Raw genomic sequence first — 84,734 nt, 5'->3', positions numbered from 1 at the left:
GCTCCCCGAACCGCCCGCGGAAAGCGAAGCCGCCTGGAACGGAAATCAACAGACTAGTTTAATGTAGCCAAACAAAAAAGACTGTCGATTTAAAACCCGAAATCCTTCGGATTTGTCGACAGTCTGAGAGTGTCTCTAGACACTCTGTTTTTTTTTGAAAAAAAAGCCGGTGCTTGTTCACTAATTACCCACTCGAACACTTAATTTTAGACATTAAGTCATATGGATTGTTTTTATATGTTGAAGATTAATAAAGACCGGATCTTCTTTTGCGCCAATTAATTCCACAAAATTATCCTTAATCGCTTTTACCTTTCCGATAACATTTTCATTTTCCGCGATATTAAAGACAATCAATTCCCCAGTCAACTTTTCAATTTGAACCTCAAATGATCTTGCAAAGGTAATATTACTTGGATTCACTGGTAGATTTGCGTTACTTAAACCGTAAGGACGTTGATTATTTGTGTAAGGAATTAACCATTTTAAATGGTTTAATGAGATAAACATGGTTTTGTAAATTGGCGAGTAGAAGACAAAATAATTATTCATAATACTAATAATATAACCATGTAAAGCCTGGTTACTCGTTACATATATTTCTGTAAAAATCCCTTTAGCGGCTGTTAATGTTTTTCGCAATGAGATTTCTTCGTTATTATTATAAATAGGTGCTGGTTCGTCATTAAGAGAAATTCCATCGAAGTTATTAATTTCATCTTGTGTTAAATAACGCCAGTTTTGGCAATGTATAGCTGGGATGTATAGGTAGTCATATCCATTAAAAATAACCCATAAATCGCTGCCTACATCAATAAGTAATCCTTTAATCATTTTCTTCCCAGAAATCTCTAATTGGATATATTTACCGATATTATCTTTCAACTTCATATTCTCACATCCTTTCTTTTGTTTTCCCATTTACAAAAAGAGGTGGGCTGAAAACACGATTAACCGATACCTTGGATACTTCGTTTTGAAATGCCCACCTCATATTTGTATGGGGTTTGGGGATCGTAACAGGGGAATTATGGGGAGTAAACAAATACTACTATTCAATTATCAATTTATATTTCATAAATTTAAAATCTAGTTACCCGGTTGTTTCTATTTGGCCATCCCGCAAATGGGAAAGTTCTTGGACTGTCATTATTTGCTGGTTCACCAGCAAATCGAAGGACCTTTTGCTCAGGTTCTTTTTGTTTCCATACATTTTGACTGCTGTTTAATGTAGTTTCATGTTCTGTTTTCTTAGCAGAATTTACCGTCTCTTGAGTTTTCGTTGCTCTTGCTTCAGTCAGTTGTACTTTAAATGGTGGTGCAGGATTATTTTCTGTATTTACAATAGTTGCTGTTTCTTTAGCTGTTTTCATTCCATCTGATTGATGGTTTTCTTTCAAATTGCTCCGCTTTGTATCTTCAGACTTATTATCCTTAGTTCCCATTTCAAATGATGATTTTGAAGAGTCCTTTTCATTTGTTTGCGATTTTTTTGCCCTAAAGATATTTGTAGGAATTTCCTCCTTGGATTGAACCATAGTAGATTCAATTTTAATTGGCTGTGACCAGACCATAGTGTTATTAGGTTCGATTGCTTCAATCTTATGCTCCATTTCACTTTTTTCCATTAGTGATGGAGATTTAACTGAATTGCTGCTGTCTTCCTTTGAGGTCACGTCTGATTTATTTTTTGTTTTGTTACTAGTTTTCTTGGAAGAGGAATCCGATTTATTCTTAGATTTGTTTTTACTTCTTTTGGAAGATGATGATGATGAGTTAGATTTACTCTTAGATTTTTTATCACTTCTTTTGGATGAAGATGAAGATGATGAAGATGATGAAGATGATGAATCAGATTTATTCTTTGATTTGTTATCACTTTTATCGGAAGAAGAATCAGATTTATTCTTAGCATCTTCATTTTTTTTGGAGGAAGAATCAGATTTATGGTTAGAACTGTTTTCATTTTTTGAATTACTTTGCGAACTAGCATTAGTTGATGCACTGTTTGTTCCTTCTTGATTAACGTATCCTTTTAAAATGTTAGAAATTTGGCTTAATTTAATTAAGATTTTTTCTTCTCCATTAATGAGTGTTGCAAAATCTTCATCCACCTGGCTCATTATGCCATTAAATTTTTGTTTATTTACACAAAGGATGGTTATCCAATTGTTTTTAAAGGAGTTTAACACCTCGGTTAAACTTTGTGTTCTTATAAAATTGGCTGTTGTTTCTTCACTCTGAAAAAGTTTCGTATTTTTTGTGATTGCTTGAATCTGTTCAAAACTATAATAAAAGACATAATTATTATTGTCTTCCACGATGATGTGATCTCTCTCTACACCAATCAGTTTACCATTAACTATCTCTTCACCTATATATAGATTTACATTATAGCCTAATAATAAATCCAACGAAGATGAGATTTTATCTAAACCCATTTAAGTGTCCTCCTTGGAGATAACTATATCGCTTCTCCTAATGAGAAGCGATATGGTTTTTATTTGTCTTTCTTTTGTTTGCCTGAGCCATTCCGATGCTCCTGTTGACCTTCAACATCTTCTTCAGGCTTTTCGACTTTTAATCCGTAGCTAATATTTCTAATGTGGAACATCGAGAGGCGAACGATTTCTTCTTTATTAATTAAAGAAACATAATCATTAGCTACTTCTCCTAATACACCCTCTAATTTCTCTGGGCCTCCACGATTAATTTTGACCCATTGGTACATTAAGGAAGATAACATCCCCTGAAAGCTATCAGCTTTTTTAAATTCGAATTCTTCAGGAACCTCAATATCGAACTCTAACTGATCCTTTGCATTCTCCGTCACACTTTTAATATGATGTGTGCAGTAGTATACGACACCATCATCTTCTGTAAGAAGGACCAGATGGTCATCATAGACATCCATTAATTTACCTATTCTTGAATCTGGGCCACCTCGATCGATCTTAACAATTTTACCCACCAAAGACTTCATCATGTCTCTATTCATAAAAATCTTTTCCTCCTTCAAATTAAATAAACATTTACACTGCATCTATATGTATCACGGTATGATGTTGTACTAATAAAGTAGCCTTTTTTTCCTGTTTTGGGGAAAAATAGGCAAAAAAAAAGTATATGATTGAACTTCATATACTCTTCACCTTAAAAAATGATGTTAATTCTTTCTTTAGATAAGTGTTTCTTTTTTTTATAAAATTAAAATAAACCTTTTTTTCTTGCTCAAGGGTATCAGCTGTAGTCTTTATATACGGATCTAGACTAATATGTGGTTTTAAGGTTTCGAATAAGCCATCAATAATAGGTTTTTGAACATCTAGAGTAAAATCGTTTTCCAAAATACTTGTTAAAATTTCGTTATAAAGGTTTCTAAATTGCGGAAAGTGGAAAAGTCTTGCAGAAAGTGTGTTATATCCAGTTAATGGTACATAGTCATAATCAAGTTTTCTGCCATGAAGATTTCTGCCCCAGGTACCATCATAATCCCAAGGTGAAATTTCATAAAGTCCTGTTTCACCATTTTTATATAATGCATAATTATGGATAAATCCATCATAATTCTGAACACATACCGCTCCAGCTACCCATCTTAAGTATTTCTCTACATCCAATACTTTTGGGATTTCCTTTGCAAAATCTTCATTATTTAGCGCATTAATCATAGCAATAAAGTTACGCAAATCATCGATATCCTCTTTTTCGCCATATTTTATTGTGTATCCTTGATCCAACCTTTTTTTTATTTCTTTTTTCTTGGTTAATAAAGAGAAATTTGCTCGATTATTGGTTGCATAAATAATAGGTCCATCCGGCAATTTTCTTTTTTTAAGGAGATATTGATCAAAGGATTCAATCTCTAAATATATACCCTTATTATAACCATTGATATACAACAGAACATGCTGCGAGTGTGGAGAGATGACGCCAATTCGATCAAAGAAATCAAGCGATAGTTTATTCCTGCTTAATGATACATCTGAAAATTCTGCATTGAGGTGAATTTCATGAGCCCCATTAATCTTGAACGGCTTTTGAAACACAATTCGATAGGATTTTTTTTTCTTATCCCTTATTACGTTTCCTCTATAAGCAACTTTAATATTAATACGATCTTCACCTATTTTTAATATCGCTGGTACTAATTCATCATTCCAAATGTCATTATCCAATTTTCTTAACCACTTCGGATTAATTAAAATTTCATATTTTAACACTTGAATTCTCCTAAGTCATATTTTTTCTAGATATATGCATCCTCACAAACGAATGTGTATATAACTAAAAAAAAATCAGACTAAAAAAAATATATGATTGTCTATGTCAAATAGATGAATTCATCATAATCTGAAATAGAATAGAAAAAATGTTTAGGAAAGTGGTGGAGAAATGGTACTAAAGCTTGATATTGAGCATTTACTTTCGCAAGCTAAAGAAAATGGCTTAGTTGGCTTTTTGGATAACAATCCTGTAGGTAAAAAAGCAAGCAGCAATAAATCATCCTCAGATAGTACAGGATCTACTGGAACGAACAGCAGTAATAGCACCAGTAGTGACACAAGCGGTAGCTCTGACAACAGCAGCAGCAGTAGCAGCACAGGCAGCAGTAGCAGCACAGGCAGCAGTAGCAGCACAGGCAGCAGTAGCAGCTCAAGCAGCAGTAGCAGCTCAAGCAGCAGTAGCAGCTCAAGCGGCAGTGGAAGCTCAAGCAGCAGTGGAAGTTCTAGCAGCGGAAAAGGACCTAAAGGGCCTAAAGGACCTAAAGGACAACAAGGCAACAGCGGCAGTTCAGGCAGCACTGGAAGTAGCAGCACAGGCAGTAGTAGTACTGGAAGTAGCAACACAAGTAGCGGTAGTACTGGAAGTGGCAGCACCGGCAGCGGCAGCACTGGAAGTAGCAGCACAAGTAGCGGTAGTACTGGAAGTGGCAGCACCGGCAGCGGCAGCACTGGAAGTAGCAGCACAAGCAGTAGTAGTACTGGAAGTAGCAGCACAAGTAGCGGTAGTACTGGAAGTGGTATCACCGGCAGCGGCAGCACTGGAAGTAGCAGCACTGGAAGTAGCAGCACAAGTAGTGGCAGCACCGGCAGTGGCAGCACCGGCAGTGGCAGTTCAGGCAGCAGCTCCAGCAGTGGAAGTTCTAGTAGCGGAAAAGGTCCTAAAGGTCCAAAAGGACAACAAAGCAGCGGCAGTTCAGGAAGCTCTGGAAGCTCCAGCAGTACAGGAAGCTCCAGCAGCTCCAGCAGCTCCAGCAGTACAGGAAGCTCCAGCAGCTCCAGCAGTACAGGAAGCTCCAGCAGCACCGGCAGCACTGGCAGCATCGGCAGCTCCAGCAGTACAGGAAGCTCCAGCAGCTCCAGCAGTACCGGCAGCACCGGCAGCACCGGCAGCACTGGCAGTACCGGCAGCACTGGCAGCACTGGCAGTACCGGCAGCACTGGCAGTACCGGCAGTACCGGCAGCACTGGCAGTACTGGCAGTAACGAATGCACTGGCAGCAGCAGTTCAGGTAGCAGCAGTTCTGGCGTCTGCGGCAGCACTGGAAGCAGCAGTTCAGGCAGCAGCAGTTCTGGAAGCAGTGGCAGTAGCGGGAAAAAAGGCCCTAAAGGTTGAGAATACAAAGTAAGCGACCGATACTTAAACAGTATCGGTTTTTTTATAGTATAGGATATTTTAATAAAATTGTTGATAAATAGAGCTAGTTCTTTGAATCCAGCTCCACGCCGTAAGGCTAGTATAATCGCGAAACAAGCGCTTGCGCCTTTTATTCATTAATTCGTACATAAACCCAACAAAGAGTATTAGTGACACTCGACTATTGCTATAAAAATAGGTAAAAATCTAGAAAAATTTTTGAAAATATTTCTAGTTAGATGCTGATTTACTCCCTTTACGAGATATTCGTTTAGAACAAGCTGGTGCATAAGGACGTACTATGAAGTAAAGGACAAGATTGAATAAACGGAAACTTACGAAGGAAACTTAAGTGAAGGGAGTAAAATAACTTTTATGTATTATCAATCGACGGTAATTATCACCATCTCCGCTTTTATTCTAACAATGGTCTTGATCTTTATCCGTCCCAAAAATATAAACGAAGCAATACCTGCTGCATTAGGCGCCATCCTCGTCTTTTTAAGTGGAAGCGTTTCGATCGGAGATTTACTTGACATAAGTTCAAAGGTCACTGGGGCAGCAATTACTATTATCGCAACAATCGTTATGGCGATCGTACTCGAAAGTTTTGGCTTTTTTAGTTGGACAGCAGCTTTAATGTTAAAGCTCTCAAAGGGGTCCGGAATCCGATTGTTTTGGAATACCTTATTACTCTGCTTTTTGATGACTCTATTTTTTAACAACGATGGAAGTATATTAATAACAACACCGATATTGATTTTAATATTAAATAATTTGAAGTTAAAGAACCGGCAGAAGATTCCATTCCTACTAAGCGGCGCGTTAATCGCAACTGCCTCAAGCGCCCCAATCGGTGTTAGTAATATCGTTAATCTAATTGCATTGAAAATCATTGGTATGGATTTGTATCTTCAAACGGAAATGATGTTTGTTCCCGGAGTACTAGGATTACTATTTTTATCCTATCTTTTATACCTAGTATTCAAAAAAGATATTCCAACAGAAATCCGCTTCCACTCCTACTCAATCCCACTGCAAAAGAACCGCCCATACCATCCACTCCAACAAGGGTCAGAAAGCTTATTTGACCAACAAAAGAAACTCATGATCACTATGTTGATCTTCGTTTTCCTTGTAAGGATTAGTCTCTTCGTCGCTTCCTTTATTGGCATCTCAGTCTCATTGGTTGCTGTATGTGGTTCAATGATCTTATTGATTTGGAGATGGATTTATTTAAAGATAAACCCAAAAGACGTAGCAGGAAAAATACCGTGGCATATATTAATCTTCGCCTTTAGTATGTATGTCATCATCTACGGATTACACAATATTGGATTGTCGCAGCTTCTATTAAGCTATTTAAAACCAATCGTTAATGACAGTTTGTTTCATGCAAGCTTAACCATGGGGGCAATCACTGCCTTTCTCTCAAATATCTTTAACAATCATCCAGCCTTAATGTTATCCACTTTTGCCTTGACCGATATGGGACTAACTCCGTTATTAACAAAAACCGTTTACTTATCTAACATCATTGGCAGTGATATTGGCTCGCTTATCCTTCCAATCGGTACTCTTGCAACACTCCTATGGATGCATATTCTAAAAACAAATAAAATAAGAATAACATGGATGGAATATATTAAAGTTACCATTGTTGTTATCCCAGCCACTATGGTCTTCACCCTCATTAGCTTATACTTATGGCTATTATTGGTATTTGCAGCATAATAAAAACAGGATTCATCATTTGATGAGTCCTTTACTTTACCTTTGCCCCAAAACGGTTCTCATGTCATTCATCCATTTCTAAAAATTCCAATATTTTAATCTTAATATTCATTAATACAAAACCTTTTACATTTAATTAATAATAAGAAAAATAGAACCTTTCGGACTTAAGGATGTGAAAAGATGTGGTTAATTCTCCAACGACTAATCTAGACCTGGAGAAACATTTATTAAAGATTTATAACCATATAATCCAATTAAGCGAGGAGAATGTTAGTAGCATCCCAGTAAGTGATGGAATTCAAAATCGGGATAACTTATGGGCTTATCTAGCCTTTCTTGAACAAGATACTCTTGAATTACGGCAAAAGTTGGTGGAAAACGGCTTTCCGACACTTGAGCAATCGCATATGCACGTTTTATACTCTTTAGAAAAAATATTAGAGAATTTGAATGTTACCAAGTTTCCTTCCAAAAAGATTTTTGTTCCCACTCCCCTAGAATCACGGACCATTATGGAGAACCGCTCGGAGGTACTCCTAGGTAAAAAGAATACTCAACTTCAATCAACAATAATGGTCACCTTAGATGAGAATATGATATACAATAAAGCCCTACTAGAAGATTTATTAGTAAATGGGATGAACATTGCAAGAATAAACTGTGCTCATGGTCATCAAGATTTATGGAAACAACTAATAGAAAATTTAAAAACAGCGGAAAAAAGGCTAAAAGCAAATGGGAAATATATTAACAAAACATGCAAAATATTTATGGATTTAGCGGGACCAAAGGTTCGCATCGGAAAACTTAATCATGTCAAAATAACCGTAAAAACAGGAGACCATTTACGTTTATACCTTGACTCAGAAAAACTTGCGCATCCAGCAACAACAAACTATCCTGCAGGTGTCCCAGTTACATTAGAGAAAGCTTTTCGTAATGTTCAAATCAGAGATCCAATTTTTATTGATGATGGAAAGATTTCAGGAGTTGTTCTTAAAGTTACAAAGGAATTCATTGAAATAAAGATTAGTTCAACTGTAGTCCGTGAATTTAGAATAAAAGAGGGGAAAGGTCTGAATTTGCCTGATTCACTAGTAAGTTTGAATGTAAGTGCCTTAACTGAGAAGGATATTGGCGATTTACCTTTTGTTATCCAACACGCTGACATTTTAGGATTATCATTTGTCCACTCTCCACTTGACCTTAAAAAACTTTATGATGAATTAGAGAGACATAGCGCTATTCATATGGCGGTGGTTGCAAAAATCGAAACGAAGGATGCAGTCCATCAATTAGCAAGAATAATCTGTGAAGGATTAAAATTCAGGTCATTTGGTATTATGATTGCAAGAGGTGACCTCTCCGTTGAGGTAGGTCCTGAAAACTTATCATATGTGCAAGATGAGATATTAAAAATCTGTGCCGTTTCTTATATTCCAGTTATTTGGGCAACAGGCGTTTTAGAAAGATTAACAAAAAAAGGACTCCCCACACGTTCAGAAATTACAGATGCCTCTTATGGAAAACGAGCAGATTGTGTCATGCTTAATAAAGGTCCATATATTATTGATTCGTTAGTATTACTTACAAAATTATTAAAAACAGAATCAAGGAATTTGCCAAAAAAACAAAGGGGTTCTTTAAATTTAACTGCTCAATACAATGTATTTAATAGTTGGTCAAAAAAGTGAGTTTGTTTTGAGCCATGTTTCTTTGTCCACTTATTATCTGTGAACCTCCTAACCTTTTTTGATTGTGAAAAAAATAGACGTATGTACAAATAACATACTAAATGGAGCCTGACATATATATAAGAAAAGCATCAACATTTTGAGCATAATTTTAGCCGGTGAGACGTGGGAGCATTGTGTATTTCCTAAAAACTTAAATAAAGTAGTCGCTTGTCTTTAACACTTCCCTCCTTATTGAATACTATTTATATAAAAGGCATGTGAGGATATGTATTTAGTTGGCTTCTACTCTCCAAAAGCAAAATCAGGTGTCACTGAATTGGCCTTATCCATCTATAATTGGCTTAAATTAAATACGAATGTATCTGCTGCATTTATTTCGTACGGGACTTTAGAAAAAGAAGAAATAACAAACGAACTCGTCCATGAATTTTCAAAACTATCACTAATGGAACAAAAACGTAAAGTTAAAATCATGAAAAATGAATATGATATTATTATTTATGATGCTTCCAGTCAACTGTCAGAGGGGGTATTAAAACTATTACCGATTGTTGACCGGCTATTTGTAGTTGGTGAAGAACATACTGATTTTGCCGTTAAACTGCAAAAAATCATTCAATTTGATAAAATTTTTGATAAGAGCGTGAAAAATTTTATTACCCACTTACGAGGCAGTAAAACTTTTATCATCCGTGAAAACAAGGAAGATCGAGTGATAGGCTTTAATTATACGAAAAATGAAACGAATGCGATTGGGCAGATGGTGTACACAGATTATGTCACACGGTATTTAGAAGAAAAATTCATTGATAAAAACATTAAAATATTTAACAAAATTTTAAAAATACCAAAGAAGGAATTGTATAAAGGCCTGCACCAATTAGGAATTGATTTTGAAAAAGCGCTGCTTTTTCATGAATATGTCTTTCTTCGGGAAGCTTTAGGACAAAAGTACGAAGAAGCGATCGAAAACCTCTTTCCGCTATTAATTAATTCCACCTATAAAGAAATCTTCGAAAAATTTCAACTCGAAATTAATTTTATCAAAAAAATAAAAACCTTATGATTGAAAAAATACAGAGTAGCTGGATTAACTCTGTATTTTTTTACCCTTAATAATTATAATCCTTGGATTTTACCTGTAGATAAATGTACAATCTAATAGGTGTACATTACTTAAGATAAAATTATAGGTGGGAAAAAGAATGATTGCAAAGACCGAAGAAGATTTTAATGGCTTGAAAGAAATTGGCAGAATTGTTGCTATGATTCGCGATGAATTAGTGAAACAAGCGGTACCTGGAGTAACCACTAAAGAACTTGATGATATAGCTGCTGGTTTATTTGAGAAGGAAGGAGCCATTTCAGCTCCAAAAGGTGAATACGATTTTCCTGGCTTTACATGTATTAGTGTAAACGAAGAAGTGGCTCATGGAATTCCGAGCAGTCGTGTAATTAAAGAAGGAGACTTGGTAAATATTGATGTTTCAGGTTCCAAGAACGGTTATTTTGCTGATACCGGCATCTCGATTGTAGTTGGAGAAGGGGAAGAAATTTTAAGCAAGATCTGTGCTGTGGCAAAAGAAGCCTTTGAAGCTGGCCTAAAAAAAGCCAAACCAGGCTCCAAAATTAATGGAATGGGTAAAGTGGTATTCCAAACAGCTAAAAATCATGGATTAACCGTAATTAAAAATCTGACTGGACACGGAATTGGACGCACTATCCACGAAAAACCTGAATATATTTATAATTACAATGAAACTTCTGACAATGGTTTGTTAAGGGAAGGAATGGTCATTGCCTTCGAACCATTCATCTCAACACATGATGAAGAAGTGTTTCAACTGGATGATGGCTGGACATTTGTTACAGAAAAAAGTTTTGTAGCACAATACGAACATACGTTGATTATCACTAAAAACGGACCGGTGATTTTAACACGATAATGAAAAGTAAGATATAGAACATTTTCCAGTTCTATATTTTATTTTGTCAACTTCAAACCACATTTCAAACCGTTACGTTGACTGTATGGTTTGAAATGTGGTATATTTGTACTAACATTTATTTTGGAAGGGGTGAGTAATTTGGGAAGTTGTATCGAATTGGTGAAATAGCTAAATTGAAGAATATCTCTAAGCGGACCATTGATTATTACACCCAAATAGGCTTACTAAACCCTATTCGGACGGATTCAAATTATCGATTGTACGGAGAAGAGTGTATTAAGATTTTAAATATGATTGAACACTATAAAAATCTAAATATGCCACTGGAAGAAATAAAGTCTTCGATTGAATTAATTAAATCAGACAACACCATCGATAAACAAAAAGTAGAAAAACATTTTGAACAGATTGCAAGTATTATGCAGCATTTGAAAGAAGAAATAAACGTGATGGAACCAATTCTACAAAGATTAAACCATCAACAAAAAGATGTGCTTGTTAATAGACTTTCGTCTGAAGGCCGTACACTCGCACAATCATTATTATTACTATTTGGCTAGAATAAAAGAATTTAACACGTAAAAAACAGGAGGTGTATTCCTTACTTAAATATTTAAGTAAGGAGACCATTGATAATTAGTAATCTACTAATAATAGCAATTTTAATTGCTTTTACAGCATTTTTTGTAGCGTATGAATTTGCTATTGTTAAAATCCGCGGTACACGTATTGATCAACTCGTTAGCGAAGGGAACAAGAATGCAGTCGCGGCAAAAAAGATCGTTTCAAATCTAGACGAGTATTTATCGGCATGTCAACTAGGTATCACCGTGACAGCTTTAGGGCTTGGGTGGTTAGGAGAACCAACGGTTGAGCATATCCTTCACCCGTTATTGAGTTACTTGAACATGCCTGAATCCATTTCGAGTATCACTTCCTTTATCCTTGCGTTTGCATCCGTAACATTTATTCATGTTGTGGTGGGTGAACTAGCACCTAAAACTTTTGCCATTCAAAAGGCAGAAACGGTCACTTTGATCTTTGCAAGACCGATGATGCTGTTTTATAAGATCATGTATCCATTTATTAAAGCCTTAAATGGATCTGCTCGTTTAATCGTTGGAATTTTCGGTCTAAAACCAGCTTCAGAACATGAAGCTGCACACTCAGAAGAAGAACTCCAAATAATCATCTCTGAAAGCTACAAGAGCGGGGAGATTAATCAATCGGAATATAAATATGTAAACAATATCTTTGAATTTGATAACAGGAATGCAAATGAAATTATGGTGCCTCGTACGGAGATCGTTGCATTTGATATCTCACAATCATTAAATGAATGTCTTCAAATTGTAACGGAAGAAAATTATACTCGTTACCCAGTAATTGATGGTGAAAAAGATAACATCATTGGTATGGTAAACATGAAAGAAGTGTTTACTGAATATATCAAAGGGAAGAATGTTGAAACCTCGATTCAAGAGTACGTTCGTCCTGTTATTCAAGTGATTGAATCGATTCCAATTCATGATTTGCTTTTAAAAATGCAAAAAGAACGTGTTCATATGGCAATCTTAATGGATGAATATGGCGGTACTGCTGGTTTAGTGACTGTTGAAGATATTCTTGAGGAAATTGTCGGCGAAATTCGTGACGAATTTGATGCGGACGAAGTACCCGAAATCAATAAAATCAGTGAAAACAAAACGATCGTTGATGGTAAAGTTCTGATTGATGAAATCAATGACTTATTCGGACTTGATCTTGAAAATTCAGATATGGACACCATCGGCGGATGGATCTTATCTGAAAAGATGGATCTCGTCGAAGGTGATAAAGTTAGATATGATGATTATGAATTCAAAGTGCTTGAAATCGATGGTTACCATATTAAATCACTAGAAATTTTAAAAATAGCTAAACAAGAATCCATCGCTTAGCTTAATTAATGCCCTCTTGTCTAATCAAGGGGGTATTTTTTTATAATCATTAAAAGCTGTCCCAAAAAAGGAGATTGATCCCCATCCTTTTTGGTGCAGCTTTTTTCATTTAATCGATAATTCTACCTATATTTTGTAAAGAACTTTACAAAGTATTTATAAACTTCATAAATATTCAAAATCTTTTACAAACTCTTCACCCTTCCTCAACAGCAGCTTCAAATTATGTACCTATACTTTACGTATGGGCTAGCCAGTCTCATTATCAATAAATCTTTTGGGGTGATCAATTTGTGAGTACTGAAAAAAGCTACAATTTCTACCAAGATTATCTAAAGGTATCATCATCAAAACTCACATTACCAAAGAATGTGGAACAGTATCTCTATCTAAAAAGAGCGTATGACATTTTCCTTGCAACCGTAGGGTTAATAATTGCACTGCCAATTGTTCTTTTATTTTCGATCCTCATTGTGCTTGAAACACCTGGTTCTCCATTTTACGTACAAGAGCGACTTGGAAAGAATGGGAAGCGATTCAAGCTGATGAAGTTACGCTCCATGAATATGGATGCTGAGAGGGAAGGGGCAAAGTGGGCTGAGGTAAATGACCCACGTATTACAAAAGTGGGAGCATTCATCCGAAAGACTCGTATCGATGAGCTACCACAATTAGTCTCTGTTTTAAAAGGAGACATGTCCATTGTAGGGCCCCGACCAGAAAGACCATTCTTTACTGCAATATTCAATAAAGAGATTAAGGGATTCGAAAAACGTTTGCTTGTTAAACCAGGTCTTACAGGTCTAGCGCAGGTTAGTGGGGGATATGATATGTCTCCACGAGAAAAACTTCAATACGACTTGGTGTACATACAAAATTTAACCTTCTCACTTGAAGTAAAAATTATGGTGAAGACGTTCAAAGTGATTTTCACAGGTGAGGGAGCACGTTAATAAAGGCGGGAAGTTTATGTCAGTCATCAGAAGTCAACTACATAAAGGAATAAAGTGGACTGGAATTTCTACCTTTATCATAACTACCATCCAAATCGTCCAGTTTGCATTCCTTGGCAAACTAATGAGTATATCCGAATTCGGATTAGTAGGAATGATTACCACGATTGTAGTTTTTGCCCAGATCTTGCTGGATCTTGGTTTTGGTACAGCCCTGATTCAAAAAGAAGAGGTTTCTGCCCGTGTATTGTCATCACTGTTTTGGATAAATGTGGTAGTAGGTGTAGGGCTGTTTGTGCTCTTATTTCTCTTTAGCCCGCTGATTGCGACATATTTTCATCGAGTTGAATTAATCGAACTTATTCGAATCTTGGCCGTGATGTTTTTAATCGCTCCGGTCGGGCAGCAATGCCAATATTTGTTGCAAAAAGATCTTCGATTTAATTTACTAGGGGCCATTGAAGCAGGGACAACATTCATCTCTTTTTTAACATTAGTGATTCTCATACTTACCATTAGTCCGATTTATGCCTTTGTTATTTCACAAGTCGTTCTGAATTCACTAAAAGGCATTCTTTATTTTATCTGTTATCAAAAGAAATGGCGGCCCTCTTTCGTATTTGATTTGTCGGAATGCAAAGAATACATGGCGTTTGGGGCCTACCAATTAGCCTCCCGGTTAGTCAACCGAATTGGTTCCAACCTTGATGTGATATTAATTGGCCGCTTTATGGGCGCTGAGGCACTAGGTATTTACAATCTGGCCTATCAAATCGTGACCATACCAGTCTTAAAGATTAATCCGATTATTACGAGGGTCGCTTTTCCGGTTTTTTCGAAAAGCCACCATAATCAAGTTTTATTAACTGATGGGTTCTTACACATGACAAAATTGTTGAGTCTAGTTTCGTTTCCCATCTTAATGGGTCTCACCGCCGTGTCTAATGTGTTTATTTTAACTGTTTTTGGACAGAAGTGGCTGGACGCCGTTCCAGTTGTACAAATCATGGCAGTCGTAGGCATTCTTAGGGTTTTAATGAATCCCAATGGATCCGTTATTTTAGCAAAAGGAAAAGCTAATATAGCATTTTATTGGGATGCCGGTGTTCTCATTCTCTATGGGGCCTCTTTATGGATAGCGGTAATGACGAATAATTTGGAAATTGTAGCCTGGACCTATGCAGGAGTAAGCCTGGTAAATTTCTTAGTTGGAAGATGGTTATTAAACTGGTTAATTCAGCTTCGGTTTCGGCAATATCTGCAAACTATTTCTGTTCCATTCTTATTATCTTTGCTCATAACAACACTTGCCTTTTGTTTGAAAAAGATTTCGAGCTTTTATTTTACTCAAACCAGCATATGGCCGCTAATTTTTTCCGTAGGAATAAGTGCGATCGCCTATATTTTGCTTTTGTATAGGGTTTATCCCGATTTTTTCTTGAAGATCGTAAAAAACAAATAAGAGGGCAAACATAATGAAAATTTTATGGATTACAAGTGTCTATCCAAGTGACGAATATCCAGGGCAAGGTGTTTTTCATGAAACTCAAGTTCAATCATTAATCCGTTTAGGCGTAGAGGTTACGGTGATTTGTCCTGTGCCGCGTCATTCAACCTTAATCAAGTATGTAAAAAGGCAGTATCGAGCAAATAAGGAGATCCCATTTAAGTATGTTCGAAAAGGAGTGACGGTCTACCGTCCGCCTTATTTAGCACTTCCGGGCCAACTCAGATGGTCTCAACCGGATAAACGGATGGCAGCTTCCATCTTAAAAACAATGTCTGATGGCTTAATAGAGCCAGATTTAATTCACGCACATTTTGCCATGCCGTCTGGAGGGGCAGCGAGAATAGTTGCAGAACATAAAAAGCTGCCATGGATTTTAACGTTACATGGCAGTGATGTAAATATTTATCCTTTTTATAGTGCAAGATCGAAAAAAATATTCGAACAAACCGTACATGCGGCAAACCTGGTCTTGGCAGTGGGTGAAAGCCTTAGGAATAAAGCAAAGGAGTTAACAGGCAGAGATAGTATGGTGCTTCCCATCGGGGTTGACCTATCACGCTTTAAACCTAGTGATGAAACCAAAACGCAAATCAAGAGACGCCTCCAACTCCCTGAAGAAAAGAAGATTATTGTTTTTATAGGAAGATTAACAGAAGCAAAAGGAGTTTTTGAACTTGCTCATTCACTTCAATGGCTTTCTAACGAAGTAGCCATTTTGTTTGTTGGCGATGGACCAGCTAAAGAAAAATTAGCCCAGCATTCCGACTTCAATAGACGGTTGTTCCTAATGGGGCAGGTTGAAAATGAAAGAATAAGTGATTACTTGCTTGCTAGTGATGTGTTTGCTCTCCCATCTTATACAGAAGGGATGCCAACCGTTGTTATTGAAGCACTAGCCTTGAAGGTGCCTGTAATTTGTACTGAAGTGGGGAGTGTCCCAGAATTATTTGGTGAGCATCGCCATCTTTTAATTGATAGTAAATCGGTATCCAGCCTAGTGACTCGATTAAACGAGATTTTAAACAGAAATCCCTTTACCACACATGTTCAGGATGAACTCTATGAACATATTCAAAAAAACTATCATGCTGACCGAAATGCCGTTTTATTAAAAGCTGTTTATAAACGGTCAATAGAATCCATTTATTCAACGATCAAGTAATACGAACCGAAAGGATTGATAAGGATGAAAAAAATAGCTGTTATTGGAACTGGATATGTTGGACTCGTTTCAGGTACATGTTTTGCTGATTCAGGAAACGAAGTTACTTGTTGCGATATTGATCAATTAAAAATTAATGAACTGACACAAGGGATTATGCCGATATATGAGCCAGGATTAAAGGAACTGGTCCATAAAAATGTTCGTAAAGGAACACTTAAATTTAGTGCAAATATCAGTCAAGAAATCCAGGATGCTGAGGTAATTCTAATTGCAGTTGGCACACCAATGACATCATCAGGTAAGGCTGACTTAACCTATGTAAAACAAGTCGCTAAATCAATTGGTGAAAATTTAAATAATTATAAAGTAATTGTCACTAAAAGTACGGTACCTGTCGGAACTGGAAAATTAATAGAATCGGTTATTCAAGAATACAACAATGGAAACCATCCTTTTGACGTTGTCTCTAATCCTGAGTTTTTAAGAGAAGGTTCGGCTATTAAGGATACGATGAATATGGAGCGTGCCGTCATTGGTGCTGCAAGCGAAAAAGCTTTTCAAATGATTGAGGAATTACATCAGCCCTTTACGGCCGATATTGTGAAAGCTTCTATAGAAACGGCGGAAATCATTAAATATGCTGCCAATGCATTTTTGGCAACCAAAATCTCATTTATAAATGATATTGCGAACATATGTGAACGTGTTGGTGCCGATGTTACTAAAGTCTCCGAGGGAATTGGTCTTGATAGCAGGATTGGCAATAAATTTTTACAAGCTGGTGTTGGATTTGGCGGATCCTGCTTTCCTAAAGATACGGCTGCACTTCTTCATATTGCTGAGGATTGTGGATACAATTTTAAATTAATCAAGGCAGTGATTGATACAAACGAAGGACAAAGGGTGCAACTGGTAAAAAAATTATTACGTGCATTAGGTTCTTTTAAAGGGAAAACGATTACTGTTTTAGGATTAGCATTTAAACCAGATACCGATGATATTCGGTCTTCTCCGGCATTGGATATTATTCCTTACTTAACAGAGCAGGGGGCAATCGTTAAGGCATATGATCCCATCGCAATCGTAGAAGCAAAAAAACAGATCGGTTATCAGTGCACCTATTCAGAGGATATCTATGAAACTATTCGGGATGCAGATGCTTGCATGATTTTAACAGATTGGCAGGACGTAAAAACATTAGATTTACCCTTAGTAAAGCAATTAATGAAACAGCCTCTGATGGTGGATGGCCGGAATCTCTTTGATTTAGAAATGATGAAACGCCTTGGATTTTCGTATTTTTCGGTTGGGAGACCAGCCATTCAAGCGGGATCTTTCACAACAAAGGCAATATAGGAGGAGGTTATTCTGATGAGAAAAGTAATAGTCACAGGCGGAGCAGGATTTATTGGCTCCCATATAGTAGAGGAATTGCTTCAAAATAATTACCATGTCACAGTCATTGATAATTTTTCAACAGGCAAACAAAAAAACATCGATCACTTACCTATTGAGGTCTATAATCACGACATTACCAATCCTAGCGTAATTGATTTAATTGTTTCTCTTAGTCCAGATTATATTATTCACCAAGCGGCACAAGTAAGTGTGGCGGAGTCTGTTAAAGACTTTCTATTTGATGAAAAAGTAAATATTAAGGGTTCGCTGCACATTATAAAAGCAGCGATTGAATCAAAGGTGAAAAGATTTGTATTTGCTTCGACTGCTGCGGTGTATGGAAACCCGGTTTCACTGCCTGTTACCATTTCACACCCAACTTATCCGGAATCACCATATGGACTTACAAAGCTATCGGTTGAAAATTATTTAAAAATGTCTTGTGAACTGTATCAGCTGCCATATTGTATTTTACGCTACAGCAATGTATATGGACCAAGACAAGACGCAAAGGGTGAAGGAGGAGTCGTAGCTATTTTTTCAGATAAACTCACCGAAAATAGAACACCTTTCATATATGGAGATGGATTGCAAACGAGAGACTTTATTTTTGTTAAAGATGTGGCAACAGCAAATGTAAAAGCACTAAATGTAAAAGAAAATATTTGTGTCCATGTGTCTTCCGGCTCATGTATTTCTATCAATGAACTGTTTAAAACGATGACTGAAGCCGCTGGTTCGAATCTGCGCCCGATCTATAAACAAGAGCGTGCAGGCGATATTAGGCATAGTATTCTTGAAAACGAAGAAACGAAAACAATACTAAATTGGGTGCCGGCTGTCAACCTGTTCGAAGGGTTACAGGCGACTCTCCAGTTCTCAAAGGAAAACCAATTGCAATCATTAAATGGTTAGTTTGAAAAAGGAGAAGGAAGTTTGATGCAAAGTAATCTACTAGTTAAACAAGCAACAGGTGTGTCAGCTTTTCTCTTAGCAGGATTGGCCATTACCTATTCACTTGTTGAAATGCCGGTTATAATGATGATTTTTATTGGGGTATGGGCGGTCATCGTTATGACTTTACTTATAAAAAGCAATGTTATTAGTAAACCGCAATTTCCCGCCGTTATGTATTTATTAGTCATGACAACATTTCTGAATCAATCAGTTCTAAACATTCATGTTGGATTTTTTAGCATATTTTTGTATCGCTTGGTTCTAATCGCAGCAGTTATAGTCTTTTTGTTTCATGCAATAAAAGAAAGGAATCTTCCTCAATTTTGGAATCAAGTAAATGTAAAAGGGATATTGCTTTTTCTACTGTTTTGGATGGCTTATGGTTCGGTATCACTACTTTGGGCAAAATCAATTATAGAGGGTATTAAGTCGTTAATTCTTTTGGGTATGGGAATAACGTTTGTCTTTTTGGCCGTCTTTACATTTAGAAAAATGACTAGTTTGTTCTTGTTTTATGGAATCTGGATGTTTATGACAGTCTTTTTAATGGTGATTGGATTAATCAATCATTTTGCTCACATCCAGCTGCCTACATCAACATTGTACGGTCGTCCTGAATATAAGCTGTCATATCCAACATCTGTTTTCTTTAATCAAAATGATTTTGCCACATTTCTTACGATATCGTTCTTTTTTTATCTAGCTTTAACAAAAAATAGTAAACATGTATTTTTGAAAACAACCAGCATACTTCTAGCTATTATTTGTGTGTATCTCATTTATTTGACAGATTCACGGGCAAGTTTGCTTGGTGTAATGATTGGATTACTTGTTTATATGTTTATCCTTCTTCCAAGATTTTTAAAGAAAATGGCCGTTACTATCGGATCAACCGTATTTCTATTGAGTACGATTGTATTTTTCGGCAAGTTAGTAGATTTGTTTAACGCTTCAACCATCAATCTTAGTAATGGAATGCTTCCATCTAATGTAGCAAGATTAAATTTACTGAAGAATACCCTTCAATACATATTAGATAGCTTCGGATTCGGGGTGGGAGCAGGCAATATCTCATTCTATTTGAAAAACGAATCCATCTATCCAACTAATAATGTTGTAGAAGTTCATAATTGGCTTGCGGAAATTATGGGTAATTTCGGAATTGGTATTTTACTTGGTTACATAACTATGTATGCCTATCTTTTCATACGTCTTTATAAATTTTATAGAGTTGGAAGAAGTAGAAACCAAAAAGGATTACTTGAAGCGTGTATGATGGGGCTAATTGGATTTGCTGTTTCGAGTATCAGTCCGAGCTCTATTAGTAATCTATTTTTTCATTGGGTATTTCTAGGATTAGTTATTTCTACGGTTTCTGTGCTTAAAGACACGAAAAATCAACATCAACATGAAAAATCCTACTAAGGAGCAAGGTTAAAATGGGACATATGATTCAACGATTAAAAGAAAGAATGAACAAATACTTCTTAATATTATTAGCAACTACCATTTTTCTGGGCATAATTGGATGGCTTCTTCCCGTGGGACAAGAGAAATCAAGTTATACATTAGAAACTTCGATATCCTTGGGAAACTATAAGAATCCTGAGTTAAATAATCCTAAACTTGTGATCAGTTTATTAACAAACGCTCCTTTTTATGAAGAACATTTGAAAGATCTATGGAAGGAAAAGTTTAAGGAAATAAATACGAATTTACATGTAACTATGGGACCTGATAACATCATTAATCTTTCATATTCAGATCATTCAAAGGAAAGCACAGCAAAGGTACTTAACGAGATTACTAGTGCTTTTATCGCCATCGATCATGATAGTTTCCAAGAAAAACAGAAAATCATTCAAGAATCTATCGATGCAATAACAAATGAAAAAGTAGGACCTGAGGCAAAAGTAGACCAGCAGCGTTTCTTATATGAACTTAAGACTGCTAAAGACGACATAAGACATGCTGAAATATTAAAACCTGCGGATTTTTATGCACTTGATACTGAAAATAGAGCTTTCAACTCAAAGGAAAGAGCAGTATTAGGGATATTATTGGGCGTAACATTAAGCTTTCTATGGATCGTTTTTCCCATCATTTTCAAGGAACAGTCATTTGAATAGGGGGTTATTTCATGAGTCCACAGCAGCCACTGATCTCAATTATAACACCTTCATATAATGCAAGTTTATTTATCGAGCAGACAATCACTTCTGTAAGAAAGCAAACCTATCAAAACTGGGAAATGATTATTGTTGATGATTGTTCTACAGATAATACACCAGAAATATTAGAGCAAATTGAAAAAGAAGATGAAAGAATAAAGGTTATTTATTTAAATCAAAATGGCGGGGCAGCCGTTGCCCGAAACATAGCTTTGCAAAATGCAAAGGGCAGATATGTAGCATTTCTTGATAGTGATGATTGCTGGAAACCAGAAAAATTACAAAAACAGTATTCTTTCATGCAAACCAACTATTATGCTTTTACATTTACTGGTTACGAATTAATAACTAATGATGGAGTTCTATTGAACAAACAGATACCTGCCCCCGAGCAAATTACGTACAATGATATGTTAAAGAATACGATTATTGGATGTTTGACTGTCATGATTGATCGAAAGACGGTTGGCCATTTTCAGATGCCAAACATACGCACACGACAGGATTTAGCCACCTGGCTAGCCATATTAAAAAAGGGGTTCAATGCATACGGATTAAATGAAAATTTGGCCGAGTATCGGACTGGGAATCCTTCAATATCAAGGAATAAGTGGAAAGCAGCAAAAATGAATTGGTTTGTATATCGCAAGGTAGAAAAACTTAACGTCATCAAAGCTTTTTGGTGTTTTTCACATTATGCCTTTCATGCTCTACTAAAAAGAATTTAAAAAGGGATGGGACAAATGAAGAATATACATATCATTGTGGCAACAGGGGAGTGGGGGCAGGACCAGTTACGTTACCGAAGACATCGGCTTGCAGAATATCTTCAAAAACATTCAGATACAAAAGAGGTTATTTGGTTATGCCCGTCACCTACACAAAAAGAAAAGTCCTGCTCTAGATTGTCAAATGGAATAAAACAATGGACCATACAAGATTTATTGCCACATAAAGTGTTTCGGTTTGGACGATATATTGATGAATTTCATAGATCAAAACTTCACCCATTATTACAATATTTAAGAGAAGAACAGGAAAAGTATACAGTGAATTTATGGTATACCTTTCCAGGTTACCCAATCCTTTCTGACCTCTTTTCCTGGAATAAAGTCGTTTATGATTGCAGTGATTTATGGACTTCGCCTATCAGTGGGAAAAACTCCATCCTAGCTAATTCTAGAAAAAATATCATATCAAAAGCTGAAAATCGGATTATTCAAAGGGCAGATGTAATTACTTGCACCTCTGAGTATCTAAGTTCGAGAATAGTAGAAAATTTAGGTTCCGAAGAAAAGGTGTTCACCTTTGAAAATGGGGTAGAGTATGATTTATTTGCGAACAATCCAACACAAATGGAGAATATTCTACCTGCTCAATTTAATGGTACGGTTTTAGGATTTATCGGTGGCATTAAACCGAAACTGGATTTTGATTTGATAAAGGAGGCAGCACAAAAAAAACGAGAATGGCTTTTTCTGTTTGTAGGTCCAGATGGCACGAATGATCATCCAAAATTTAAAGATTTATTAACCGAGAGAAATGTTTTATGGACTGGAAGTGTCGAACCTTCAGAAGTACCAAAATATATGAACTTAATTGATATTGGTATTATGCCATACAAATCCTCTCAATATAATCAAGCTGTCTTTCCATTAAAGTTATTTGAGTTTTTAGCAGCGGGGAAGTCGGTACTTGGTTTGCATTTGCCCTCAACGAAAAAATATGCCGAGGAATCTGTCTATGCTTATTTAGATACCGATAGTACGAACCAATTCATCCAAGTATGTGAACAATTAGAAGGGACTATAAATGATGAAAATATGATTCATAAGCGTAAGACACTTGCTAAATCAAAAAATTGGAACGAAGTATTTGAGGACATGTTTAGATTGGTTTAAAACAAACCGAGATAGCGTCAATTTTTGGAGACCCATAAAGGGTTTCTTTTTTTTGATAGTTGTTTTTTGAGTGTGTAAATGATCACAGGTGTGGAATTTTTGATGAAGGAAATACTTGCGGATCAAAAAAGAATAGTAAATACTTAACCCAGTCAATGTCTATTTGATTTTGATTTAAAAAATGAGTAATAAAAAATCCGTATAAAAGCTGCCGAAATAAAAATCAGAAACAGAATATTAAGAAAATTATTCATACAACTACCTCCCCATTTGGAAATTACTTATAAAAATGAACCATTGTATTGGAATGGCTATAGTTACATTTTAACCAGTAAATACTAAGAAATAGTTGATTCGATGTTAACCTTTTGTAAAGTATTGTTATATTTATTTTATAGATATTGAGGCTTGTTTAGCACAGGTCCATATGAAAACTTTTACAATCTTGAACAAATATAAGGAAAATACATATATTTATAATATGTAGTAAGTCTCATAAAAAAAGACCGTGAGCTCAAGACACGGTCTAAAAAACAACTATAGTAGTTAATGATTAATCCAACCTCGTCAGCCAAAACAGGATGGATTTTTCTTTGTGGACATTTTTTTGCTCATCTGAATAACACCTTTCTATCTGTTATTAAAATCATTTTTTAGTTCTGAAGTGTGCCTCCAAATAGCCATGATACCCAATAATATAGAATTACCAAGGTAAACAAGGTAGCTGGCGGGATAACAACGAAGGTTATTTTCATATACTGCCACCAACTAATCATGACTTTTCCTTTCCTTACAATATGCATCCACATTAACGTGGCCAGAGTTCCCATTGGTAGTAATAATGATCCCATGTCACTTCCTATGACATTGGCAAGATAGGATATTTTTAAACTGAGCAGAGGTAGATCCATATTTGTTAATGTTAGTGTGCCGACCATTAACGCAGGATGATTATTAAATATGTTCGAAAGAACGGATAACAAGACACCCATTAGTACACTGGCATGAAGCAGGCTTCCAGAAACCATTGGATGCATGAAGTGGATGAGCCACTCTGTTAGACCAATATTATTTAAACCGTAAATGATCACATACATACTAAAAGCGAAAACGATGATATACCACGGCGTTTTCTTCACCATATCGGTGGGAGGTATTTTTAAATATGCCCATCTCCAACCTAAAAGGACAAAAGAGCCAAAAACTGCCATAAGCGAAACTGGAATAGACAGAAACGATGCGACAAAGAGGCTGACACGAACCGCAAAGACAAACAGTAGAACGTTTCTCATAAATCTCGATCGGTCTTTCTCAGAAGCATGTTTCAATGGACTTGGCTTAAGTGGATGATAAGAAGAGAGTGAAAGCCCAGTTACCTTAGTAGGGATCGTTTTTGGTAAGACCTTTTTGAAGCGAAGAAACAAAAGCCAGGTCAGTAGAAGTAAACCAAGTGTTGCAGGGACAAACATCATCGCCGTATGCAAGTACAAACTCATGTGGACGATTTTTAGGGCGATTAGATTGACAATATTACTTACGCCAATGGGCGCACTTGAAGCGGTCGCGATTAATGCACCTGAAAGCAAATACGGAATTTTTTGGTGGTTTTTTAAGCCCATATTGTTTAGCAGTATAACTAATATTGGTGTTGTGATTAAAATACTTCCGTCGTTATTAAAAAAGAGTGTCATTAAAAAACACAATAGATTGACATACCAGAATAATCGAATGCCAGACCCTTTTGCTTTTTCTGCAAGCTTTTCTGCCATCCAGTTAAAGAACCCAAAACTTTCTAAGACGATGGCCATTACTATTGTCGCCATTATGGTAATCGCGGCACCACTGATGGTTTCCGCTATTAGACCGAGGTCAGAGAATGTAACACTCCCACTTAAGATGACAACGATTGCACCAATCGTAGCAGGGATTGCTTCATTAATACCTCGGGGTCTCCAAAAAATAAATCCTAGGGTGAGTAAAAAAGAAGCTATCGTTAACCAAACCATTGAATAAATTTCTCCTTTCGGAAGCTAGTATTTCATGAAATCAATCATGAGCGACTTTACCTCCACGTTTTGCATCCGCATCTATCCCTCCATTCCATCTATCCCTCTTGTGACTTTGTACTGTATGTATATGTCTCCCGACTGAGACAGGCTTTAGGTTTGTACCTGTTTTTTCCGAATTTCCGCTTGAGTCTATAGTGGTTGAAGACAGAGAGAGCCCCCGAAAATACGGCGGCTCTCTTAACTAGTTTATGTTTACTAAATTTCTTCCAAATAAGTTAAAATAGATATTAAAAAGAGGTGTGTCATGGACTTATTTTCAAGAATAGCGGAAGATAAAATAAAAGAAGCAATAAAAAATGGGGAATTCGAAAATCTGCCTGGGATGGGCAAGCCGTTGGAACTTAAAGATGATCTGCCAGGGATGAGCGCAGAAATGAAAATGGGTTACCGAATGCTTAAGAATGCAGGATTCATTTCAGACCAAGTCGATTTACGAAAAGAATTGATTACCTTAAATGATCTCATTTCCGCCGCCACTGATGACGAAGAAATTAACAGTTTACAAGAAAAACTAACAAGGAAACAGTTGCAGTTTGAAAAAGTGATGGCACAAAGAAGGAAAAATTCGAATGGACGTTTCGGCAGTTATGCGGAGAAAATTTATGGAAAAATTAAATAAGTAGTTGTCTGGCTTCACTAAAAATGGAACAAAATAATTGCAAGAAGATAAAGGGTTTATTACTGGAGGTACATACGTCATGTCTACCATCAATAAGATTGCTGCAACATTATTGTCAGTCCTGTTTCTAATAGAAGGAATGGTACCGAATAGGATCAGTGCTGCTGAATCAGAGGTCCCCAATATTGTGGGGGTGTATGGAGTGGCCATTGATGCAGTGACAGGCGAAATTCTTTACAACAAAAATGCCCACTCAAAAGCATTTCCAGCAAGTATGACGAAAGTGCTAACGGCCATTATTTTAGATGAACAAATAAAAGATGGGACCTTATTAAGGGTTAGCTCACATGCGGCGAATCAAGAATGCCTCTGTTTGGGGCTTACAGCAGGGGAGATGATTTCTAAACAAGATGCGATGAAAGCTTTATTATTATTAAGTGCGAATGATGTCGCCGTTACAATTGCTGAGAACACAGCCGGAAGTGAAGAAGGATTTGCAGTTCTCATGAATCAGAGGGTCAAAACATGGGGCCTTAAAAATTCTCAGTTCGTTACATCAAATGGGCTTCATGACCCAAACTATTATACAACACCCTACGATATGGCCCTCATCACGAAAGAAGCGCTTAAACATCCTAATGTACTAAAGGTTATGACTACACGAAAAACAATGATTAAAACAAGCAAGAAAGAAAAGACAATCAGTAATCTATTTAAATTTCACAGGAGCCCAAACTCGATTACTGGTAAACCTGGGTTTACAAATGCGGCTCAACATACACTATTGGAATACTTAAAACAAGGAAATAAGGAAGTTATCTCGGTTGTCATGAAAACCGATAAACAGTCAAAATACATGGATATTCAAACCATGGCAAACTATTCATTTGCCCATATGAAGTCAGAAAATGAGTTTCCGGAAGGTAGGTAGTGAGGAGGGACCCATTCATTTGACCTCAAAAAATAGACCGCCTTGTCAGCGGTCTTACTGTTGTTCTTGGTCATCCCAATAATGTAAAGTATCGATTTTACCTGTCGGCTCACTTTTTAATACATTACCATCTTTGTCTTTATATACCTCGTACTCCTGGTACGTTTCTACGATATAGCCATCCACTTTTTCGATTTTCTCTAGTTTTTCCTCCAAAACTGGAACATCGCTGGAAGGCTCAACTTCTACAGGCTGTGCCATCACAGGTTGATCGGCTGAATAGGTAAAGTTTTTATTAATAAATGAGTACGGTGAATCAAGATACGCTGCAAAACCTAATGTGGCCAATAAGCAACAAATACTAATAAAGGTTTTTAATTTCATAAAATGGGCTCCTTTTTCACTTCATCCTCGTAACCCATTTTATGCGTGTCCTAAAAACATATGCATCTTGTTTAGTTTTGTATATTTGTTGATTTAACAGATGCAATCTGCGGTCGAAAAAGTAAAAATAGAATAAAAGCAGCAATGGAGATAATTGCACCAGAAATATACGGAAGCCCGATGGCCAATGAAAACAGCCAACCACCAAGTGGAGGACCAATAATTCGGCCAAGTGAGTCAAAGGAAGATAATAGGCCAGTTGAACTTCCGTGGCCAGCGCTTGACGTTTTCGTAATTAGAGAAGAAACACTTGGACGAATGACTCCATTCCCTAAACCAAATATAGTTAGAAAAAGAGCTGCAGTACCAAAACTATTCACCAATAAAATTAAAGCAAATCCAAGCGCAGAAACAATGATACCCGACTGGATAACCATCCTTTCCCCGTATTTCTTCGTCAATCTACCAACTAGACCACCCTGGACAATCGCACTCCCAAATCCCATGATCATAAAAATATAGCCAAGTTGAGTAGCATCTAAATCTGCCTTTTTCGCAGCAAAGTAAGCAAACGTTGCTTCCAAACCAGCCAGGGATAAAGAAATTAATAATTGCACTAGATACAGAACCGTTACAGCCCCACTAAACGCCTTCCAAAAAGAGGGTTGTTTTTTGGTACCTGCCTCTGTTCTCAGTTTTGATTCTTTTAGCAAAAGGAAAACAAGAATCAAGGTAATGAGAGAAGATCCACAAGCAAGATAAAAGGGCATGTTCAAGCTGAATTTTGAGAAAATACCACCAATTGCTGGACCGAAAACAAAGCCTAAGCCCGTTGCTGCACCAATAATCCCCATTCCTTTGCCGCGATTCTCTTCGGTGGTGATATCGGCAACGTATGCCATTGCGGTAGGCATATTAGCAGAGGAAAGAATACCGCCAATAATTCTTGCCGCGAATAACATCCAAAGCTCTGTTGACAATGCTTGAATTAGAAAGGAGAGACCAAGTCCAGCTATCCCAATCATCATCACTGGCTTTCGCCCAATTCGGTCGGAAACTTGCCCCCACATTGGAGCGAAAATAAGCTGCATGAGCGAATACACCGCCATAAGTAATCCTAGTTCGGTTGGATTCGCCCCAATTTCTTCGGCATAGAAAGGTAAAACTGGAATGATAATTCCAAATCCCACCATCACCAAAAACATAACTACAAATAAAATCGGTAAAGCGGACTTTGATTGCAAAGAATTTCACTCCTAGATGAAATTTAATTTCGTTGATAATACATACTTTCTTCCTATCAATAGGATAATGGAAATGTTGATAGAAAAACAAGTCTCATGCATCAATTATTTCCTTGGGTGGAAATAGTATGCAATACTTTAATTATCACTTGTTTAGCTAAAAGATAGCTATAATTAAGCAAATTGCTAGCAATTGATATCAGAGTGATAAAAACCACAAAAAAACACCATTCCATAAGGGAAACGGTGTTTTTTGCTGAATCTAGTTCCAGTGCCCTCGGCGAGTGGGCTTCGCTAGATTATTTAACAGCTTTTCTCGTACTTTCTGATGCAAAGTCAGCGATTATGACGAGAATCATATAACAAAGAAGTAACAAGGTAATCTCTGTATATTGGAAATAGCTCATTGCCAACTTAAACTCCATACCAAGACCACCCGCACCAACAAAACCAACCACAATGGTTGTCCTCATGATGACTTCCCAGCGATAAAGAATATAAGTGAGAAATCGTGGTAATACCGTGGGCAGGATACCGTATAAGAAAATCTGGATTTTCGATGCACCTGTAGATGCTAAATTCCTTATTGGACGCGGGTCCATATCCTCAATCACCTCTGCCCAAAGCTTACCGAGAATCCCAAAGTTGTGGAGTGCAAGAGCGATTGCCCCAGGCAGTATACCGGGTTTAAAAATAAAGATAATCATCATTGCCCAAACTAACTCAGGAACAGAACGAGAAAAGATATAGGTGATGCGAACTATTCCATAAAGAATCCAGTTATACCACTTCTTTGAAGAAGTTAACCCCCCATTAGCTATATTTCTAGCTGCAGGAATCACTGTAAAAAAAGCAGCGATGGTCGCAAATCCAATTGCCATAATACTCATTTCCAATGTTTCAAGCGTGAGTTTCAAAGCAGCGGCCCAACTATCAGCTTTGAAGAAAGCAGGGGTGGCATCATTTAATCCGATCAGACCACCGAAAAATTTTTTTGCATATTCAATATTCTTATCAGATAATAATTCAAAAAATTGAGCATTCTCAGCGACCGTGATAAATCCCCATGAACAAACTACTAAAAGCAAGGTGAAAAGAAGAGAAAGCCAGCCAGGACTGAATCCCTTTCGGCGTTTCCGTTCTGTTAACCCCTTACGGACAAAATTACTCCAAACATCTACCAATATAACAAGAACAATTAGAAAAAAAACATATGACCAGACTTGATCGTATTTCAAATCAGCCAATGATAATTGAATTTGGTAGCCTAGACCGCCAAGTCCAACAAAACTCATAATGGCAGAAGACCGAATGGCACATTCAAAGCGGTACATCGTATAACTGATCATGTCGGCCCAAACCAAAGGAAAATAGCCGTAGGTGAGTAGTTGCAGTTTGGATGCTCCTGCTGATTTTAAGGCCATAATTGGCTGATCAGGCACATCATTTAACATGTCCGCAAAAATTCTGCCAAGTATCCCTCCGTATGGAATCGCAAGGGCAAATATGGCTGCATAAGGGGAAAGACCTACGGCAGCAACGAAAAGCCAGGCCCATATTAACTCATGAATCGAACGCGTGAAGCCTAATATTCCCCTAAAAAATACTTTAGACGTTAACCGAGCAACCCTGCTTGAGGTTAATGTTCCAGAGGCAAGAACACCGACTATTAGTGCATAAATAATGGCAAGTGACATGCCGGCAACAGCATAGGCTAGCGTTATCCAGGCTGATTCAAGCCCCTTCATTAATACCTCAGCAGACAGGTCCGGTTGAATGAGTCCTTCAAATATTTGCAACAATGTCGGTATTCCACCTGCATGGAATAGATCGGCATTCCATTGAATTGAAAACAAGCTCCAAACGAATACGGCCGTCAAAAGTAACGTGAGAAGGAGGCGATTATACATACCGAAGACTGATTTACGTCCCAACATCTCACCCTTGCTCCTTTAACCGATAAAGATCTCTTAACAAATCATCTGTTACTTTTTCTGTCGGTAAATCAAAAAGAATTTCCCCATTTTTAAGGGCGATGATTCTTGTAAAATATTTACGAGCATATTCGACGGAATGTATACTTGTGATTAATGTTTGTTTTTGCTCTGAAACGATTTTAATGAGCATGGCTAAAACATCTTCCGCACGCGCCGGATCAAGGGAGGCTACAGGCTCGTCCGCTAAAACCACTTCAGGTTTTTGGACCATTAATCTTGCCATTGCGACACGCTGCTGTTCGCCTCCAGATAAAGTGGACGTGATTTCATGGATTTTATCAGAAAGACCAACTCGATCCAGTGCTTTCAAAGCAACTTCTTTTTCTTGGGGAACAAGTAATGAGAAGAGGGATTTGATAACGCCCCATTCCGCTAATCGTCCCGCCAGGACATTATGAATGACGGCAATGGACCCAATAAGATCAAACTGTTGCCGAATGACGCCAACTTTTTTAGCAAAAATTTTGCCTTTTTTATAGGCTGATATTGGATGGCTATCGATTATTAGTTCCCCGTTTTGGATTGGCACGAGTCCGGCTATGGAATTTAATAATGTAGTTTTTCCCGCGCCGCTTGGTCCAATTAAGGCAACCATTTCCCCTTGCTCAATAGAAAAAGAAAGGGAAGATAAAGCTATCTTCCCCTCAAAATGTTTCGATATATTTTTTGCTTCAATCATTGTTTTTGAAGACATTCTACGACACCTACTACTTAATAATCTGTAACTCTTTTGCTACCTTTTCAATCTTTTTGTAATTATCATTATTTGTTTCGACAAAACTCTCCGTTTGGAATAAATCCGCAATTTCCTTTTGGTCTCCCGTAATGGATAGAAGGGCATCTTTAACTTTTTGCTTAGTTCCTTTACCAAAGACTTCTTCGACATTACTATTGATAGTCCAGTTATAGTCATAGTAAGCAGGGGTGGTATAGAATACTTTTACTTTTTTCGTATCCACTTTACCTTCTTTTACCGCTGCTTCCCAAACGGCCTCATTGAGTGCGCCCGCCTTAAAGGCACCGGATTCAATTAACTTATAGGTTGTATCATGTGAACCGGAGAAGTTGGGCTTGCCATCAAAATCGGTATTGGCATCTATTCCAGCTTCAGTTAGGAAGTATCTTGGCATTAAATGGCCGGAAGTTGAGCTTTCACTGCCAAATGTGAATGATTTCCCTTTTAAGTCTTCCAGCTTTGTGATATTTTCAGATGATTGGGTAATAAAGACCGAATGGAACTTAGCGTCCCGTGGTCGTTGCACAATTGATTCTGCTTCAGGAACAAGGTTTCTAGCTTGTACACTTGTTAAGCCGCCAAACCAAGCCATATGAATTTCACCACGTTGGAAACCAGTTACTAATGCTGCATAATCCACAGACGGTACAAATTCAACTTTCATACCAGTTTTTTCACTAAGATATTTTGCAACAGCGGTCATCCCTTTATCTAAATCTGCAGCATTCTGGTCAGGAATGGCTCCAATTTTAAAAATTTCATTATTAGTCTCTTCTTTTTTTCCTTCACTCGTTTTTTCATCACTTTGCCCACAAGCAGCTAATGAAATTACTAGCATAACAAGAATAAGAGCAGAAAGCCATTTTTTCACATTAATTCCACCTTAGTTTTTAAATAGTTTCTCTGTACTTTTAGAATTATACTTAAATGATTTTTGATTATAAATTCATTAAATCGATTTAAATAATATTTATTAATCGATATTATAGATAACAAAACATATTTATCTATAGATGGCAGGCATTCCAAACTTCCTCCAATTTTTACGATGAATAATATTCCATAAAACAAGGGCAAAATAAAAGAAAAAGGAATTAGATATGATTGGATTACTAATTGCCATTATTTCATTTAATTATTTTGCTTTTAAGAAAAATAAACTTCTAAATGGTAATCAAATTGTCCATATATGGACTTTTACGGTCGCTTTCCAAGTATTGTTCGATGTGATGGTTGAATTCAAATACCATGGATACTGGTATTTTGATAAAGAAATTGATTGGGAAGGATTGCTTCCACATATATTTTTAGTGCCCGCTGTTAATATGATTTTTTTAAATTACTTTCCATTTAAATCAAAAATCATTAAGAAAATATTTTATATTATCATTTTTATCATTCTGATTTTGATTTATGAAGCCATCACATTGCTGCCAGCTCCGTGGGGTTTCTTTCATTATGGATGGTGGAAGTTATGGCACGCAGCCATTCTTGACCCAATTTTACTGATCATACTATTAGGTTTTTATAAGTGGATATGTAAGTTAGAAATGAGTTCCTGTAAAGCTCCAAAAATACAAGAATGAATAGATATTGAGCTGCATACGCGCTCTTTTCTTTTTGCCGTAATTATTTAGTTAGATGCTTAAACACATGAATACCCTTGTCCATATAATAGTAAAAAAGAGGGGAAGGGGTGAATCGTTTGGCAATCAATGAAAAGGGAATATCAATCGGTACCATTTCTGGTGGGATTGTAAACTTTGGTGGAGCGGTTTGTATTAGTCCAATCACAATCACATCGGATAATACAGGTTCTGGAAGTGATAATACAAAAACAAATATAACTTCAAGGTCTAGAGTAAGCTCCACTACAAAAAGAAACATAACAGACCTGTTAGAAATGATTAAGGCGATGCTTTGAATGGCATCGCCTTTTTGATAACATTTCCTGAAATAAAAAAGAAAGGACGTTACCTTTTAGTATCGTCCTTTTACATTATTTTTTATTATTATGAGGCAATTTGATTATTTACTTCATTTACTTGCTTCATTTGCTTTGTTGACTTTGTTACGTTTAAAACAATGTTTAAAAAGATTGCAGTTAGACTTCCTGTGACAATGCCGCTGCTGGTAAGGATTTTAACACTCTCAGGCAGGTGGGCAAACATATCCGGTACGGCCGTTACGCCCATTCCCATCCCAACTGAACAAGCTATGATTAGGAGATTTTCTTGTGAAGCAAAATCTACGTTACCAAGCATTTTTATTCCATAAGCAATGACCATTCCAAACATAGCCACCATTGCACCACCAAGTACAGGTGTTGGAATAACTGTAGTAAAGGCTGCAATTTTCGGAATAAACCCAAGAAAAACTAACATGCCGCCCATTGTATAAATGACGTTATTGCTTTTAACACCTGAAAGCTGGACAAGTCCTACGTTTTGGGAATAGGTTGTGTATGGGAATGCATTAAATATCGCACCAATAATACTTGCTAGACCTTCCGCACGATAACCTCTAGATAAATCCTTCTCTGTTAATTTTTTTCCAGTGATGTCACTTAAAGCGAAATAAACTCCTGTTGATTCTACCATACTCACAATTGCAACGAGTGTCATCGTAATGATCGGAGTCCATTCAAAGGTAGGGGTCCCAAAATAAAATGGTTTTACCATGTGGAACCATGATGCATCAGCAACAGCTGAAAAGTTTACTTTCCCCATAATAGATGCGACTACCGTACCGCCCATTAATCCTAGTAAAATAGAAATGGAGCGAATAAAACCTTTTGTAAAACGGTAAAGCAAAATAATAAATAGCAACGTTCCGAAAGCTAAGCCGATATTTGAAAGGCTGCCAAAATCCGGGCTCCCTTGTCCGCCAGCGATGTTATTCATTGCGACAGGGATCAATGTAATCCCAATAATAGTAACAACCGAACCAGTAACAACAGGTGGGAAGAACTTAATTAACTTCCCAAAGAATTGAGAAATAACAATGACTATTAGTCCAGAAATGAGAATGGAACCATAAATGGCAGAAATGCCAAACTGTCCGCCAATGGCAATCATCGGTCCAACGGCAGTAAAGGTACAGCCAAGTACAATTGGTAAACCGATTCCGAAAAAGCGATTCTTCCAAACTTGTAGTATTGTTGCAATTCCGCACATTAAGATGTCGATGGATACCAAGTAAGTTAATTGTTCCCCCGAAAATTTAAGAGCCCCTCCAACGATTAGTGGAACAATTACCGCTCCTGCGTACATCGCTAACACATGCTGAATGCCTAAAGAGGCAATTTTAAATGGATGTTGTTTCATTAGATTAATTCCTCCACATTTTCATTGATAAATGTTACTTCTCCGTTTGATAGGGAAGCAATTCTTGCTAAGGATTCAACCCTTAAACCCATGTCCTTCAATTTTTGTGCACCGTGTTGAAATGATTTCTCGATGACAATGCCAATTCCAGCAACGTTTGCACCGCTTTGTTGAACGATTTTTACTAAACCAAGAGCAGCTTCACCATTAGCTAAGAAATCATCAATGATAAGTACTCGATCACTTTCATTCATGTATTTATTGGAAACCGAAATCTCGTTTGTTTCATTTTTGGTAAATGAATAGACAGACGCCGTAAGTAAGTCATCGACCAGTGTCAATGATTTTCTCTTTCGGGCAAATAGAACTGGAACGTTCAAATATAAACCGGCCATCACGGCAGGGGCAATGCCTGAGGATTCAATCGTTACAATCTTAGTAATGCCTTCCTCTGCAAATAATCTCGCAAATTCTTTCCCAATCTCAAGCATTAACTGCGGGTCGATTTGATGGTTTAAAAATGAATCGACCTTTAACACCTGGTCGGATAAAACCTTTCCGTCAGAACTAATTTTGTCTTCTAGTAATCTCATGATTGAAAACTCCCCTTTAAAATAATAAAAGCCCAAAGGTCAATACCTCACAACAAAATAATTGAGTGAGATAATGACCTTTGGGCTTCATGTCCAAACGGTTAAGGAATGAGTGCATCTCTTAAAAAGTTTGCACATTTTCCCATTACCCACTCATAGTCAGATTGTTAACGGCAATCTGGTAGAAACTTCCGGGCCTTATCCCCGCGATTATATGAGTGAAACGCATATGAATTTATTCACATTATAAAGCACATAAAAAGAGGAAATCAATCATTATTTTGCAAAAAACGAACAATAAGGTTTTTAAAATCAAAATCGTTCGTGCTCGGAAAGCGGTTAAATAAGTGTAAATAAAAGAACTACACAAATATTGAATAACCATTCATTTTCAGTTACTATTAAAGAGAAAATTAATTTTGAAAATTCTAAAATAAAGAGAAGGTGAGCACAATAAGGAAATCTATTCCAGATTCCTGGTGGAATCAAATGAAATTACCGGCCATTTCAGCCCCGATGTTTTTGGTGTCAGGCACCGAACTCGTCAAAAATTGTTGTCTGAATGGGGTAATTGGTTCTTTTCCTGCTCCAAATGCAAGGCCAATTGAAGTTCTGGATCAGTGGATGGGGCAATTAAATGCAGAGTTGGCGGAGGCACGGGCTCTCGAACCTAACCGCAAGATTGCACCGTGGGCGATGAATATGGTTGTACATAGTTCCTACGGCCGCCTGCAGGAAGAACTTGAATTGATTAAAAAGCACCAGCCGCAATTGGTGATTACCTCATTAGGAAGTCCGAAATTAGTTGTTGATATTGTTCATGAATATGGTGGTCTAGTGTTCTCGGATGTAAGTGATTTAAAATTTGCAAAAAAAGCGGCAGAAGCAGGTGTTGATGGCTTGATATTAGTATCTAGCGGGGCGGGAGGTCATGCTGGACAAATTAATAACTTTGCCTTTGTAGATATGGTTCGCAAATTCTGGGATGGCATTGTTGTTCTGGCAGGTTCTATTTCTACAGGGAAGGGGATTTTAGCAGCACAAGCTGCCGGAGCAGATCTTGCTTATATGGGAACAAGGTTTATCGTAGCTACCGAAAGTATGGCAAATAATGAGTACCGAGAAATGCTCGTTGAATCCACGCAAGAAGATATCCTATTAACCGATGCTTTCTCCGGTGTCATGTGTAATATGCTGGTACCAAGTATTAAAAAGGCGGGATTGAACCCAGATACACTGGTTAAAAAAGCTCAAGTTAACTTTGATAGTATGCAAAGGGAAACAAACGTAAAAGCATGGCGCGATATTTGGTCAGCAGGGCACGGCGTCGGAGCCATAAATAAAATTGAATCAGTGTCTGAAATAATAAATAGTTTAGAAAGCGAATACAAAGAAGCATTACAAACTCTCAATCGGAATGCAGGGAAATTTAGTTCCTTGCCTTGTCAATAAATTAAAAGTAAAAAACGCTCAGCGCCACTTGGCTGAGCGTTTTTACTTTGTGGTAACTTGATTGGAATACATCCATTACCTACAAACGGCCCTCTATTTTAGGACATAAGGGAAACTGAGTTTACTTCTTCTTTTTTTCCTTTGAGACGATCTTAACCACCTTATAACCTGGTTTCATTTTAATCTTTTGAACTCCATTATTGGTTGTCACTTGATACATGGTGAATTTCCGAGGCTGACGTTCGAGGACGTCGATCTTCTTAATTGTCTCTTTGTGAAAATATTTATGAAGTTTCTTGGTTTGCTTTTCTTGTTTTTCACCATAAAGGAGATCGTAGGCGAAGATAAATAAAAATATAAATAAAGCACCAAGGATAAGTGTATACAAGACAGAATATAAAAATGACAAGGTTGACATCCTTTCTTAAAGCAATCGAGAGTATCTACGTCTTCAAGAAACCATTATAACGGAAAAGCAATCTATTTATAAGTTAATGTATAGTGAATGATCTTAAGAAATAACATTATTTTGATTTGGGTAATCTAAAAGATATAAAAAATATTTTTCTTTTTTGTCCACTATATATGAACAAATTTAAAAATTTATGATAAAGTATACAATAGGAATCCTTTAATACCGCTATTTAACTGCAATATCAATGTCCTTCTGAAACGGACAACTGTTTATCCGCAAATGACATTAAAGGTTCAAATTATAAGGGGGAAATGAATAATGTCTAGTCATATTTTAGAACAATTTTTAAATGAAAATCTTGAGGATTTAAAGGGGAAAGGTCTATACAATGTCATCGATCCACTCGAGAGCCCCAATGGTCCACTAATCACGATTAATGGCAGAGAACTTGTTAATCTTTCTTCTAATAACTATTTAGGGTTAGCAACCGATGAACGTTTGAAAAATGCAGCAGCCGAAGCCATTGAATCCTACGGCGTTGGGGCAGGCGCAGTTCGTACAATCAACGGAACACTTAAGTTGCATGTGGAACTCGAAGAAAAATTAGCTGAATTTAAACATACTGAAGCAGCGATTGCCTACCAATCTGGATTCAATTGTAACATGGCAGCCATTTCTGCGGTAATGGATAAAAATGATGCCATTCTATCGGATGAATTAAACCATGCGTCGATTATTGATGGCTGTCGTCTATCGAAAGCAAAAATCATCCGTGTTAATCACTCAGATATGGAAGATTTACGTGCAAAAGCAAAAGAGGCAAAAGAGTCCGGCCTTTACAACAAGATTATGGTGATCACAGATGGCGTCTTTTCCATGGATGGCGATATTGCCTTATTGCCGGAAATCGTGGAGATTGCTGAAGAATTCGACTTAATTACATATGTCGACGATGCCCATGGTTCAGGTGTCCTTGGTGATGGAGCAGGGACCGTAAAGCATTTTGGTCTTTCTGATAAAATTGATTTTCAAATTGGCACATTATCTAAAGCAATTGGTGTAGTCGGCGGATATGTGGCTGGTAAAAAGAATCTGATTGATTGGTTAAAAGTTCGCAGCCGCCCATTCCTATTTTCAACTTCACTTACTCCTGCAGATGTAGCAGCAAGCAAGAAATCGATTGAAATTCTCATGGAAAGCACAGAGCTTAACGAGAAACTTTGGGATAATGGAAATTATCTTAAAAAAGGCTTGAAAGAGTTAGGTTTTAATATTGGTAACAGTGAAACGCCAATTACACCTTGTATTATTGGTGACGAAGCACTTACCCAACAATTCAGTAAGCGTTTGAATGAAGAAGGGGTTTATGCTAAGGCCATTGTTTTCCCAACGGTACCGAAAGGAACTGGACGTGTTCGTAACATGCCAACAGCAGCACATTCAAAAGAAATGCTCGACCGTGCAATTGCGATATATGAAAAAGTAGGTAAGGAAATGGGCGTTATTAAATAGAAAATACAATTTTTAGCTAAGTGAAGAGGACGGTGAAACGACGATGAAGCGTATATTAATTACTGGTGCTTTGGGACAGATTGGATCAGAATTAACCTTAAAACTACGAGACATTTATGGAGCGGATAATGTTATTGCGACAGATATCAAAAAGAATGAGAGTGAAGCTGCTCAAAGCGGCCCATTTGAGACGGTCGATGTAACAGATGGAAACCGAATGGTAGAAGTAGCAAAAAAATATAATGTTGATACGGTTATGCATTTAGCTGCCTTGTTATCGGCAACTGCAGAGGCGAAGCCTGTATTTGCATGGAATTTAAACATGGGTGGGCTGATGAATGGACTTGAAACGGCAAGAGAACTAAAAGCACAATTTTTCACACCTAGTTCGATTGGTGCGTTTGGGCCTTCAACACCTAAAGACAATACCCCTCAAGATACAATTATGCGACCGGCCACGATGTACGGTGTCAATAAAGTGGCAGGGGAATTATTGTCTGACTACTATTTCCACAAATTCGGAGTCGACACCCGCGGCCTGCGTTTCCCTGGATTAATTTCCTATGTCGCTCTTCCTGGCGGTGGAACCACTGATTATGCGGTTGAAATTTACTATGAAGCAGTCAAAAATGGAAAATATACTTCTTACATTGATAAAGGTACTTATATGGATATGATGTACATGCCAGATGCCTTGAATGCCATTGTTGATCTAATGGAGGCCGAATCCTCTAAATTAATCCATCGCAATGCTTTTAATGTGACGGCCATGAGTTTTGATCCAGAGGAAATTGCTGCTTCCATCGCTAAGTTTGTTCCTGGATTTGAAATTTCGTATCATGTGGATCCGGAACGTCAAAAAATAGCGGAAAGTTGGCCGAATTCCATTGATGCTACAGCAGCAAAAGAGGAATGGGGCTTTAAATACGCATTTGATTTAGATAAAATGACCAAGGACATGGTGGAAAAACTGCGTCAGAAGTTCTAATAAAAAAATCCTGAGCCAAAATGGTTCAGGATTTTTTTATTATCTTTTCACATAAATATATTTTTCCTTTTTCTCCGTAACTCTTCCTACAATCGAAGCATGTGCTAATCCACTAGCTCGAAGTTTGTCCACATACAGCGCGGCTTCCTGTTCACTGAGAGCGACAAACAAACCGCCGGAAGTAATCGCATCACAAAGGAGGAGTTGTTCCTCAGGAAGGAGTTCCTCGTAGACAACATCATCCGCTAACCATTTATGATTCGCCTTCGAACCGCCGGGAACTACACCATTTTTCGCTAATTCAAGGGCACCTTCTAGGACAGGGACTTGGCCGAGTGAAAATTCAAAACTGACATGACTGCCGCGTGCCATTTCACTTCCATGACCTAGTAATCCAAATCCAGTTATATCCGTGACAGCGTGAGGGTGAAATTCTGTTAACACTTCAGCCGCCACCTTATTTAGCTCAGCCATGGTGTCAGTCACAGTTTGTTCTTGTTCTGGCGTTACTGCACTTCTTTTTATACCAGTTGTGATGATTCCGACACCGATAGGTTTGGTCAACACAAGGACATCACCAGACTGGGCACCGACATTTTTCCACACTTTATCTGGGTGGACGATTCCAGTTACAGATAATCCAAATTTAGGTTCTTGGTCATCAATAGAATGGCCGCCAACGGTAATCGCTCCGGCTTCCTTTACTTTATCAGCTGCTCCACGCAGTATCTCCGAAAGCATCTCAGCGCCCAATTTTTTAATAGGGAAGCCGACGATGTTTAAGACGGTTTTAGGCTCTCCACCCATAGCATACACATCACTTAATGCGTTTGCAGCGGTGATTTGTCCAAACATATAAGGGTCATCCACAATAGGAGTAAAGTAATCCACGGTCTGAATTAGTGCAATCGAGTCAGTTAATTGATAGACCCCAGCATCATCAGATGTATCAAGTCCCACTAATAATTCTGGAACAGGTTCTTGTTTTGGTAAATGACGCAAAACTTGCGCCAGGTCCTCAGGACCAATTTTGCAGCCTCAACCAGCTTTTGTTGAAAAAGAGGTCAAGCGTACTTTATCTTGTTCACTCATCGTGTCCACCTCCATTTTTATAGTATAACTCTTTCCCAAAAAATCCGCACGGATAGACAAAAAAATTGTAGTGGAAGAAGGAATAGGGTAAAATATTTACACTATCACGAAGTAGTAAACACATTTTTTTGGAGGCTGTTTCTATGAAAAATTACCATATTATTGTAGAATTTTGCATGCAATGAAACTACTCACCTAAAGCCGCGAGTTTCGCGGAAGAGCTTTTCAATCATTTTTTTAGAGATATTCAAAAGTTAGAACTAATTCCAAGTTCAGGGGGCGCATTTGAAGTGACCGTGAATGGGGAGAAAATCTATTCCAAGCTTGAAACAGGAATTTTTCCTGATACAGACGAAATGATTGAAATCATTTCCACAAAATAAAAAGAAACCCTCTAATCAAGATAAATTAGAGGGCTTTTTTTTTTACTTATAAAAAGATTATGTTACTTGAGGAACGAAAAAATATTCCCACAATAGTGAAGAAATTATGGAAGGGTAATGTATCTGTTTTTTCCTATACATCTATCTATTTTTGATATCACAACTTCTAAAATTCCGTTAGTAAAAGTGGCATAAACAGCCTGGTTCACGACTTGAAACGGAAAGTTAATGGACCTTTCTCGTTTTTTGATCTTGGAAGGGGGGTATTTAGACGCTGATATCACTAATTTATCTCCTTCTATATAAACCTTTAATTCAGAAGTTTGATATTCATTTAAAATGGCCTCAACAATCCATTCCTTTTCTGTCTCATACAGATCGATTTGAAATTGGGTTGCATCATAATAGGACGTAAGTGGATCGAGAAAATATTCCTCCAGCCATTTTTCTACTTCTTCAAAGTCAAAGTTTTGATTATTTTTCAGTTGTTTCTTTTTTGACATATTTAATCCCCCTTGCTCGTTTCATTTTATTCATAAGGGATAAAAATGTGAAGATGATATGATATAATTGGGACATGCAGAAGCGCCTCTTTTCTTAATTACGATCATCTATGGGCTCTTAAGCTTGGTATAATATAGAAGAGTACGACGGATAAAGGAGTTTTTATCTTGAAAGAATGGCTACGCTCCATCCCAGCGGTCCATGAACTTCAAAATCATCAGAGGTTTTTGAATCTACTTAATGAAAGTCAGTTGGATCAACTACATTTGACCAAACAACTTAAAGATTGTCTTGAAAGCATTAGGGGGGCAATTCTTTATGATGATTGGCCAGGTGCGAGACCAGGGACCAACGATTTTCTTGACGACCTATTTTCTATCCTCGAATCAAATATTAAGAAACAGTATTCTTATACGATTGAAAAAGTGATCAACGCAACAGGCACTATTTTACATACAAATTTAGGAAGGGCTAGATTGAGTGAAAACGCGATCAGCCATATGATTGAGACGGCAAGGAACTATTCCAACCTAGAGTATAAGTTATCTGAAGGCGAAAGAGGCTCACGACATAGTCATGTTGAAAGCTTAATTAAAGAAATCACTGGGGCTGAAGCAGCCATGGTGGTTAATAATAATGCTTCTGCTGTTTATCTTGTTTTAAGAGCCCTCGCTCTTCAAAAAGAAGTCATTGTTTCGAGAGGGCAGCTTGTTGAAATTGGCGGTTCCTTTCGAATTTCATCAATCATGGAAGAGAGTGGGGCAAACCTAGTTGAAGTGGGCACCACCAATAAAACGCATTTATTTGATTATGAAAAAGCAGTCAGCCCAGACACAGCAATTGTCATGAAAGTTCATACGAGTAATTTTAAAGTGATTGGTTTTACCAAAACGGTCGAAACAGAAGAACTTGTTCATCTTACAAAACGTTTGGAAGATGTCATTTTTTATGAAGATCTAGGAAGTGGTGCCATATACGATTTCAGGAAGCATGGAATTGGTGAGGAACCTGTCGTAAAAGAGGTCATTGGGTTAGGGGCAGATGTTGTATCTTTTAGTGGAGACAAGCTCCTTGGCGGACCACAGGCAGGGATTATTGCTGGTAAAAAAGAAATTATTGACCGTTTGAAAAAACATCAATTGGCACGAGTTCTGCGTGTCGATAAAATGACGTTAGCTGCATTAGAAGGAACATTAATTGATTATGCCCGTGGTGAAACAGGACTGGTAAATATTCCAACGCTTCGAGATTTATTTGTACCACTTGAAGAATTAGACGTTCGATCTAAGTCTTTTGTTACAAATTTATTACAAAATACCGGAAAGTATGTTACGAAAATTACTGAGGCAACCAGTCAAGTGGGTGGAGGAACGATGCCTGATGTGGAGCTTCCAACGATGGTGATCGCTTTGAAACACAGTACTCTGAGTGCAGACCAGCTTAGCAAAAAACTACGCACAGAAGTGAAGCCGGCTATTGTCGGACGGATCCAAAAAGATGAATTTATCATTGATTTACGAACAGTGACGCCTGAAGAAGAAAAGCACCTACTACAAGCTTTTATTAATATTTAGAATATAAACCTGGAGCCCCAGCACTTCATCTTAGTGCTGGGGCTTTATATAGAGAATTTAGTGCCCAAAAACCTATAGGTGCTTCGGGTAACTACATATCATGATGGGTATTATGTTTGGCCCTTGTATGGTTGCGATTCTTTACCTTTTTAGAACCACTAAGCGGCTCAGGCTGGCCAGATTGTTTTGGTGCATTTTTTCTCATGTCTTTGCCATCGTTTTTGTTCATTTTTCATCCCTCCTATATGTTAGGATGCAGTCATTAAGTCCTTTTATACCGTATATTTTTTGTAGTTCTGTGCAATTTAACTGTAAACAAAATGAAGGAGTGAAAGATGCTCATGCAAAAGTTTCCTTACCACAAAGATAAACAACAAGCATTTCAAGCAGCACAACAAGGGTATGAGAATGCCCAAGGACTATATGAAACCATCGTGAGTGATAGTGCAAGTTATGGCCATCAACTGAAACATCTGAAGGATGAAGTAAATGAAGCCTATCAGCAGATTTCAAATGCCATGGAAGTAGCATCAGAACATCAACGGGCACAGTTAGAACGGTTCCAACAGGATTTATCAACCATGGTGTCAGAAGTCAATCAAGTGGAGTAAGAAAAGCAGGCGGGAGATCGCCTGCTTTCCTTTTCTGAATTCAGTTGAAGTGCTTAGGGTTTCGCGGTCATAAGCATTGCGCTTCCGCTTTTTACTATTGATTCTTTTTCCGTTTTTTGTTATTCATTCTTTCTTTGGTGGTTAATTCAGACTCACTGGCAAATTCCTCATTAAAGCCGGCGCCTTTTCCTTGGCCTTTAGCTGCATTCATCCCTGGAATTACATGATTAGACTTTCGTTTCACCATAGTAATCACCTCCTACAACATTACTATTTCCTGCATAGCAAAAATAATGACAAAGAAAAGTTTTTTTGAGATAATATTAGTGAAAATTTCGTTTTTTCCCTACCAACATCTATATTAACACAGATGGTGTTTTTTGAATTTTCAGAACAAAATACATAAAAAAACATAAGTTAAACTTATCAATCACAATAACTTTCTTGTTATTTACTTATGAATTAGGTTGTATTAAGATAAGAATTGTGAGAAAAGTTAAGACGGATGGGAAAATTCAGACTTTTCGACTTTTCATTTATTTTAGTGAATTATGACGAATGAGGGGGTTTATAACACATGGTTAAAAACGATGTATTTAACGCACGAGCTTCTTTTGAAGCCAATGGTAAACGTTATCACTATTACCGTCTAAGTGCACTTGAAGAGGCAGGAATCGGCAACGTTTCTAAATTGCCTTACTCAGTAAAAGTTTTACTTGAATCTGTACTTCGCCAATATGATGGCCGCGTAATCGCAAAAGAGCACGTTGAAAACTTAGCTAAATGGGGAACAGCTGAACTGAAAGAAGTGGATGTTCCATTCAAACCTTCACGTGTAATTCTTCAAGACTTCACAGGAGTTCCAGCAGTGGTAGACCTTGCTTCACTAAGAAAAGCAATGGCTGACCTAGGCGGGGACCCAGACAAAATTAATCCAGAAAAAACTGTAGACCTTGTTATCGATCACTCTGTTCAAGTTGATGCTTATGGATCTAGTGATTCTTTACGAGTGAACATGGATTTAGAATTTGAACGGAATGCAGAGCGTTACCAGTTTCTTAGCTGGGCACAAAAATCATTCAACAACTATCGTGCCGTTCCGCCTGCAACAGGTATCGTTCACCAAGTAAACCTTGAATACTTGGCTGACGTTGTTCACGTAGCTGAAGTAGATGGTGAATTAGAAGCATATCCAGATACTTTAGTAGGAACAGACTCACATACAACAATGATCAATGGTATTGGTGTTCTAGGCTGGGGCGTTGGCGGTATTGAAGCTGAAGCTGGCATGTTAGGACAGCCTTCTTACTTCCCAGTACCTGAAGTTGTTGGTGTTAAGTTAACGGGCGAACTTCCAAATGGAGCAACCGCAACAGACTTAGCATTAAAAGTAACTCAAGTACTTCGCAGTAAGGGTGTAGTTGGTAAATTCGTTGAATTCTTCGGCCCGGGTGTATCTGTACTTCCACTTGCTGACCGTGCAACGATTGCAAACATGGCTCCTGAATACGGTGCTACATGCGGATTCTTCCCAATTGATGATGAATCACTAGCATATTTACGTTTAACAGGCCGTGAAGAAGATCAAATTAATGTGGTTGAACAATACTGCAAAGCTAATGGCTTATTCTTTGATCCTTCATTTGAGCCAGTTTACACAAATGTAGTTGAAATCGAACTTTCTGAAATTGAAGCAAATCTTTCTGGTCCTAAGCGTCCACAAGATTTACTCCCACTTTCAAAAATGAAAGAAGAATTCGTTAAAGCTGTTTCTGCACCACAAGGAAACCAAGGCTTTGGCTTACAAGCAGATGAACTTGATAAGTCCGCTACAGTTAAATTTAACAATGGCGACGAAACTACTATTAAAACTGGTGCAGTTGCGATTGCATCGATCACAAGCTGTACAAATACATCTAACCCGTACGTCCTAGTAGGTGCTGGATTGGTTGCGAAGAAAGCTGTTGAATTAGGAATGGAAGTTCCAAAATTCGTAAAAACATCATTAGCACCAGGATCTAAGGTAGTAACTGGATATCTTCGTGATTCTGGCTTACTTCCATACCTAGAGCAAATCGGCTTCAATCTAGTTGGTTACGGCTGTACAACATGTATCGGTAACTCCGGTCCATTAAAAGAAGAAATTGAAAAAACAATCGCTGAAAACGATCTATTAGTTACTTCAGTACTTTCTGGTAACCGTAACTTCGAAGGCCGTATTCATCCGCTTGTAAAAGCAAACTACCTTGCTTCACCACCATTAGTTGTTGCTTACGCCCTTGCTGGTACTGTAAACATCGACTTCGCTTCTGAAGCAATTGGTAAGGATAAAGATGGAAACGATGTATTCTTCAAAGATATTTGGCCATCCACTGCAGAAGTTAATGATGTAGTAAAACGCACAGTTACTCCTGAATTATTCCGGAGCGAATATGCGAACGTGTTTGGTGACAACGAACGTTGGAACGAGATCAAAACAAGCAATGAGCCATTATATACTTGGGATGAAGATTCAACATATATTGCTAATCCACCGTTCTTTGAAGGCTTATCACCAGAACCAGGTACTGTTGAACCATTAACAGGACTTCGTGTAGTAGGTAAGTTTGGTGATTCTGTAACAACTGACCATATTTCACCAGCAGGTGCTATTGGTAAAAATACGCCAGCAGGGAAATATCTACTTGAAAAAGGCGTTGCGATTCGTGACTTTAACTCTTATGGTTCCCGTCGTGGTAACCATGAAGTAATGATGCGTGGAACATTTGCAAACATTCGTATTCGTAACCAAATCGCACCAGGTACAGAAGGTGGTTTCACTACTTACTGGCCAACTGGTGAAGTTACATCGATTTATGATGCTTGCATGAAGTACAAAGAAAACGGTACTGGACTCATTGTTCTTGCTGGTAAAGATTACGGAATGGGCTCTTCACGTGACTGGGCTGCGAAGGGAACTAACCTTCTAGGAATTAAAACAGTTCTTGCTGAAAGCTTTGAACGTATTCACCGTTCAAACCTTGTGTTAATGGGTGTGCTTCCACTTCAATTTAAAGATGGCGAAAGCGCTGAAACACTTGGTTTAACTGGTAAAGAAACCATCGATGTTCAAGTAGGCGAAGATGTTAAACCACGTGACCTTCTTAAAGTAACAGCAACTGACGAAGCTGGTAACAAGAAAGAATTTGAAGTTCTTGTTCGTTTTGACTCAGAAGTTGAAATTGATTACTACCGTCACGGTGGAATTCTTCCAATGGTTCTACGTGAAAAATTACAAGCTTAATATTGATAACACCATGCCACTTGGCATGGTGTTTTTTATTGAAAGGATTGACAATCTTTAGCTCTTTTTAATAAAATATAAATAACAAACGAAAAGGAATGATTAAGGGCCGATGAAATTATAATCTTATTTTTCAGACATGATTCGAATAACGAAAAATGTTGAACCTGAAGAATAGGATTAGTATGTCCTTTTTTATGTCCAAATCGTATAAATGCGAACACAATCAAACCATTAACGGGTTTATTTGTGTTGCTCCTAAAGCGATAAATATGACATAAATCTCTCTTCAGGTTCTTGTGAAGGGAGTTTTTTAATGCTTAGAAATCAGCAAATTGTATTAAAAGTAATCGACATAGAAAAAAGTTTTCATTTAAAAAAGGTATTGGATAATATTCATTTTGATATAAAAAACGGAGAACGGATCGGGCTTGTTGGCTATAATGGAACAGGAAAAACCACTTTGGCCAATATCCTTTTCGGGAAAATTGCACCAGAAAAAGGCATTGTAGAAAAATCAAAAGATTTAACAATTGGCTATCTTTCCCAATCCATTGATTATCAGGTTAATGATTTTCAGCAGTCTTTATCAGGAAAAACCAAAAGTCATTTGCTCGAGCATGCCAGCATGTTAGGTCTCACGAAGGTTTATAACTGGGAAGAAGAGCGTTTAGAACATTTAAGTGGCGGGGAAAAGTTAAAGTTAGCATTAGCAATGGTTTGGGCTTCAAAACCAGACTTTTTAATATTGGATGAACCTACGAACCATTTAGATTTTAAAGGGATCGAGTGGTTGGTTTCTGAATTAGAGAAGTTCCGAGGCCCCGTCCTAATCATCTCGCATGATCGACATTTTTTAGATAAAACGGTAACTAGAATTTTTGAATTAGAAAATAGCAAAATTAATTTTTACAATGGAAACTATAGTGACTATCGAAAAGAGAAGAAGCTACAAATTGAAAATGAAAGACACCAATATGATGTCCAGCAGCAAAAAATAAAAGAAGTGGAAACACAAATTACTCAGTTAAAATCGTGGTCCGAAAAAGCCCATCGCGAATCTACAAAAAAAGGGAAAGGACCAAGCAAAAGACAAAATGGGTTTAAGGAATATCATCGGGTAAAGGCTAAAAAAACAGACAATCAAGTAAAATCAAAAATGAAACGACTGCAAAATGAGTTGGAAAAAAATAAGCTGGAAAAGCCTTTAGATGAAGTACAAATTAGGTTTCAGTTTGACACACAAGGGAAAAGAGGCAAAAGAATTGTCGAGGCTAAGAACTTGTCCAAATTGTTCGACAATCGAACACTTTTTCAAAAATCCAACTTCTTTATTAATTATGGCGACCGCTTGGGACTCTTGGGTGAAAATGGATGCGGTAAAACGACACTTATAAAAATGATATTAGGTCAAGAGGGTTATTCTAATGGGGAGTTGTGGAGCAGCGATTCCATAAAAATTGCTTATTTAAGTCAAGATGTTGATGAGTTGCCTGTCGAAAAAACGGCTATTGAAGCTCTAGGATTCACTGATCGTGAGAGTGTGCTGAAAGCGAGAACTCTATTAGCCAATGTAGGCTTAAAGGAGCCGTTGATCACTAAGCCAATTGGAACATTGAGTTTAGGGGAACGAACGAGAATAAAACTAGTTGATATGTTAATGAAAGAATATGACGTTCTCATTCTTGACGAACCAACCAATCATCTAGACTTACCGAGCAGGGAGCAGCTTGAAAATACGTTAGCAGAGTTTACTGGGACGATTATTACCGTTTCTCATGACTATTACTTCCTCAATAAGCTTTGTGACCGGCTGATTGTATTTGAAAATCAGCAAATTCGACGAATTGAGATGAAACCTGAGGAGTATTTAAATCAGGAGGGAACCAATGAGGACGCATTGAGAGAATCACTCTTAATAATTGAAAACAAGATTGCATCTGTCTTAGGTGAGTTATCGTTCATGGATCAAAAAGACGCTAGATATACTGAGTTAGACAAAGAATTTAATGATTTACTTAAGCAAAAACGAAAACTAATGGGCTAAAAGAATACAGCCCATCACTAGCCTAAAATTAAAGGTCCTCAATATTTTCTATTGAGGACTATTTATATTTCAGACTAAGACAGTATAAACCAGCTCAATTTTTAGCCAATAAATTTAGAAGTTCTTTCTCTTTATCTGCGCGTATCCCAGCATTCCACTCATCCTCAGCCAGTTGGCGGGTTTTCTCCCATTCATAAATATCAGTGATACTATCTTCAAGAGGCCTGTATGAAAGACCACTCTGAATGGCTTTATCAACATTGATAGAAAATGCACCTTTCCATGGCTCCACTGACTCAGGTGACAATGGAGAATTCTCGGGTACCCACAGCGGCATTTCCGTCCATGGGGCTACATTTTGATCCAAAAGAAATTGTTCTTCGGCCCAAACCACGTCTGCATTTGAACCTGTCACTTTCATACATGTATCGACAAACTCTTTTATTGTTAATGGATAATCCGGACCCGTTGCATTAAACGTTCCAGAGGAGCGCTGTTCTTCCATATCGAGGATCCAATTAGCCAGGTCTTTGTTGTCAATCATCTGCACCCGGCGGTTTGGATTTCCTGGGACCAGAACCTTGCCGCCTTTTGCCATTCTATTTACCCAATAAGGGACACGGTCCGTATAATCATTTGGTCCAATTAATTGACCAGCACGTATATTTAACACACGCCCCGGCATATTTTTCTCAGCTATTTGTTCACATAAAGCCTTAAAGTGTCCGTAATATTGATAGATGGGTCCGTCTGCATCCATGGAAAGCTGATTTGCTTCCTCGATTGACATTTCCAAGACAGGGTAGTTTTCATCTAAATTCTCTTGAATCCAATCTTGATAGACAGAAATACTCGAAATAAACGTATAATGCTGGACCTGGTCTTTTAATAAGTTTGTTGTGTTCTGGACTGTATAGGGGATAAACCCGCTTGTATCAAGTACGGCATCCCAATAGCGGTTTTGAAGCGCTTTCAAATTTCCAAATCGATTTCCGTAAAGGACTTCGATATCCTTAATTCCGGGACTTTGAATACCACGATTAAATATGGTGACTTCATGGTTTCGTTTTAAAGCTTCTTCTACGAACGTTTTCCCTAAAAAGCGGCTTCCACCTAAAACAAGTATCTTCAAAAATATCCCTCCTTCATTCATGCTTCTATTTTAACAAATTTTCGAACAATTTAGTTAACTTATCATAGAGACGAATAAAAAAATGAAAGTATTGCATATGTCTCGGATATTGTTAAAATTACAATGGGTGAAGTTGAAGGAATGATTCTAAAAACTTAACAAGAATTTACATAAAGTTGAAGGGATGCTTTTAAATGGAAAACACATACTTACAATCCGTTTCCTATGAAAACGGAGTACTAAAAATACTCGATCAAACCAAAATACCAAACATTACAGAATTTCTCGAAACAAAAAAAATTGAAGAGGCCTGGGATGCCATTAAACAACTTAAAGTTCGTGGAGCTCCGGCAATTGGCATAGCTGCAGCGTATGGATTAGTGCTTGGGATCAAGGATGCTCCAGAAAGTTCTTTTGAAGATTTTTATGGACATTTACAAAAGCAATCAGATTATTTGGCATCATCACGCCCAACAGCCGTGAACTTGTTTTGGGCTTTGAAACGAATGAATGAACGAGCACTTAAAGAGAAGGAATTACCGATTAATCAAATCAAAGAAGCCTTGGAAGAAGAAGCTCATAATATTCGTAATGAAGATGAAGAAGTATGTCGGACCATTGGAAAGCATGCTTTAAACCTATTAGAGGACGGCATGGGGATTCTAACCCATTGCAATGCGGGCGGGATCGCTACTGCGAGATATGGAACAGCTTTAGCACCACTTTATTTAGCAAAAGAAAAGGGCTGGGATATCAAAGTTTTTGCTGATGAAACAAGGCCGCTGCTACAAGGTGCGCGATTAACTGCATGGGAACTAATGCAGGCTGGCATAGATGTTACTCTCATTACAGACAATATGGCCGCAATGGTGATGCAAAAAGGCTGGGTGCAAGCAGTGATTGTCGGATGTGATCGCGTTGCAGCCAATGGTGATGTAGCTAACAAAATCGGGACATACGGGGTTGCGTTATTAGCAAAAGCCCATAATATCCCTTTCTACGTGGCAGCACCGACCTCTACGATTGATTTGGATACAAAAACAGGGACTGATATCCCAATCGAGGAAAGAGATGCATCCGAAATTACAGAGGGCTTTGGAAAAAGGACCGCTCCTGAAGGTGTGAAAGTATTTAACCCTGCGTTTGATGTCACACCAAATGAGCTTGTTACCGCAATCATTACTGAAAAAGGGATAATAAAAGGAAACTACCAGGGAGAACTTGTGAAACTCTTTCAATCCTAAGAGTGGAAGCGGATTGTTTTTGTAAATTGTCACAGTTTCGGCATATCCTTGTTTGGTTTCACCTAAGATTATAGTGTAAAATCAATGTAGCAGATTATGAAGTAAAGGAGGATTCGGGAATGATAAAAAAAGTAATTGCAACCGTAATACTTGTATCCTTACTTACAGTCGCGATTGTTCAAGCTATGGATAAGACTTCAGAAACTCCCGAAACGAAAAGTCAACCCACAGCAAGTCAAGAAGGTCTCGCTGTTGGAGCAAAAGCACCTGATTTTGAACTGAAAACACTTACCGGAGAAAAGGTAAAGCTGTCTAATTTAAAGGGCAAAAAAGTGATGCTGAACTTTTGGGCAACTTGGTGTCCTCCGTGTAAGGCAGAAATGCCGGCAATGGAGCAATTTTCAAAACAGATGCCAAAGGATGTTGTCATTTTAGCTGTTAACATTGATCCTCAATTAGATGTCCAAGGTTTTGTAGATAAAAATAAAATTACTTTTCCAATTCTTCTTGATGCAGAAGATACTGTAAATGAAACTTATCAAGTCCTATCCATACCCACTACGTATTTTATTGATAGTAAAGGAAACATACAGAACAAATATATCGGTGAAATGAAACTTGATGATATGAAAGATTTCACCAGCAAGTTAAAATAGACTAAAAAAGACGTTGGATGATCCCAATGTCTTTTTTAGTGTGAAAGGCTTTTCTTTAAAATTTTCAAAAAGTTGTAATAATTGCAACCGTTTCCGGGCATAATAACTGTTAGAATAGGAACTAAGGATGGTGATACCGATGAGAAAACCAAGAAAACGCTCATTTGCTGAGCTAGTATCTGAAAATAAAACACAACTATTAAAAGATCGCGCTGCGATGGAAAAGATTGAACAGCGCTTAGAAGAAAAACGTCTCGGTAAAGCAGAATAACTAAAAAAGTTTACCAATCATGTTTTCCTTCCTCTAGGACAAAATGTAAATAAGGAGGGATCATGACATGGGTAAAAAATATCAAACGAAACGTTTTCAACCAGATCACGTTGGAACACAACCACGTGGCTTTAGCGGGAATAAAGGAAAGAAAATGAATGATACTTCAGGCGAACATGCCCAAGTAATACAAACAAAAGGTGAATAACAATGAATTTAAGACTTGACTGGTAAAACCAGCAAGTCTTTTTTGTTTTTAAAAAATTCTTGTTTATTTTTTTCAGTCCGAAACAAACTATATCTGTACCAATTACACCCTAGGAGGAAATACAATGGCCTATAATAACAAACCGAATCCAGATGACCGCAGTGATAACGTTGAAAAGCTGCAAGCAATGATTCAGAATACAGAAAATAATATTGAAGCAGCGGAAGAATCATTAGCACTTACCGACAGCGAGACACAACGCCAGGAAATTGAGGCGAAAAACGAACGCCGTCGGGAAAGCATTGACTCCTTCCGGTCAGAAATTAAAGATGAAGCACACAACCAACAAAGCTGAAATCGAGGGCAGACCTGTTCATTGTGGACAGGTCTTTTGTTTAGGTATGGAGTGATTGTTATGGTAAGATAGAAAGGAAATTTTGAAGAAGAAGTGATGATTTTGAGACAAATTGTAAACCAGCACATTAATAATAATGAGGAAAAACTCAAACGATGGGAAATGGAACTAAATCAAAATGGTTCGATTTCTAATGAAAGTGCATTAATTTCTGCGTTGACAGATGAATCCAATCCTGTCACCTTATCAAAACTGTTAACAATTGCCGCACTCTCGCGGATTGGCCGAAATGAACAGGATAAAATGGCTGCAATTTGGATGGAAAGAGCACTTAATTTAAATCCAAATAATCAAGCGGCTAGAGAATATATGTTACAAAAGGATTGGAAAAAATTAGCGGATATACTCTTGCCTCTTACATTTCCTGCAATACGAGAAACAGATAACCGGACGGCAAAAAAGAAAACAGCCGAACAGTACATAGAAGTATGTCAAAATTTTTTAAATAATGCAGACGAAATACAAACAGATTTAGCCGCAAAAAGAGAATTCTCTGCAACCTTGAGTACGAAGGAAGTGTATCAACGGTATAATCAGATGTTTGAATTATACTCTGCTGCAATCGATGAAACAGGCAAGCTATTAAAGGCCGTGGAGGAGTATGACCAATCAATTACAGGTGTTTTCCATACCTCCACCTATTATGATGATTTAAAATTGCATTTATCCAATTTAGATGAAATCAAAGAAACTTGGCAAAAGCAATTTTACGAAGAAAACATACAATCTGTCACCGATCAAATCAATGCATTAGATCAACTAAATGATATGGTTGGAATGGAGTTTGTCAAGAAACGGGTAAATGACTTTTACCGCTTTCTCAAGTATCAAAAAAAGCGGAAAGATTTAGGATTTCAAATGCAGGACGATTTGAGTCTAAATATGATTTTAACCGGAAATCCGGGAACAGGGAAAACCACACTTGCCCGCTTATTAGCAAAAATTTATCATGAGTTAGGAGTCCTGCCTCGAGAGGAAGTGATCGAGACCGACCGCTCCCAGCTTGTGGGTTCCTTCGTTGGACAAACCGAAGAAAATGTCCGCACCGTTGTGGAACGCTCCATTGGTGGTGTGCTATTTATTGATGAAGCATACAGTTTGAAGCGCGAGGGACAAACAGGAAATGATTATGGTCAAGCTGCCATTGATACGTTAGTTTCCCTGATGACTGGAAGTGAGTTTGGCGGGAGATTTGCAGTTATTTTGGCTGGCTATCCCGAAGAAATGCGCACCTTTTTGGATGCAAATCCAGGGTTACGCAGTCGCTTTCCACAGTCAAACCTCATTCATTTACCTAATTATTCAAATGAAGAGTTAATAAAAATAGCTGAAAAAGTTTCAGCAGATAATGATTATTTCCTTAGCGACGAAGCGAAAATTGAAATTAATCATCGACTAGAACGTGAGCGGGTGGATGATACCTTTGGAAATGCACGAACAGTCCGCAATATCGTCATCGATGCGATTTTCAAAAAGGGCTCTAATAAGGAAGTCTCTGACGATAATATCCTTGAATTTATGTTATTGAATCAAGAAGATTTTCTAATCGCAAAAGAAGAAGTTGAAGAATCCCCTTATGAAAAATTAGACCGGCTTATTGGTTTAGACCAATTAAAGATGGAAATGAGGTCATTGATTTCCTTTGTTAAGATGCAGCAATACCGGTCGGAAAAAGGGCTTTCTCCAGTGCCTATTCAATTACATGCGGTTTTCACCGGCAATCCTGGAACAGGAAAAACAACCGTAGCTAAGATTTATGCAGAGCTTTTAAAGGACTGCGGTATGTTAAAACGAGGTCATCTAATTGTCGCAAGCAGAGCAGATTTTGTGGCAGGATATGTAGGACAAACTGCCGGAAAAACGAAAAAAAAGATTAAAGAAGCTCTTGGGGGAGTCCTATTTATTGATGAAGCCTATTCACTTTTCAGTTCAACATCAGGAGATTTTGGTAAAGAAGTCATCGATACACTAGTCGATGAAATGACAAAGCACAATGAAAACTTAGTGGTAGTCCTGGCGGGTTATCCACATGAAATGGACCTACTATTAGAAAGTAATCCAGGGCTTCGCTCAAGGTTTAAAAAGTTCTTCTTATTTCCAGACTATTCTTCTGAAGAACTGCTTGAAATTATGACTGTATATGCAGAAAGTTATCAATACCAGTTATCAAGTGATGCTAAAGGGCTGTTATTGAGTAAAATGGATCAAGAATCCTTTAAAGGAAATGGGCGTTTTGCTACTAATATGGTGGATGAAATGATTCAAGCACAGGCCTCAAGGTTAATGGAAGTGGAAGATGGGGAAGATCTTTTTGAAAAGTCACTCCTGCTTGAGGTTGAAGATGTAATAAAGTCGATCAATAAAATGTAATGACCAATCGAAGGAAGGGTGAGGGCCCATGGAAAACTATTTTATATCAACTCGAGAAATTCAACTCTATTATGCGGACACGGATATGATGGGAGTCATTTACCACGCTAATTATCTTAAATACTTTGAACTTGGCAGAACTGGGTTTATTGAGGACCTAGGCTATAGTTATCTCGCAATGGAGGAGTCAGGTTATTTTGCCCCAGTATATGATGTCCAAGCGACCTATAAAAAACCGTTACGGTATGGTGATCGAGGTTTTGTAAAAACTTGGGTTGAATTAAATGACGGCATCAAAACGGTATATGGTTATAAGGTTGTAAATGGTGATGAGGAGATATGTGTGGAGGGGAAGACCACACACATTATTGTTAAGAAAGATAACTTTAGACCGACTTCCTTCAAAAAAGCCTTCCCAGAGTGGTTCTTAAAATATGAAGATATTAAGAAAAAATAAACCATTTATAACATATGTGCAGGCATAAGTCTTTAGGAATGGGGTGACTTAGTTGGCTTTTGGAATCAAACGGCAGGAAGTCATCGAGTGGAAGAGAAAAATTGATAATGGAAAATTAGCTTTTTTAACCCATTATTGGTTAGATGACCGCTTTCCAGGATGCAATACGGTAACCAAGGTTGGTTGTAACAATCTTGAGCAATTAGCAGCATGGGGACAAAAACATGGATTAAAAAAAGAATGGATTCATGTTCGTAAGGATGGTTATTCTCATTTTGATTTACTTGGTGAGCGTCAACGAGACATTTTACATAAAGAAGGATTGTTAGAACATATTTGGAAAAAGAATCAGGGCACACTTGAAGAGTAATCATCTTTAAGTGTGCTTTTTGCTATGAACCATAATATACAGGGATGGACATTACCCCGTTTAGTAGCAAGATGGTTGTGACGTATGTATGTGCAATCATCGCAGGAAGAACACTACGTGATTTGACCGTTAAAAAAGCTAACATGAATCCTAGAAAAATATAAATCATATATATTATTACTGAAAAACCAAACATGGTGGTGTTGATACCGAAAGCGATGCTCGTAATGACTATCCCAATTGGTTGCGAGGTATGTCTGATCAGTTTCGAGAGAAGGATTCCACGCCATAATATTTCATCAAGAATCGCATTTACCAATGCGAATAACAAAATCAATAGAAACGGAAGCCAATGCAGGCCATCTTTTTGAAATTGTAGTGTGATACCTAAAAATAGAACAGCCATTAGTGCAAATATAAGAACAAATCTCTTAAAGGAAAAAACAATTTTAAAAGGAAGTTGAATTTCTTCAGTGAAAATCGGCCGGTGAAAGTAAGGCGTTATTTCTTGGTTAAACTGCTTAACCACAAAGCTAATCATTAAAATAGGAATCAACAATAATAATTGACTCATCATGATAAGCAAAAAAGGAGATAAATGAAAACTCTCAATAAAATGATCCATGTATCCAAGCAAGAGATTTCCGAGAAAAAATGAAATAATCATCCAACCAAAAAGGCGATTCTCTTCTTTTAAAAAAACAATGATTAAAAATAAACCAATTAATAACACAAAAAAAGGGTGGTAAAACCCTCTTGTAAATAGAAACATCATGAGTAAAAAATACCCAGAAATCCAGAGCCCTTTCGGCTTTATCCATTCCATCCGATCTTCTCCTGTCATTCATCTGAGAATAAAAAGGCTCCGTTTTAACGGAGCCACTTCATCATGTGATCTTGAATTTCCGTGTACTTTCCTTTGGCGTTACGAAGACCAAATGAACCAGCATTTTCTAAAGGGATTACACGGAAATTATGATTTCTTTTACTAGAGACATAGGTGGGATAAAAATGCGGGTTCGACAATTCAATCGAGTTTCCATTACCTGATATATGTTTTGTAATGCCAATCGTAGCTAAACCACCAATATCCTTATAATCATTACGTTGTGATGAGATAAAATTTCCTAATGAATAGACAACAAACGCTTTTCTTCCATCCTTTGTTTTGATCCATTCCATGGGTTGAAGAACATGCGGATGAGATCCAAAAATAATGTCGACACCTTCATTTGCGAGAAATCTAGCCAAATCCTTTTGTTCTTTGTTAGGCATTCGGTGGTACTCATCTCCCCAATGGATACTCATAACAATGACATCGGCTTCCTTTTTGGCGCGATGAATCTCATCACGCATCGTTTCTCGATTTATCAGATTGACGAGAAAATCCTTTCCGTTTGGAACCGGGATTCCGTTCGTTCCGTATGTATAGGAGAGAAAAGCAATCTTTATCCCATTTTTATTTAAAATCCGCAATTTTTGGCGGTCCTTTTCATCAAGGAAGCTTCCAACGTGAGGTAAACCAATACTTTCTAAATAGTCAGCCTCTGACTTAATCCCTTTTTCACCTTTATCTAAGGTATGATTATTGGCAGTAGATACAATATCTACTCCTGTGTGTACAAGAGCATCTGCCAACTCGTAAGGACTATTAAACCGTGGATAACCAGCAAGCCCTAATGTTTTTCCGCCTATCGTGCTTTCTTGATTGGCAGTTAATACGTCTGGTTTTTTTAATAGAGTTTTTACGTTCTCAAACATCGGGTCAAATTCATATGTAGCTCCATTAAAGGCATCTTGATATACATTATCGTGAATAAGGATATCTCCAATAGCTCCAATGGTTATTTTTTCTGTCATTTCTCGATTGACCAGCAATGAAGAACGGGTTTGAAGATTTTTTGCCGGTAAAACTTTTTGTTCATCCTCGGTCGTGTTTTGCCATTGTTGAATAAAAAGGAATGATGCTAAAGCAATACAAACAAAAATAATTATAACTGAAGGTAGGGCATGCCTTTTCATAATTACTCCTTATCTTTTATCTGATAATTATACTATAGTATATTCTTGTATAATTTTAAAACTATTCTTTGCTTAATTAGGAGTTTTTAACATATAAAAAAGAACCGAAAAATCCCGGTTCTTTTTTGCTATAGCCATTTAATCTTGGGCTCGGTCTTATTCATAATTCGTTTAATATTTGCTCGGTGACGATAAATGACAAACGACGCAAGGAACAGGACGACGATGAGAAGAGGGATGTCCCATTCACCAACTACCCCTGAAACAATGGCAAACATCACGGCTGTAACCCCTGCAACCATCGATGATAAGGAAACATATTTTGATAGGTATAAACTAATAAAAAAGAAAATTAATACAGTAATAAACATATAAGGTGCATAAAACAATACGACACCACCAGAGGTAGCAACCGCTTTTCCGCCACGAAACCCGGCGAAGATTGGATAGGTGTGTCCGACGACTGCAAAAATACCTGCCAATAATGGGTTTATATCAACTTGGAAGAGATGCGGCAAAGCGGCAGCTAAGGTCCCTTTCAGGATGTCAGCAAGTGTAACTACTAATCCAGCTTTCACACCGAGGGTACGAAAGGTATTGGTTCCTCCTAAATTTCCACTCCCATGTTCACGAATATCTGTTTTATAAAAAACCTTTCCGATAATTAAACCAGAGGGGATCGAACCAAGTAAATATGCCAGAATAACTACTAAAATAATTTGAATCATTAACAAATTCTCCTTCTACAAAAAGATCCAGTCCTTCTATTTTACCATGGAATTAAGAAAAAACACTATTAATCCTTTCACATGTTCTTGCTTTTTTGATTACAGTCAAAAGTAAGAACAAATAGAGTCAAATTTATTACAAAAATAAGGAGAATTTTCAAACCATTTGTTAATTCATTGAAAGCCTTGCATGGAGTCAATATAATTTAGATAAAATCATAGAAATACATACTAAACCGACCCAAGTTTCGTAATCAATGGTCGGTTTTATCATATTATCCTGAATGATAGAAAGAGGTGCTTCAAAGTGGCGGCTAATAATCACCCATACTTAACTTACCAATACAAAGATGTGAAACAGCTTGAAAAAGAAATATCCAAACAAAAGAAGTTAACGAGAGCTTTAATGAATTTTCAAAATCACCTTATCTTTGTGATTGACAACGAGGAGATTATCGAATTCAATCAAGCTTTTAGTAATTTTACTGGCATTAGTAAGGCACAGACACAGCTACCTATATTGAAATACCTCTCTAGTTTTTTTGTAGATGATGCCAATTATTTTTATCCAATCGACAAAAGTAGATGGTTTGAAGAAATCATCGAAACGGGGAAAAACTCTGTAAATATGCACTGGATCAACAGCAGTAGTGAAGAGAGTTACTTTAATTTACAGTATGAGTCCATACCGGGTTCAAACCAATACTTATGTGTCTGTATGGATATCACTCATTTAGAGAATGAGAAGAGTGGGAACAGACAATTTTTCCTAATGGATTCTTTAACATACAGTATAAACCAATTGGAAATGAATGCGATCTTAGAAGTGGAAATGAGGCGAGCAGAACGATTAAATCAGCCCTTATCGATGATTATCATGGATATTGATTTCTTTAAACATGTGAATGAACAGTTTGGGTATGATGCAGGTGATAAAGTACTCTCTACTATTTCCATCATCGTTCAACAACGGATTCGCGAATCAGATATTTTTGTCCGTTGGGGTGGAGAAGAATTCATATTACTTACTCCTGGTACCGACGGAAATGGGGCACAGGAATTAGCAGAATCCATCCGTTCAATTATTGAGGAATTTCAATTTGAGAATATCGATCAAATCACTTGCAGCTTTGGAATCTCCGTATTTTCTAAAGGAAAAGCGAAAGAGGAGTTAATTTTGGAGGCGAATCATGCACTATCTATTTCAAAAGACCTTGGTAGAAACGGTGTAACTCTTTACAACTAAGAAGTAAAGATTGAGACCCTTTAAGCTGTTTATTATGTTTTTTTTGAAAAAATAGGTAAAATAAAGAAAAAGACCCTAGGAGTGAATATGATGACTATTGAAAATCCAAGTCGCAATGAAATTGGTAATATTTTAAAAAAGGCAAAAAGAATTGCCGTAGTTGGTTTAAGTAATAATCCTGAACGGACTTCTTACCAAGTGTCTGAAGCGATGCAAAAAGCTGGCTATGAAATTATCCCGGTAAATCCCACAATTGATTCTGCATTAGGAGTAAAGGCTGTTGCATCTCTCAAAGATATCGAAGGACATGTGGACATTGTTAATGTTTTTCGCAGGTCAGAACAACTGTTCGATGTTGCGAAGGAGTTTGATGAGATCGATGCAGATATCTACTGGGCACAGCTTGGCCTTGAAAACGAAGAAGCCTATGAATTCTTAAAAAACAAGGGATATACGGTTATAATGAATCGTTGCATTAAAGTCGAACATGCGATATCTAAAGCTTAAAAATCGAACCCCAAAACTGCTAATATTTAGCAGTTTTTTTATTTTTAACTCGCTTCAAACCGATGATTATATTATTACAAAAATATGTTGTTTAAAATTACGTATTTGCTAAATCGAAATAAATCGCTACAATATAGCATAGACGCCGCAAGATTTATGTTAAAATAAGAAGCGGCAAACATTGGTTCTATTTTTTAATTTTATAAAAGATTATATAAAGAATGACTAATCAATTAGTTCATGAGCAATTAGAAGGATACTTCTTTTTGTAGGGAATGAAAGGGGTATTTTAGTGGCAAGAAATCAGCAAGTTTTTGATTATAATGATGATGCCATACAGGTACTTGAAGGTCTTGAGGCGGTTAGGAAACGTCCAGGAATGTACATTGGCAGCACTGATTCACGCGGTCTCCATCATCTTGTTTATGAGATTGTCGACAATTCCGTCGATGAAGCTCTTGGTGGATTCGGTGATCAAATCATTGTAAAAATACACAAAGATAATTCTATTAGTGTAAATGACCGTGGACGCGGAATGCCTACTGGTATGCACAAAATGGGGAAACCAACACCAGAGGTTATATTAACAGTGCTTCATGCCGGCGGTAAATTTGGCCAAGGCGGTTATAAAACAAGCGGCGGTTTGCACGGTGTAGGGGCATCTGTTGTTAATGCCCTATCAGAATGGCTAACTGTCACCATTAAACGGGACGGTTTCGTATATGAACAGCGTTTTGAAAATGGGGGAAAACCGATAACAACCCTCGAAAAAATCGGCAAAACCAATCAAACCGGTACAACGATTCATTTCAAGCCAGATCCAACTATTTTTTCAACGACCACTTTTAATTTCGAAACGTTATGTGAGAGGTTAAGGGAGTCAGCCTTCTTGTTAAAAGGTTTGAAAATCGAAATTATAGATGACCGAAATGATTTCCATGAAATCTTCCATTATGAAAATGGGATTGAAGCATTCGTTGCCTATTTAAACGAAGAAAAGGATGTCCTCCATCCAGTTGTCAGTTTGGAAGGATCCCAGCATGGAATTGAAGTGGACTTTGCGTTTCAATTTAATGATGGCTATTCTGAAAATGTCCTCTCCTTTGTCAATAATGTCCGCACAAGAGATGGCGGTACCCATGAAGCCGGGGCAAAAACTGCGATGACAAGAGTATTCAATGATTATGCTCGTAAGGTATCATTCTTAAAAGACAAAGACAAAAACCTTGATGGCGCAGATATCCGTGAAGGATTATCGGCAATTATCTCCGTTCGAATCCCGGAAGAATTGCTCCAGTTTGAAGGACAAACTAAAGGGAAATTAGGAACAAGTGAAGCTAGATCAGCCGTTGATTCAGTTGTTTCTGAACACCTCTCCTATTTTCTAGAAGAGAATCCTGATATTAGCTCCCTTCTGATCAAAAAATCAATCAAAGCCTATCAAGCAAGAGAGGCAGCCAGAAAAGCACGTGAGGACGCACGCAGCGGAAAAAAACGCAAGCGTTCGGATGCTGTCTTATCTGGTAAACTAACACCTGCACAATCACGTAATCCGCAAAGAAACGAAATTTACCTGGTTGAGGGTGATTCTGCGGGAGGCTCAGCGAAACAGGGACGTGACCGACGTTTTCAAGCAGTCCTTCCACTCAGAGGTAAGGTCATAAATACCGAAAAAGCCAAGCTCGCTGATATTTTTAAGAATGAAGAAATCAATACAATTATCCATGCCATTGGCGGCGGAGTCGGTTCCGATTTTAGTGTCGAAGATATCAATTACGATAAAATTGTCATTATGACCGATGCCGATACAGATGGGGCACATATTCAAGTTTTACTGCTTACTTTCTTTTATCGCTATATGAAGCCGTTGTTAGAAGCAGGGAAAGTGTTTATTGCCTTACCTCCGCTCTATAAAGTAAGCAAGGGAACAGGCAAGAAGGAAATTATCGAATATGCTTGGAATGATGATGAACTTCAAGGAGCCATCAAGAAAGTAGGCAGAGGCTATATTATCCAGCGCTATAAAGGACTTGGCGAAATGAACGCCGATCAACTATGGGAAACAACGATGGATCCTGAAACAAGGACGTTGATTCGGGTAAAAATCGATGATGCGGCTAGAGCAGAACGCCGCGTTACCACTCTTATGGGCGATAAAGTTGAGCCGCGCCGTAAGTGGATTGAGACGAATGTCGCATTTGGGTTAGAAGAAGATGACACCATCTTAGAAAATGAAAATATTACGGTCGCCGAGGAGGGTTCTGAAGGATGAGTGCAACTGAAAAATTCCGAGACTTGCCTCTAGAAGATGTCATTGGTGATCGTTTTGGTCGATATAGTAAATATATTATTCAAGAACGAGCCCTTCCGGATGCACGTGACGGTCTCAAACCGGTGCAGCGGAGAATTCTTTATGCAATGCATTTTGAAGGAAATACTCACGATAAAGGTTTTCGTAAATCTGCAAAAACTGTCGGTAACGTTATTGGTAACTACCATCCACATGGTGATTCCTCTGTTTACGAGGCCATGGTACGGATGAGTCAGGACTGGAAGGTTCGAAATGTTCTTGTGCAAATGCATGGTAACAACGGAAGCGTCGATGGTGACCCGCCTGCTGCGATGCGTTATACAGAAGCAAGGCTATCCGCGATTGCCGCAGAATTAATGCGTGATATCGAAAAAGATACGGTTGAATTTATTCCTAACTTTGATGATACTTCCAAAGAACCAACAGTTTTGCCAGCGATGTTCCCAAACCTTCTTGTCAATGGATCAACAGGAATCTCTGCTGGGTATGCAACAGATATTCCTCCGCATCACCTTGGTGAAGTCATTGACGGAGTAATTAAGAGAATGGACCATCCTGATTGTTCCGTAGAGGAACTCATGACGATTATCAAAGGACCAGATTTCCCTACGGGAGGTATCATTCAAGGCATTGATGGAATTAAAAAAGCCTATGAAACTGGTAAAGGAAAAATTATCGTTCGCAGCAAAGCCGACATTGAAGAGGTTCGCGGCGGTAAGCAGCAAATCGTTATTACGGAAATTCCCTATGAAGTGAATAAAGCCAATCTCGTCAAAAAAATGGATGAGTTCCGTCTTGATCGTAAAGTGGAAGGAATCTCTGAAATTCGTGATGAAACAGATCGGACCGGTCTCAGAATTGTTATTGAACTGAAGAAAGATGCCGATTCAGCAGGTGTCTTGAACTATTTATATAAAAATAGTGATCTTCAAGTAACCTATAATTTTAATATGGTTGCCATTCATAAGAAACGACCGAAATTAATGGGTCTTAGAGAATTATTGGATGCTTATATTGAGCACCAAAAAGAAGTGGTCACAAGAAGATCACAATACGATCTGAATAAAGCCCGAGAACGACAACATATTGTTGAAGGTCTGATGAAGGCTTTATCGATCCTAGATGAAGTAATTGCCACCATTCGTGCATCTAAGGACAAACGCGACGCGAAGGACAATTTGATTGCAAAGTTTGACTTTACAGAGCCGCAATCAGAAGCAATTGTTTCCTTACAGCTATATCGTTTAACAAACACCGATATCACTGCCCTAAGACAGGAAGCGGAAGAGTTAGCGAAGAAGATCGAAGAGCTTACAAGCATTTTAGCAAGTGAGAAAACTCTTTTCTCCGTTATTAAAAAAGAATTAAAGGACGTAAAAAAACGTTTTGCGGATGAACGGCGTTCGAAGATTGAGGCAGAAATTGAAGAATTAAAAATCAATCTTGAGGTTACAGTCCCAAGTGAAGATGTTATTGTAACGATTACGAAACATGGATATGTAAAACGGACAAGTACTCGTTCCTATGCGGCGTCCAATGGTCAGGATTTAGCAATGAAGGACTCAGACCGTTTATTAGCGCAACTCGAAATGAATACGAAGGATGTCCTGCTGCTCTTCACAAATAAAGGAAACTACTTATTCTGTCCTGTTCATGAGCTGCCAGATATTCGCTGGAAAGACCTTGGACAACATGTGGCTAATATCATTCCAATTGACCGTGATGAAGAAATCATCCAGGCGATTCCAGTTAAAGACTTTGAGGCTGACCTATTCCTTGTCTTTATCACGAAAAATGGCATGGCCAAGAAAACGGAGCTAAAACAGTATAAAGCACAACGATATTCTAAACCACTTGTTGGTATCAATCTAAAGGATGATGATCAAGTAATTGATGTTCATTTAACCGATGGAACAAATGAATTATTCTTGATTACCCACTTAGGATATGCCTTATGGTTTCATGAAGAAGAAATTAGTATAGTAGGTGCTCGTGCTGCAGGTGTGAAAGGGATTAATTTAAAAGATGAGGATTTCGTAATTGGTGGAAAAATCATTCATCCAGACAGTAACGAAACGATCGTTATCGCTACACAGCGTGGAGCTGTAAAGAGAATGAAAATGAAAGAATTTGAAAAAGCTACTCGTGCCAAACGCGGTGTAGTCATTTTAAGGGAACTTAAATCAAATCCACACCGCATTGCAGGATTTGATATTGCCAATGAACAAGATGTGATTTTTATCCAAACGGAAAAAGGACATCTCGAGGAACTTAATACAATCGATATTCACTACAGTGACCGTTATTCCAATGGTTCATTTATTTTGGATGAAGAGGAAAACGGAAAGGTTACGACTGTTTGGAAAGTATCTGCATCAGAAAAGCCTAGTGAATAAATGATTAAGGGACACTCTAAAAATTAAAGTGTCCTTTTTCATCTTTTTTCCAAAACTGGTCATACTAACAAGTAATAGAGCTTCTGGGAGGTTCATGGATGAAAAAAGAGATGCTTTTGGTCATTGTTTCATTTTTTCTCATGTCACTTACTGCTATTACTGGGGTATATGCGATTGAAGAAACGACAAAAATAATCACTATTTCAAATGAAAAAGCAGATATTACCGGTGACGGAAAAGAGGAAGAAATATTTTTAAAGGGGGTTCCTTATCAGAAAGAGGAGGCATTTTTGGAAAAAATCTATATTGAGATTAATGCTTCAAATGGTAGGAAATACACCATTCCACTAAATAGTGGTGCTAAGGCGGGATTGGAACTTGTCGACTTAAACAATGATGGAGTGAAAGATTTGTTTTCAAGTGTGGTGAAAGGGGGGAATGAACCAACTGTCCAAAATTATTCCTACTCTATTAGGAATTTTGAACAGACGAAACTTTTTCTGCCAGAACCACTTGAAATGGAAAGCCATTTTCTTCATGGGTATAAAGCAGAGATTAAACTCGCCAAAACAGGAAAGTCGTATCTATTTGATTTAAAGGACCGTAAGAAGTATTATAAAAAACTAGGATTATATTATCGTGGCAAGCTAAATGAGCCGACAGAATTAACCGTTAATCCATTTAGCAGTCTCCAACCTATACCTATAGAAAACAATCAAGTGGGGTTACTGGGCGAGCAGAAAATTACCGGGATTGCCCATGCTGACGTGATTGCTACTGTCGAATCAACTTGGTCATTTGACCAAGGTCAGTGGAAGTTAATTCGGATCGTTGTTCATAAAGAACGTAATAAATAGCTGTATTTTATCGACACAGGAGATCCTGTGTTTTTTATTTTCCAAAAATTTGACGAGATTTCCAGACGGGAATATACTTATTCTTGCCAAATTTTATCAAAGGAGTTGGATAAAAAACTCATTTCCATTTAATTGTTCATATTTAGTTCATAAAAATAAGCTACAGTTACTCTTAATCAATTAAAAACGGAGTTGAAGGAATTGATTAAATTAACCAAATTTCTAAAACCATTTCAATTAGCCATTTATCTGGTTTTAGGTCTCGTCCTCTTACAATCATTATCAGAATTATATTTGCCAACGTTAATGTCCGATATCGTTGATAAAGGGGTTGTCAAAGGAGACACGGGCTACATATGGAAAATTGGCGGTTTTATGCTGCTTGTGGCGGCAGGGGGAATGATTTGTTCGATAGCAGCAAGTTTCTACTCAGCAAAAGCAGCATCAGGCTTTGGAAAATTATTAAGAAGCAAAATTTTTTCTCACGTTGGAAACTTTTCACTGCACGAGTTTGATCAGCTCGGAACAGCCTCGTTAATTACTAGAACCACCAACGATATCACCCAGATCCAGCAAGTATTAGTAATGATGCTCCGAATGATAGCGATGGCACCGATGATGTGTATTGGCGGGATCATCATGGCATATTCAAAAGATGCGAAACTTACCCTTGTTCTCGCTGTTGCTCTGCCTGTTCTCGTGCTGGCGATCGTGATCATTGCCAGAAAAGGGATTCCACTTTTTAAAGCGATGCAAATAAAGTTAGATAATCTCAATCGGGTTTTACGTGAAAACTTAACCGGGATTCGTGTCATTCGCTCTTTTAACCGAGTGGAGCATGAGAAGAAGCGTTTTGATGAAGCGAACTGGGATTTAACTGAAACAGCCATTAAGGTCAATAAAATTATGGCCGCAATGATGCCGATTATGATGGTGGTCCTTAACCTTTCCTCAGTCGCGATTGTATGGTTTGGCGGCCTGCGGATTAGCAATGGTCATATGCAGGTAGGAGATATGATGGCCTTCATCCAATATGCGATGCAAATTATGTTTTCGTTCATTATGCTGTCGATGATGTTTGTCATGATCCCAAGGGCATCGGTATCGGCTGTTCGAATCAATGAAGTACTAGAGACAGTTGCAGATATTAAAGATCCTTCATCGTCAAAAGTTGATGAAGGAAAAAAAGGCTTTGTTGAGTTTCAAAAGGTAACATTCAGTTATCCGGGCGCGGAAATGCCAGCCATTTCAAATATCTCTTTTTCAACAAAACCCGGTGAAGTAACTGCCATTATTGGCGGTACTGGGTCAGGAAAATCAACACTCATTAACTTGATTCCGCGTTTTTATGATGTCGATAGCGGGAAAGTCCTTGTCGATGGGATAGATGTAAGGGATATGGCACAAGAAAAACTTCGAGAAAAGATAGGGTTTGTCCCACAGCAATCCGTACTTTTCACCGGATCGATTGCTGAGAACATCCGCTATGGAAAAGAAAATGCCACAGCAGAAGAGGTTGATCATGCTGCTGAAGTAGCCCAAGCGAAAGAATTTATTTCTAACATGCCAGAAGGCTTTGATGCGGTAATCTCCCAAGGGGGAACAAATGTTTCAGGGGGACAAAAACAGCGATTGTCGATCGCACGAGCCCTTGTACGAAAGCCGGAAATCTATATATTTGATGATAGTTTTTCTGCTTTGGATTTTAAAACAGACGCCAAGTTACGGGCTGCCCTTAAAAACGAAACGGGGAACTCAACGGTATTAATAGTAGCACAGCGTGTAAGCACCATAATCGACGCTGATCAGATTATCGTTCTCGATAACGGTGAAATATCTGGAATTGGGAAACACAAAGAATTAATGGAATCATGTGCGGTTTATCGCGAGATTGTCATGTCACAGCTGTCAGAGGAGGAAATCGCATGAGTAAGGATTCCAATCAAAACCACACCCAAGGGACGGGGACTAGAAAACCTGGCCCTGGACCAGGCGGCGGATTTGGCCCGATGGGCATGGGCATGCCTGTCCAAAAAGCAAAGAACTTTAAAGGAACTCTAAATAGACTTATCAGCTATTTGAAACCATATAAATTACAGCTTTTAGCGGTTTTAATTACAGCCATTATTAGTACCATTTTTGCGATCGTCAGCCCTAAAATATTGGGGAAAGCGACGACTAAGTTATTCGAAGGCTTGATGATGAAATTTAGAGGAATCCCTGGAGCTAAAATCGATTTTGATTATATCGGTCAAATTATTATTTTACTCATTGGCCTCTATATTCTAAGTGCGATTTTTGCTTATATCCAACAATATATTATGGCGGGTGTCGCGCAAAAGACAGTTTACAATCTTCGGAAAGAGGTAGAAGAGAAACTGAACCGACTTCCGCTTAAATACTTTGATTCACGTACCCATGGTGAAATTCTCAGCCGTGCAATAAATGATGTTGATAATATTAGTACGACCTTACAGCAAAGCTTAACCCAGCTGATTACCTCCGTTGTTACCATTATCGGTGTCATTATCATGATGCTGTCGATTAGTCCATTAATGACGTTGGTTGTCATTTTGACACTGCCGCTTAGCGGTGTTGCGATTGCAAAGATAGCTAAAAAGTCGCAAAAGTATTTTAAAGGGCAACAAAAATCATTAGGCCAATTAAATGGGCATGTGGAAGAGATGTATACCGGTCATAAAGTAGTCAAAGTTTTCGGTCACGAACAGAAATCAATTGAAACATTCGAGGGAATCAATGAAACTCTCTACCAATCCGCTTGGAAGGCACAATTTGTATCAGGCCTGATCATGCCATTAATGGGATTTATCAATAATATTGGCTATGTTCTCGTATCAGTCGTTGGTGGAATCTTGGTAACGAAAAAAGCGATTGAAATTGGTGATATACAGGCTTTTATCCAATATGCACGTCAATTTTCCCAACCGATTGCTCAAACTGCATCGATCGCAAACGTCATTCAATCCACGATCGCCAGTGCCGAACGGGTCTTTGAAATTTTGGATGAAACAGAAGAGGTGCTTGAAGCCATTGATGCGAAGGTGATCGCTAGGCCAAAAGGTGAAGTAACCTTTGAACATGTAAGTTTCGGTTACGAGGAAAATGAACTTTTAATCAAAGATATGGAAATCGATGTGAAACCTGGTCAGACAGTAGCGATTGTCGGACCAACAGGAGCGGGTAAAACCACACTAATTAATTTGCTGATGCGTTTCTATGAAATTAATTCTGGCAGCATACTCATTGACGGAGTCGATACGAGAGAGGTAAAAAGGGAGCACCTAAGAAGTTTATTTGGTATGGTACTGCAGGATACATGGTTATTTAATAGTACGATTTTTGATAATATTGCCTACGGAAAAGAGGGGGCAACAAAGGAAGAAGTGGTGGCAGCAGCTCGCGCGGCAAACGCTGATCACTTTATTCGAACGCTCCCAGATGGGTATGATACGATTTTGAATGAAGAGGCATCCAACATTTCTCAGGGGCAAAAACAACTGTTAACAATTGCTAGGGCGATCCTTGCTAATCCAGCGATACTTATTTTGGATGAAGCGACCAGTAGTGTCGATACGCGAACAGAGGTTCAAATCCAAAAAGCGATGAACCACTTAATGAAAGGGAGGACCAGCTTTGTCATTGCCCACAGATTGTCGACGATTCGAGATGCTGATTTAATCCTAGTAATGAATAACGGAAGTGTCATTGAAAAAGGAACTCACGTGGAATTACTAGAAGAAGGCGGTTTTTATGCAGACCTGTATAATAGTCAGTTTACAGGGAGTAATTCAGTGAAAAATGTAGGTTGAGAGAATGCGTTTGGAAAGCTTACGAACTTTCTGAACGCTTTTTTTATTTTAAATAAGTGTTGAATTATGAAAAAAATTCATTTCGTCTCATTATCTTAAGTATACTTAGGAAATGAGATATTTTACGTTTTTGTTACCATAATATTATTATGTAAACTGATTAAAATTTAAAATAAGACTGCCGCGAAAACGACAGTCATTGATCATTCTATTTGCTCTTTCGGCATATCCATCTTATCCACAGCAATTTTTAAATCATCATTCTTAATATGCGTATAGATCATCGTCGTTTGGATGGATGAATGACCTAATTGCCGTCTTAATTTCGGTACATCATTGATTTCAGCATGGTATCTAGTCGCGAATGAATGACGCAGCTTATGTACCGATAACGATGGTTTACCAAATGCGGTTGCATATTTTTCAATGAGTTTTTCAACGGATCGGGCTGTTAATTGCCGTGATTTGCCCTTGGGACCAATCGGAGCTGAAATAAACAACGCCTTATTGCTTTTCTCAACCTGGTACTTAGCCGTTCTAATTGAAAGGTATTCTTGTAGGTCATCCATTGCCACTTGGCTAAAATAAACAAATTGTTCTTTATTTCCTTTACGGATTACTCTCACACAATACTTACTATAATCAATATCGTCTAATTCAATCCCAACTAATTCCGAAAGACGCAGCCCGGAACCCAAGATTAACGAGACAATGGCCGTATCACGTTCCTTATTTAATTGATAAAAATTATAGAGTCTTTTATTATCTTTATTCAATTCACCATAATCATTCGCAACAAATAACCGGAATTTTTCATATTCGTCCCCGAGGAGGATTTTACCTTCCATTTTAGTTGCCTTGGTTTCCATGCTGTCTTTTACTTCATTAAATTCAATTTTAGCCATAACATTCCGGTTCAAATAAGGCTTTAGATCTGGGGTTTCCGCAATGTTTTGTAAATAATTAAACAGTGATTTTAACGCAGATAATTTCCGATTAACGGTAAGTTCTTTATTATTTAATTGATAATGCAAATAATTTAAAAAACCTTCAACCTCCAAGACAGTCAGTTGCTCTAAACGCTCTAAAGGAATATCTTTGATGGTGCCTGACACCAATTGCTCACTGACCATCCAGTTAAAGAAGATTTTATAATCATGACAGTAATTAAATAAGGAAGCCGTTGAAAGCTTACGTAATTTATGATTAATATATTCGTCAACATACCAAGGAAGTTCTTTGAGCAACGATTGAAGTTTTTGAAATTGTTGCTGCTTTGATTGATTTACCATAAAATCACCCCGTTTCTATATTTTACTAAACTGGCTTAATTACGTCAAATTTATATTTTACGTAATTATGTAACTGAACACTAAATAAACTAATTCTATTATTCTAGCCCTTGTAGAACGACACGAATTTGCCTACTGAAATACTTCCCTACTTACTCAATATATTTGTCGCTTTACAAATTCAGTTGAATTAATATATCCAGGCAACCTCTTTAAAGAGATTGCCTGGATATATTAGAATAAAAATGTATCTAAAGCATATTGACCGGGACCGATCATAGCAATACCAATAGCTACTGAAAGCAAAGTTAAGTTGTATTCATATCCATTAGCTGATGCCCATAATCCGTTAGGAGCATGAACTTTCAAAATCGCCATTGCCATTGTCCCCGCAATCAAAATTCCTGCAAGTGGAGTTAAAAGTCCCAAGGCAAACAAAATACCTCCCACTAGTTCAGCTAATCCTGCAAATAGTGCCATCGTTACTCCCGGTTTCATGCCAATTGATTCAAACCATCCACCGGTTCCTTTCAATCCATAACCACCAAACCAGCCAAATAATTTTTGAGCTCCGTGACCTACAAATAGTAAACCAATTACCAAACGAATGATTAATAAACCAATATTCATCATGTTAAAATCCTCCTAATGTGTATTTATCTTGAATTCGAGATAATGAATTAAAAAAAATGAAAGTTAAACTTTATTCCTAACTTTTTTCAAAAGATGCACCAATGTCTCTGCCTCATCAGAATCCAATGAATCAAACATTTGATGAACAAACTCATGATATTTCGGCATGATTTCGTTCATCAATGCATACCCATCATCCGTTAATGCTACATGTATCACCCGGCGGTCATCTGTACAAGCATTTCGGCATAATAAACCTCTTTGTTCTAACTTATCTAAACAATAGGTCATTGAACCACTTGAGACCAATATGCAATTTCCAATTTGTTGAATGGTTTGTTTCCCTTTTTGATAAAGTACCTCTAAAACAGAATACTCCGTAATACCCAGCTTGTTTTTTGCCATTTCTTCCTTTATTCGATCATGAATAGCTTTAGATGTTTGCATTAAGATCAGAAAGGACAAATTTGAGCATTTCCTCTCCATTTAGTACACCTCCTTTTAAATCTTGAATTAAAATATCTTGAATATGAGATAATAATAATACTTATAATTTTTTTTGTCAATAGTATTCTTATAGAACTCCCCTCATCTATTTAAAATCTCCAAAATAACTATAACCCATAAAAAACGCCGACTGGTCTTTAAAACCAATCGACGTCCCCCTGCTGCACCTAATGAGCTAAAACATTTGTATTCTCTCGCACCATTTCAATAAAATACTTCATAACTCTAATATCCTCTGTTAATTCTGGATGAAAAGAACAACCTAAGAATTGTCCTTCTCGCGCTAAAACAATACGCTCTTCATGTTTTGCTAGAATTTCAACATTCTCACCCGCCGCAACGATATGAGGTGCTCGGATGAAAACAGCGGGAATATCCTCTCCTACTCCACTGATGGACATCTCGACTTCAAAACTATCAACCTGGCGACCAAATGAATTCCGTTCAACCATGATGTCCATCACCCCGAGATGTGACGTATCATAGCCAACAATTTCTTTTGCCAGTAAAATCAGGCCTGCACATGTTCCAAACATCGGAACTCCCTTGGCGGCTAGAGTACGAATGGGTTCAAGCAACTCGTATCGGTCCAGCAGTTTCCGCATTGTTGTACTTTCTCCGCCAGGCAGTACAAGACCATTTAATTCTTTTAGATCTTCAGCCGATTTAACTGAAATGGCCCTACAGCCAAGCTCTTCAATTTGTCTTATATGCTCTCTAACTGCACCTTGTAATGCAAGTACCCCAATGTTCAGCATATTACCAACCACGTTCCTGCATACGGTCTTTTGCATCTAGCGCAGAAATTTCAATACCTTTCATCGGTGTCCCAAGCTCTTTTGAAATTTCTGCAATCAGTTTATAATCTTGGTAGTTTGTTGTTGCTTCTACAATAGCACGTGCGAATTTTTCTGGATTATCCGATTTGAAAATACCTGATCCGACAAATACACCATCCGCTCCAAGTTCCATCATTAAAGCAGCATCAGCAGGTGTCGCTACCCCGCCGGCAGCAAAATTGACAACAGGCAGCCTACCCAATTTTTTAATTTCTAGCAATAATTCAAATGGTGCTCCTAAATTCTTTGCTTCTGTCATTAATTCGTCCGTATTCATACCGACAACGCGTCTTACTTGAGCATTTACTTTGCGAATATGACGAACCGCCTCGACAATATTTCCAGTTCCCGGTTCCCCTTTTGTCCGTAACATAGATGCTCCTTCACCAATGCGGCGTGCAGCTTCCCCTAAATCACGGCACCCGCAAACAAAAGGTACAGTGTATTCGCTTTTTAATAAATGATATTCTTCATCCGCAGGTGTTAATACTTCACTTTCATCTATATAATCGACGCCCATAGCTTCCAATACACGTGCTTCGACAATGTGGCCAATCCGTGCTTTTGCCATTACTGGAATAGTTACAGCATTCATAACTTCTTCCATAATCCGAGGGTCTGCCATACGAGCTACCCCACCAGCTGCCCGGATATCGGATGGTACCCGCTCCAAGGCCATAACCGCAACCGCACCGGCAGCCTCTGCTATTTTTGCCTGCTCGGCATTAATGACATCCATAATAACGCCGCCTTTTTGCATTTCAGCCATTCCGCGTTTTACTCTTTCAGTTCCTACTAATTTCATAAAATTACCTCCATTTCATTTATGATTTTAGTATAATAGAAATTGACTACATGAAAAGGTTCAGTTTTATAAAAAACAATGTGGTCAGTTGGAGGAAATTGCGAATGGATATGCTAATGTTTAAGTTGGATAATAGTACAGAAAAACCATTGTATGAACAGCTTTATAATGGGATCAAAGATGCTATTATCCAAAAACAAATTGAAGTGGGAACCAAATTGCCGTCGAAGAAAAAATTAGCGGAATTTTTAAATATTAGCCAAACTACCATTGAAATAGCCTATGCACAGCTCATAGCAGAAGGCTATGTGGTCTCCAAACCCCGCATCGGTTTTTTCGTGGAAGAGATCGACGAATTACCTTATGTTGAAAAAGAATTCCTAAACATGCCTGTAGGAAAGGTTGAGAAAAAAATCGTTCAATTTGATTTCCATCCAGGAAAAATTGATGCAGATTCCTTCCCTTTTTCACTTTGGCGAAAATATGCAAAAAATATATATGATAGCAGTTCAAAAGAGTTGTTGGAACTTGGAGACCCGCAAGGAGAATTCGCCTTAAGAGTGGAAATAGCAAAATATCTTTATCAATCGAGGGGGATTGTCTGCAGCCCCGAACAGATTGTCATTGGTTCGGGAACGGAACAACTGCTTCCAATGATTTTAAGGTTACTTGGAAATGATTTGAAATTTGCACTTGAAAATCCTGGCTATTCGGCCATACCCAAAATACAAATGCAAAATAGAGCCATCCCTATTCCGGTGGATGAAAATGGTTTAATCGTGGATGAACTGGAAAAAACAAAGGCCAATATTGTTTACATAACCCCTTCCCACCAGTTCCCTACGGGTGCCGTCCTATCCGCAACAAGAAGAACACAGCTATTAAACTGGGCAGCAAAGGATAAAAGCCGTTACATCATTGAAGACGATTATGATAGCGAGTTTCGTTATATCGGAAAACCTATTCCTGCCTTACAAGGGTTAGACCAAAACGAAAAAGTTATTTATTTGAGCACGTTTACCAAATCATTAATGCCTTCCTTACGTGTTGCTTATTTTGTCTTACCTTCAACCTTACTGCAAAAATATAAGGAGACATTCAGTTTTTACTCATCAACCGTACCGAGATTCGATCAGCATATTTTAGCTGACTTTATGAGAGATGGCTATTTTTCCAAACACTTAAACAGGATGCGGAAAATTTATCGCAAAAAACATGAAAAATTAACTCAAGTTTTAGAAACGTATTATCCGGATGTCATCATTACAGGAGATCTGGCAGGAATGCACATTTTAATTTCCGTCCCCCTGTCAAAACGGGAAGATCAGTTAAAACAAATAGCCGTTAATGCCAATATTGCCATCCATCCAGTAAGTGATTATCTGTTAAGTCCTATTGACTATCCATATCCAACTTTTTTATTAGGTTTCGGCGGCATTCCATTTGACCAAATTGAAAAAGGCATACACCAATTAATGCAATGTTGGAACCACGAGTGATCGGAATCTAGAATAGAACCGACTGTTTTTTATACAACAACCAAGTTCCTTTTAAAAAAATAGAGCAGTATTAGTTTACTGCTCTTTCTGAAAGGCCATATATCAGGCCTGGAATCTTGTAAAAGCTTCGTTTTTGGAAACCCGTATCATTTCACTAGGAAAATATTTTTTAAAATATCTTTCCACTTTTACATGTAGATTGTTTTCATACCACCCTGAATGTCCATGTTCTTCAAATAATTTTGGCATTCCTAATCTTTCTGAACGTTTACCCATAGCACCATCTCCAATGGATAGTGTATCAATCCATATATGATCTACAATCCCATCCAATACTTTCGGAAACTCTGGGGTAAAGGGCAAAACGGGCGATATTGAAGCTTGGGTCATTATTCCGGCTTCATGAACTTCTTTTAAGGCTTTTAACCGCAACTTAATTCCTGGTGCATATGGGGCGAAAATTTGCTTTATATCTTCCCTGTCCGTTTCAATCGTCATAGATACTAATACTTTACATTTTTCCTTTAGTTTGACGATCAAATCAATATCTCTTGTTATTAGTGGTCCTCGTGTTTGAATTTGAAGAAAATCAGGCGGATGTTCAATCATTTCTTCTAATATCCCTCTTGTAATTTCTGCTTTACGTTCAATTGGTTGGTAAGGATCTGTTGCGGAAGACATAAAAATGTTCACAGGATTTTTTTTCTTCCGAAGTTTAATGATTTCTTTGCGGTAATTTTCTGCTGCATTTGCTTTAATGTCCAACCATTCTCCCCAGAGAATTCCTTTGAATCTTTGAATTGGCATTTCTCTAACATAGCAATTATCACACTACATTTAATTTTTATTTAACTAATTCGCCACCCTTTGCTTAAATATTTCTTGCAAATAAAGGAGTCTTCCTTATATGTTTCCTTTCATAGAAATCAAATAAAATTAGAAAATATAATGAACTCTTAAAAATGCTGCTAAGGTTATAAGTAATTTTTTCATTAAATTATCCCGACTAAATATCTATAACACAACAATTACGCTACCCTTCATTCAAAATAACATAAATAAATCAGGAAACAAAAGAAAAATATACATATATTAACCCTCTATAGATTTTTATTTTTATTCGAAATCTTATAATTTGAAGGGTAAATATATTAATTTTACATACATTTATTAATTAGAGGATATTATTTAATTGGTTTTGGATGGGGGACGTAGCCCATAGCGGGAGGCGGCAAGTGATGGGCTTCATACCATCAGTTGATTTACACCTTGCCTGAGATTATACAATGGCATTACTACTACTCCTTCAAACAAAAACATCCTTGGGGGATTATAATAAGAAATACGGGACATTGATATTAGATGAATAATAATTGCCCTTATATGATATTAAGATGGTCAGGGGCGATTTGCTGCACTAACAAACTACGGTGATTAAGTAAGAACTGTATGCATATTTGGCCAGCCTCCTTATTATATTTTAGAACCCTTTTCCCCTCTTATTTTCATTTTTCAGCCCCCTCTTTCTTAAGAATTTTTTCCAAACTATTTTTTTAGTGATAAGATGATTAAAATCTTGGAAAGAATGTCTCTAATGGAACAAAACACATTTCAAACTTGGAGATTTATGGGGGAAGAAACAGCGTTCAAAACTTGGAAGGAATTTGTTAAAGGCAAAAAAGCAGCACTCAAAAAGGTGCTGAACACAGAATTGTATGAATGGATCACAAATCTTGAGTATGTGGATGTAGAGCTTGACCGTGCAGATAATCATGAATTTTACGACTTCAAAGTTTCCCCTGTGGTAAAAGACATTAAAGGATTTGATATTCCTCGATTTAAGAAAATCGAAACCTTGATGACCATCGATTTAGTTGATTTGAAAGAAGCATGGCCTGGTTTATCTGAAATTGAAAATCAAACTTTAATCGAGATGTTCAACTCTTATGATTTTGACGATTTATACGAGCATTTTCTCGATATAGAAAGACAAAAACAAATTGACGAATGGAAAACACATATGCTAGATAAACAGATAAAGGACATATTGCTGGGTGAATCAGGAGACGTAGCATTTACACTAGAGGATAAAGATGGAGAACAAAGTGCTTTCACCTTCTTTATTCCATATACTATTCATAAACTAAGGAAATCAAATTAATTTTCTAAGAGGATTTTGCATCCTCTTTTTTTTCAATTGGCTAGTGCTCTTATTTTAGTCAAAAGAAAAGAGAAGAAACTTTACAATTTCTTCTCTAGAGCACCCCCTACTCTTCTTCGTCTTCTTCTTCATCAGCGGCCCAGTAAACGAAACCGTTACGATGTATACTCTCTCCGTAAATAATTCGTTCCTCAAATTCTTTTAAATCCATACCATTTTCTTCTGCTGCTAAAACCGATAGGCATAATAGTGCCCCACTTACCTGGTTCCTCTGGTCACTGTGAACTGTTCTTTCCGTACTTGATTTAATGCTCCTCCTCCCCCTCCTTTGTAACCAGCAAAATAGGTCCTTTCTTATAAGTCTTTAACTCTTTTCATTCAGTTCAGAACTAAAATTATCGTATTTATAATTATTTGTTCCAGTTTTGAAACCTTCGTCAAATTCTTCATCGAACAATGAATCTACGTCTATGGTCACTTCTTCAGCGTTAGAGTTATCCTCTGAGGTTGATATAGAATCATCCATCGCAGTTACCGCAGTTTAATCTTTGCTTTACTGCAACATTAAAAAAAGAACTAGCAATATATCGGGTACTATAATCACAAACAAGGCAAAACTAAAAGGTCTGACCCTATACCGAGTTCAGACCTTACAAGCTACCTAAATGAAAAATATCTAACTTTAGGGGTCACTCCATCTTAATACCCCTTAGTTAGTGAAGTGTCATAGACTCTTATACAATTGCTATTTAATTTTGGCTGACTAATAATTCATCCTTCCAAACAAGGTCTTTTCTTAGAAACGTTGTATTGTTCAGGTATAAAAAAGGAGATTCTTCCGCTGTCCAAAAATCCTTTTGTTTAGCTCTGTATCTTAGAGTTCCCTGCATAATATAACAAGCTTCAATTGCTCTAGTAACCCCCACATAAAAGAGATTAAGAGCTTGAGTATAGTCCTCACTAGTAACCCTTTTACCTTCAGGTGGCACTATCCATCTATACAAATCTAGTAAAAATACACATTTAAACTCAAGCCCCTTTGATTTATGCAAAGTCATAATATTTACTTCATTCTCAGTAGCAGGTTTAAAACTATCGAGTTTTTGTTCATTTTCTAATATACGTTTTAAATCAACACATATTTTTTCATCTTTATGCTCTGGATAGATTAACTGTGCAAATTTAATAAACAAATCTATTTGATTCCCTAGTTGATCTTCTTCTAACGAAAAAATTTCAGTCAAAATTTCTAATCCTTTTTCAAACCTCTTTTTTTCATAATCTTCATTAATCCGACTCTCAACGAATTCCAGTATTGTTGTTAAGCCCATTTTATATGAAAAAAATGAAGTAAGCATATCATTAAACAACATTCCCCAGTAGGAATTACTTTTATCAAGTGCGGTATCTACAAATAACTTATTATCAGTTCTTAAAAATAGTGATGCTCTTTTAGCAGTTTCATTCCCTCTACACAAAATAGCAAAGTCACTATTATTTTTTAATCCATATTTTTTTTTCAAAATAGGTAGATTACACTCTATTGAATTGATTACATTCTCATCAGTGCCTATTACATTAACCTTAAATACCCTAGACTCATCCTCTAGAGTAATATTTGGAACTCCCATAAGAGCAAGTGAATAATCAGAGACGGTTTTATGGCATCTATGATTATGAGTTATTTCTAGGTGAGTAAAATTGTTATTTGACATTAATGAAAATAAATATTTAGAATATCTATTACTAAATGCATAAATTGCTTGATTTAAATCCCCAACAGCAATTCCAAAAATCCCCTTACCAACAAGCTTTAAAAAAATATTATGTTGAATCTCACCACAATCTTGATACTCATCAATAAAAATATGAGTATATCTTGCCTTTAAGTATAATAAACATTCTGGAACCTTATTCAAAATAAAAAATGCTGTTTCACCACATATTTCTAAAAAAATATGACCATCTAATAAGGATTTCTCTAATAAAAGTTGTAATTCTTTACTACCAAAATCCTCCTTAAGTCCTTTTAGTTTTTCATACTCTGGAAAATCATTAAAAGAATCTTTCACTTCTAATGGTACGCTCTTACCAGTAAGAATTTTTGAAAATGGCATTATTATTTCCGATATATAAAATTTATCAATAGTTCCAAAAAAGTGATTTCTTCTTAATATTCCTTTTCTTTTACAACGCAACTCTAATTCTTGACTAGCTTTTCTAGTAAAAGATATTGCAATAACTCCTTGGTATTCCATTAACCCTTCAGAAATTACTCCTATCTTTTCTACTATAGTAAAGGTTTTGCCACTTCCTGGTTTGGCAGTAATAACTAGGTTTCCTAATTCATCAATTATTTTTACTTGTTCTGGTGTGGGTTGGACTGATTTATTCATTTACACGCACTACCATTTCAGCTAATGCTTGAATTCTTTTTAAAGGTTCGGCAATCTTATCCTCTTTTAAACAATCTAGGGTATCAAATTTGTTACTTAAAAAACTTAGCATATTTTCCGCCTTAGCTTGTTGCATCTTCTTTACAGTACCTGTTTCTGTTCTAGTATTATAATAGCTTTTTAAAGAGCTATATAAATTACTCATTACTAAATCATGTTCTAAGTCCACAAACGATAAAAATATGTTGTCTTTTTCTATTTCTTTAGAAATATATTTAGAAATGTGGATAGCCTTAGCAGGTGCTTTCTCTTCACTGCCCCACTCATTGTATTGCTTATTCTCCCCCCAATATTCTATTAGAGGTTGAGTTTTTTCATTATTTAAAAGTTCTTCATAAATCCCCATAACACGAGATACACCAGCATGATATGATAATTCAATTGTCTCTGTATCGGATACCTTTTTGGATTTATTAAAAATATCATTATCCGTTCTAAATACAAAAGGAATATCTAACGCTAAACAAATTTTAATGTAGGGTTTAAATCCAACACCGTTAACCGAAATAATAGAAACGTTTAATCGATCAAGATCAATTTTCAACTTTTTTGCTAGTGCTGTATAAAAAAGCTTTTCTGAAGGACCTTCAACTAAAAATACTGCATTAACAAAAAACACATCAGATGTAATAGCATCAAGTCTATATCCAAAATCATCGAAATTTAGTTTTATTTCTTCGCTACATCCACCTTTTGCTACCATGGTGTTCTTGTTTCTAGAATATAACTTTACTATTTTATCTGGTCGGAATTCCGAAGCAATATGTGGTGAATGAGTAGTTATGAATACTTGGTCCTCAAAGTTCTCTAATAAATAGTTAGAAAGTTTCCTTTGTTGATGGGGGTGTAAATGGGCTTCAGGCTCTTCTATTGCAAAAAAAGTTACTTTTTCACGTGTCTTTTTATTTTTTTGTTTTGCTACCCAAGTAGCTAAGAATATTTGATTATTACGACCATCCCCACCTAATGTAAGTGTTTCACCATCCGCTGCATAAGTTAATTCAAGATTATCTAGTAAGCTGTCAATATCAGAATTAGCATTCTTAAAATTTAAAGTTTGGTTCTCATTATGGATTGCTAACTTTCCTAATTCAGTATTGACACTTTTTAAAGATCTTTTTATGTAATTTAAATTATCAATCTTTTCATTCAATATCTTTAGGTCATCTTTCATTGTAGAAACTGCTATATCATCTGCTTTTTTCAACTCTTCTTCTAATAATGATTTCGCATCTTCAAGAATCTGATTTTTTTCTCTCTTCATAAAAGAGGATAAATTACGGTTTGTATTAACGTATTCCATATTTAATCTCTTTATATAGTAGCGTGACAGTTTGTTTTCTAATATTTCTTCTGAATGACCCGCTGAGATTTGAAATTCACCATTCTTTGTATTTTTATATTGAATATAAACTGTTCCCTTATGCAAATCCCCTTTAAAAGAACTAATTAGACAGTCTTCAATAACCTCAGTAATTTTTACTGTAATTTCAATGGATTCAGACTTTGTATAAACATTGTAATCACTGTCATGTAATTCTAAATCTTTATCACTTAAGCCTCTATCAAACAGAATCCTTAAGGCATAAATTAAATTTGTTTTTCCAACATCATTAGCTCCTATTATAAGCGTCTGATTAGCAAAATTTATTTTTTCATCAACAAAATTTCTAAATCCTTTAATCTTTATCCAATCAATTCTCAAAAAACCAACTCCCGATTACTTATTTTAAAATAGGTGCAAATTTTAGCTTACGAAACTATAAATATACTGGGTTTACTAACTTCTGCCCCAACCGACAAAAAAGTACCCTTTAAGACAATATTATCCAAAAGGGTAGAACATCGCAATATATTAGAAAAAACAAAGGAGTGCCCTTCTCGTTTTAATTCCCGCATTCTTACTTCATTTTAGTAAAGCATTACCTCTTATTGTTTACTTAAATACAGGATGCTCAAACAAAAGAAAAGGACTACTCTAAGTCCTTTTCAAATCGCAGTATTAACTAACTAATAACAGAATTTTTTAAAGAACATTACTTGATTCAATTTTAGATAAAGTCAATTAGAGCCATTGAAAAAAATCGGGGCATTGTCTACATTTCTTAACCATATATATTCTTGACCATTTAAACCATTCTTGACCCATACATCCCCTTTAAATTCTTTGTCCCTCTTACGAAACCAAATAAGATATGTTCCAACAACTTGAGGATCTTCATCTAGTTCATTCTTCTTTGGAAATGTGATTTGTTTTTGCTCATCTGTTTTTAAATTAATAGCATAAAGTGACGTAAACATCGTTGGAACAGGTCCTTCCTTCCATTCCTTGTTCTCTTTTGCACGAGAGACAATTACTTTATCTGGCGAGTACCATTCCAAATCAAGGTCTACATAGCCTACAGGTGTGTAGACCTTTTGTTGTGTAGAAGTTGGCATTTCTGCAATTGTCGCTTTCTTGTTTTCAACATGAAATCTTCCTTCTCCTGAAATATAGGCTAGTTGATTAGCTCTTGGAGCCCACTTCATCCAGTCCTCATACCATCGCATATCTCCTAATGCTTGAAAGTTATTGCCTTGTGCTGATAAAACACATAATGTATTACTATCCATTGCTATTGAAGCAGTAGGAATAGCTAAAAAACTAACCCACTTTCCATCGAAACTCCATTTGAAATAATCAGCATTAACCGCAAACAAATCAGGCTTGTTTGTTTGAATGGTGTAAAACTGCTTTATTTTTTTTACATTAAGATTTGCATCTACTGGGACTTTGTAAAGCGGAATTGGTCCCCATCCAGTAGGGCGTAAACTGGATTGTGAGGAGACGAGAAGTTCCTTACCATTTGGAAACCATTCGAAGCCACTAACCCCTAATGAAACATTCTCAAATCCTTCAGGGCGGCCATTCTTTTCTTTAGTTACGTTTAAGATACCTCTGGAATTGTAGGCCAACTGATTTTTTATCGGAGACCATTTAAAGTCAGATGTTTCGATTCTTACATATGGAAGGTAGCTTTCTTTTCCCTTCGTATCATAAATCCATAAATTCGTCTTTTCTCCCTTTTCATCACCATCATTGTAGGCAATAAAACGCCCATCATAGGACCACTTCTGACCATAAACATATCGGTCTTTTGTGATTTGTATTTCTTTATCCCCTTTTTTAATCCATAGCTGATGGTCTCGAATAAAGGCAGCGGTGAGAGGAACTTCTGCACTGGCCATCGTTGGCAGATAGGAACTTATCAATAATAGTAGTAAAAAAATTCTAAATACCATTCATCATCCCTCAATGTTTAAAATGTCTCCCAGTTTATAATGTTCGTTTTTGCTTTGACACATAATCAATTGAATTTGCAATTTCAACTAAAACTTCGGGTGTCAGTTCCTTTGAAACCCTTTTGTCAAAGCCAAACGTATATTGCCATTTATCTGTTTCAAAAAAGAGAAAATTAAAAAGTCGATCCACCTTATAAATAGCTTTTTGTCCATTCTCAAGCGTGTAGACCTTCAGGTCGCCTCTGTCTTTTAAATTGATTTTATTTTTCAATGGACGAATACTTATATAAAAGTGATTACCTGGTGATTTATTGCTTATATATAGAATTTCCAAAAAATCATTCGTGTCGTATTTCTTATCTTCAAAAAATCTTCCGAGTTGATGTGTAAATGAAATTGGTGGTATTCTAATAGGCAGATTCACATCTTTCTTAAAGTGATTTTCAAATTCTTTAACTGCTTCATCAACAGATTTATATCCAAATTGAGTGTACATTTCCTCAAATGATGGTGGCTTATCGTTTGTCTTCGCATATGCAAATTGAGTGTCTGCTACAGAAAAAATAAGAAGAAGTATTAAAATCATAAGAAATTTTTCTCTGTTCATATTCGCCCGCCTTAGATTTTTATATTTAACTTTCCCCGTTATTAAAGAAGATTATTTATTGATACCATCGCTGACTTCGCTAGGGTCAAAAAAAAATAGGCCGCAACTACGACCCTATCCATTTGCAAATATAGCTATTGAATTGATTTTAATTGAGTATTTTAGTAATCAAATGCACAATCCCACGAATTAACCACAACAAAATTTGTCCAATGATTTCGACAACATCAAAAAGGTGTAAGCGTCAAGTACATTTGAACAATTTTGCTTATTAATTTTGAACACTTTCTTCTTTAAAAATTGTCTCGCGATGTTTCATCCTATAACTTGAATCGTTAAAATGAACGATTTCTGCTCGATGGATGAGCCGATCCAATATAGCTGTCGCTACCCCTACATCTCCCAGTAGTTCGGTCCACTCTTTTGGAGAGCGATTGGAAGTAAGGATTATCGATGAATTGTTATACAGGTCATTAACCAATTGGAAAAACAAATTAGCTTCCCTTGGATCCATCGCTGCGTACATCAAATCATCAATAATGACTAATTGTGATTCTTTAATTCTCTTAATCCTTGTTTGGGATTTTCTCGTAATGTCCATAGTTTTCAAGGTATGAACCAAGTCTCCCATTGCTATAAAGGAGACCTTGTAACCTCGTTTAATCGCTTCTAATCCTAAGCCAACCGCCATATGCGTTTTTCCCTTATGTAAAGCTTTACATAAGGGAAATTATCGAAAGTTTTTGTTTATGGAAAGATATCTCTAATTAAGCGTAGGATTCTTGGTTGTAACCACAAATATCTTTCCATAATATTCAAAAATTCCTATCTACAAAATTCCTCCAGCCACTTTAA

75 protein-coding genes, 3 pseudogenes and 1 riboswitch are annotated in these 84,734 nt (G+C 37.2%); of the genes and pseudogenes, 45 read left to right on the top strand and 33 right to left on the bottom strand.

Annotated elements, in window-relative coordinates; translation table 11 throughout:
- Positions 1-213: 213 nt before the first annotated feature.
- The 4 genes from ACE198_RS21785 to ACE198_RS21770 all read right to left on the bottom strand — a co-directional run bounded on the left by ACE198_RS21785 (position 214) and on the right by ACE198_RS21770 (position 4,223).
- Positions 214-891, bottom strand: coding sequence for a DUF2642 domain-containing protein (locus ACE198_RS21785; protein WP_098576412.1), 678 nt, complete (start codon positions 889-891; stop codon positions 214-216).
- A 191-nt stretch (positions 892-1,082) separates the two neighbouring features.
- Positions 1,083-2,441: a hypothetical protein gene (locus ACE198_RS21780; protein ID WP_375377010.1), complete on the bottom strand. Its 1,359-nt coding sequence runs from the start codon at positions 2,439-2,441 to the stop codon at positions 1,083-1,085.
- A gap of 59 nt (positions 2,442-2,500) precedes the next feature.
- The gene (locus tag ACE198_RS21775) at positions 2,501-2,998 is read right to left on the bottom strand and encodes a hypothetical protein (RefSeq protein ID WP_098576414.1); all 498 of its coding nucleotides are present in this window, start codon (positions 2,996-2,998) and stop codon (positions 2,501-2,503) included.
- A 139-nt stretch (positions 2,999-3,137) separates the two neighbouring features.
- Entirely contained in the window at positions 3,138-4,223 is a 1,086-nt protein-coding gene (locus tag ACE198_RS21770; RefSeq protein ID WP_098576415.1) for a CotH kinase family protein, read from the bottom strand.
- Between the two features lie 335 nt (positions 4,224-4,558).
- Here ACE198_RS21770 and ACE198_RS21765 point away from each other — a divergent pair, with 335 nt between their 5' ends.
- From ACE198_RS21765 to tuaH, 16 genes are all read left to right on the top strand, one after another.
- Positions 4,559-5,632, top strand: a complete 1,074-nt coding sequence (locus ACE198_RS21765; RefSeq protein WP_375377009.1) for a hypothetical protein — start codon at positions 4,559-4,561, stop codon at positions 5,630-5,632.
- Positions 5,633-6,015: 383 nt separating this feature from the next.
- Entirely contained in the window at positions 6,016-7,374 is a 1,359-nt protein-coding gene (locus ACE198_RS21760) for an arsenic transporter (protein ID WP_251459847.1), read from the top strand.
- Positions 7,375-7,559: 185 nt separating this feature from the next.
- Entirely contained in the window at positions 7,560-9,071 is a 1,512-nt protein-coding gene (locus tag ACE198_RS21755) for a pyruvate kinase (protein WP_375377008.1), read from the top strand.
- A 268-nt stretch (positions 9,072-9,339) separates the two neighbouring features.
- Positions 9,340-10,140 carry a hypothetical protein gene (locus ACE198_RS21750; RefSeq protein WP_251459845.1) on the top strand — a complete coding sequence of 267 codons (801 nt, stop codon included), beginning with the start codon at positions 9,340-9,342 and terminating at the stop codon, positions 10,138-10,140.
- A 139-nt stretch (positions 10,141-10,279) separates the two neighbouring features.
- Positions 10,280-11,020, top strand: a complete 741-nt coding sequence (gene map / locus ACE198_RS21745) for a type I methionyl aminopeptidase (RefSeq protein WP_375377007.1) — start codon at positions 10,280-10,282, stop codon at positions 11,018-11,020.
- A gap of 149 nt (positions 11,021-11,169) precedes the next feature.
- A complete protein-coding gene (locus ACE198_RS21740; RefSeq protein ID WP_098576420.1) occupies positions 11,170-11,583 on the top strand; it encodes a MerR family transcriptional regulator in 414 nt (137 codons plus the stop codon).
- 69 nt (positions 11,584-11,652) lie between these two features.
- Complete coding sequence (locus tag ACE198_RS21735) at positions 11,653-12,963, top strand: hemolysin family protein (RefSeq protein ID WP_251459840.1); 1,311 nt, start codon at positions 11,653-11,655, stop codon at positions 12,961-12,963.
- Between the two features lie 371 nt (positions 12,964-13,334).
- Complete coding sequence (locus ACE198_RS21730; RefSeq protein ID WP_375377012.1) at positions 13,335-13,916, top strand: sugar transferase; 582 nt, start codon at positions 13,335-13,337, stop codon at positions 13,914-13,916.
- A gap of 16 nt (positions 13,917-13,932) precedes the next feature.
- On the top strand, positions 13,933-15,378 hold the full coding sequence (gene tuaB, locus ACE198_RS21725) for a teichuronic acid biosynthesis protein TuaB (protein ID WP_375377006.1): 1,446 nt from the start codon (positions 13,933-13,935) through the stop codon (positions 15,376-15,378).
- A 13-nt stretch (positions 15,379-15,391) separates the two neighbouring features.
- Entirely contained in the window at positions 15,392-16,588 is a 1,197-nt protein-coding gene (gene tuaC / locus ACE198_RS21720) for a teichuronic acid biosynthesis protein TuaC (RefSeq protein ID WP_375377005.1), read from the top strand.
- 24 nt (positions 16,589-16,612) lie between these two features.
- On the top strand, positions 16,613-17,947 hold the full coding sequence (gene tuaD / locus ACE198_RS21715) for a UDP-glucose 6-dehydrogenase TuaD (RefSeq protein ID WP_098576425.1): 1,335 nt from the start codon (positions 16,613-16,615) through the stop codon (positions 17,945-17,947).
- A gap of 15 nt (positions 17,948-17,962) precedes the next feature.
- The gene (locus ACE198_RS21710) at positions 17,963-18,904 is read left to right on the top strand and encodes an NAD-dependent epimerase/dehydratase family protein (protein ID WP_375377004.1); all 942 of its coding nucleotides are present in this window, start codon (positions 17,963-17,965) and stop codon (positions 18,902-18,904) included.
- A gap of 24 nt (positions 18,905-18,928) precedes the next feature.
- A complete protein-coding gene (tuaE, locus tag ACE198_RS21705; RefSeq protein ID WP_375377011.1) occupies positions 18,929-20,371 on the top strand; it encodes a teichuronic acid biosynthesis protein TuaE in 1,443 nt (480 codons plus the stop codon).
- Between the two features lie 14 nt (positions 20,372-20,385).
- Positions 20,386-21,075: a hypothetical protein gene (locus ACE198_RS21700; protein ID WP_098576428.1), complete on the top strand. Its 690-nt coding sequence runs from the start codon at positions 20,386-20,388 to the stop codon at positions 21,073-21,075.
- Positions 21,076-21,086: 11 nt separating this feature from the next.
- Positions 21,087-21,845 (top strand): teichuronic acid biosynthesis protein TuaG, encoded by a 759-nt coding sequence (gene tuaG / locus ACE198_RS21695; RefSeq protein WP_375377003.1) that lies wholly within the window; start codon positions 21,087-21,089, stop codon positions 21,843-21,845.
- Between the two features lie 15 nt (positions 21,846-21,860).
- The gene (gene tuaH / locus ACE198_RS21690) at positions 21,861-23,018 is read left to right on the top strand and encodes a teichuronic acid biosynthesis protein TuaH (RefSeq protein WP_375377002.1); all 1,158 of its coding nucleotides are present in this window, start codon (positions 21,861-21,863) and stop codon (positions 23,016-23,018) included.
- Between the two features lie 653 nt (positions 23,019-23,671).
- Here tuaH and ACE198_RS21685 read toward each other — a convergent pair.
- Positions 23,672-25,024, bottom strand: coding sequence for an arsenic transporter (locus tag ACE198_RS21685; RefSeq protein WP_098576431.1), 1,353 nt, complete (start codon positions 25,022-25,024; stop codon positions 23,672-23,674).
- A gap of 307 nt (positions 25,025-25,331) precedes the next feature.
- Between ACE198_RS21685 and ACE198_RS21680 the strand changes: the two genes are divergently transcribed.
- Together ACE198_RS21680 and ACE198_RS21675 are read left to right on the top strand one after the other, a co-directional pair.
- Entirely contained in the window at positions 25,332-25,706 is a 375-nt protein-coding gene (locus tag ACE198_RS21680; RefSeq protein ID WP_375377001.1) for a DnaJ family domain-containing protein, read from the top strand.
- Between the two features lie 79 nt (positions 25,707-25,785).
- Positions 25,786-26,637, top strand: coding sequence for a D-alanyl-D-alanine carboxypeptidase family protein (locus tag ACE198_RS21675; RefSeq protein WP_375377000.1), 852 nt, complete (start codon positions 25,786-25,788; stop codon positions 26,635-26,637).
- Positions 26,638-26,691: 54 nt separating this feature from the next.
- On the opposite strand, the gene ACE198_RS21670 is transcribed toward ACE198_RS21675, so the two are convergent.
- From ACE198_RS21670 to ACE198_RS21650, 5 genes are all read right to left on the bottom strand, one after another.
- Entirely contained in the window at positions 26,692-27,021 is a 330-nt protein-coding gene (locus tag ACE198_RS21670; protein WP_098576434.1) for a hypothetical protein, read from the bottom strand.
- 71 nt (positions 27,022-27,092) lie between these two features.
- Positions 27,093-28,265, bottom strand: a complete 1,173-nt coding sequence (locus ACE198_RS21665; RefSeq protein WP_375376999.1) for an MFS transporter — start codon at positions 28,263-28,265, stop codon at positions 27,093-27,095.
- Between the two features lie 299 nt (positions 28,266-28,564).
- Positions 28,565-30,202 (bottom strand): PhnE/PtxC family ABC transporter permease, encoded by a 1,638-nt coding sequence (locus tag ACE198_RS21660; RefSeq protein ID WP_375376998.1) that lies wholly within the window; start codon positions 30,200-30,202, stop codon positions 28,565-28,567.
- A gap of 1 nt (position 30,203) precedes the next feature.
- Positions 30,204-30,956 carry a phosphonate ABC transporter ATP-binding protein gene (locus tag ACE198_RS21655; RefSeq protein ID WP_375376997.1) on the bottom strand — a complete coding sequence of 251 codons (753 nt, stop codon included), beginning with the start codon at positions 30,954-30,956 and terminating at the stop codon, positions 30,204-30,206.
- A 13-nt stretch (positions 30,957-30,969) separates the two neighbouring features.
- Positions 30,970-31,869: a putative selenate ABC transporter substrate-binding protein gene (locus ACE198_RS21650; protein ID WP_375376996.1), complete on the bottom strand. Its 900-nt coding sequence runs from the start codon at positions 31,867-31,869 to the stop codon at positions 30,970-30,972.
- 229 nt (positions 31,870-32,098) lie between these two features.
- On the opposite strand from ACE198_RS21650, the gene ACE198_RS21645 reads away from it, so the two are divergent.
- Both ACE198_RS21645 and ACE198_RS21640 read left to right on the top strand, forming a co-directional pair.
- Entirely contained in the window at positions 32,099-32,584 is a 486-nt protein-coding gene (locus tag ACE198_RS21645) for a hypothetical protein (protein ID WP_375376995.1), read from the top strand.
- Positions 32,585-32,694: 110 nt separating this feature from the next.
- Positions 32,695-32,922, top strand: a complete 228-nt coding sequence (locus tag ACE198_RS21640; RefSeq protein ID WP_375376994.1) for a spore germination protein — start codon at positions 32,695-32,697, stop codon at positions 32,920-32,922.
- An 88-nt stretch (positions 32,923-33,010) separates the two neighbouring features.
- Here the strand turns inward: ACE198_RS21640 and ACE198_RS21635 are convergent, their stop codons facing one another.
- Positions 33,011-34,324 (bottom strand): nucleobase:cation symporter-2 family protein, encoded by a 1,314-nt coding sequence (locus ACE198_RS21635; RefSeq protein WP_251459797.1) that lies wholly within the window; start codon positions 34,322-34,324, stop codon positions 33,011-33,013.
- Positions 34,324-34,917 carry a xanthine phosphoribosyltransferase gene (locus ACE198_RS21630; RefSeq protein WP_098576442.1) on the bottom strand — a complete coding sequence of 198 codons (594 nt, stop codon included), beginning with the start codon at positions 34,915-34,917 and terminating at the stop codon, positions 34,324-34,326. The genes ACE198_RS21635 and ACE198_RS21630 overlap by 1 nt, the downstream gene beginning before the upstream one ends.
- Positions 34,918-35,053: 136 nt before the next feature.
- Positions 35,054-35,155, bottom strand: a riboswitch (purine riboswitch).
- Between the two features lie 251 nt (positions 35,156-35,406).
- Here ACE198_RS21630 and ACE198_RS21625 point away from each other — a divergent pair.
- Positions 35,407-36,369: an NAD(P)H-dependent flavin oxidoreductase gene (locus ACE198_RS21625; RefSeq protein WP_375376993.1), complete on the top strand. Its 963-nt coding sequence runs from the start codon at positions 35,407-35,409 to the stop codon at positions 36,367-36,369.
- Positions 36,370-36,490: 121 nt separating this feature from the next.
- Here the strand turns inward: ACE198_RS21625 and ACE198_RS21620 are convergent, their stop codons facing one another.
- Positions 36,491-36,778 (bottom strand): hypothetical protein, encoded by a 288-nt coding sequence (locus ACE198_RS21620; RefSeq protein WP_098576444.1) that lies wholly within the window; start codon positions 36,776-36,778, stop codon positions 36,491-36,493.
- Between the two features lie 324 nt (positions 36,779-37,102).
- On the opposite strand from ACE198_RS21620, the gene ACE198_RS21615 reads away from it, so the two are divergent.
- Together ACE198_RS21615 and ACE198_RS21610 are read left to right on the top strand one after the other, a co-directional pair.
- Complete coding sequence (locus ACE198_RS21615) at positions 37,103-38,296, top strand: glycine C-acetyltransferase (RefSeq protein ID WP_098576445.1); 1,194 nt, start codon at positions 37,103-37,105, stop codon at positions 38,294-38,296.
- Between the two features lie 43 nt (positions 38,297-38,339).
- A complete protein-coding gene (locus ACE198_RS21610) occupies positions 38,340-39,284 on the top strand; it encodes an L-threonine 3-dehydrogenase (protein ID WP_375376992.1) in 945 nt (314 codons plus the stop codon).
- 39 nt (positions 39,285-39,323) lie between these two features.
- Here the strand turns inward: ACE198_RS21610 and selD are convergent, their stop codons facing one another.
- A complete protein-coding gene (selD, locus tag ACE198_RS21605; RefSeq protein ID WP_375376991.1) occupies positions 39,324-40,376 on the bottom strand; it encodes a selenide, water dikinase SelD in 1,053 nt (350 codons plus the stop codon).
- Between the two features lie 197 nt (positions 40,377-40,573).
- Between selD and ACE198_RS21600 the strand changes: the two are divergent.
- Positions 40,574-40,759: pseudogene (locus ACE198_RS21600) on the top strand (Rdx family protein); the annotation flags it as partial.
- 104 nt (positions 40,760-40,863) lie between these two features.
- On the opposite strand, the gene ACE198_RS21595 reads toward ACE198_RS21600, so the two are convergent.
- A complete protein-coding gene (locus ACE198_RS21595) occupies positions 40,864-41,262 on the bottom strand; it encodes an Hsp20/alpha crystallin family protein (RefSeq protein WP_375376990.1) in 399 nt (132 codons plus the stop codon).
- A 168-nt stretch (positions 41,263-41,430) separates the two neighbouring features.
- On the opposite strand from ACE198_RS21595, the gene selA reads away from it, so the two are divergent.
- A complete protein-coding gene (selA, locus tag ACE198_RS21590; protein ID WP_375376989.1) occupies positions 41,431-42,837 on the top strand; it encodes an L-seryl-tRNA(Sec) selenium transferase in 1,407 nt (468 codons plus the stop codon).
- 91 nt (positions 42,838-42,928) lie between these two features.
- Here the strand turns inward: selA and ACE198_RS21585 are convergent, their stop codons facing one another.
- Positions 42,929-43,066 (bottom strand): small acid-soluble spore protein P, encoded by a 138-nt coding sequence (locus ACE198_RS21585; RefSeq protein WP_098576451.1) that lies wholly within the window; start codon positions 43,064-43,066, stop codon positions 42,929-42,931.
- Between the two features lie 112 nt (positions 43,067-43,178).
- Here ACE198_RS21585 and ACE198_RS21580 point away from each other — a divergent pair, with 112 nt between their 5' ends.
- Positions 43,179-43,448 (top strand): hypothetical protein, encoded by a 270-nt coding sequence (locus ACE198_RS21580; protein ID WP_098576458.1) that lies wholly within the window; start codon positions 43,179-43,181, stop codon positions 43,446-43,448.
- Positions 43,449-43,542: 94 nt separating this feature from the next.
- Here the strand turns inward: ACE198_RS21580 and sspO are convergent, their stop codons facing one another.
- Positions 43,543-43,695, bottom strand: coding sequence for a small acid-soluble spore protein O (gene sspO, locus ACE198_RS21575; protein WP_375376988.1), 153 nt, complete (start codon positions 43,693-43,695; stop codon positions 43,543-43,545).
- Between the two features lie 330 nt (positions 43,696-44,025).
- On the opposite strand from sspO, the gene acnA reads away from it, so the two are divergent.
- Positions 44,026-46,731, top strand: coding sequence for an aconitate hydratase AcnA (acnA, locus tag ACE198_RS21570; protein WP_098576453.1), 2,706 nt, complete (start codon positions 44,026-44,028; stop codon positions 46,729-46,731).
- A gap of 316 nt (positions 46,732-47,047) precedes the next feature.
- The gene (gene abc-f, locus ACE198_RS21565; protein WP_375376987.1) at positions 47,048-48,778 is read left to right on the top strand and encodes a ribosomal protection-like ABC-F family protein; all 1,731 of its coding nucleotides are present in this window, start codon (positions 47,048-47,050) and stop codon (positions 48,776-48,778) included.
- 94 nt (positions 48,779-48,872) lie between these two features.
- On the opposite strand, the gene ACE198_RS21560 is transcribed toward abc-f, so the two are convergent.
- Positions 48,873-49,910: an NAD-dependent epimerase/dehydratase family protein gene (locus tag ACE198_RS21560; protein WP_375376986.1), complete on the bottom strand. Its 1,038-nt coding sequence runs from the start codon at positions 49,908-49,910 to the stop codon at positions 48,873-48,875.
- Positions 49,911-50,104: 194 nt separating this feature from the next.
- Here ACE198_RS21560 and mtnA point away from each other — a divergent pair, with 194 nt between their 5' ends.
- The 8 genes from mtnA (at position 50,105) to ACE198_RS21520 (ending at position 55,901) form a co-directional block, all read left to right on the top strand.
- Positions 50,105-51,154: an S-methyl-5-thioribose-1-phosphate isomerase gene (gene mtnA, locus ACE198_RS21555; protein WP_375376985.1), complete on the top strand. Its 1,050-nt coding sequence runs from the start codon at positions 50,105-50,107 to the stop codon at positions 51,152-51,154.
- A 119-nt stretch (positions 51,155-51,273) separates the two neighbouring features.
- A complete protein-coding gene (locus ACE198_RS21550; RefSeq protein WP_098576457.1) occupies positions 51,274-51,810 on the top strand; it encodes a TlpA family protein disulfide reductase in 537 nt (178 codons plus the stop codon).
- A gap of 139 nt (positions 51,811-51,949) precedes the next feature.
- The gene (locus ACE198_RS21545) at positions 51,950-52,081 is read left to right on the top strand and encodes an FbpB family small basic protein (protein WP_026567322.1); all 132 of its coding nucleotides are present in this window, start codon (positions 51,950-51,952) and stop codon (positions 52,079-52,081) included.
- A gap of 67 nt (positions 52,082-52,148) precedes the next feature.
- A complete protein-coding gene (locus ACE198_RS21540) occupies positions 52,149-52,289 on the top strand; it encodes an acid-soluble spore protein N (protein WP_026567323.1) in 141 nt (46 codons plus the stop codon).
- 124 nt (positions 52,290-52,413) lie between these two features.
- Positions 52,414-52,644 carry a small acid-soluble spore protein Tlp gene (gene tlp / locus ACE198_RS21535; RefSeq protein WP_098571218.1) on the top strand — a complete coding sequence of 77 codons (231 nt, stop codon included), beginning with the start codon at positions 52,414-52,416 and terminating at the stop codon, positions 52,642-52,644.
- 96 nt (positions 52,645-52,740) lie between these two features.
- A complete protein-coding gene (locus tag ACE198_RS21530; RefSeq protein WP_375376984.1) occupies positions 52,741-55,074 on the top strand; it encodes an AAA family ATPase in 2,334 nt (777 codons plus the stop codon).
- A 28-nt stretch (positions 55,075-55,102) separates the two neighbouring features.
- Positions 55,103-55,531 carry an acyl-CoA thioesterase gene (locus ACE198_RS21525; RefSeq protein WP_375376983.1) on the top strand — a complete coding sequence of 143 codons (429 nt, stop codon included), beginning with the start codon at positions 55,103-55,105 and terminating at the stop codon, positions 55,529-55,531.
- A gap of 52 nt (positions 55,532-55,583) precedes the next feature.
- Positions 55,584-55,901, top strand: a complete 318-nt coding sequence (locus ACE198_RS21520; RefSeq protein ID WP_375376982.1) for a hypothetical protein — start codon at positions 55,584-55,586, stop codon at positions 55,899-55,901.
- A 22-nt stretch (positions 55,902-55,923) separates the two neighbouring features.
- Here ACE198_RS21520 and ACE198_RS21515 read toward each other — a convergent pair whose 3' ends face one another.
- From ACE198_RS21515 to plsY, 3 genes are all read right to left on the bottom strand, one after another.
- The gene (locus tag ACE198_RS21515; RefSeq protein ID WP_375376981.1) at positions 55,924-56,727 is read right to left on the bottom strand and encodes a CPBP family intramembrane glutamic endopeptidase; all 804 of its coding nucleotides are present in this window, start codon (positions 56,725-56,727) and stop codon (positions 55,924-55,926) included.
- 44 nt (positions 56,728-56,771) lie between these two features.
- On the bottom strand, positions 56,772-57,923 hold the full coding sequence (locus ACE198_RS21510) for a CapA family protein (protein ID WP_375376980.1): 1,152 nt from the start codon (positions 57,921-57,923) through the stop codon (positions 56,772-56,774).
- Positions 57,924-58,051: 128 nt separating this feature from the next.
- Positions 58,052-58,651, bottom strand: a complete 600-nt coding sequence (gene plsY, locus ACE198_RS21505; RefSeq protein ID WP_098571224.1) for a glycerol-3-phosphate 1-O-acyltransferase PlsY — start codon at positions 58,649-58,651, stop codon at positions 58,052-58,054.
- A 307-nt stretch (positions 58,652-58,958) separates the two neighbouring features.
- Here plsY and ACE198_RS21500 point away from each other — a divergent pair, with 307 nt between their 5' ends.
- From ACE198_RS21500 to ACE198_RS21470, 7 genes are all read left to right on the top strand, one after another.
- Positions 58,959-59,897: a sensor domain-containing diguanylate cyclase gene (locus tag ACE198_RS21500; protein ID WP_375376979.1), complete on the top strand. Its 939-nt coding sequence runs from the start codon at positions 58,959-58,961 to the stop codon at positions 59,895-59,897.
- Positions 59,898-59,987: 90 nt separating this feature from the next.
- Positions 59,988-60,404, top strand: coding sequence for a CoA-binding protein (locus tag ACE198_RS21495; RefSeq protein WP_098571226.1), 417 nt, complete (start codon positions 59,988-59,990; stop codon positions 60,402-60,404).
- A gap of 292 nt (positions 60,405-60,696) precedes the next feature.
- Entirely contained in the window at positions 60,697-62,676 is a 1,980-nt protein-coding gene (gene parE / locus ACE198_RS21490; protein WP_098571227.1) for a DNA topoisomerase IV subunit B, read from the top strand.
- Positions 62,673-65,111, top strand: a complete 2,439-nt coding sequence (gene parC / locus ACE198_RS21485) for a DNA topoisomerase IV subunit A (protein WP_375376978.1) — start codon at positions 62,673-62,675, stop codon at positions 65,109-65,111. The genes parE and parC overlap by 4 nt, the downstream gene beginning before the upstream one ends.
- 98 nt (positions 65,112-65,209) lie before the next feature.
- Complete coding sequence (locus ACE198_RS21480) at positions 65,210-65,968, top strand: hypothetical protein (protein WP_375376977.1); 759 nt, start codon at positions 65,210-65,212, stop codon at positions 65,966-65,968.
- 201 nt (positions 65,969-66,169) lie between these two features.
- On the top strand, positions 66,170-67,897 hold the full coding sequence (locus ACE198_RS21475; protein WP_375376976.1) for an ABC transporter ATP-binding protein: 1,728 nt from the start codon (positions 66,170-66,172) through the stop codon (positions 67,895-67,897).
- A complete protein-coding gene (locus ACE198_RS21470) occupies positions 67,894-69,798 on the top strand; it encodes an ABC transporter ATP-binding protein (protein WP_285851175.1) in 1,905 nt (634 codons plus the stop codon). The genes ACE198_RS21475 and ACE198_RS21470 overlap by 4 nt, the downstream gene beginning before the upstream one ends.
- A gap of 203 nt (positions 69,799-70,001) precedes the next feature.
- Here the strand turns inward: ACE198_RS21470 and xerS are convergent, their stop codons facing one another.
- From xerS to pdxS, 5 genes are all read right to left on the bottom strand, one after another.
- Positions 70,002-71,090 carry a tyrosine recombinase XerS gene (gene xerS / locus ACE198_RS21465; RefSeq protein WP_251459772.1) on the bottom strand — a complete coding sequence of 363 codons (1,089 nt, stop codon included), beginning with the start codon at positions 71,088-71,090 and terminating at the stop codon, positions 70,002-70,004.
- Between the two features lie 234 nt (positions 71,091-71,324).
- Positions 71,325-71,723 carry a DoxX family protein gene (locus ACE198_RS21460; RefSeq protein WP_375376975.1) on the bottom strand — a complete coding sequence of 133 codons (399 nt, stop codon included), beginning with the start codon at positions 71,721-71,723 and terminating at the stop codon, positions 71,325-71,327.
- A 63-nt stretch (positions 71,724-71,786) separates the two neighbouring features.
- Positions 71,787-72,209, bottom strand: coding sequence for a MarR family winged helix-turn-helix transcriptional regulator (locus tag ACE198_RS21455; protein ID WP_375376974.1), 423 nt, complete (start codon positions 72,207-72,209; stop codon positions 71,787-71,789).
- A gap of 188 nt (positions 72,210-72,397) precedes the next feature.
- Complete coding sequence (gene pdxT / locus ACE198_RS21450; protein ID WP_375376973.1) at positions 72,398-72,988, bottom strand: pyridoxal 5'-phosphate synthase glutaminase subunit PdxT; 591 nt, start codon at positions 72,986-72,988, stop codon at positions 72,398-72,400.
- Between the two features lies 1 nt (position 72,989).
- Entirely contained in the window at positions 72,990-73,874 is an 885-nt protein-coding gene (pdxS, locus tag ACE198_RS21445; RefSeq protein WP_098571234.1) for a pyridoxal 5'-phosphate synthase lyase subunit PdxS, read from the bottom strand.
- Between the two features lie 104 nt (positions 73,875-73,978).
- Here pdxS and pdxR point away from each other — a divergent pair, with 104 nt between their 5' ends.
- Positions 73,979-75,373 carry a MocR-like pyridoxine biosynthesis transcription factor PdxR gene (pdxR, locus tag ACE198_RS21440; RefSeq protein WP_375376972.1) on the top strand — a complete coding sequence of 465 codons (1,395 nt, stop codon included), beginning with the start codon at positions 73,979-73,981 and terminating at the stop codon, positions 75,371-75,373.
- A 102-nt stretch (positions 75,374-75,475) separates the two neighbouring features.
- Here pdxR and ACE198_RS21435 read toward each other — a convergent pair.
- A pseudogene (locus tag ACE198_RS21435) lies at positions 75,476-76,204 on the bottom strand (radical SAM protein); the annotation flags it as partial.
- Positions 76,205-76,967: 763 nt separating this feature from the next.
- Here ACE198_RS21435 and ACE198_RS21430 point away from each other — a divergent pair.
- Positions 76,968-77,534, top strand: a complete 567-nt coding sequence (locus tag ACE198_RS21430; RefSeq protein ID WP_375376971.1) for a hypothetical protein — start codon at positions 76,968-76,970, stop codon at positions 77,532-77,534.
- Between the two features lie 364 nt (positions 77,535-77,898).
- Here the strand turns inward: ACE198_RS21430 and ACE198_RS21425 are convergent, their stop codons facing one another.
- The 6 genes and pseudogenes from ACE198_RS21425 to ACE198_RS21400 all read right to left on the bottom strand — a co-directional run.
- A complete protein-coding gene (locus tag ACE198_RS21425; RefSeq protein ID WP_375376970.1) occupies positions 77,899-78,060 on the bottom strand; it encodes a hypothetical protein in 162 nt (53 codons plus the stop codon).
- Between the two features lie 223 nt (positions 78,061-78,283).
- Positions 78,284-79,930, bottom strand: coding sequence for a UvrD-helicase domain-containing protein (locus ACE198_RS21420; RefSeq protein ID WP_375376969.1), 1,647 nt, complete (start codon positions 79,928-79,930; stop codon positions 78,284-78,286).
- A complete protein-coding gene (locus ACE198_RS21415) occupies positions 79,923-81,695 on the bottom strand; it encodes an ATP-dependent nuclease (protein WP_375376968.1) in 1,773 nt (590 codons plus the stop codon). The genes ACE198_RS21420 and ACE198_RS21415 overlap by 8 nt, the downstream gene beginning before the upstream one ends.
- Before the next feature lie 356 nt (positions 81,696-82,051).
- Complete coding sequence (locus tag ACE198_RS21410; RefSeq protein WP_375376967.1) at positions 82,052-83,272, bottom strand: translocation protein TolB; 1,221 nt, start codon at positions 83,270-83,272, stop codon at positions 82,052-82,054.
- A 34-nt stretch (positions 83,273-83,306) separates the two neighbouring features.
- On the bottom strand, positions 83,307-83,879 hold the full coding sequence (locus ACE198_RS21405) for a hypothetical protein (RefSeq protein ID WP_375376966.1): 573 nt from the start codon (positions 83,877-83,879) through the stop codon (positions 83,307-83,309).
- Positions 83,880-84,150: 271 nt separating this feature from the next.
- Positions 84,151-84,582 (bottom strand): annotated as a pseudogene (locus ACE198_RS21400) (ATP-binding protein); the annotation flags it as partial.
- Between the last annotated feature and the right edge of the window lie 152 nt (positions 84,583-84,734).

It is taken from the genome of Neobacillus sp. KR4-4 (assembly GCF_042136325.1).
Lineage (GTDB): Bacteria > Bacillota > Bacilli > Bacillales > Cytobacillaceae > Neobacillus.
The sequence above is the reverse complement of the archived record's forward strand: the minus strand, read 5'-3'. Positions and strand labels throughout refer to the sequence as shown.

Coding starts and splice junctions, on each gene's coding strand:
- ACE198_RS21675 (WP_375377000.1), top strand. CDS start 25,786: ATGTCTACCATCAATAAGATTGCTGCAACATTATTGTCAGTCCTGTTT.
- plsY (WP_098571224.1), bottom strand. CDS start 58,651: ATGATTCAAATTATTTTAGTAGTTATTCTGGCATATTTACTTGGTTCG.
- ACE198_RS21460 (WP_375376975.1), bottom strand. CDS start 71,723: ATGATGAATATTGGTTTATTAATCATTCGTTTGGTAATTGGTTTACTA.
- ACE198_RS21615 (WP_098576445.1), top strand. CDS start 37,103: ATGTCTAGTCATATTTTAGAACAATTTTTAAATGAAAATCTTGAGGAT.
- tlp (WP_098571218.1), top strand. CDS start 52,414: ATGGCCTATAATAACAAACCGAATCCAGATGACCGCAGTGATAACGTT.
- ACE198_RS21780 (WP_375377010.1), bottom strand. CDS start 2,441: ATGGGTTTAGATAAAATCTCATCTTCGTTGGATTTATTATTAGGCTAT.
- ACE198_RS21630 (WP_098576442.1), bottom strand. CDS start 34,917: ATGAGATTACTAGAAGACAAAATTAGTTCTGACGGAAAGGTTTTATCC.
- pdxR (WP_375376972.1), top strand. CDS start 73,979: ATGGATATGCTAATGTTTAAGTTGGATAATAGTACAGAAAAACCATTG.
- ACE198_RS21685 (WP_098576431.1), bottom strand. CDS start 25,024: ATGGTTTGGTTAACGATAGCTTCTTTTTTACTCACCCTAGGATTTATT.
- ACE198_RS21645 (WP_375376995.1), top strand. CDS start 32,099: ATGATTGGATTACTAATTGCCATTATTTCATTTAATTATTTTGCTTTT.
- ACE198_RS21595 (WP_375376990.1), bottom strand. CDS start 41,262: ATGTCAAAAAAGAAACAACTGAAAAATAATCAAAACTTTGACTTTGAA.
- parC (WP_375376978.1), top strand. CDS start 62,673: ATGAGTGCAACTGAAAAATTCCGAGACTTGCCTCTAGAAGATGTCATT.
- ACE198_RS21425 (WP_375376970.1), bottom strand. CDS start 78,060: ATGGATGATTCTATATCAACCTCAGAGGATAACTCTAACGCTGAAGAA.
- ACE198_RS21430 (WP_375376971.1), top strand. CDS start 76,968: ATGGAACAAAACACATTTCAAACTTGGAGATTTATGGGGGAAGAAACA.
- ACE198_RS21710 (WP_375377004.1), top strand. CDS start 17,963: ATGAGAAAAGTAATAGTCACAGGCGGAGCAGGATTTATTGGCTCCCAT.
- ACE198_RS21680 (WP_375377001.1), top strand. CDS start 25,332: ATGGACTTATTTTCAAGAATAGCGGAAGATAAAATAAAAGAAGCAATA.
- ACE198_RS21545 (WP_026567322.1), top strand. CDS start 51,950: ATGAGAAAACCAAGAAAACGCTCATTTGCTGAGCTAGTATCTGAAAAT.
- ACE198_RS21410 (WP_375376967.1), bottom strand. CDS start 83,272: ATGGTATTTAGAATTTTTTTACTACTATTATTGATAAGTTCCTATCTG.
- ACE198_RS21625 (WP_375376993.1), top strand. CDS start 35,407: ATGAAATTACCGGCCATTTCAGCCCCGATGTTTTTGGTGTCAGGCACC.
- ACE198_RS21585 (WP_098576451.1), bottom strand. CDS start 43,066: ATGAACAAAAACGATGGCAAAGACATGAGAAAAAATGCACCAAAACAA.
- ACE198_RS21510 (WP_375376980.1), bottom strand. CDS start 57,923: ATGAAAAGGCATGCCCTACCTTCAGTTATAATTATTTTTGTTTGTATT.
- mtnA (WP_375376985.1), top strand. CDS start 50,105: ATGGAAAACACATACTTACAATCCGTTTCCTATGAAAACGGAGTACTA.
- ACE198_RS21540 (WP_026567323.1), top strand. CDS start 52,149: ATGGGTAAAAAATATCAAACGAAACGTTTTCAACCAGATCACGTTGGA.
- ACE198_RS21760 (WP_251459847.1), top strand. CDS start 6,016: ATGTATTATCAATCGACGGTAATTATCACCATCTCCGCTTTTATTCTA.
- pdxT (WP_375376973.1), bottom strand. CDS start 72,988: ATGCTGAACATTGGGGTACTTGCATTACAAGGTGCAGTTAGAGAGCAT.
- xerS (WP_251459772.1), bottom strand. CDS start 71,090: ATGGTAAATCAATCAAAGCAGCAACAATTTCAAAAACTTCAATCGTTG.
- ACE198_RS21635 (WP_251459797.1), bottom strand. CDS start 34,324: ATGAAACAACATCCATTTAAAATTGCCTCTTTAGGCATTCAGCATGTG.
- ACE198_RS21700 (WP_098576428.1), top strand. CDS start 20,386: ATGGGACATATGATTCAACGATTAAAAGAAAGAATGAACAAATACTTC.
- tuaC (WP_375377005.1), top strand. CDS start 15,392: ATGAAAATTTTATGGATTACAAGTGTCTATCCAAGTGACGAATATCCA.
- pdxS (WP_098571234.1), bottom strand. CDS start 73,874: ATGAAATTAGTAGGAACTGAAAGAGTAAAACGCGGAATGGCTGAAATG.
- tuaH (WP_375377002.1), top strand. CDS start 21,861: ATGAAGAATATACATATCATTGTGGCAACAGGGGAGTGGGGGCAGGAC.
- tuaD (WP_098576425.1), top strand. CDS start 16,613: ATGAAAAAAATAGCTGTTATTGGAACTGGATATGTTGGACTCGTTTCA.
- ACE198_RS21455 (WP_375376974.1), bottom strand. CDS start 72,209: ATGGAGAGGAAATGCTCAAATTTGTCCTTTCTGATCTTAATGCAAACA.
- ACE198_RS21580 (WP_098576458.1), top strand. CDS start 43,179: ATGCAAAAGTTTCCTTACCACAAAGATAAACAACAAGCATTTCAAGCA.
- ACE198_RS21785 (WP_098576412.1), bottom strand. CDS start 891: ATGAAGTTGAAAGATAATATCGGTAAATATATCCAATTAGAGATTTCT.
- ACE198_RS21405 (WP_375376966.1), bottom strand. CDS start 83,879: ATGAACAGAGAAAAATTTCTTATGATTTTAATACTTCTTCTTATTTTT.
- ACE198_RS21515 (WP_375376981.1), bottom strand. CDS start 56,727: ATGGAATGGATAAAGCCGAAAGGGCTCTGGATTTCTGGGTATTTTTTA.
- ACE198_RS21775 (WP_098576414.1), bottom strand. CDS start 2,998: ATGAATAGAGACATGATGAAGTCTTTGGTGGGTAAAATTGTTAAGATC.
- ACE198_RS21655 (WP_375376997.1), bottom strand. CDS start 30,956: ATGTCTTCAAAAACAATGATTGAAGCAAAAAATATATCGAAACATTTT.
- ACE198_RS21480 (WP_375376977.1), top strand. CDS start 65,210: ATGAAAAAAGAGATGCTTTTGGTCATTGTTTCATTTTTTCTCATGTCA.
- ACE198_RS21610 (WP_375376992.1), top strand. CDS start 38,340: ATGAAGCGTATATTAATTACTGGTGCTTTGGGACAGATTGGATCAGAA.
- tuaG (WP_375377003.1), top strand. CDS start 21,087: ATGAGTCCACAGCAGCCACTGATCTCAATTATAACACCTTCATATAAT.
- ACE198_RS21750 (WP_251459845.1), top strand. CDS start 9,340: ATGTATTTAGTTGGCTTCTACTCTCCAAAAGCAAAATCAGGTGTCACT.
- ACE198_RS21550 (WP_098576457.1), top strand. CDS start 51,274: ATGATAAAAAAAGTAATTGCAACCGTAATACTTGTATCCTTACTTACA.
- ACE198_RS21660 (WP_375376998.1), bottom strand. CDS start 30,202: ATGTTGGGACGTAAATCAGTCTTCGGTATGTATAATCGCCTCCTTCTC.
- ACE198_RS21525 (WP_375376983.1), top strand. CDS start 55,103: ATGGAAAACTATTTTATATCAACTCGAGAAATTCAACTCTATTATGCG.
- map (WP_375377007.1), top strand. CDS start 10,280: ATGATTGCAAAGACCGAAGAAGATTTTAATGGCTTGAAAGAAATTGGC.
- tuaB (WP_375377006.1), top strand. CDS start 13,933: ATGTCAGTCATCAGAAGTCAACTACATAAAGGAATAAAGTGGACTGGA.
- acnA (WP_098576453.1), top strand. CDS start 44,026: ATGGTTAAAAACGATGTATTTAACGCACGAGCTTCTTTTGAAGCCAAT.
- tuaE (WP_375377011.1), top strand. CDS start 18,929: ATGCAAAGTAATCTACTAGTTAAACAAGCAACAGGTGTGTCAGCTTTT.
- ACE198_RS21470 (WP_285851175.1), top strand. CDS start 67,894: ATGAGTAAGGATTCCAATCAAAACCACACCCAAGGGACGGGGACTAGA.
- ACE198_RS21495 (WP_098571226.1), top strand. CDS start 59,988: ATGACTATTGAAAATCCAAGTCGCAATGAAATTGGTAATATTTTAAAA.
- ACE198_RS21670 (WP_098576434.1), bottom strand. CDS start 27,021: ATGAAATTAAAAACCTTTATTAGTATTTGTTGCTTATTGGCCACATTA.
- ACE198_RS21530 (WP_375376984.1), top strand. CDS start 52,741: ATGATTTTGAGACAAATTGTAAACCAGCACATTAATAATAATGAGGAA.
- sspO (WP_375376988.1), bottom strand. CDS start 43,695: ATGGTGAAACGAAAGTCTAATCATGTAATTCCAGGGATGAATGCAGCT.
- abc-f (WP_375376987.1), top strand. CDS start 47,048: ATGCTTAGAAATCAGCAAATTGTATTAAAAGTAATCGACATAGAAAAA.
- ACE198_RS21420 (WP_375376969.1), bottom strand. CDS start 79,930: ATGAATAAATCAGTCCAACCCACACCAGAACAAGTAAAAATAATTGAT.